This is a genomic window from Streptomyces sp. NPDC049837 (assembly GCF_040674455.1).
Taxonomy (GTDB): Bacteria; Actinomycetota; Actinomycetes; order Streptomycetales; family Streptomycetaceae; genus Streptomyces.
Window position 1 is genome coordinate 110,250 of sequence record NZ_JBFAMP010000002.1, and the last position, 110,755, is coordinate 221,004.

Here is a 110,755-nt window from a genome sequence, read left to right on the forward strand (position 1 = left end):
CGACGGGCGGGCATGAACCTCTCGGTCGACCTCGCCTGGCTGCTCATGGTCGCCGAGCAGAACACGCCGGGCGACCCCCAGGTCACCGACTGGGGCGCACTCGTCGCCGCCGTCAGCCGGCACGACGCCGAGATCTTCGGCGTACCCGTCTACGACGACCCGCACACCCGGGCGGCCGCGCTGCTGCAACTCCTGCTGCACGTCCCCGCGCTGGAGCACTCCAACGCCCTGTACGGCTGCGCCGTCGCCTACGGCTACCTGGTCGCCTCCGGGCTGGACGTGGCGCCCTCGCCCGAAAAGGTCAGGGACCTGGCCCGGCTGGTGAAGGCGGGCGGGGCGGACGTCCGCGCCATCGCCGCCGAACTGCGCCGGTGGAGCCCCTGACTCCCGTTGACGGACCGCCACCGCCCTCGCCGCTACTCCCCGCCGGCCGCCGCGTCCGTCCCCTTGATGTGGCGGGCCGGATTGTGGCCCTCGTCCAGCAGCCGCACGGCCCACATCAGGGACTGCGTGCCCTCGTGCTTGACCATGCCCGGCGATACGCCCAGCCGGAAACCGCCCGGGAGCGGTGCGCCCTCGGGGGTGCGCGGCAGGAAGTCCAGCGGGCTCGGGCCGTCGGAGAGGTAGACCGCGCAGTCCGACAGGACGGCGATGGGGAACAGCCCCGCACCCTCGGCGAGACGGCGCATCTTGCGGTGCATGTTGACCCGGGCCGTGGAGATGACGGCCGCGCGGATGTCCGGCCGCCAGGTGGGGCGTTCCAGCGCCGGCCACCGCTCCCCGGGACGGTACCCGGCACCCTGCGGACGCTCCCGGAGCTTGCCGATACCGCCCTTGACGGTCGACTTGACGGCCGACAGGACGGCGGCCCGCCCCGGGTCGTCCGCCTTCAGCCGGTCGACCGCCTCCATGGCGGCGAGGTACTCGTCCTCCGGCATCCCGGCACGCACGCCCAGCTCCTGCATGGTCGTCAGGTAGGCGTCGCGCAGCCGCTGGTACCAGGCGTCCAGGTACGGGCCGCTGTCCGGGCGCAGGTACGCCTCGGCCGGCCGCACCTCGTGGCCCAGCTCCATCGCGTACGCCACGGTCGGCGTCGCGTACCAGGCCGGTCCCTCGGGCCGGGCGCCGTGCGGCGTGAACGGGTTCGGCAGCCGCGGGTCGACCTCGACGGCGGAGAGGTCCACCAGCCAGGAGCCCGGCGTCTTCTTGTCGAAGACCGGGGACGTCACGTGGACCGGCGCGCCCAGTCCGACCGTCAGCCGGTTCGCGGCCGCCGCGAACGCCATGTTGACGTCGATGCCGACCGCGTACGGCCGCGCGCATTCGGCGTCGGTGAGCAGCTCCGGGTCGCGGATCCAGTCGTACGCCTCCTCGTCGAGGACCTCGTCGGGCGTACGCCGGTGCCCGCGCGGGTAGAGCTGCGCGACCACCGGGTGCTCGTCCGGGGCCTCGGGCGGCGCCGGGTCCACGGGCTCGGTGAGCGACCCGGGGCTGGGCGCGGACACCCACGCCCCAGCGGCCTCGTCGTACACGGCCCGGGTCGGCGGGCGCAGCGCGCTCATCAGCTCCAGCCCGCACACGGCGGTGGTGCCGCGCGGGGTGATCACCCGGGAGGCGTACGTGGCGAGCACGTCGGCCAGCTCGGCCGGGGGCAGTCCGGCGGCGTCGCCCCACGCACGGCTGTCCAGCGCGCCCCACGGCAGGACGGCGAACTGCACACAGACGCGCCGGCTGCCCTGCGCCGGCCGGTACACCCAGGCCCACGGCCCGAAACCCCGGCGCGTCATCTTCCACTTGGCCTTCGTGATCTGGCGCACGACCTTGTGGTCCTCGGGCAGCCGCAGCCCGCGCCGGTCGGCCAGCTCGGGCGGCAGCCCCAGCCGTACGGCCGCCGACTCGGTGAGGACGACGAGGGGGTCGGCGTCCTTGCCGTTGCGGTGCAGCCGGGGCGCGCCCAACTGGGCCTCGCCGAGCGCCCAGTCGACGAGCGCGGGGATGTCCCGGGCGGGGCAGTCGAGGACGAGGCCCCCGGCGCAGTACGCGTTCCCGTCCCCGTCCAGCACGGCGACGGGCCCGTTCGTGAACCGCCCGTCGACCGCGCCGCGCTGTGCCGGGGCGGCCTGCGCCCGGCGGGGCGGCGGCGCTGAGACGGACGCCGCCGGGCGCGGCGCGGTGGCCGTGCCGGCGACCGGCACCTGGGGTGCGGTACGGAGGGCACCGCCCGCCGGCCCGGCGCCCGGCTGTTCGGCGCCCTTCGGCACGGTGGCCTGGTCCTCCGGAACGGCGACGGGCACGGGCGCCTCCTGGGCGGGAGCTTCCGGCACGGGAGCCTCTGACGTGGGGCCGTTCTTCGCGGGTTCGGCCGGCTGTGGCGCGGGCGACGGCTCCGGTACCGGCGCCGGGGGAGCCGGGTGGCGTTCGGCGAGGCCCGACAGGAGCCTCGCGTAGGCCGCCCGCTTCGGCGCCCGGGGCTCGGTGCGGCCCGTTTCCCAGCCGGTGACCGTCTCACGCCGTACCGACAGCGCCTTGGCGATCTGGTCCTGGCTCAGCCCGGCGGCCTCGCGCAGCCGCTTGCGTTCGTCGGGCTCGGGCAGCGGGTCCTGCGCGGCCTGCTCCAGCAGCGCGTCGACCGCCGCGAACAACTGCTCCTGCTCATCGGGCACGGGGCGTCACCTCCAGGGACGATCACCCTAGCCGAAACGCACACCGCACCGAACGCGGGACGCACACGGTCAGTGGACGGACAGCCCGCCGTCGACGAAGAGGGAGTGCCCGGTGACGTACGCCGACGCGGCGCTCGCCAGGAACACCGCCGCGCCCGCGAAGTCGTCCGCCAGGCCGTTGCGCCCCACCATCGTGCGCGCGGCCAGCGCCGCGACCGTCTCCGGGTCGGACTGCAGGCGTGCGTTGAGCGGCGTCAGCACGAAGCCCGGCACCAGCGTGTTGCACGTGACCCCGTGCGCCGACCACGCCTCGGCCTGCGAACGGGCCAGCGACTCCAGGCCGCCCTTCGACACCCCGTACGCGCCGCTCCGCACGAACGCCCGGTGCGCCTGCTGCGAGGTGACGTGGATGATCCGCCCGTAACCCCGCTCGGCCATGCCCGGGCCGAAACGCTCACCCAGCAGGAAGGGCGCCTCGAGGTTGACCGCCATCGTGGCGTCCCAGACGTCCTCGCCCACCTCGCCCATCGGCGGCCGCAGGTTGATCCCGGCGCTGTTGACGAGGATGTCGGGCTCGCCGTACACCCCCGCCGACTTCTCCGCCGCAGCCCGCACGCCCTCGCGCGTGGACAGGTCGCCGCTCACCCACGCGGCCCGGCAGCCGTCGGCCAGCAGCTCGTCGACCGTGGCCGCCAGCTCCGCCTCCCGGCGCGCGACGATCACGACGCTCGCCCCCGCCCGCGCGAGGGCACCCGCGATCGCCCGGCCGATGCCGGAACTGCCGCCCGTCACCAGGGCGACCCGGCCGTCCAGCGAGAACAACTGCGAGAGGTACGCGTGCGACGTCATGCCCGCACACTAGTGCGCACGGCCCTCCTGGCCGTCCCCCGGGCGACCGTCCCCCGGGTCGGGCCGCCGGGCCACGCCCAGCACACAGGGCGAGGACGGCAACTGCGGCCCCTGCTCCGGAATCCGGAACCGGCGGTACGTGACGACCTCGAACCCCGCCGCCTCGATCGCGGCCAGCGGGTCCCGGGCCGTGTGACAGCCCCCCGACACCAGCGGCCACACCGTGCGGTCCAGCGCCCGCTGGACCGTCGCCATCGCCCGCCCCTGGGCCACCCCGTGCTCGAAGAACCGCAGTTCACCGCCCGGCCGCAGCACCCGCCGCAGTTCCCCGAGCGCCCGCGGCAGGTCCCGTACCGTGCACAGCACCAGGGAGGCGACCGCCGCGTCGAACGCCTCGCTCTTCACCGGCAGCGCCTCCGCCACGCCCGGCACCACGTCCACCGGCACCTCGGCGCGCAGCCCCGCGCTCGCGGCCAACTGCCGCAGCCGCCGCTCCGGCTCGATCGCGACGACCTCCGACACGGTGCCCGGGTAGTGCGCGAAGTTCAGCCCGTTGCCCGCGCCGACCTCGATGACCCGGCCGGAGAGCCCGGCCAGCAGCTCGTCCCGGTACGCGGCGACGCCGCCCTTCGTCTCCATGGCGACGCTCACGCGCGCGTAGAAGCGGGCGAACAGCGGGTGGTGGACGGTGTCCCGCATCGCGGACCTCCCGGCGAAAGGGGGCTTACACGGTCAGTGTCCCCCCGTCAGCCCGACACGAAGCAGAACTCGTTGCCCTCGGGGTCCCGCAGCACCTGGAAGTCGCCGTGGTCGTCGGTCACGATGCGGCCGACCCGCACCGCCCCCAGCCCCACCGCCCAGGTCGCGGCGGCGTCCACGTCCCCCGCTTCCAGGTCCAGGTGGAGCCGGTTCTTCACGGACTTGCCCTCCGGCACGCGCTGGAAGGCGACCCGAACGAAGTCCGGAGGGTCGACGTACGACCAGTCGGGGCTCCGGTCCACCGGCTCGCCGCCCAGCAGCGCGGCCCAGAAGCGGACCAGCGCGGCCGGGTCGGCGCAGTCGAGCACGATCTCGCTGACGACAGCACGCATGATCAGGAGCCTACGGCCGCGGCGAACGCCCCCGCATCCCAGGTGCCGCCCAGCGACGGGGCGAGCCACCCGGCCGCCCGCGCCCGGAAGACCTCCGCCGGCAGCGCCCCCGCGCCCGAGGGCACCGCGCCCAGCAGCGGCGCGCCCGCCACCTTGGGCAGGTCCGTGACGTTGCAGCGCTCGGCGAGCCCCGGCTCGTCCGGCCAGCTCCCGACGACCACACCCGCCTGCGTCAGCCCGCGCGCCCGCAGCGCTTCGGCGGTCAGCGTCACCATGTTCAGCGTGCCAAGACCGGGCGGCGCCACCACCAGCACCGGCGCGCCCAGCAGCCGGGCCGCGTCGGCGAGCGTGCCGCCCTCCTCGTCGTAGCGCACGAGCAGCCCGCCCGCGCCCTCGACCAGCACCAGGTCATACTCGTCCGCCAGCTTTCGCGCGGCGTCGGCCACCTCGGCCGGACCGACCGGTGCCATCCCGGCCCGCCGCGCGGCCGTGTCCGGCGCCAACGGCTCGGGGAACCGCGCCAGTTCGACCGGCGTGACCCCCTCACCGGCGAGCCGGACGACCTCGTCGGCGTCCCCCCGCTCGCCGGGGCCGACCCCGGTCTGTGCGGGCTTCAGCACGGCCACCGACCGTCCCGCCGCCCGCGCCACCGACGCCAGAGCGCCCGTGACGACGGTCTTACCGATCTCCGTGCCCGTGCCGCTGACCACCAGTACCGACATCTCAACCCTCCCGTGCCGCCGCGAGGACCCCGCGGCAGATCCGAGCCACATCGTCGTCGCCGGTGACGAACGGGGGCATCACGTACACCAGGTCCCGGAACGGCCGCAGCCACACGCCCTCGCGCACGGCCGCCGCCGTCGCGGCCGCCATGTCCACCGGGTGATCGAGCTGGACGACGCCGATGGCGCCGAGCACGCGCACATCGCGCACCCCCGGCAGCTCGGCCGCCGCCGCCAGCCCGTCGCGCAGGCCCGCCTCGATCCGCTTGACCTCCCGCTCCCAGTCCTGGCCCAGCAGCAGGTCGATCGAGGCGCACGCCACGGCGGTGGCCAGCGGGTTGCCCATGAACGTCGGCCCGTGCGCCAGCACCGGCACCTCGCCCCGCGAGATCCCGTCCGCCACGCGCGCGGTGCACAGTGTCGCCGCGAGCGACAGGTAGCCGCCGGTCAGCGCCTTGCCCAGGCACATCACATCCGGCGCCACGCGCGCGTGCTCCGCCGCGAACAGCGTGCCCGTCCGCCCGAAACCGGTCGCGATCTCGTCGAACACCAGCAGCACGTCGTGCGCGTCGCACGCCTCCCGCAGCACGCGCAGGTACGCCGGGTCGTGGAACCGCATCCCGCCCGCGCCCTGTACCACCGGCTCGACGATCACGGCGGCCAGCTCGCCCGCGTGCCGCCCGATCTCCTCCCGGAGCTGTTCCGCGTACGTCTCCTCGTACCCGGCCGGCGGCGGGCCCGCGAAGACCTGCCGGGGCAGTGCGCCGGACCACAGTTCGTGCATCCCGCCCTCGGGGTCGCACACCGACATTGGCTGCCAGGTGTCGCCGTGGTAGCCACCGCGCCAGGTCAGCAGCCGCCGCTTGGCCGGGCGGCCCACCGAGCGCCAGTACTGGAGGCACATCTTGATCGCGACCTCGACGGACACCGAGCCCGAGTCGGAGAGGAAGACGTGCCGCAGCGGCTCCGGCGTGATCTCGACCAGCCGGGTCGCCAGCCGCACGGCCGGCTCGTGGGTGAGCCCGCCGAACATCACATGGCTCATCCGGTCCAACTGGTCGCGCGCCGCCTCGTTGAGCACCGGGTGGTTGTAGCCGTGGATCGCGGACCACCAGGACGACATGCCGTCGACCAGCTCGTGCTGCCCGTGCGCCGGTTCGGCGAGCCGCAGCCGCACCCCGGAGGCGGACTCCACGACGAGCGGGTCCGTACGGCCCGGCATGGGGCCGTACGGGTGCCAGACGTGGGCCCGGTCGAGGGCGATCAGCTCGGCGGTGCCCAGGTCACGCATTGGGCGCGAGGTCCGTGCCGGCGCCCCGGCGGCGCACGGCCACCAGGTCGGTACGGGGAGCGGCCGCGGTCTCCGCCGGCTCCTCGTCCGACGAGCACACCGAGCCGGAACCGCAGCCGCCGCCGGTCCCGCAGGACGACGCGTCCGCCCGGTGCTCGGGCAGCGTCGTCGTGTCCGTGCCCTCCACCTCGAACCCGGCGTCGGCGATCATCTCCAGGTCGGCCTTGCCGGCCTGGCCCTCACTGGTGAGGTAGTCGCCCAGGAAGATCGAGTTGGCGAGGTGCAGGGCCAGCGGCTGGAGGGTGCGCAGGTGGACCTCGCGCCCGCCCGCGAGGCGGACCTCCACGTCGGGGCAGACGAACCGGACCATCGCCAGGATGCGCAGCGCCCGCTGCGGGGTCAGGTTCCACTCCTTGGCGAGCGGCGTGCCCTCGAAGGGGATCAGGAAGTTCACCGGCACCGAGTCCGGGTCCAGCTCGCGCAGCGCGAAGACCACGTCGACCAGGTCCTCGTCGCTCTCGCCCATGCCCGCGATCAGCCCCGAGCAGGCCGACAGGCCCGCCGCGTGCGCCTTTTGCACCGTATCGACGCGGTCCGCGTAGGTGTGCGTGGTCGTGATGTCCCCGTACGTCCCTTCGGACGTGTTGAGGTTGTGGTTGTACGCGTCCGCCCCCGCCGAGCGGAGCCGCTCCGCCTGACCGTCCGACAGCAGCCCGAGGCACGCGCACACCTCGACGCCCTCGTTCTCCTCCTTGATGGCCTCGATGGTCTTGGAGACCCGGTCGACGTCCCGGTCCGTCGGACCACGGCCACTGGCGACCAGGCAGACCCGCTTGGCGCCGCCCGCGACCCCCGCGGCGGCGGCCTTGGACGCCTCCTCCGGCTTCAGCCAGGTGTACTTGAGGATCTCCGCCTTGGAGCCGAGCCGCTGCGAGCAGTACGAGCAGTCCTCGGGGCACAGGCCGGACTTGAGGTTCACCAGATAGTTGAGTTTCACCCGCCGCCCGAACCACTGACGGCGTACCTTCCCGGCCGCGGCCACCACATCCAGCAGCTCGTCGTCGGAGGTCGCCAGCACGGCGAGCGCTTCTTCGCGGGTCGGCAGCTCGCGCCGAAGCCCCTTGTCCACCAGCGTGTTCAGCAGGTCCATGGAAGCTGATCCTGGCCTACGGCATGGCCCGGGGCCAAGGAGGAACTCCACAACAGACGCGGATTGGGGTGTGTGTATGACCACACTCTGACCACGGCCGACCCCGGTTAGGGTCTGTGCGCTGCCTACAAAAAGGGACCGACCCATGCCGCAGGACCCATTCGACTGGACCGACGACGAGGCACGGCGCCGCGCGGACGCCGGTCTGGTCCGTACGCTCCGCCCGCGACCGGCCGTACCGGACCTGCTGGACCTCGCGAGCAACGACTACCTCGGCCTCACCCACCACCCGGACATCACCGCCGCGGCCGCCGGGGCCGCCCGCCGCTGGGGCGCCGGCGCCACCGGCTCGCGCCTGGTGACCGGCACCACCGAGCTCCACGGTGAGCTGGAACGGGAGCTGGCCGACTTCTGCGGGTTCGAGGCGGCGCTGGTGTTCTCCTCCGGGTACGCCGCCAACCTCGCCGCCCTCACGGCGCTGAGCGCGCGCGGCTCGCTGATCGTCTCCGACGCGGGCAACCACGCCTCGATCGTGGACGGCTGCCGGCTCTCGCGCGCCGAGACGGCGGTCGTCACGCACGCCGACCCCGACGCGGTCGCCAAGGCCCTGGACGCCCACCCGGGCCGCCGGGCGCTCGTGGTGACGGACTCGGTCTTCTCCGTGGACGGCGACGCGGCGCCACTGGCCGGGCTCGCTGCGGCGTGCCGGGCGCACGGCGCCGCGCTGGTCGTCGACGACGCGCACGGCCTGGGCGTGCTGGGCGAGGGCGGGCGCGGCGCACTGTACGCGGCGGGGCTCGCGGGCAGCCCGGACGTCGTCGCCACGCTCACCCTCTCCAAGTCCCTGGGCAGCCAGGGTGGAGCGGTCCTCGGTCCGGCCCGGGTGATCGAGCACCTGGTCAACGCCGCCCGGACCTTCATCTTCGACACCGGGCTGGCCCCGGCCGCCGCCGGTGCCGCGCTGGCGAGCCTGCGGCTGCTGCGCGCCGAACCGGGCCTGGCGGGCCGGGCTCGTACGGTGGCGGCCACCCTGCACGCACGGCTGACCGCAGCGGGCCTGACCGCCGTACGGCCGGACGCCGCGGTCGTCTCCGTACGCGCCCCGTCGCCGGAGCAGGCGGTGAAGTGGGCGGCCGACTGCCGGTCGGAGGGGCTCGCGGTGGGCTGCTTCCGGCCGCCCTCGGTGCCGGACGGCATCTCGCGCCTCCGGCTCACCGCCCGCGCCGACTTGACGGAACGTCAGGTCGACGGGGCGGTCGCCACGATCCTCCGTACGGCGCCGGCCCCGGTCAGCCGACCCGCTTCAGGGAGCCGATGAAGGAGGTCCAGGCCGTCGCGGAGAACCGCAGCGGCGGCCTGGCGGTGTCCTTCGAGTCGCGCACGGCCAGCCGCGCGGCGTCGAGGCGGGCGGCCTCGACGCAGTTGTTCATGCCGACGCTGCGGCTGCTGCGCCACCAGCGGAGGCCGTCCCGGTGTGCGAGGTCCTGATATGTGGGGTTCTGGTGTGCGAGGTCCTGCTGTGCGAGGTAAGCAGACATGTGGGGTGCCTCTCCCTACGCGCCGTCACCGATCCCGGCGATGAGTTCCGACGACTCCTCGGGCGACAGGGCGTGCGCCTGCATGGTGCGGAAGGCGGCGCAGTACGCCTCGAGGTCTTCCGTGCGTTCGAGGTAGAGGCTACTCGTCAAGTGGTCAAGAGCAACCACGTCCAGATCAGAAATGTTCGGAAAGGAGAAGATAACGAAAGGTCCCGAGAGTCCCACGTACTCACCCGTCGCGAACGGCAGGATCTGGAGCCGCACATGAGGCAGCCGCGCCCACTCCAGTAACCGCCGCAACTGCTCCCGCATCACGCCCGGCCCGCCCACCTGCCGCCGCAGCACCGCCTCGTCCAGCACCGCCTCCAGCCTCAGCGGGGGATCGGCGCGCAGCACCTCCTGCCGCGCCATCCGCACCCGCACCAACGAGTCGACCGTCGCCGCCGGAATCCCCTCCAGCGCCGCCCGGGTCACCGCACGCGCGTACTCCGCCGTCTGCAACAGGCCCGGCACCACCGACGTCTCCAGCGTCCGTGCCGTGCACGCCTGCGCCTCCAGGCTGATGAAGTCCTGGTACGGGGGCGGCAGCACGCCCCGGTACGCGTGCCACCACCCCGTCCCGCCGCCGTCCGCCGCCGCCCCCGCCAACGCCGCCAACAGGGCGCGCAGCCGCGGCTCGTGGACGCCGTAGGCATCGAGCAGCTTCGCCACGTCCGCACCCGTGACCCCGCTCGTCCCCGTCTCGATCCGGCTCACCTTCGACTGGTGCCAGCCCACCAGCCGCGCCGCCTCACGGCTGGTCAGGCCCGCGGCCAGGCGCAGCCCGCGCAACTCCTCGCCGAGCTTGCGCCGGCGCACCGCCGGGCCGTGCCGACCGCCTCGCATGACCGCCTCCTCCCGCCGTCGGGACCTTTCCGCCACCGGGCCGCCCGCGGTGGGGCCAACCCGTCAGTTTGCCGCCCAAATCCGGTCTCGCGTCGCAGAGTTCACCGCTTCGAGCGACAGATATATGCATATCTTGGTGGATCGCCCCCATCAGGGGCGACATAAGTGGCAGTCTGGCGCGAAGCACAGTCCGAGGCCGTCCCCACAAAACATCCGGTACGTGTCGGAGCCCGGCCCCGGTGGGAAAGGGACAAGGTCGCCATGGCAGACCATCAGGAAGCATCCGTCACTCTGCCGAGCGATCCGGCCTCGGTCTCCGCCGCCCGGAGATACGTGGCGGACGTCCTCGCGGAATGGGGCCTCCCCGGTGAGGCGGAAACGGCCGACACGGTGCGGCTGATCGTCTCCGAACTCGCCACCAACGCCGTTCAGCACACCTTCGGTCAGTCGCCGACGTTCACGGTCGACGTCCGGCTGGAGCGTGACGAACAACTGCGCATCGGCGTCACCGACAGCCACCCCCGCTGGCCGCAGCGGCTGCCCGCGGCCGTACAGCAGGACAACGGCCGGGGGATGGTGATCATCCGCTGGCTCACCGCCGAATGCGGCGGCCGTCTCTCGGTCACCCCGACCCCCGAGGGCGGCAAGACCGTCTGGATCGCCCTCCCCTGGACGGTCCCGGTCCAGACCTGACCCGCTCCCCGCCCTGTGCAGGCGGTCCCTCCCTACGCCCCCCGCCCGAAACCCCCACGCAGCAACGCCCGCAGCGACTGGGCCGCAGGCCCCGACTCGTCGCCCCGGTGCGCCACCGAGATCGTCCGGCGGAACGCGGCCGGTTCCAAGAGGCGCACACCCAGCGGCGCCGGATCCATCGCGGCGACCATCTCCGGTACCACCGCCACCCCCAGGCCCGCGCTGACCAGCGCGCACACCAGCGCGTAGCCCGGCGACTCGCACACCACCGCCGGTCTCGCCCCCGCCTCGCGCAGGGCCCCCTCCACACCCCGCCGCGCCGGATGCGCCGGGGCACTGCTGATCAGCGGCTGGTCCGCCAGCTCGGCCACCGCCAGCCGTCCCGAGCCCTCGGCCAGGACATGACCCGGCGCGGTCACCAGCACCAGCTCCTCGACCAGCAGCGGCTCCAGGAACACGCCCGTCGGCGGCGGCTCGGCGCCGGCCGGCTCGTACGCGTGCGTCAGCGCCAGATCGACCTGCCCGGCCGCCACCGCGGCCACCCCACGCGGCGGCTCGTACTCGGTGACCGCCAGTTCCACGTCCGGGTGGGCGCGCCGGAACGCGCTGAGCACCGGCGGCAGCAGGTGGATGCCCACGGTGGTGAACGTGCCCACCCGCAGCCGGCCGCCCGTCAGACCGTTCAGCAGCGCCAGCTCGTGCCGCGCCCGTTCCATCTCGTCCAGCACCCGGCGCGCCCGCGCCACCAGCACCTCGCCCGCCGCCGTCAGCCTGGCGCCCCGGTGATGGCGCACGAGCAGCGGCGCGCCCGCCTCCCGCTCCAGCTTGGCGAGCTGCTGGGAGAGCGCGGGCGCCGTGTAGCCGAGCCGCCCCGCGGCCCGGGTGATCGAACCGGCTTCCGCGACCGCGACGAGCGCGGCCAGCCGCACGGGGTCGTACATTAAGCGTTCCTTTAGGCAGGCCCTCAAGATTGCAAGTACACGCTAAGGCCTCCGGTGCGTCAGCCTGGGTGACCATGGACGCACAGCTCATCGCCTTCATCGGTGTCGCGGCAGGCATGGTCGCCATGCCGGGCGCCGACTTCACCGTCGTCGTGCGCAACTCGCTGGCCTCCCGCCGCGCCGGTGTGGCGTGCGCGGTGGGCGTCGCGGGCGGGCTGGTCGTCCACACGGCGCTCGCGGTCGCGGGGCTCGCCGCGCTCCTGGTCGCGGTGCCCGTCCTCTACCGGACGCTCCAGATCGCCGGTGGCGCGTACGTCCTCTACCTGGGCGTCCAGGCGGTGCGCAGCGCGCTCAAGGGAGCCGGGACGGGGGCGGTCGAGGGGGAGCCGGCTCTCGGCGTGGGGCGGAGCCTGCGGCAGGGGTTCCTGACCAACGTCCTCAACCCCAAGGCGCCCGTCCTCTTCCTGAGCCTGCTGCCGCAGTTCGTGCCGGACGGGGCGGCCGTGCTGCCGCGCACGCTGCTCCTGGCGTCGATCGTGGTGGTCCTCGCCCTGGTCTGGTTCCCGGCCGTCGCGCTGCTGGTGGACCGGCTGGGGCGGTGGCTGCGACGGCCGCGCACCGCCAGGGCCGTGCAGGGCGTCACCGGTGGTGGACTCGCCGCCCTGGGGGTGTCGCTCCTGGTCGCTCCGGTGGCCGGTCGCTGAGCCCGCGCCGTACGAGATGGGGGAGGAGCCCCCACAGGCCGCCGCACACCAGCAGGGTGAAGGCGCCCGCCGCCAGGCCCTCGGGCCTGCCGTGCACCACGTCCACGACCAGCGACACGGAGCAGGTCAGGGCCAGCGCCAGGACCACGAACCCGATCCTCGCCAGCTTCGACGACACGGCCACGATGCGCGCCTTGGCGCCCCGCTGGAACAGCGAACGGTGCAGTGCGGCCGGGGCGGTGAGCAGCACCGCCGCCACGACGGACAGCAGCAGCGTCACGACGTACATGCCGCGCTGGTACGAGTCGAGCGAGCCGAAGCGGGGCGTGAACGCCAGGGTCAGCAGGAAGGCGAACAGGATCTGGACGCCGGTCTGGGTGACGCGCAGTTCCTGGAGCAGCTCGGCGAAATTGCGGTCGGCGCGCTCCAGGGGCGTCTCGTTGCGCGTCCCGTCGCGCGCGGTGCGGGGGCTCTCGCCGGACATTCCCGACGAGTACCCCCGCACCACGGGTCATGCCCGGAGCATCAGCGGACGCGTCCGTACCAGACCGACTTCGACCAGATCTTGTCCAGCTTGACCACCGAACCCGACTTCGGCGAGTGCCAGATCTTGTTGTTACCCGCGTAGATACCGACGTGGTAGACGTTGCTCCCACGATGGAAGAAGACCAGGTCGCCCTTCTGCCGGCTGGAGGCGGAGATGTGGCGGGTCTTGTTGTACTGCTGCTGTGCCGTGCGCGGCAGCGTCTTGCCGACCTGCTTGTACGAGTAGAGCGTCAGGCCGGAGCAGTCGAACCGGGACGGGCCCGCCGCTCCGTACTTGTACGGTGCGCCCTTCTTGGACGCGGCGATGTTCAGCGCCTTGGTCGCGTGTGCCGGGGCGGCCTGTGCCTCCGATACGGCGCCGGGCGCCAGCATCGGGCCGCCGACGGCGGCGAGGGTGAGTGCCGAGACGGCACCGGCCCGGGACAGCAGAGACGGGACATGAATCTGCGCGGTCATTGCGCAACCCTTCGTCAGCCGCCTGTGAAGGATGACCTGTCGGGTTCGGGCTGGCGAAGTTGCCCGGCCGCTGACGCGGCTTCACCCCAAGGGAGACCGACCGTACGAACACCGTCCGGTCACCCGCACTGCTTGGGTCCTCCACTCCTGCCGATCCACTCCTGTCGACCAGTCATCCGGACGGCGGCAGGACTCGGCGTCCGCCCGGACCGCCCCGCCGCGGTGGCGGGGGCTTGTCGTCGTCAGGGATCTTGACCCATGTCGGGGTGAAATTCCGAGTCGAAACGGCCTTATGTGAGGCTCCTCACGACTGATCCATTCGGGTGGACAGGGCCGATTTGGTGCCCGGCGGCGTGACATCGACGAACCCCGTACCAGGGCCGGAACCTGATATTCCGCCAGATGTGTACACCGGGTGCGCAACTCGCGTCGTACCAAATTCGTCCGGTTGCGTACGCTGAACGAGGGAGCGGTCCTCGTACTCCTGAGCCCATCCGGGGGAGGGCTACGTCGGTCCCACGCCTCGATTCTGAGGCACCGTCACGCGTCCCGCGCGCCGTTCGCCGTCAAGCACCCGCAACGCCCGCGCCAGCGTATGGGCATGCACATCGCTCTCACCGCGCTCATGCATCGAGGTCAGGGCGTCGCGCAGCGCGGTCGCACGCCCGACGAGGGCCTGTGCCGCGCGCAGGGCGCTGTACGTGTGGGTGGCGCGCGCCGGATTGATCCGGCCCAGGAGGTCGACGACTTCGAGCCAACTGTCGACGAACGCGCTTTCGGCGCGGGTCAGTGCGGGGAGCGGTGGCCAGTCCGGAGGTTCGGGAGCCGGCATCGCTCACCTCCCGCGGTTCGGGACGACGTGGTCCGCCAGCCCGTACGCCACGGCGGCGGCCGCGTCGAAGACCGTGTCGCGCTCCAGGTCGGCCTCCACGCGCTCGCGGGTCCGCCCGGTGTGGCGGACCAGCATGTCCGTGAGTTGGCCACGCAGCCGGAGCAACTCCCGCGCGTGGATGTCGAGATCCGTCGGTCGCCCGCGCAACGGCTCCTCGATGGCGGGCTGTTGGACGAGTACGCGGGCGCCGGGCAGGACCATCCGCTTGCCGGGTGCGCCGGCGGCGAGCAGGACGGCGGCGGTCGACGCGGCCTGGCCGATGCAGGTGGTCTCCACGTCGCACGTGACGATCTGCATCGTGTCGTAGATGGCCGACATGGCGCTGATGGGGCCGCCGGGGGAGTTGATGTAGAGCGCGATGTCCCGGTCGGGCGCGGCGTGTTCGAGGTGCAGGAACTGGGCGATGACGTCGTTGGCGGCGGTGTCGTCGATGGGGGTGCCGAGGAAGACGATCCGCTCCTCCAGCAGCTTCCCGTACGGATCGAGCGTGCGGGTGCCGGAACTGGTGCGTTCGGTGAACTCGGGCAGGACGTGGCGCGCGGCGTGGCTCATGACGTAGCTCATGACGTGCCTCTCTCTGGTCTCCGTCATCTCTGTAAAAAATGTACAGGACGTACAGGCCGTTATGATGGGGAGCATGGCCTACGAGATTCCGGTGACGCAAGCCCGGGCAGAGCTCGCCGATCTGATCAACCGTGTCGTCTACGGCGGCGAACGGGTGGTCGTCACCCGTCACGGCAAGCCGCTCGTGGCCCTGGTGTCGGCCGCCGACCTGGAACGACTCGAAGCGGAGCGGGAGGAGGACGCGGCGGGGGCGGCGGAGGAGCAGGTGATCCGCTCCGTCTCCACGGTCCGCGACGTACCGTCCTCGTCCGCTCCCGGCGAACGCGGCCGCTTCGGCATCGCCGCGGAACACCGCCCAGGCGGCCACCACCCCCGGCCGGGCGCCTGACCGTTCACGGTGACCGGGGGCGACCGGTGACCGAAGACGACCGGTGACCGAAGGCGACCGGGCCGGGCCGGTGGCCGGCGCGTTCGGCGCGCGGCCGGCGTCCGGGGTGTGGCGGCCGGCGTCCGGGTCAGCCGGCCCGGGCCGGTTCGGCCGCGCGGTGGTGGCCCGGCGCGGGCGCCGTCGCCCGGACGCGCCGGCCACCGGCGACGACCGCCGCCAGGCCGAGCACCGCCCAGGCGCCGAGGACGAGCAGGGGGCCGCCCGCCGCCGCGCCGTCGAAGAACGCCACCGACCGCAGCAGTGACCCGGCCGCCCCCGGCGGCAGCCACTGGCCGATCGCCCCGGCCGGCTCCGGGAGCAGCTCCGGCGCGCCCGCCACGCCCGAGAACGGGTTGCCCAGCAGGACCATGACCAGAGCCCCGAGCGCGAGCCCCGCCCGGCCGAGCAGTGCCGCGAGGCCCGCGACGGCCGCCCCGATCGCCAGCGCGGCCAGCGCGAGGACGCCCGCCTCGGTCCACCAGTCGCCCGTGATCACGCCGAGCCAGCTCCCGGTGATCGCGGTGCCGACGAGGCCGGCCAGCACCGCCGCGCCCACCAGTGCGGCCACGGCCCGGGCGCCGTGCAGTTCGAGGAGGGTGACCAGGGCTCCGGCGGCCACCCCCGCCAGGGCGAGCGGCAGGATGCTCGCGGCCAGCGCGCTGCCGCGCGGGTCGCCCGGCGGCGCGGCCACCACGTCGGTCGCCGGTGCCGTGGGCAGCGCCTGCTGGAGCAGTTGGGCCACGACCGGGCTCGCGGCGGACGCGGTGAGCAGCCGGGGCCCGTGCGGCCCGGCGACGACCGCTCCGTATACGACCCGGTCCCCGATCGCGGCGCGGGCGGCGGCCTCGTCCTCGTAACGGTGCACGTCGAAGGCGTCTTCGCCGCGCTGCTCGAAGCGCTCCTGTACCGGGCCCGCCACGGCGGCCGGGCCGGCGACGCCGATCGGCAGGTCGCGCGGTGCGACCCGGGCGGCGGGCCAGGCGAAGGCCCACAGGGCCAGGGCCGCGATGACGGGGATCAGGACCGCCACGGCGGCCGTGCGGCGGGTCGGGGAAGCGGGGCTGGCTGGCATGGCTGGCATGGGGCCTCCGTCCGGCGGCAATCCTAAGAGAAGGATCGTTCGTTTTATGTTCCCGAGGTCACTGTCCGCCGCCGCGCCGCTCTTGTCAAGAAGGAACGTTCGTTTTACATTGGCGACCATGCCCCGCGTCTCCCAGCACCACCTCGACGCCCGCCGCCGCCAGATCCTCGACGGCGCCGCCCGCTGCTTCGTCCGCAACGGCTTCCACGCCACGTCCATGGCGGACGTCCTCCGCGAGACGGGCCTGTCGGCCGGCGCCGTCTACCGCTACTTCCGCGGCAAGGAAGAGCTGATCGAGGCCATCGTCACCGAGGTGCTCGACGCGATCCGCACCACCTTCGAGACCGCCGCCCGCACGAGCCCGCCCCCGCCACCGGACGTCCTGGTCGGCCAGGTCATGACCGAGGTGCTCACCGAGCGGTCCGGCCTCTCCTGCGACGGCGAGGACAGCTTCCCCCGCCTGATGATCCAGGTCTGGACCGAGACCCTCCGCAACGAGGACCTCTCCGCGGTCATGCGCGCCGGGTACCTGAAGGTGCGCGAGTCCTGGATCCGCGTCGTCCTCGCGTACCAGAAGGCCGGGTTGATGCGCGACGACATCCCCGCCGACCACGTCGCCCGGACGATGATCGCCGCCGCACAGGGATTCGCCGCCCAGCAGGCGCTTTTCGGCTCCGCGCCCGTCTCCGTCCTCCAGGACGGGCTGCGCGCGCTGATGTCCATGGGCGGGCAAAGGGCCAGTTAACCTCCCGGAAAAACTTCTGCCCGAGATTGAAATATCTCTGCGCAACACTCGTTGTCGCAGGTCAACAGAGTGTTGAAGCCGGATATGGTCCCGCTGCGCCCGGGACCGATCGGGCGGGAGACTGTGAGGTGAAACGTGCAACTGACGCCGCACGAGCAGGAACGCCTGCTCATCCACGTGGCCGCCGACGTGGCGGAGAAGCGCCGGGCGCGCGGGGTGAGGCTCAACCACCCCGAGGCCGTCGCCCTCATCACCTCCCACATCCTGGAGGGCGCCCGCGACGGCCGCACCGTCGCCGAACTCATGGCCTCCGGCCGCAAGGTGCTCAGCCGCGACGACGTCATGGACGGCATCGCCGAGATGATCCACGACGTCCAGGTCGAGGCCACCTTCCCCGACGGCACCAAGCTCGTCACCGTCCACGACCCGATCGTCTGACGGGGGAGCGCCGCCGATGATTCCCGGAGAGATCCTCTACGCGGACGAGCCCGTGGCCCTCAACGAGGGCCGCCCCGTCACGCGCCTGACCGTCCTCAACGCCGCCGACCGGCCCGTCCAGGTCGGCTCCCACTACCACTTCGCCGAGGCCAACCCGGGCCTCGACTTCGACCGTTCGGCCGCCCACGGCCAGCGGCTGAACATCGCCGCCGGTACCGCCGTACGCTTCGAGCCCGGCATCCCCGTCGACGTGGAACTCGTACCGCTCGCCGGGCTGCGCGTCGTCCCCGGCCTGCGCGGACAGACCGGAGGCTCCCTCGATGCCTGAGCCCAGCCGCGCCCTGCTCGACCGGGCCGTCTACGCCGACCTCTTCGGCCCCACCACCGGCGACCGCATCCGGCTCGCCGACACCGACCTGCTGATCGAGATCGAGGAGGACCGCTCCGGCGGGCCCGGACGCGCGGGCGACGAGGCGGTGTTCGGCGGCGGCAAGGTGATCCGCGAGTCCATGGGCCAGTCCCGTGCCACCCGCGCCGAGGGCGCCCCCGACACCGTCATCACCGGCGCCGTCATCATCGACCACTGGGGCATCGTCAAGGCCGACCTCGGCATCCGCGACGGCCGGATCAGCGGCATCGGCAAGGCCGGCAACCCCGACACCATGGACGGCGTCCACCCCGGCCTCGTCATCGGTCCCGAGACCGAGGTCATCGCCGGCAACGGCAAGATCGTCACCGCCGGGGCCATCGACGCGCACATCCACTTCATCTCGCCGACCGTCGTCGAGCAGGCGCTCACCTCCGGCATCACCACCCTCGTCGGCGGCGGCACCGGCCCCGCCGAAGGCACCAGGGCCACCACCATCACGCCCGGCCCCTGGCACCTCGCCCGGATGTTCCAGGCGCTGGAGACGTACCCCGTCAACATCGGCCTGCTCGGCAAGGGCAACACCGTCTCCCGCGAGGCGATGCACTCCCAACTGCGCGGCGGCGCCCTGGGGTTCAAGATCCACGAGGACTGGGGGGCCACCCCGGCGGCCATCGACGCCTGCCTCGGCGTCTGCGAGGAGACCGGCGCCCAGCTCGCCATCCACACCGACACGCTCAACGAGGCCGGGTTCGTCGGCGACACCCTCGCCGCCATCGCGGGCCGCACCATCCACGCGTACCACACCGAGGGCGCGGGCGGCGGTCACGCCCCCGACATCATCACCGTCGTCTCCGAGCCGTACGTCCTGCCCAGCTCCACCAACCCCACCCGGCCGCACACCGTCAACACGCTCGACGAACACCTCGACATGCTGATGGTGTGCCACCACCTCAACCCGGCCGTCCCCGAGGACCTGGCCTTCGCCGAGTCCCGCATCCGGCCCTCCACCATCGCGGCCGAGGACATCCTCCACGACCTGGGCGCCATCTCGATCATCTCCTCCGACTCCCAGGCCATGGGCCGCGTCGGCGAGGTGATCCTGCGGACCTGGCAGACCGCGCACGTGATGAAGCGCCGCCGGGGCGCGCTGCCGGGCGACGGCCGCGCCGACAACCACCGCGCCCGTCGCTATGTCGCCAAGTACACGATCAACCCGGCCGTCGCCCAGGGCCTCGACCACCAGATCGGCTCCGTAGAGACCGGCAAGCTCGCCGACCTGGTGCTCTGGGAGCCGGCGTTCTTCGGCGTCAAGCCGCAGACCGTGATCAAGGGCGGGCAGATCGCGTACGCGCAGATGGGCGACGCCAACGCGTCCATCCCCACGCCCCAGCCGGTGATGCCCCGCCCCATGTTCGGCGCGCTCGGCACGGCCGCCGCGGCCGGCTCGTTCAACTTCGTCACGCACTCCGCCCTCGACGACGGCCTGCCCGAACGGCTGGGTCTCGCCAAGGAGTTCGTCGCGATCAAGAACACCCGGGGCGTCACCAAGGCCGACATGCGCGAGAACGACGCCCTGCCGCGCGTGGAGGTCGACGCCGACACGTTCACCGTGACGATCGACGGCGAGCCGGTCGATCCGGCACCCGCCGCCGAACTGCCCATGGCGCAGCGCTACTTCCTCTTCTGAGGGCGATCCGATGACACGCGCAGCTCTGCTCGTCCTCGCCGACGGCCGGTTCCCCGCCGGTGGCCACGCCCACTCCGGCGGCGCCGAACCGGCCGTCAAGGCCGGACGCATCCGGGACGCCCGCGACCTGGAGACGTTCTGCCGGGGCCGGCTGCACACCAGCGGGCTCACCGCCGCCGCCCTCGCCGCCGCGGCCGCCCTCGGCCACGACCCGGCCGCGCTCGACGAGGCCGCCGACGCCCGCACCCCGTCGCCCGCGCTGCGCGCCACCGCCCGCAAGCTCGGCCGCCAGATGCTGCGGGCCGCCCGCGCCACCTGGCCGAGCCCCGAACTCGACGCGCTGGCCAGGGCGTTCCCGCGCGGCGCCCACCAGCCGGTCGTCCTCGGCCTGGCCGCCCGCGCGGCGGGCCTCGGCCCCGAGGACGCCGCGCACTGCGTCGCGTACGAGACGGTCAGCGGACCCGCCACGGCCGCCGTCCGCCTGCTGAGCCTCGACCCCTTCCAGGCCACCGCCGTCCTCGCCCGGCTCGCGCCCGACATGGACGCCGTGGCCGCCCGTGCCGCGCGAGCCGCCGACCACGGCATCGACGCGCTGCCCGCCGCTTCCGCGCCGCTGCTCGACATCACCGCCGAGCAGCACGCGGCCTGGCCCGTACGCCTCTTCGCATCCTGACAACACCGGAGAAACCATGCACCTCGACCACGACCACACCGGCCCCGCCGCCGTCAGCGCCGACGCCCACCGCCCCGACGGCACCCGCCGCGCGCTGCGCATCGGCCTCGGCGGACCCGTCGGGTCCGGCAAGACCGCCACCGTCGCCGCCCTCTGCCGCGAACTGCGCGACCAGCTCTCCATCGCCGTCGTCACCAACGACATCTACACCCGCGAGGACGCCGAGTTCCTGCTGCGCAACGCCGTCCTGCCGCCCGAGCGCATCCAGGCCGTGGAGACCGGCGCCTGCCCGCACACCGCGATCCGCGACGACATCTCCGCCAACCTCGAAGCCGTCGAGGACCTGGAGGACAGCGTCGGGCCGCTCGACCTGATCCTCGTCGAGTCCGGCGGCGACAACCTCACCGCCACCTTCTCCAAGGGCCTCGTCGACGCGCAGATCTTCGTCATCGACGTCGCGGGCGGTGACGACATCCCGCGCAAGGGAGGCCCCGGCGTCACCACCGCCGACCTGCTCGTCATCAACAAGACCGACCTCGCCCCGTACGTCGGCTCCGACCTGGAGCGGATGGCCCGCGACGCCAAGGAGCAGCGCGGCGACCTGCCCGTCGCGTTCACCTCGCTCACCGGCGAGCAGGGCGTCGGGCCGGTCGCCGACTGGGTGCGCGGACAGCTCGCCGCCTGGTCGGCATGAGCGTCCAGGCCACCGCCCGGATCGTCGCCGAGGCCGGCGGGGCGCTGCCGGTCCTGGTGAGCGACGGGCCGCTCGCCCTGCGCCGCACCCGCGCCACCGGGCCGTACACCCGGGTCACCGTCGTGGGCGCGATGACGGCGCCGCTCGGCGGTGACCGGCTGGCCGTGGAAGCGGAGGTACGGGAGGGGGCGCGGCTCGCCGTCGACTCTGCGGCCGCGACGGTCGCCCTGCCCGGCCGGGACGCCCGCCACGCCCGCTACGACGTGCGCCTCACCGTCGCCGAAGGGGCGGAGCTGCGCTGGCTGCCGGAGCAGTTGGTCTCCGCGTACGGCTCCGTCCTCCGGATGCGTACCACCGTCGACCTGGCCGGCACCGCACGGCTGGTGCTGCGCGAGGAGCAGATCCTGGGCCGCCACGGCGAGGAGCCCGGCACCCTCACCACCCGCCTCACCGTGCGCCGCGCCGGCCGCCCGCTGCTGGACCAGGAACTGTCCTACGGCCCGGGCGCCCCCGGCGGCTGGGACGGGGGAGCGGTGCTGGGCGGACACCGGGCGGTGGGCCAACTCCTCGTGGTCGACCCGGACTTCGAGGACAAGCCCGTCGAGCCGCACCTGATCGGGGACACGGCCGCCGTCACGCCGCTGGCCGGGCCCGCCGCCCTCGTGACGGCGGTCGCCCCGGACGCGCTGCGCCTGCGGCGCGTCCTGGACGAGGCGCTGGCGAGCCTGTGAGCCTTCAGGCCGCGATCGGGGCCGTCCGGGGCTCGGCGATGGCCACGTAGTCCGCCGTCCGCAGCGCCAGCGAACGGTCCAGCCGTGCCGCGTTGAAGAAGATCTCGTCCTCCTCCAGCAGCGCGGGGTCCACGACCAGCTCCAGCTCCGGATCGAAGGAGAACGGCAGGATCGTGCCGCTCACGCTGCGCGCCAGCCGCTCCGCCACCTCGGGTGTCGCGAACCCGGCGTAACCGCCGCCCAGCAGCGCCTTCACGGCCCCGAGGTCGACCCGCCGGTCGCCCGGGACCACGGCCAGCACGTACCGCTTGGTCTTCTTGCCGGTCTTGACCATCACGACGATGCACTTGGCGGCCTGCTCCAGCCGGTTGCCGCGCATCGCGCTGACCGCCTCCGTGGCGCCCTCCGGCTCGTGCTCGATGATCCGGTAGGCGGCCCCGCGCTCGTCCAGCAGGCCGATCAGCTTGTCGTACGTCTCGTGCTCGTGCGTCCCATGCTCATGCGCTTGGTGCTCGTTCACCGATGTCCTTTCGGGCGGAGTCCTTCGCCGCCCCGACGATACCCATCGGTGATCCCCCGGTCAGCGCCGGAACTTCGGGAACTTCCGGGGCTGTTCGCCCTGTTGGGCCTCCTTGACCTTGGTCGCGTACTCGTCCACGTACTCCTGGCCCGACAGCGCGAGGATCCGGTACATGATCTCGTCCGTCACGGCACGCAGCACCGTCCGGTCGTTCTCCATCCCGGCGAACCGCGAGAAGTCCAGCGGCTCGCCGAACCGGACCGTCACCCGTTTGATTCGGGGTACGACCTGGCCGGGCGGCTGGATCTCGAACGTCCCGACCATCGCGCACGGGATCACCGGCACGCCCGCCTTCAGGGCCATGACCGCCACCCCGACCTTGCCCTTGTAGAGCCGCCCGTCGTGGGAGCGAGTGCCCTCCGGGTAGATCCCGAGCAGCTCCCCCTTGGCCAGCACGCCGAGCCCCTCGCGGATCGCCGCCTGTCCGGCCTCCTTGCCGGAGCGGTCCACCGGGATCTGGCCGGCACTGCGGAAGAACGCGGCGGTCAGCCGGCCCTTGATGCCCGGACCGGTGAAGTACTCCTGCTTCGCGAGGAAGGTGATGCGCCGCTTGAGGACGACCGGCATCAGGAAATGGTCCGAGAAGGACAGGTGGTTGCCCGCGACGATCGCGGCGCCGTCCTCCGGGATGTGCTCCAGCCCCTCCGTCCTCGGCCGGAACAGCAGCCGCAGCACCGGTCCGAGGAAGATGTGTTTGAGCAGGTAGTAGAACACTGGCTGGCTCCCTACTGCGCCGGATCGGATCGGCTCGGCTCTGTGCGTTCTACCAGGCCAGAAACCAGTTCGAGGGAGATCAGTGTAGGTGCGCGTGTCGCCCCCCGGAACCACGCCGGGCGACCTCCGGTGATGGGACGCGGGGACGGGGGCACACGGAATCCATGACTGTGCCCAAGAGCAGTGTCCTGGTCCTGGACAGCGGCGAACCCGAGGCCCTGGCGGAGTTCTACGCCAGGCTGCTGGACGCCCGGACCCGACGCGGAACCGATCCGGACTTCATCGAGGTGATCGGCCACGACGGCGTGTGCGTGGCCGTACGGCGCGACCACGGCTACGCGCCGCCCAGTTGGCCCCGCCCCGACGACTCCCAGCAGGCGCACCTGCACATCCTGGTGGCCGAGGACGACATGGACGAGGCCGAGCGCGAGGCGGTGGGCCTGGGTGCCCGGCCGGTGGACACCAAGGACAACTCCGGTCCACGGGACGTGCGGACGTACGCGGACCCGGCGGGTCACTCCTTCACCCTGGTCGCCCGGGAGGGCCGGTCCGCGTCCTAGGAGCCGGGAGGGGCGGGGGGTTACTCATGCGTTCCGCACGGTCGGTTGCTGACGGTTGTGACTGTCGCCGCCCGCTCCCGGGTGGCACCGTCGTCTTCGTCGCCGACCGAGGGAGCAGGTGTGATCAAGGGCTACGCCGCCTTCTGCGACGCGGACCGCCACTTCTACGACGCGCCGTACCGGCTGTCCGCCGAGGGCACCGACCGCCGGGGCGCGTTGTACGGGGCGGCGCTCGCGCCCGTACCCGAAGGGTGGCGCCGGCACCGCAGCGGTGACTGGCTGGCCCTGCGCCCCGTCGACGCCACGCTGCCCGCACAGGGCTGGAAGATCCACGTATCGGCGTGCCTGGACAATGCCGAAACGATTCTCTCGCGGGTCATGGACTACTGCCTCGCCCGGGGCGTCGCCTTCAAGTTCGTCCCGAGCCGGTACCTGCTGCACACCCGCAACGCCAAGTACGCCGACCGCGCCGCCAGCGGCAAGTTCATCACCGTCTACCCGGCCGGCGACGAGCAGTGCCACCGGATCGCCGACGACCTGGCGGCGCTGCTCGCCGGTGAGCCGGGCCCGTACATCCTCAGCGACCTCCGCTGGGGAGACGGCCCCGTGTACGTCCGCTACGGCAGCTTCACCCAGCGGCACTGCTACGGCGACAACGGCGAACTGTGCCCGGCCGTCGAGCACCCCGACGGGCGGCTCGTCCCCGATCTCCGGGGACCCGTCTTCCAGTTGCCCGACTGGGTCGAGCCGCCCGCCTTCCTCAAACCCCACCTCGACGCCCGGGCCGCCGTGACGGTCACCGACATCCCGTACACCATCGACAGCGCCCTGCACTTCTCCAACGGCGGGGGAGTGTACGTCGGCCACGACCGCCGCACCGGCGAGAAGGTCGTCCTCAAGGAAGCCCGCCCGCACGCCGGCCTCGCCGCCGACGGCGCCGACGCGGTGACCCGGCTGCGGCGCGAACGGACCGCGCTGGAACGACTCGCCGGGCTGCCGTACACGCCCGACGTGCGCGGCACGTTCGTGCTCGGCGACCACCACTTCCTGGCGATGGAGTTCCTGGAGGGCAAGCCCCTCAACACCTTCTTCGCCCGCCGCCACCCGCTCATCGAGGCCGACCCGACACCGGAGTCCCTCGCGGAGTACACCGATTGGGCGCTGCGCATCCACCGCCTGGTGGAGGAAGCCGTCGACGCCGTGCACGCGCGCGGAGTGGTCTTCAACGACCTGCACCTGTTCAACATCATGGTGTCCGAGGACGAGACGTCCGTGGCGCTCCTTGACTTCGAGGCTGCCGCCCACATCGACGAGGGCCGCCGCCAGACCGTCGCCAACCCGGCGTTCGTCGCACCGCCCGACCGGCGCGGGTTCGCCGTCGACCGGTACGCGCTCGCGTGCCTGCGGATCGCCCTGTTCATGCCGCTGACCAGCCTGTTCCCGCTGGACCCCGGCAAGGCCCGGCACCTCGCCGACATCGCGGCCGCGCACTTCCCCGTACCGCGCGCCTTCCTCGACGAGGCGGTCGAGGAGATCGCGGGGCGCTCCGCGAGCGGGCCCTACTTACCCGTCGAGCCCGGCGACTGGCCGCGCAGCCGCGACTCCATGGCGAGCGCCGTGCTCGCCTCCGCCACACCGGAACGCGAGGACCGGTACTTCCCCGGGGACATCGCCCAGTTCGCCTCCGCGGGCGGCGGACTGTCCTTCGGATACGGCACCGCCGGCGTGCTGTACGCCCTCGACGGGACCGGCGCGGGGCGGTGCCCGGAAGCCGAGGAGTGGCTGCTGCGCCGCACCAAGGAACCCGAATCCGGCACCCCCATCGGCTTCTACGACGGGCTGGCCGGCGTCGCCTGGACGCTGGACCGCCTCGGCCACCCCGAACGGGCCCTGGAACTCGCCGAACCGACCCTCCAGCGGCCCTGGGAGGGCATCGCGCCCGACCTGCACAGCGGCCTCGCGGGCGTCGGCCTCGCCCTGGACGCCCTCGGGATGCGGGACGCCGCCCTCCGCTGCGCCGACCTGGTCGCGGGCGCCCTCCCCGGCATCTCGCGCGCCGGGCTGCTGTACGGCGCGTCCGGCCCCGCCCTGCTCTTCCTCCGCCTGTACGAACGCACCGGCGACACCGGGCTCCTCGACCTGGCCGCCGACGCGCTCCGGCGCGACCTGGCCCGCTGCGTCACCAGCGCGGGCGGCACGCTCCAGGTCGACGAGGGGTGGCGGACGATGCCGTACCTCGGCGCCGGGAGCGTCGGCATCGGGATGGTCCTCGACGACTACGCCGCCCACCGCGACGACGCGGACTTCGACCGGGCGCGCCGCGAGATCGTGCGGGCCGCCCAGGCCACGTTCTACGCCCAGCCCGGGCTGTTCCGGGGCGCGGCCGGCATGGTGCTGTACCTCAGCCGCACCACCGCGCCCGGCCCGGGCACCGCCCCCTCCGACGTACGGCGCCAGATCGACGCCCTCGCCCGGCACGCCGTGCCGTACCAGGGCCATCTGGCCTTCCCCGGCGAGCAGATGATGCGGCTGTCCATGGACCTCGCCACGGGCACCGCCGGCTGTCTCCTCGCCCTCGGCAGCGCCGCGTCCGACGACCGCGCGCACCTGCCGTTCCTCCCGCCGCTCCGGCGGCCCATGAGCCGGCCCCAGCCAGGGGCCGAGACAGAGCACACCGTCCCCATGAAGGAAAGGAACCGATCATGACGCTTCTCGACCTGCAGTCGATGGAGACCCCGAAGGAAGAGGCCACGGGCGACATCGCCACGGGCAGCCGCGCGAGCCTGCTCCTCTGCGGTGACAGCAGCCTGAGCGTCACCACCTGTAACTGACCCGCCCGGTCGCGCGGTGCCGAATGCCGCGCGGCCGCACGGATCACCCGGTCCCGGGCGGCTCACCCCGCCCGGGACCGTCCACATCCCGCTCCAGGAGGACACGGCCCATGACCTCCCCGTCCCCGGAAGCCGACCCGGCACCGGCGCCCGGTACCGCGGAGGCGAGCGGCCCCACGCACGGTCCCGGTCCCGCCCCGGCGGACCCGCCGGGTTCCACACCCGGGCACGGCCATGGGCGCGACCCCGACGGTGGCGGGCATGGAGGCGCCGGGTCCGGGGGTGAACCCGACGGTGGCGGGCATGGAGGCGCCGGGCCCGGGGGTGAACCCGACGGCGGGGCCGACGACCGGCACCGTACCGGCCGGATTCTGTGGGGCGCCGCCCGGCACAGCGGAGGCCGTGCCGGGGCCATCCTGGTCTGCTCGCTGGGCGCCGCGCTGGCCGCCCTCGCCGAGCCGGCCGTCCTCGGCCGGAGCCTCGACCTGCTGCTCGCCCAGTCGGCCGACGCGCCGCGCTGGGTCGCCCTGTGCGCCGCGGTGATCGCCGCCGAGGTGGTCCTCGACGCGATGGTGGCCCTGCTGACCGGCACCACCAACGCCCGGTCCACCGCCTGGCTCCGCCGCCGCGCCCTCACCCGCCTGCTCGCCGCCGCCCCGCACCACGCGGCGGCCCGCTTCGCGCCCGGCGACCTCGCCACCCGGCTCACGGCCAACGCCACCGAGGCCGGCACCGTGCCGGCGACCGCGGCGGGCGCGCTCGCCACGGTCCTCCCGCCCCTCGGGGCGCTGGTCGCGCTGCTGGTCATCGACGCGTGGACGGCGGCCGCCTTCCTGGCCGGCGTCCCGCTGCTGGCCCTGCTGCTGAGGGCCTTCGCCCGCAGCTCCTCCGACACCGTCTCGCGCTACCAGCGCGCGCAGTCCGCCATGGCGGACCGGCTCGTCGAGGCGCTGGCCGGCGCCCGGACGATCGCCGCCGCCGGGACCGCCGCCCACGAACAGCGGCGCATCCTCGCCACGCTGCCCGAACTCGCCATCCAGGGGCGGACGATGTGGCACGTCTACGGGCGGGCCGTCGCCCGCAGCGGCGTCCTCATGCCCCTCCTGGTGTGCGTCGTCCTCGCCGTCGGCGGCGCCCGGCTCGCGTCCGGCGCCCTGGGCGTCGGCGAACTGGTGGCCGCCTCGCGGTACGCCGCACTCGCCGCCGGTGTCGGCGCGGTCGCCGCGGCCCTCGGCGCCCTGGTGCGCGGCCGCGCCGCCGCCCGCCGCACCGGCGAACTCCTCGCGCTCCCGGCGGTACCGCACGGCGGGGATGCCCTGCCCGCCGGCGCCGCGGGCACGCTCGAACTGCGCGGCGTCACCGTCGTACGGGACGGGACGGCCGTGCTGCGCGGCGTCGACCTGCTCGTACCCGGCGGGGCCACCGCCGCCGTGGTGGGCCGGTCGGGCGCGGGCAAGTCGCTGCTCGCCGCCGTCGCGGGCCGGCTCACCGACCCCGACGAGGGGTGCGTCCTCCTCGACGGCGTACGCCTGGACCGCGTCGAGCCCGGGGAGCTGCGCGGGGAGGTCGGCTACGCCTTCAGCAGGCCCTCCCTGTTCGGTACGACGGTCGGCGACACCATCGCGTTCGGCGCCGACCCGGCCACGACGAGCGCCGTCCGGGCCGCCGCGCGGGCGGCCGGTGCCGACGGGTTCGTCGAGCGGCTGCCGGCCGGCTACGACACGCCCCTCGCCGACGCGCCGCTCTCCGGCGGCGAGCTGCAACGCCTGGGGCTCGCCCGGGCGTTCGCGCACGCGGGGCGGCTGCTGATCCTCGACGACGCCATGTCGGGCCTGGACACGGTCACCCAGCGGCAGGTCGAGCGGGCGCTGGCCCACGACGTCCGGCCGGGTACCCGGCTGGTCGTCGCCCACCGGCTCTCCTCCGCCGCCCGGGCGGACCTGGTGGTGTGGCTGGACGACGGCCGGGTACGGGCCGTCGGGCCGCACCGCGCGCTGTGGCGCGACCCGGCGTACCGGGCGGTATTCGCGGCGGCGGAAGCCACGGCCACGGGAACGGACGGCGCATGACGGCACGTCAGGCCCTGTCCGAAGGACGGCGTTTCCTGCTGCGGCGCAGGCGGGACGTGCTGCGCCTGGCCGCCTGGTCGCTGCTGGAGTCGGCGCACACCTTCCTCGGCGGGTACGGGGTGGCCCGCGCGCTGGACGACGGGTTCCTCGCCGGCCGCACGGACGTCGGCCTGCTGTGGCTGGCCGTGGCCGCCGCCGGCACCCTCCTGGGCGGGCTCGCCGTACGCGGGGTGTTCGCCGGGCTCGCGGGCCTGGTCGAGCCGTTGCGGGACGGGTTGGTCCGCCGGGCGGTGGCCCAGGCCCTCGCCACGGCGGTGGCCGACCCGGCACGCGCCGAGAGCGCGGCCGGCGCCGCCGCCGTGTCCCGGCTCACCCACCAGACCGAGATCGCCCGCGACAGTTTCGCCGGGCTCGTCCTGACCGCCCGCTCCTTCGTCTTCACCGCCCTCGGCGCGCTTCTCGGCATGGCCACCCTGGAACCCGCGCTGACCCTCGTCGTCCTGCCGCCGCTCCTGCTCGGACTGGGGTTGTTCCTGGCCACCCTCGCCCCCATGGCCGCCGTGCAACGCGCCTTCCTCGACACGGACGAGGCGCTGTCGGACCGGGTGGGCGCGGTCGGTGCCGGCCTGCGGGACGTGGTGGCGTGCGGCGGCGAGCGGCACGTCGCCGCGGACGTGCGGCAGTTGGTCGAAGCCGAGGCCCGACTGTCCCGCCGCCTGGCCCGCTGGGCCGCCGTCCGCACGCTCGCCCTGGGCGCGGCGGGCCGGCTGCCCGTGGTCGCGCTGCTGGCGGCCACCCCGTGGCTGCTGCGGGGCGGGGTGACGACAGGCGCCCTGCTCGGCGCGGTCACCTACCTCGTACAGGCGCTGCTGCCGGCCCTCGACGCGCTGATGACCGCGTTCGGGACGGCCGGTACGCGGCTGCTGGTGGTCCTGGACCGCTTCCTCGACGAGCCGGCCGAGCCCCCGGCGCCGGCGCACGCACCGGTGAAACGGCCCCCCATCCTTCTGCGCCGCGTCCCGCCCGCCGCCGAGCTGCGGGGCGTCACCTTCGCCTACGGCCCCGGGGCGCGACCGGTGCTGGACGGCCTCGACCTCGTCGTCGAACCGGGGGAGCACCTCGCCGTCGTGGGCCCGAGCGGCATCGGCAAGTCCACCCTGACCGCGCTGCTCGCCGGGCTCCTGGCCCCGACCGCCGGCACGGTCGCCGTGACCGGCGCACCCGCGCTGCTGCCCCAGCGGGCGTACGTCTTCACCGGCACCGTCCTGGACAACCTCCGCTACCTCCGCCCCGACGCCACACCCGACCAGGTCCGGCGGGCCGTCGAGGCGCTCGGGCTCGCCCCGCTCGTGCGGCGTCTCGGCGGCCCGGACGCGGTGATCGACCCGGGCCGCCTGTCGCACGGCGAGCGGCAGAGGCTGGCGCTCGGCCGCGCCTACCTGGCGCCCGCCCCGCTGCTCCTCCTCGACGAGGCGACCTGCCACCTGGACCCCGACACCGAGGAGCACGCCGAGCGGGCCCTCGCCGCCCGGCCCGGCGCCCTGGTCGTCGTCGCCCACCGCATCCCGTCCGCCGTACGGGCCGACCGGGTCCTGGTGCTGGACGGGGACCGCGCCCAGTGCGCCCCGCACGACGAACTGCTCACAAGGTCGCGGCTCTACCGGGACCTCGTCGGCCTCTGGCACCCCGACGCGGCCTGAACCGCGCGTTCCTTGCAGAGTTCCCTACACCCACCCGGCGCCCTGCGAGATACGGATCGCGTCGATCCGGTTGCGTGCGCCGACCTTCCGGGTGGCCGACGCCATGTAGTTGCGCACCGTCCCGTTCGACAGGTGCAGGCCCCGCGCGATCTCCGCGATCGACTCCCCCTCCGCCGCCCGGGCCAGCACGCTCAGCTCGCGTGCCGTCAGCGGCATTCTGGACGCCTCCAGGAACCCGAAGGCGAGCGACTCGTCCACGAACCGCTCGCCCTCGGCGACCTTCCGGATCGCCCGCACCAGCCGCTGCGGCGAACCGTGCTTGTCCACGAAACCCAGCGCCCGCGCCTCGAACGCCCGGCGCAGCGCCCCTGGCCGGCCCGCCGACGCCAGCACCAGGAGCGCCGCCCGCGCGCCCAGCGCCGCCCGGTCCCCCTCCGCCCCGCCGTCCAGGAGCGCCGCCGCCCCCGGACAGTCCAGGTCCACCACGCACACGTCCGGCCGTAAGGACTCCGCGTGCCTGCTCGCGGTACGCCAGCCGGCCGAGAACACGTCGAACGCCCCCTCCGATTTCAGCAGCGCCACCAGCGCCGACCGCAGCAGACCCGCGCTGTGCAGGACAAGCACCCTGGTCATGCCCCATCCCCTCCCTGTCGTCCGCCCAGGCGCTCACGCCGGGCTTCCGTATGGTCACCCATGCGGCTTCCCCGGGCGGCGGCGGAGGAACATTGCCCCGGTACGTTCGGGGGCGCGCGTCCCATCGGTCCGAGCGCCCCCCTTGCGCCGCCGTGCGCGTACGCGTGCGCCCCGGCGTCATGGGGCGCGGTCGCGTGGTGGGAAGGCCCGCGTCCACGGAAAATGGCTGGGTACGTGAGGAGGGTGAAGCCCATGACCCACACGGCCGGCCGCAGCGCGGCCCCGGACGACGAGCTCGCGCTGCCCACCGTGCGTTCGCTCCACGACCTCGGCGAGCTGGTGAAACGCCGGGGGTCCCTCTACGTCCGCTGGTCCCGGGGACCGGCCCGCGACCTGGACGCCACCCGCAGCGTCGACGAACTCACCGGGATCCCGATGCCCGGCCTGTCAGCGAACCCGCTCCAGGTCGAGACCTGGTGGGGCGACCGCCCCCTCCGCCTGTGGGTGGCCCGCCGGCTGTACGACTACTGCCACCTGCGCCGCGACCGGGACGGCGACGTACGCCCCTGGACGCTGCACGGCCGCGAGGTCGGCCGGGGCCCGGACAACGAACCGCTCCTGACCGACATCGTGCCGGTGAGCTGGATCGACCTGGCGGTCATCGACGAGGCCGAGGCGGAGGTGGCCCGCCAGCGCCGCCCCTGGGGCCCCATGCGCCGCTGACGCCCGCCCCGCGCCGCCCGCCCCGCCCCGCGCCGTCCGCCCCCCGCCACCGGGTCGCGCCGGCGGGCGGTGGCGGTGTGTGGGCCGTACGCGGTACCGCGCGGCACCGTGCGGCGCGGCGGCTTGGAGGCGCGCCCGCGCGGAGGTGCCCTGAGCGTGCGTGTGCCCGCACCAGGAGCCCCGGGAGTACGAGATGTCCCTCCGCGCCATCGCCGCCGCAGCCGTCCTCCTCGCCCTCACCGCGGCCGTCCCCGTCCACGCGGACACCCCCGACGGCGACCGCGACCGCGAGCCCGATCGCGGCAAGGGCCTCTTCCTCACCGTCTCGGGCGGCGGCGAGAGCTGGATCCGTGGCGTGCGGCTGCACTGCTCGCCCCGGCCCCGCGGCCCCCACCCCGACGCCGAGGGCGCCTGCGCGGCCCTCGACACGGCGCGCGGCGACCTCGACCGGCTGCGCGGTGACCAGCATCCCTGCACCAAGAGGTTCGACCCGGTCACCGCCCGGGCCGTCGGGGAGTGGCACGGCCTCCGCATCGACTGGCGCGGGACCTACCCGAACGCGTGCGTCCTGGACACCGAGACCGACCCGGTCTTCCGCTTCTGAGCGATCTTCCGAGCGAGCGCGGCGCGCGCATGGGCATGGACGTGTCAACATCATCGTCCTAGCGTCACCGCATGCCGACCACGATCCGGCGGCGCCGGGCCACTGTGCTCGCCGCGGCCTGCATCGCCGCAGCCTGCCTCGCCTCGGCGCCGGTGCTGACCGGCGTGCGGTCCGACGGGATCCCGCTCGCCCCCGGTCACCGGCTCGTGCCCGGCTACACGGGCGCCGCCGCCACGCCCCGACCGGTCCCCGGCGACGGCCCGCCGCAGCATCCGCACCTCGCGCCCAACGGCCGCAGCGGCATGCACGCGGACGCGGCGGGCAGTGGCACGTACCCCTGGAGCGGCCCGCTGGGGCGGTCGCCCGTCGTGCGCAGCCGCGCCATGGCCGCGCTGGGCGGGGAGTGCGCCACCGTCACCTTCGACCGTGCCGGGCGTATCGTCACCGTCTGCGGCACGTTCTCGGGGTTCGTCGTCAGACTGCTGCACCCCTCGTCGCTGGCCACGCTCGCCGAGTACGCGCTGCCCCAGCGCCCGTCCACCGTCGAGGCCATCACCCGGCTGGACTTCTCCCGGATCTTCAAGGACACCTCCGGCGGGGCGTACGCGTACCTCGACGACCGGGACCGCCTGGTGCTCGCCGACTCCCGCCACCACATCGTGCGCCTGGCGCACACCCGGGGCCCGGACGGGTCATGGCGGTTCACCGTCGACGCGGACTGGGACCTGACGGCGCACGTCCCGCACGACTGCGTCACGTGGACCAACCTCCGCCCCAGCGGCGACTGCGACCCCGTGACGTCGGTGATGCCCGACTGGGACGGCCGCATCTGGTGGGTGACCCGCCAGGGGCGGGTGGGCACCCTCGACCCCGCCGACGGGACCGTACGGTGCATGCGGCTGGCCGGGGAGGAGATCCAGAACTCCTTCTCCGTCGCCGAGGACGGCGTCTGGATCGTCTCCGACCACGCGCTCCACAGCTTCCGGGCCCGGCCCGACGGCACTCCGGAGGTGGTGTGGCGTGAGGAATACGACCGCGGCAGCGGCGCCAAACCGGGCTCGGTCAACCGGGGTTCGGGCACCACGCCCGACCTGTTCGGCGCGGGTGGACGGCGGTATGTGGCGATCACCGACAACGCGGACGACCGGATGAACGTCCTCGTCTACCGGCGCGACGCCGCCGCACCGGACGACCGCCGGCTGGTGTGCGCGGTGCCGGTGTTCACCCACGGCCGGTCCACCACCGACAACTCCCTCGTCTCCTGGGGAAACAGCCTGGTCGTCGAGAACAACTACGGCTACGAGAACGTCACGTCGCTCCTCTTCGGCCGCGGTGTGACCGGCGGCGTGACCCGGGTGGACGTACGCGCCGACGGCAGCGGCTGCGACACCGTCTGGGAGAGCCCGGTCCGCTCGCCCTCGACGGTCCCGAAACTGTCCACCGCCAACGGCCTGCTGTACCTCTACGGCAAGGACCCGCATCCGCTCGGCATCGACGCCTGGTACCTGACGGCCCTCGACTTCCACACGGGCGAGGAACGCTGGCGCCGACTCACCGGCACGGGCGCGCTGTACGACAACAACTGGGCCCCCATCACCCTGGGACCGGACGGCACGGCCTACGTCGGCGTCTTCAACGGCCTGGTCGCGGTACGCGACGGTACGCACGGACGGTAGGCACGGCAGAAGGGCCGGTCCCGCTCGGCCAGCCGGTCACGCGGGCCCGCCGAACGCAGGACGACGTCCAGCGCCCGGCCGGGATCGGCGGCGTAGCAGTTGCTGAACCACGCCATGTTCGCCTCGACCACCGCCCAGCCCTCGGCCCCTCCGGGCTCGGTGGCCGTCACCAGGCCGACGTCCACGACCACCGCGCCGGGCAGCGTGTCCCCGAGGTCGCCGAGGAGCCCCTCCGCGAAGTCCAGGACGGCCGCGCGGTGCCGGTGGCCGTCCAGCGGCGCCGTATCGAGCCGGCCGAACGTGGCGTACTGCGAGCCGGTGCGCACTTCCCCGTCCAGGACGAACAGCCGGAACTCCACCTCCCAGGTGACCACGTCGCTGATCAGCACCGGAGTGTCCGCCGGCAGCCCGGAGCCCCCGCCGGGCAGCCGGCCGCCGTCGGCGTGGACCGCCGCGGGGAAGCTCTTGTCGCTCGGCGGCTTGACGAACGCGGGCCGCGTCAGCCCGCGGGCCTCACCCAGCGTGGCCTCGGTGATGTTGCGGAGGGTGTACGCGTACGGCAGCGCCGCCGGCCAGTCGTCGGCGGGCTCCAGCAGCGCGACCGCGAGGTCCTCCACGACCCGGCCGGCGAACAGCGGCCCGCCGTAGTAATGCACGCCGCCCGAGCGCCAGGGCTCCCCGCTGCCCGCGCCGCCATCGGCGGGGAGCACCTCGACCCGCATGCCGCGGCGCCGCGCGGCGGCCGACAGCAGCTCCCCGGTCGAGGTGCGCTGCGGCGACAGGGCGAGGACTCCGTACTCGTTCATGACCGGCGACCCTGCCACCACCGAGGGCGGAAGGGCCACGGGATTTCCAGCCGCCCTGACAGTGCGTGGCCGCGACGTCACGACCGGCGAACGGGTGGGCCCGGGCGCGGCTCATGTGTCGCGCGTGGCGGCCATCCCGATCGTGACCAGCCCGAGCACCACCCAGCCGAACCACAGCCAGCCGTTGCTGCCGAGCGCCACCGTGTACGCCGTCGTCACCACCAGCGCCCCGATGGTGAGCCCACCCATCGTCTTCGTGGAACCGGACATGCGCGTCCTCCTCATGGCGGCCGTACCGCCATGGTCGCCCCTGGGAGGGCCACCGCGCTACTGCCCGGCGACTGCCCGCCCGGCCGCTGCCCGCCCGGCGACCACCGTCCGGGCCGCTGTCGCCCGCGCCGCCCCGACCCGCGCCGCTACCGTCCGCGCGCCTGGAGCGAGGCCAGGTAGGCGTTGTACGCCTCCAGCTCCTTGTCGCCGTCCCGGTCGGCCTGCCGGTCCTTGCGGACCGCGTGGCGCTGCTCGGACCGGTACCACTGGTACACCAGCGCGATCAGCACCAGCACGGACGGGATCTCGCTGAACGCCCAGGCGATGCCGCCCGCCGCGTTCTGGTCGGACAGCGCGTCGATGCCGAGCGAGGCCGGCGGGTTCTCGTACGCCTTGACCATCGGCTCCGTCGCCATCATCAGCGCGATGCCGAAGAAGGCGTGGAACGGCATGCCCGCGAACAGCTCCAGCATCCGCATCACATAGCCGGGCCGGTGCGGCCCCGGGTCCACGCCCATGATCGGCCAGAAGAAGACCAGGCCGACCGCCAGGAAGTGCACCATCATCGCGATGTGCCCCGGCTTGGAGCTCATCAGGAAGTCGAACAGCGGAGTGAAGTACAGGCCGTACAGGCTCGCGATGAACAGCGGGATCGTGAACACCGGGTGCGTGACGATCCTCATGTAGCGGCTGTGCAGCAGCGCCAGCAGCAGCTCGCGCGGCCCCTTGGCGCCACGCCGGGACGCCACCGGAAGCGCGCGCAGCGCGAGCGTCACCGGCGCGCCGAGCAGCAGCAGGATCGGCGAGAGCATGCTGATGACCATGTGCTGGACCATGTGCACGCTGAACATGACCATGCCGTAGTCGTTCAGCCTGGTGCACATCACCAGCGCCACGGTCAGCACGCCGACGACGAAGAAGACGGTCCGGCCGGCCGGCCAGGCGTCGCCGCGCCGGCGCAGCCGGGCGACGCCCCACCCGTACAGGCCGAGGGCCAGCAGGCAGCCGACGAGGAAGAAGGTGTCCGGGGAGAACGCGAGCGCCCGCTCCAGGCTGAACGGCGGCAGATCCATGGGCATGTCGTGCATACCGTGCCCGCTGTGATCCATCCGCCGGCTCCTGATTCGTTTCGTGCTGGGTTGTCCGCTTGCGGGGTCCAGAGTAGAACCGCCCCCGATCGCGACTGCGACCGGGGGCGGTTCATTCAGTACAAAACATTCAGCACAAGGCGGAAATCACAGGACGGTCTCGGCCTCGTCGTACCGCTCCGACGGCACCGTCTTCAGCGTCTCCACCGCCTGGGCCAGCGGCACCATGACGATGTCCGTGCCGCGCAGCGCGGTCAGCATGCCGAACTCGCCCCGGTGCGCCGCCTCCACCGCGTGCCAGCCGAACCGCGTCGCCAGGACCCGGTCGTACGCGGTCGGCGTCCCGCCCCGCTGGACGTGGCCGAGGATCACCGCGCGGGCCTCCTTGCCGAGCCGGTGCTCCAGCTCGCCGGCGAGCTGCTGGGCCACGCCCGCGAACCGCTCGTGGCCGTAGATGTCCTTGCCGCCCTCGTTGAACTCCATCGTGCCCGCGCGCGGCTTGGCGCCCTCCGCGACCACGACGATCGCGAACTTCTTGCCCGCCTCGAAGCGCGCCCCGACCCGGGCGGTCAGCTCGTCGATGTCGAAGGGGCGCTCGGGGACGACGATCGCGTGCGCACCGGCGGCCATGCCGGAGTGCAGCGCGATCCAGCCGGTGTGGCGGCCCATGACCTCCACGATCAGCACGCGCTGGTGGGACTCGGCGGTGGTCTTCAGCCGGTCCAGGGCCTCCGTGGCGACCCCGACGGCCGTGTCGAAACCGAAGGTGACGTCGGTCGACGCGATGTCGTTGTCGATGGTCTTCGGTACGCCGACGATCGGCAGCCCGGCCTGGGAGAGCAGGTTGGCCGCCTTGAGGGTGCCCTCGCCGCCGATCGGGATGATCGCGTCGAGGCCGAGGTCGGCGACGTGCCCCTTGGCGCGCTCGACGCCGTCCACGAGGTGCGCCGGCTGGACGCGGGAGGAGCCGAGGATGGTGCCGCCGCGGGCGAGGATGCCGGCCACGGCGTCCAGGTCGAGCTTGCGGTAGTCGGCCTCCAGGAGGCCCTTCCAGCCGTCGTGGAAGCCGATGACCTCGTCCCCGTGGTCGACGACGGCGCGGTGCACGACGGAACGGATGACGGCGTTCAGACCGGGGCAGTCGCCGCCGGAGGTGAGCACACCAATGCGCATAGCCCGAAATACCTTTGCAACGTGGGCCGACTCCCGGACCACGTCGTCCGGTTGGATCCCCGCCACCCTACCGACAATGGGTGACGGGGCCGAAACGAGCGTCCGACTACTGGACGGTAGTCATACGAACCGACAAAACCTGTGGACCGACGGTCCGTCAGGCCGGCTGCGAGGCCGCCGCGATGCGCTCCGCGCGCAGCGCCTCGTACCACCGGTCGTCGGTCGGCGGCAGCGCGTTCACATCGAGGGCCAGCTTCAGCAGCAGGTCCGCGATCTGCGGATTGCGCGCCATGACCGGTCCGTGCATGTACGTCCCGAAAACGGTGTCGTTGTACGCACCCTCGGTGCCGTCCCCGGTGCCGTTGCCGTTGCCGAACACGGTCCGGGCGAACGGGCGGGCCGTCGGACCGAGGTGGGTGACGCCCTGGTGGTTCTCGAACCCCGTGAGCTGGGGCAGGCCCAGGCGCGGGTCGATGTCCGCCAGCACGTCGCCGACACAGCGGGCGCCCTCGCCGCGCGTGGAGATCACGTCGATCAGGCCGAGGCCCGGCTCCCGCTCCCCGAGGTCGTTGATGAACTCGTGGCCCAGGATCTGGTACCCGGCACACACCGAGAAGATGATGGCGCCGTTCTCGGCCGCCCGGTTCAGCCCGCCGTCGCGGCGCAGCCGCTCGGCCGCCAGCCGCTGCGGCCGGTCCTCGCCGCCACCGATCAGGTAGATGTCACCGGACGTCGGGATGGGCTGGTCGCTGCGCACGTCCACCCGCTGCACGTCCAGGCCCCGCTGGCGGGCGCGCCGCTCCACCACGAGGGCGTTGCCCTGGTCTCCGTACGTACTGAGCAGGTCCGGGTAGACCCACACGAGACGCAGACTGCTGTCGCTCATGCTCATGTCCTTCTGGGGGTCAGTTGCCGACGCGGCGGCGGACGTCCTGGAACGCGGTGTAGTTGGCGATCAGCTCGATCCGCCCGGGCGGGGAGAGCTGCACCGCCTCGTCGACGGTCTCGCAGACCCGGAAGTCCAGGCCCGCGACCTCCAGCCGCACGGCCAGGTCCAGCCGGCGGTCGCCGATCACCACGATCGGGTGCCCGGCCAGCCGCGTGTAGTCGACGTCCCAGAGCCAGGAGGTGTCCGTGCCGTCCGCGCCACGGGCGTTGACGGACAGGATCACCGGCGTCGGCGGTGGATCGATGAGCGAAAACGTTTCGAGCCAGCCCGCCGGGTTCTTCGCCAGCAGCAGCCGCAGCTCGCGGCCCTGGAAGTTCACCACGTCGTACCGGCCGGCCACCGCCTGCACCTGGTACATGCGCTCCAGCGCGACCTGCGGCGGCACGCCGAACACGGCGGCGACGGCGGCGGAGGTCGCGGCGTTCGCCCGGTTGGCGCGGCCGGGGAGCTGGAGGTGGATCGGCCAGGCCGAGCCGTGCGGGTCCAGCACGTGGTCGCCGCTGAGCGCCCAGCTCGGGGCGGGGCGGCGGAAGCCGCACTCGCCGCAGAACCAGTCGTCGCCGGGGCGCTGCATCACACCGCCGCAGGCGGGGCAGGACCAGGCGTCGTCCTTCCACTCCTGACCGGCCGCCACCCACACGACATTGGGGGAGGAGGACGCGGCCCAGACGACGAGCGGGTCGTCGGCGTTGGCGATGACGACCGCCTTGCTGCCGGACAGGCCCTCGCGCCACTTCTCGGCGAGCATCCGCGTCTCGGCGGCGCGGTCGAGCTGGTCGCGGGAGAGGTTGAGCAGCGCGATCGCCTTGGGCGCCACGTCGCGCGCGACGCCGGCGAGGTACTTCTCGTCGACCTCGATCACGCCGTACTTGGCGTCCGAGCCGCCCGCGAGGGCGGAGGTGATGCCCGCGGGCATGTTCGCGCCGAGCGCGTTCGAGACGACCGGGCCACTGGCCCGCAGCGCCTCGGCGATCAGCCGGGTGGTGGTGGTCTTGCCGTTGGTCGCCGACACCAGGACGACGTCCAGATGCTGCGCGAGCCGCCCCAGCAGTTCGGGGTCGAGCTTGAGCGCCACCCGGCCGCCGATCACCGATCCGCTGCCGCGTCCCGCCGCGCGAGACACCGCCGCTGCGGCCTTGCCTGCCGTCACGGCCAGCTTGGCGCGCGGCGACAGCGGCTCCGAGTTGCCTGCCATCGTCCTTGTTCCTCCTAGCGTGGGTCCGGGCTCAGCCTATCGAGATCCGGCCGGACGCCCGAACCGCGCCACCTGCCGAAACCATCCGGCGTGGGTGGAACGTACGCTGGGCGCCATGCGAAACCGGACGATCCCCGGCAGTTCCGGCCAGGTACGAGCCATGACCCTGCTCGGTGACCCGGTCCTGCACACCCCCTGCGAGCCCGTCACCGACTTCGGCCCGTCCCTGTCCCGGCTCATCGAGGACATGTTCGCCACGATGTACGCCGCCGAGGGCGTCGGCCTCGCGGCGAACCAGATCGGCGTCGGTTTGCGGGTCTTCGTCTACGACTGCCCCGACGACGAGGACGTCCGCCACCTCGGCCACATCGTCAACCCGCGCCTCCTGGAGGCGGACGGGGTCACCGTGCGCGGCGCGGAGGGCTGCCTGTCCCTGCCGGGCATCGAGGCGGGCACGGAACGCTTCGACCGCGCGGTGGTGGAGGGCGTCGACCTGCTGGGCACCCCGGTGCGCGTCGAGGGCACCGGCTTCTTCGCCCGCTGCCTCCAGCACGAGTGCGACCACCTGGAGGGCATGGTCTACCCGGACCGCCTCTCCGGCTGGCGCCGCGCGAAGGCGCTCCGCGCGGCACGCCGGGCGAAGTGGGCGCGGGGCGCCTGACGGCCGCCCCTTCCCGAACCGGGGCCTCGCCCCGGACCCCGTACGCGCTTCGCGCGTGTCCTCCAACGCCGGACGGGCTTGAATCGTCAGAACCCCGGGCCGCCCACCCGGTCGTCGACCTGCTCCAGCCGCCCCCACAGCAGGTCCGCCAGCCCCCGTACCAACTCCGCCCGCGTACAGGGGCGTTCGCCGAGCCACCAGTCGCCCGCCGCGTGCATCATGCCGACGATGCCGTGGCCCCAGACGCGGGCCATCGCCTCGCTGCCCGGTCCCAGGTCGACGCGCTCGGCGATCACCTGCGCGAGCTCCTCGCCCATCCGGCGCAGCACGGGCGCCGAGTGGCGGCCGATGTCGAAGCCCTGCTCGGACTGCTGGCCGGTGGCGGTCTCCTCCGAGGGGTGCATCAGGAACCGGTACACCTGCGGGCGGGCCTCGATCGCGGCCAGGTAGGTGTCGAGCGTCGCCTCCACCCGCTCACGCCGGTCGGCGGGCGCGTCGAGCGCGGCGCGCAGAGCGGACAGCAGGGCGTCCGTGTGGCGCTTGGCCAGCGCCCGGTACAGGCCGCCCTTGTCGCCGAAGTGGCGGTAGAGGATCGGCTTGGTGATGCCGGCCTCGGCGGCGATGGCGTTCATGGACGCCTGCGGCCCGTCGCGGAGGACCACGCGGTCGGCGGCCTCGAGCAGTTCGCGTCGCCGCTGGTCGGCCGACCGCTGCTGGTCGGTCCGGTGTGTGGTCTCCATAGCGTGTCTCCCCGCCCGTGCGATGTCCTTAAGACCTGCGCAACGTAACACCCGCCCCGCAGGCGCTGCTGGTTGACAGCGGCTACTTACCAGTAACAGACTGCGGTTACCGCAAGTAACACGCCGGGAGGGAACATGGCCGAGTTCACGTTTGAACTCAACGACGACCAGAAGCAGGTCCGTGACTGGCTGCACGGCTTCGCCAAGGACGTGATCCGACCGGCCGCCTCGGAGTGGGACGAGCGCGAGGAGACCCCCTGGCCGATCATCCAGGAAGCCGCCAAGGTCGGCATCTACTCCCTCGACTTCTACGCCCAGCAGTTCTTCGACCCCACCGGCCTCGGCATCCCCATGGCCATGGAGGAGCTGTTCTGGGGCGACGCGGGCATCGCCCTGTCCATCGTCGGCACGGGCCTGGCGGCCGTCGGCGTCCTCGCCAACGGCACCGAGGAACAGATCGGCACCTGGATCCCGCAGATGTACGGCGACCCCGACGACGTCAAGGTCGCCGCCTTCTGCTCCTCCGAACCCGACGCCGGCTCGGACGTCGCCGCCATGCGTACCCGCGCGGTGTACGACCAGGCCAAGGACGAGTGGGTGCTCAACGGCACCAAGACCTGGGCCACCAACGGCGGCATAGCCAACGTCCACGTCGTCGTCGCCGTCGTCGACCCCGAGCTCGGCTCCAAGGGCCACGCGTCCTTCATCATCCCGCCGGACACCCCCGGCCTCTCCCAGGGCCAGAAGTTCAAGAAGCACGGCATCCGCGCCTCCCACACCGCTGAGGTCGTCCTGGAGGACGTCCGGGTCCCCGGCTCCTGCCTCCTCGGCGGCAAGGAGAAGCTCGACGAGCGCCTCGCCCGCGCCCGCGAGAAGGCCAAGGCGGGCGGCGAACGCGTCAAGAACGCCGCCATGGCCACCTTCGAGGCGTCCCGCCCCGCCGTCGGCGCCATGGCCGTGGGCACCGCCCGCGCCGCGTACGAAGTGGCCCTCGACTACGCCAAGACGCGCGTCCAGTTCGGCCGCCCCATCATCGACAACCAGGGCGTCGCCTTCCAGCTCGCCGACATGCGCACCCAGATCGACGCGGCCCGCCTCCTCGTCTGGCGCGCCTCCTGGATGGCCACCACCGGCAAGCCCTTCACCTCCGCCGAGGGCTCGATGTCCAAGCTCTACGCCAGCGAGGTCGCCAAGAAGGTCACGGCCCAGGCCGTCCAGATCCTCGGTGGCAACGGCTTCACCCGCGAGTACCCGGTGGAGCGGATGCACCGCGACGCCGCGATCTACACCATCTTCGAAGGCACCAGCGAGGTCCAGCGCCTCGTCATCGCCCGCACCCTCTCGGGCATGCCGATCCGCTGACGCCGCGCCCGGGCCGGAGACGGGGCGCCTCCCCCGTGTGAGGCGCCCCGCCCGTACCCGTGAGCTCACTTCACCGAACCCGCCATCACCCCCTGCACGAAGTGCCGCTGGAAGGCGAAGAAGACCGCCACCGGCACGATCAGGGAGAGGAAGGCGCCCGGTGCCAGGACGTCGATGTTGCTGCCGAACTGCCTGACCTGGGACTGGAGTTCCACCGTCAGCGGCTGCGAGGAGCTGTCGGCGAAGAGCAGGGCGACCAGCATGTCGTTCCACACCCACAGGAACTGGAAGATCGCCAGGCTCGCGATGGCCGGGCGGCCCACCGGCAGGACGAGTTGGGTGAAGATGCGCCACTCGCCACCGCCGTCCATCCGCGCCGCCTCCAGCATCTCGCGCGGGATGTCGGCGAAGTAATTGCGCAGCAGGAAGATCGCGAACGGCAGCCCGTACGCGACGTGGAACAGCACCACGCCCGGGATCGTGCCGAACAGGCCCAGTTGGCCGAAGAGCTTGGCGACCGGGAGCAGGCCCACCTGGACCGGGACCACGAGGAGGGCCACGACCAGGAGGAAGATCCAGTCCCGGCCGGGGAACTCCAGCCAGGCGAAGGCGTATCCGGCGAGGGCCGCGACGACCACGACGAGGACGGTGGTGGGCACGGAGATCAGCACGGTGTTCCAGAACGCCCGCGTGATGCCCGCGTTGCCCAGCAGCGCCGTGTAGTTGTCGAACGAGAGCTGGGCCGGGCTGGTCAGGGCCGTCCACCAGCCGCTCGCCGCGTTGTCGTTGGCCGAGCGCAGCGAGGAGAGCAGCAGCCCGGCCACCGGGGTGATCCAGACGAGGCCGACGACCACCAGGAACGCCTGGACCAGGCCGCTGGACAGCCAGCGGCGCAGCCGGCCGCCGGGTGGCCGGACGGGGGCCGGGCGGGCGGACGGCGCGGGCGGGGCGGCCGGTTTCGACGGGGGCGCGGTGACGGTCGCGCTCATGACTGGCTCCTGCGGAAGCGGCGGACGTTGAACACCATGGCCGGGATCACCAGCAGCAGGAGCAGCACACCGAGCGCACTGCCCAGCCCCTGGTTGTTGCCGCCGCCGAAGGAGACCAGCCACATCTGGGTGGCCAGCACGGTGGCGTCCTCCTGGACCGGCCCGGGCGCGATGATGTAGATCAGGTCGAAGACCTTCATCACATTGATCACCAGCGTCACGAAGACGACCGTCAGCACGGGCGCCAGCAGCGGCACGGTGATCCGGCGGAACACCTGCCACTCGCTCGCCCCGTCCATCCGGGCCGCCTCCAGCGCGTCACGCGGCAGCGACGACAGCCCGGCGCCGATGAGCACCATGGCGAAGCCGGTCCAGATCCACAGGTAGGCGCCGATGATCGCCGGGGTGACCAGCGCCGGGCCGAGCCAGGAGACGCCCTCGTAGGGCGGCGCGAAGTTCGCCGCGGGCAGCCGCACGGTGTACGCACCGTCCGTGAGGCCGGCGAAGCGGAACGAACCGTCCGCCGCCGTCGTCGCCGTGGCGACCGCCTTGCCGTCCCGGACGGCCTCCACCGCCATCCCGGGCAGCCCGCGCTCGGCCGGGTCGATCACGCCTGGCCGCCCCCCGCCGCCGGGCGTGAAGTCCAGGTAGACGACACCGCCCAGCTCGTCCGCGCCCGCCTTCGCCGGGGACGCCGACTTCGCCCCGGCCGGCACCTCCTTGGGCGGTATGCCGACGAGGCCGAGGGCCACCGTCCGCCCGGGGGAGACGGGGTCGGTGGCGCGGTACGAGCCGTCCGGCGCGCGTTCCAGGCCCTGACCGTCCCGGGCCCGGGCCGCCGGGTACGAGGACGTGTCCTTGAAGGCGTCGTGCACCGTGACGACGGCCGCGTTGAGGACACCCTTGTCGGGGTCCTCCTCGTAGGCGAGCCGGAAGATGATGCCCGCCGCCAGGAAGGAGACGGCCATCGGCATGAACAGCAGCAGCTTGAACGCGGTGGCCCAGCGGACCTTCTCCACCAGCACGGCGAGGATCAGCCCGAGCCCGGTGAGCAGCGTCGGGGCGACGACCACCCAGATGGCGCTGTTGCGGATGGCGGTGAGGGTGGCGGGGTCGCGGAACATCTCCGCGTAGTTCTCCCCGCCGACGAACCGGGTCCCGGCCGCGTCGAAGAAGCTGCGGCCGACCGAGAACAGGACCGGGTAGACGACCAGCGCGCCGAGGAGCAGCAGCGCCGGCAGGACGAAGGCCACGGCGATGGTCCGCCGGCGGCGCTGGGCGCGCCGCCGGGGACTCGCGGCCCCCACGGGAGTGGTGAGGGTGGTCATGGTCGTCAGCCCTTGTACGCCTTGGCCGCCGCGGCTTCCAGCGCCGCCGCGGTGGCCGCCGGGTCCGACGGGTCGCGCAGGAAGTCCTGGAGCAGCTTCCACTCGCCCACGCCCTTGGTGCCGCCGAAGGAGGCCGGCGCCTGGTCGGACATGTCGAAGCGCACCGAGTTGCCCGCGTCGATCAGGGACTTGGCCGTCTTGCGCAGCGTGTCGTCACCGTACGAGGCGAGGTCCAGCTTGTTGTTGGGGGACAGGAAGCCGCCCGCCTCCGCCCACACGGCGGCCGCCTCGGGCGTCGCCAGGTAGTCCAGGAACGCCTCCGCGGCCTTCTGGTTCTTGCCGTCCTTGAGGACGACGGCCGCGTCACCGCCGCTGACGACGGGGGCCTTGCCTCCCGCGACCGCGGGGAAGGGGAAGAAGGTGGCGTCCTGGCCGATCTTCTTCCCGAACTGGTCCTTGGCTATCCCGGCGACGAAGTCGCCCTCGTACACCATGGCGGCCTCGGGGTCGGGGCCGAAGACCTTCTCCACGGAGCCGGGGAAGTCGGTGCTCAGCGCGCCCTTCTGGCCGCCCGCGATCAGTTGCTTGTCGGAGAACAGTTGCCCGAGAGTGGTCAGGGCCTTCACCACGGTCGGGTCGGTCCACTTGATCTCGTGCTTGGCGAGCTTGTCGTACATCTCGGGACCGGCCTGGGACAGGTAGACGTTCTCGAACCAGTCGGTGAGCGTCCAGCCGTCCTCACCGGCGACCGCGAACGCCGGCAGGCCGGAGTCGGAGACGGTCTGCCCGTTCTTCAGCATCTCCTCGTACGTCTTCGGCGGCTTGACGCCCGCCTGCTCGAACGCCTCCGGGCTGTACCAGACGGTCGACTTGTGGGCGGCCTTGAAGTACAGGCCGTACAGCTTGCCGTCGACCGAGCCGTACTCCGACCAGACGGGCGCGAAGTTGGTGTGGACGGTGTTGACCGTCTTGTCGGGGAGCGGCTTGAGCCAGCCCTTCTTCGCGAACTGCTGGAGCACGCCGACCTGGGGGACCATCACCACGTCGGGGGCGTTGCCGCCCTCGATCTTGCTGCCGACGACCGTCGAGACGTTGTCACCGGTCGAGGTGAACTGGGTCTTGGCGCCGGTCTTCTCGGTGAAGGCGTCCAGGACCTTCTGGAAGTTCTTCTGCTCGGCGCCGGACCAGACACCGGCCACGCTGAGGGTCTGGCCGCTGAGGTCCTTGCTCCCGCCGCCCGCGCTCACGGGGCCGCCGCCGCAGGCGGTCGCCCCGAGGGCCAGGGCCAGCGCCGAACAGCACGCCATCGCCATCCGTCGTCGCGTCATCATCGTGATACCTCCGAGGTGGTGTGGTCACCGGTCCACCAGGCGGCGGTGGAACCGGGCAGTACGCCGGCCGGGCAAGGGCCGCTGGACAGCAGGGGAGCGCCGGAGACCGGTGCGGGCACCGGGTCGGCGGTGAAGTTCACGGCGCAGATGAGCCCTTCGCCGCGCTCGAAGACCAGGACACCGGGCGGCGAGTCCAGCCAGCGCATGGTGCCCTCGCCCAACTGGGGCAGCCCGCGCCGCAGTTGCAGGCCCTCGCGGTACAGGTGCCAGAACGAGCGCGTGTCGGCGAGCGCCCGGTCGGTGGCGTGCTCGGCGAACCAGCCGGGCTGCGGCAGCCACGGCTTGGCGCTCTCGGCGCCGGTGCTGAACCCGAACGGCGAGGCGTGCCCCGACCACGGCAGGGGTACGCGGCAGCCGTCACGGATGCGGGCCCGGCTGCCGGTGCGCCGGAATATCGGGTCGGTGAGCACCTCGTCGGGCAGGTCCACCACCTCGGGCAGGCCCAGCTCCTCGCCCTGGTAGATGTACGCGGCGCCGGGCAGCGCCAGCATCAGCAGCGCGGCGGCCCGCGCCCGGGCGGCGCCCAGGCCGCTGCCCTCGGTGCCGGACTCGCCGTACCGGGTCACCGTGCGCACCTGGTCGTGGTTGTTGAGCACCCAGGTGACGGTGGAGCCGGTGCCCGCGATGTCCCGGATCGCCTCGTCGATGACCGTACGGAAGGTGCCGGCGTCCCAGGGGGCGCTCAGCAGGTCGAAGAAGAACGCCTGGTGCAGCTCGTCGGGGCGGACGTACTTGGCGTGCTCGCGGGCGGTCGGTACGGAGACCTCGCCGACGAGCAGCCGTTCGCGGCCGTCGCGGGCCGTGTACTCCTCGCACACCGCGCGCCAGTGCCGCCACACGTCGTGCACCTCGGGCTGGTTCCAGGCGAGCGGGTTGACCGAGTCGCGGGTGCGGGCGTCGGCCTCGGGGTCGGGGGAGTCCGGCAGGTCGGGGTGCTTGTACAGCCCGGCGGCCACGTCGATGCGGAAGCCGTCGACGCCCCGGTCCAGCCAGAAGCGGAGCACGTGGTCGAAGTGGGCGGCCACCTCGGGGTTGCGCCAGTTCAGGTCCGGCTGCTCGGGCGTGAACATGTGCAGGTACCACTGGCCGGGCGTGCCGTCCTGCTCGGTCACGCGGCTCCAGGCCGGGCCGCCGAACATGGCGTGCCAGTTGTTCGGCGGCACGTCCCCGCCCGGGCCGCGGCCCTCGGCGAAGTGGAACCGGGCACGGGCCTCGCTGCCGGGGGCGGAGGCGAGCGCCTCGCGGAACCAGGCGTGCTCGCTGGAGCAGTGGTTGGGGACGATGTCCAGCAGCACCTTGATGCCGAGCCGGTGGGCGTCGGCCACCAGCCGGCCGAACTCGTCCAGGTCGCCGAAGACGGGGTCCACGTCGCAGTAGTCGGCGACGTCGTAGCCGTGGTCGGCCTGCGGTGACGGGTAGAAGGGGCTCAGCCAGATGCCGTCGACGCCGAGCTTCTTCAGGTACGGCAGGCCGGCCCGGACCCCGGCGAGGTCGCCGATGCCGTCGCCGGTGCTGTCCAGGAAGCTGCGGACGTACACCTGATAGATCACCGCGTCGCGCCACCAGGGGTGGGCGGACCGGTGCGTGAGGTGCTGCGAGAGGCCGTCGTCGGCCGGAGCTGTGAGCATCACCCGTTGACCTGTTTCTTCGTGAAGGGGTGCGCGCCATCCAGAGCGGGTAGCGGTTATGCATGCATGTTAAGTAGGCATGACGAGAGGGTGTCAACGATGGTGCAGAAAACAGCGGAAGTTGGCGGCTTATGTCCAGGTATATCCCATGGATCGGCCGAGTCTGGTTACCTAACCGGTAACTACAGGGGAGGGTTCGGGGGCGTCAGGGGATTCGGCTCAGCGGCGGTGCGCGATGGCCGCGAGTTCCCCGGCCAGCCGCCGCACGGCCGCCTCGGGCGTCTGGCGCTGCGCCATCGCGTCGTGCACCACGGCCTGCACGGCCAGGCTGACCTGCTCGTAATGCGGGCTCTTGGGGCGCGGCGCAGCCGACAGCACGCTGGCGCGCAACGCGGGCAGGTAGGGGAACCGCCGCACCAGCGCCGGGTCCGCGTACAGCGCCGCCCGCACCGGCGGCAGCGCGCCCTCCGTCAGCACGCGACGCTGCACCCGCTCGCTGGTGAGGTACGCGATGAGGTCACGCGCCGACTCCGGGTGCCGTGCGTGGCTGCTCACCGCCAGGTTCGACCCGCCCAGCACGCTCGTCCCCGGCCCCTCGGGGCCCGGCAGCGGAACCGCGCCGAACTTCCCCGCCACCCGCGAGTCCTCGCCGGACGCGCCGGCGTAGGCGTACGGCCAGTTGCGCAGGAAGAGCAGCCGGCCGTCCTGGAACGCCCGCCGGGACTCCTCCTCCGTGTACGTCAGCGCTTCCCGGGGGATCCAGCCGTCCCGGACGCCCCGGGCGAGGAAGCCGATCCCCGAGCGGGCGGCCGCCGAGTCCACCGTGACCCGCTCGCCGTCGTCGCCGAGGATCGTGCCGCCCGCCGAGTACACCGCCTCCGCCGCGTTGACGGTCAGCCCCTCGTACGGCAGGAACTGGCCCGCGTAGCCCCCGAGGCCGTACTCCGGGGCGATCGTCCGGGCCTGCCGCTCCAGCTCGGCCCAGGTGCGCGGCGGCCGTTCGCCCTCGCGGTCGAGGACGTCCTTGCGGTAGAAGAGCATTCCGGCATTCGTGACATACGGGACGGCGTAGAGCTTGCCGTCGTACGTCGCCGTGTCCACGACCGGACGCAGGAAGCTGTTCAGCGGGAAGCGCGCCCGGTCCACCGGCGCGATCCACCCGGCAGCGGCGAACTCCGACGTCCAGGCCACATCGATGTTGAGGACGTCGAACCGGCCCGCACCCGACCGCAGGTCCGTGATCATCTGGGCCCGGGTCTCGTCCGCCGAGTCCGGCAGCTCCACCAGCGTGACCTTCTCGCCCGGATGCTCGCGGTTCCAGCCGTCGAGCACCCGGCCCAGATAGCCGGTGAGGTCACCGGCCGTCGCCAGGGTCATCGGGCCCCGCCCGCCGTCGGGCGCGCGGTCCGCCGGGACGGCGCCGGACGCCGCGTACCCCGTCAGAACGACCATGACGACCAGGAGCCCCCTACCCGCGGCACGTATCCACCGCATAGGTTCCTCCCAGTGCACCCGGCGCATGACATCGGCGTCCGCGTCTGCGGGCATGTATACCCGTTAGGCATGGGCGATACTAGAGCCCACATCACATCGGGAGCACGCGGAGGAGGACAGCACGAGTGCGCCTTCCCCTCCTCGCCCTCCTCGCACGCGGCCCCGCCCACGGCTACGAGCTCAAACAGGACCTTGAGCAACTGCTGGGCGCCGCGTACCCTCCGACCAACGTCGGTCAGATCTACGTGACGCTCGGCCGGCTGGAGAAGTCCGGCCTCATCGAGGGCGAGGAGATCGCCCAGGAGAGCCGGCCCAACAAGAAGATCTACCGCCTCACCGACGCCGGGCGCGAAGCACTGCGCGCCTGGTTCGAGGAGACGGCCGACGAACCGAGGGTCCGGGACGAGTTCTTCATGAAACTCGCCCTCGCCCCCCGCACCGGGCTCGCCGACCAGATCGCCCTCATCAACAAACAGCGACGCGAGTACCTCAACACCATGCGCAACCTCTCCAAGCTGGCCGCGACCGAAGACCGGGACAACCGCATATCGCACCTGCTGATCGAGGGCGCCATGCTCCACCTCCAGGCCGACCTCGACTGGCTGGAGCGCTGCCAGGAGGAACTGGAGGACCTGCAGTGAACGACGGCATACCGCTGTTGCGCGCCGAGGGCCTCGTCAAGACCCACCACGGCGAGGGCGCCCCCGCACACGCCGTACGCGGGGTCGACCTCGCCGTACGGCACGGCGAATTCGTCGCCGTCACCGGCCCGTCCGGCGCCGGGAAGTCCACGCTGCTGCACCTGCTCGGCGGCCTCCAGCGCCCCGACAGCGGCTCCCTGTGGCTCGACGGCGAGCGCACCGACGACTACAGCGAGGCACGGTGGGCGATCGAGCGGCGCCGCCGCATCGGCATCGTCTTCCAGTTCTTCAACCTCGTCTCCAACCTCACCGTCGCCGACAACATCGAACTGCCCGCCCTGCTGGCCGGCACCCCCGCCAGGCAGGCCCGCGCCGAGCGCGTGAAGCTCCTCGCCGAACTGGGCCTCGAAGGCAAGGCCCGCAGCATGCCCGGCGAGCTGTCCGGCGGCGAACAGCAGCGCGTCGCCCTCGCCCGCGCCCTGGTCAACCAGCCGCGCCTGCTCCTCGCCGACGAACCGGCCGGCAGCCTTGACAGCAAGGGCACCCGCGAGGTCATGCGGCTGCTCACCCGCTTCCACCAGCGCGGCCAGACCATCGTCCTCGTCACCCACGACGCCCGGCTCGCCAGCGCCGCGGACCGGGTGATCAGCTTCTTCGACGGCCGGATCGCCGACGACGCCGAACTCGGCTCCGCGCCCGCGCGCGGCCGCGGCCTGTCCGGCGTGCTCGAACTCAACGAACTGAAGGACTGACCGGCGGTGCGGGCCATGCTGCGCTGGGCGCACGCCGATCTGCGGACCCACCGGGGCGAGGCGCTGTTCCTCGTCGCCGCCACCGCCGGCATCGTCGCGTCGCTGCTCCTCGCGACCGCGCTGTTCGGATACGCCACCAACCCCTGGCAACGGGTCTTCACCCAGTCCCGGGGCGCCCACGTCTGGCTCCACACCGGGCCCGCCGCCGACACCGGCCGGCTCGCCGCCCTCGACGGCGTGGCCGACGTCTCCGGCCCGTACCGCACCGCCACCACCACCGCCGCCTCGCGCGGCGCACGAGCGGGCGTGGAACTGCGCGCCACCGGCGCCCGCCTCCCCGCGACCGGCCGCCCCCTCGTGACCTCCGGGCGCTGGCTCGACCCGGCCGCCCCCGACGGCGTCGTCCTCGAAGCCGGGCTCGCCCGCGCCCTGTGGGCCGAGCCCGGCGACCGGCTCACCGTCGCGGGGCGCACCCTGACCGTCCGCGGCGTCGCCGAGACCGCCGAGCGCCGCTACCGCCCCGGCGAACGGCCCGGCACGGTCTGGGCCCTGCCGCGCGCCGTGCCCGAGGACCGCACCGCCGGCCAGGTCGTCGGACTGCGGCTCGCCGACCCCGACGACACCGACTACACCGTCCAGCGCGCCGTCACCGCGATCGGCGCGGGCGCCGTCACCGACGTCTCCACCTGGCAGCAGGCCCGCGCAGAGGCGCAAGGGGACACCAAACTGCTCGGCCAGGTCCTCGGGCTCTTCGGCCTCGGCGCACTCATCGCCGCCGCGCTCGCGGTGTTCGGCGCCATCAGCACACGGGTGCGCGGCCACCTGAGGGACATCTCCGTCCTCAAGGCCGTCGGGTTCACCCCGGGCCAGGTGGTGCGGATCTTCCTCGTCCAGCACCTGGCGTTCGCCGTGCTCGGCGCGGCCCTCGCCGTGCTGCTCGTCCGGACGCTGGGCGGCCGCCTGCCGGGCCGGCTGGGTGACGCGGTCCAGGTCTGGCAGGGCCTGCCGGGCCACCTCCCGGCGCTCCTGCTCGTCCCGGTCGCGGCGGTGCTGTTCATCGGGGCGGCCACCTGCCTCGCCGCCTGGCGGGCGGGCCGCGTACCGCCCGTACCGGTGCTGCCGGCCGGTGCCGCCCCGGGCGGGGGGCTGTCCGGCGCGGCCCGGAAGGCGCTCGGGCTGCGCGTGCCGCCCGCACTGGTCCTCGGCTGGCACCGGGCGTTCGGGCGCGGGCGGCGCGCCCCGGCCACCATCGTGCGGCTCGCGCTGCCGCTGCTGCTGATCACCGTGGCGCTCGGCGCGTGGACGACCATCGAACGCTTCGACAGCCGCCCCCAGGAGGTGGGCCTCGCCGCGGCGCTCACAGCCCGCCCCGACTCGACGCTGAACGACCGGGAGGCGGCCGCCCTCCTGGCCGCGAACCGCGACATCGCCGCCGCCCACCCCGGCCTGGAGGTCGCCGCGCTCGTCCCGGGCCAGACCGGCACCATCGCGCTGCGCGGCCTCGGCACCCGTGAGCGGCCCTACCCGTACTCGATCGCCGAGGGCCGCGCCGCCCGAGGCCCCGACGAGGCCGTCGCCGGACAGGGCCTGCTCGACCTGCTCGGCGCCCACGTCGGCGACTGGGTACGGCTCACCGTCGGCGGCCACCCGCAGGTGCTGCACATCGTCGGCCGCAGCATCGAACCGGAGAACGGCGGCCGGGTGGTCTCCACCTCGCTCGACACCCTCCGCGAGAACGACCCCGACCTGCGCCCCACCCTCTACCAGCTCCAGCTCCGCCCCGGCGCGGACCCGCGCACGGTCAGCGCCGAACTCGCCGACGCCTCCCGGGGACGGCTCGACATCCACGAGGTCACCACCCCGGCCGACCGGCTCTCCGCACTGCGCGGTGTCGTCGCCGGACTGATCGGCGTTCTCGCCCTCATCGGCCTCACCGAACTGTCCACCGCGATCGGCGGCACCGTCCGGGACGGCGAACGCGACCTGCTCGCCCTGAAGGCCATCGGCCTGTCGCCCCGCCAGATCACCACCGTCACGGTCACCGCCATCGGCTGCACCGCCCTGGCCGCCGCCCTCCTCGGCACCGCGCTCGGCGTCCCGTTCGCCCACTGGCTGATCGACCACGAGGCCCACGCCACCGGCATCGGCGCCGGCATCGCCCACGCCCCGCCCGCACTCCACCTCCTGGCCCTCACCACGGCCGCCGTCGCCGGCGCCCTCGCCCTCGCCACCCTCCCCGCCGCCCGCGCCACCCGCCACCGCCTGGCGGACACGCTGAGCGCGGTCGCGTGACCGGTACGCCGGTGCTGTACTGAGAAGGACGGAAAACCCCTGATGAGAGGGGGCGTCATGCGCCCTTCCTCATGGACCCGCCGCGGCAGGAATGGCGCGGTCGCGGCCTTCCTCGCCACGGCCGTGGGCCTCGTAGGAGTGGCACCGGCCGGTGCGGACGAGCCACAGCCCGGAAGGCAGCGCGGACCGGTCGTCCTGCGGATCATCGACGGCGACACCATCGAGGTGCGGGGTGACGGCCGGGTCGTCCCGGACGGGGCCGTCGCGCGCGTACGACTGCTGGAGATCGACACCCCCGAGCGCGGTGACTGCTTCAGCCGCGAGGCCACCGCCCGTACCGCCGAACTGCTGCCCATCGGCAGCAGGCTGCGCACGGAGCGTGACGTCGAACTCAAGGACAGGTTCGACCGGTATCTGCTCTACGTGTGGAACGACAAGGACGTCTTCGTCAACGAGTCCCTCGTCCGCAGCGGCCACGCCACCAAGGTGCTCTTCGAGCCCAACGACAAGTACTGGCCCACGATGACCAGGGCCGAGCAAGCCGCCCGCCAGGCCGGCGCCGGCCTGTGGTCCGCCTGCCCGACCCCCTGATGCGTCAGACGGACAGGCTCGCCTCGACCGCCGCGACGAGCTCCGGCGCCTCCGGCTCCGTGCGCGGGCGGAAGCGCGTGACCTCGCCACCCGGCGCGATGAGGAACTTCTCGAAGTTCCACTGCACGTCGCCCGCTTCGCCGTCCGCGTCCGCCACCTTCGTCAGCTCCACGTACAGCGGGTGCCGCCCGTCCCCGTTGACGTCGGTCTTCTCCAGCAGCGGGAACGTCACGCCGTACGTCGCCGAGCAGAACGTCGCGATCTCCTCCGCGCTGCCCGGCTCCTGGCCCGCGAACTGGTTGCACGGCACGCCCAGCACCGTGAAGCCACGGTCGGCGAACTGCTTGTGCAGCCGCTCCAGGCCCGCGTACTGCGGCGTGAGCCCGCACTTGGAGGCGACGTTGACGACGAGCACCGCCTTGTCCCCGTACTCGGCCAGGCTCGTCGGCTCACCGGACAGGGTGCGCAGCGGGATGTCGTACAGGGTCATGCGGGACTCCTCCTCGAAAGGGCACTGCCAACGGGGCAGCCATCAGGGTCGATCAAAACACGTGCGCCTGGTAGACAGACAGGCGTGCACCAGGAACAGCCACCGCTCGGAGCGGAGACCGTCGCCGCCGGCCCACCGCCGGTGTGGTGCCGGCTGTGCGGGCGGCCGCTGACCGGTGCCGCCTCACGGCGTACCGGACTCGGGCCCGCCTGCGACGCCAAGCTGCATCCGGCGGGCCCCGACATCAGGACACGGCGCCACCAGGTCGACCAGGACGCCCTGCCGGGCCTGTGACACCAAGTGCTCTCAGTGGCGGCGGAACAGCCCCTCCTGGACCACCGACACCAGCAGCCTGCCCTCGCGGTCGTAGATGCGGCCGCGCGCCAGGCCGCGGCCGCCCGTCGCGATGGGGGACTCCTGGTCGTACAGGAACCACTCGTCCGTACGGAACGGGCGGTGGAACCACATCGCGTGGTCCAGCGACGCCATGTCAAAGCCCCGCGGCCCCCAGAGGGGTTCGACCGGGATGCGGACCGCATCGAGCAGGGTCATGTCGGAGGCGTACGTCAGCGCGCACGTGTGGACCAGCGGGTCGTCGCCCAGCGGGCCCACCGCGCGCATCCACACCGCGCTGCGCGGGTCGGCCTCCTTGACCTCCTCCGCCGTCCAGCGCAGCCGGTCGACGTAGCGGATGTCGAAGGGCTGGCGGCGCGCCATCCGCTCCAGCGCCTCGGGCAGCGCGCCCAGGTGCTCGCGGATCTCGTCCGTGACCGACGGGAGCTCCTCCGGCGGCGGGAAGTCCAGGCGCGGCGGGAGCTGGTGCTCGAAGCCCGCCTCCTCCGGCTGGTGGAACGACGCCGTCAGGTTGAAGATCGTCTTGCCGCGCTGGATGGCGGTGACCCGCCGGGTGGTGAACGACCGCCCGTCCCGGACCCGTTCGACCTGGTACACGATCGGCACGCCGGGGATGCCCGGCCGCAGGAAGTACGCGTGCAGCGAGTGCACCGGCCGGTCGCCCTCCGTGGTGCGGCCGGCGGCGACCAGGGCCTGGCCGGCGACCTGCCCGCCGAAGACCCGTTGCAGGGACTCCTGAGGGCTCGCGCCCCGGAAGATGTTGACCTCGATCTGCTCCAGGTCGAGCAGGTCGACGAGCCGTTCGGCGGGGTTGGTCATCCATGCGTCCTTTCAGAGCTGGCCGACGTCGGTGACGCGGACGACCGCCCGGCCCTCCTCGTCCGAGGCCGCCAGGTCCACCTCCGCGCTGATGCCCCAGTCATGGTCGCCGTTCGGGTCGGCGAAGGTCTGCCGGACGCGCCACAGGCCGTGCTCCGGCTCCTCCTCGATGGCGAGCAGCTTCGGGCCGCGCGCGTCCGGTCCGGTGCCGAGGTCGTCGTACTCGTCCCAGTACGCGTCCATCGCCTCCGCCCAGCGCTCCTCGTCCCAGCCGGACTCGGCGTCCATCTCGCCCAGCTCCTGGAGCTGGTCCAGCGCGGCCAGCTCCACGCGGCGGAACATCGCGTTGCGCACCAGCACGCGGAAGGCGCGGGCGTTGGCCGTGACCGGCTTGACCTGGTCGGCCTTCTCCTGGGCCTCCTCGGCCGTCTCCACCTCCGGGTTGGCGAGCTGCTCCCACTCGTCCAGCAGCGAGGAGTCCACCTGCCGCACCATCTCGCCCAGCCAGGCGATCAGGTCCTCCAGGTCCTCCGTCTTCAGGTCGTCCGGGATGGTGTGGTCCAGCGCCTTGTACGCGCTCGCCAGGTACCGCAGCACGATGCCCTCGGTGCGCGCCAGCTCGTAGAAGGACGTGAACTCGGTGAAGGACAGCGCCCGCTCGTACATGTCACGGATCACGGACTTCGGCGAGACCGGGTGGTCGCCGACCCACGGGTGCGACTTCTTGTACGTGTTGTACGCGTGCCACAGCAGCTCTTCGAGCGGCTTCGGGTACGAGATGTCCTGCAGCCGCTCCATCCGCTCCTCGTACTCGACCCCGTCGGCCTTCATCGCGCCGACCGCCTCGCCGCGCGCCTTGTTCTGCTGGGCGGCGAGGATCTGGCGGGGGTCGTCCAGCGTCGACTCGACGACCGACACCATGTCCAGCGCGTACGACGGGGACTCCGGGTCCAGCAGGTCGAAGGCCGCGAGCGCGAACGTGGACAGCGGCTGGTTGAGCGCGAAGTCCTGCTGGAGGTCGACGGTGAGCCGGATCGTGCGGCCCTCGGCGTCGGGCTTGTCGAGCTGCTCGACGACCCCGCCGTCCAGCAGCGAGCGGTAGATCGCGATGGCGCGGCGGATGTGCCGGAGCTGGTTCTTGCGCGGCTCGTGGTTGTCCTCCAGGAGCCGGCGCATCGCCTGGAAGGCGTCGCCGGGCCGGGCGATCACCGACAGCAGCATGGTGTGCGTGACGCGGAAGCGGGAGGTCAGCGGCTCCGGCTCGGAGGCGATCAGCTTCTCGAAGGTGTTCTCGGTCCAGCCGACGAAGCCCTCCGGGGCCTTCTTCCTGACCACCTTGCGGCGCTTCTTCGGGTCGTCGCCCGCCTTGGCGAGCGCCTTCTCGTTCTCGATGACGTGCTCGGGCGCCTGCGCCACCACGAACCCGGCCGTGTCGAAGCCCGCCCGGCCGGCCCGGCCGGCGATCTGGTGGAACTCCCGCGCACGCAGCGTGCGCACCCGGTTGCCGTCGTACTTGGTGAGCGCCGTGAACAGAACCGTACGAATAGGGACATTGACCCCGACGCCCAGGGTGTCCGTCCCGCAGATCAGCTTCAGCAGACCCGCCTGCGCCAGCTTCTCGACCAGGCGCCGGTACTTGGGCAGCATGCCCGCGTGGTGCACGCCGATGCCGTGCCGCACGTACCGCGAGAGGTTCTTGCCGAACTTGGTGGTGAAGCGGAAGTTGCCGATCAGCTCGGCGATCTTGTCCTTCTCCTCGCGCGAGCACATGTTGATGCTCATCAGCGACTGCGCCCGCTCCACGGCCTGCGCCTGGGTGAAGTGGACGATGTAGACCGGCGCCTGCTTGGTCTCCAGCAGCTCGGTCAGCGTCTCCGTGATGGGCGTGAGCCGGTACTCGTACGACAGCGGCACCGGCCGCGTCGCCGAGCGGACCACCGAGGTGGGCCGGCCGGTGCGGCGCGTGAGGTCCTTCTCGAACATCGAGACGTCGCCGAGCGTCGCCGACATCAGGACGAACTGCGCCTGCGGCAGCTCCAGCAGCGGGATCTGCCAGGCCCAGCCCCGGTCCGGCTCGGCGTAGAAGTGGAACTCGTCCATCACGACCTGGCCGATGTCCGCGTCCTTGCCGTCACGCAGCGCGATCGAGGCCAGCACCTCCGCCGTGCAGCAGATCACGGGCGCGTCGGCGTTCACGGACGCGTCGCCGGTGAGCATGCCCACGTTCTCGGTGCCGAAGAGCTTGCACAGGTCGAAGAACTTCTCCGACACCAGCGCCTTGATCGGCGCGGTGTAGAAGGTCACCTGGTCATTGGCGAGGGCGGTGAAGTGCGCACCGGCCGCGACCAGCGACTTCCCGGAGCCGGTGGGGGTGGAGAGGATCACATTGGCCCCGGAGACCACCTCGATCAGCGCCTCCTCCTGGGCCGGGTACAGGGTGATGCCCCGCTCCTCGGCCCATGACGAGAAGGCCTCGAAGAGGGCATCGGGGTCGGCTTCCGGAGGCAACTGATCGATAAGGGTCACGCCCCCATCTTGCCTGGCTCCCGCCCGGAAGGGGGAACCGGCCGTTCGTACGAAGATCACGAACGTTAGGCTGTCCCGTCAACCGGGGCGCACGACAAGAGCACATGGGGCGGGGAACGCAGATGATGGGACCGGCACACTCACTCTCCGGCGCGGCCGCGTGGCTGGGGGTGGGGGCCGCGACCGCCGCGGCGGGCCACCCGATGCCGTGGCCGGTGCTCGTCGTCGGCGCCCTGATCTGCGCCGGCGCGGCGCTCGCGCCCGACCTCGACCACAAGTCGGCGACCATCTCGCGGGCCTTCGGCCCCATCTCGCGCGGGCTCTGCGAGATCGTCGACAAGCTCTCGTACGCCGTCTACAAGGCCACCAGGACGCGGGCCGACGCCCGCCGGAGCGGCGGCCACCGCACCCTCACGCACACCTGGGTGTGGGCCGTGCTGTGCGGGGCGGGCGCGTCGGTCCTGGCGATCACGGGCGGCCGGTGGGCGGTCCTCGCCATCCTCTTCGTCCACCTGGTCCTGGCGGTGGAGGGCCTGCTGTGGCGGGCGGCCCGGATGTCCAGCGACGTCCTGGTGTGGCTGCTGGGTGCCACCAGCGCGTGGATCCTCGCGGGCGTCCTGGACAAGCCCGGCAACGGCTCGGACTGGCTGTTCACCGCGCCGGGGCAGGAGTACCTGTGGCTGGGCCTGCCGATCGTGCTCGGCGCCCTCGTCCACGACATCGGCGACGCCCTGACCGTCTCGGGCTGCCCGATCCTGTGGCCGATCCCGGTCGGGGGCAAGCGGTGGTACCCCGTGGGGCCGCCGAAGGGCATGCGGTTCCGGGCCGGGAGCTGGGTGGAGCTGAAGGTCCTGATGCCGGCGTTCATGCTGCTGGGCGGGGTGGGCGGGGCGGCCGCGCTCAACTTCATCTGATCGTCCCGTTCGGGTGAACGGGGTGCGAAGCCGCTGCGCGGAAGCTTGAGATCCGATTTCTTCTGATCATGGACTCCACAGACCTGACGCGCCGTCAATTAGCTGTCGCCACCGGCTCAATGGCTGCCGCCGCCGCCCTCCCCGCGACCCCTGCCGCAGCCGCATCCGCACCGGCGGCCGCACCGGCCCCCGCCCCCGCCCCCGCCGCCGCCCCCCGCTCCACCGCCGACCGGCAGACCTGCCTCGCCGTCGCCCGCGCCCTGCTCGTCCTCGACGAGAACGACCGGCCCCTGGTCCCGGCCTACGAGAAGATCCTGCTCGGCGGCGGACTGCCCAAGGCGCCTTCCGCGCCCAAGAAGGTGCTGGTCCTCGGCGCCGGACCGGCCGGCCTGGCCGCCGCGGCCCTGCTCAAGCGCGCCGGCCACCGGGTCACCGTCGTCGAGGCGAACGGAAACCGCGCGGGCGGCCGCATCAAGACCTTCCGCACCGGCGGCCACGAGAACGCCGCCCAGCCGTTCGCCGACCCCAAGCAGTACGCCGAGGCCGGCGCCATGCGCATCCCCGGCAGTCACCCGCTCGTCATCGGGCTGATCGACAAGCTCGGCATCGAGCGGCGGCCCTTCCACTACATCGACTCCGGCCCCGACGGAAAGCCCCGGTACCGCACCTGGATCCGCGTCAACGGCATCAGCACCCGTCGCGCCGACTACGCCAGGAATCCCCGGGCCATCAACCGCTCCTTCGGCGTCCCGAAGGCGTACGAGAATGTCCCGGCGGCGGACATCGTGCGCGCCGCCCTCGACCCCGTACGCGACGAGTACAGCACCCGCCGCCCCGACGGCACCCGGGTCGACAAGCCGATGCCCGAGCGGCTCGAAGGCTGGGCCAGGGTCGTCCGGCGGTTCGGCGACTGGTCCATGTACCGGTTCCTCACCGAGTACGCCGGGCTCGACGAACGCACCATCGACCTCGTCGGAACCCTGGAGAACATGACCTCCAGGCTGCCCCTGTCCTTCCTGCACACCTTCATCAGCCAGTCCCTCATCAGCCCCGGCACCGCCTTCTACGAGCTGACCGGCGGTACCGCCGTCCTCGTCGACGCCCTCCTGGACCAGGTACGCGACGAGGTCCGCTTCGACCGGCGCGTCACCCGCATCGAGACCCGGGACGAGGGGGATCGGGTCGTCGTCGAAACGGTCTCCGAAGGCCGGGGCGGCAAGGTCGTCCGCGAACGGTTCACCGGTGACGCGGCGATCGTGACCATCCCGTTCTCCGGCCTCCGGCACGTCCAGATCTCCGCGCGGGTGTCGTACGGCAAGCGCCGCGCCATCCAGGAGGTGCACTACGACAGCGCCACCAAGGTGCTCCTCGAATTCAGCCGCCGCTGGTGGGAGTTCGACGAGGACGACTGGCGGCGGGAACTGGACGCGATCGAACCCGGGCTGTACGACGCCTACCGCAAGGACCAGGTGGAGCGGGACGGCCGGATGCTCGGCCGGCACCCCTCCGTGCCCGCGGGCCACCTCTCCGAGGCGCAGCGCACGCACTACGCGGCCAACGCCTGGGTCTCCCGCGACCAGCCCGAGGCCGCCGGGGTCATCGGCGGCGGCTCGGTCACCGACAACCCCAACCGCTTCATGTTCAACCCCTCCCACCCGGTCCCCGGCAGCGCCGGCGGGGTCGTCCTCGCCTCCTACAGCTGGGCCGACGACGCCAGGCGCTGGGACGCCTACGACGACGAGGCCCGGTACGCCCTCGCCCTGCGCGGCATGCAGGAGGTGTACGGCCGGCGGCTGGAGGTCTTCTTCACCGGCGTGGGCCGCACCCAGAGCTGGCAGCGCGACCCGTACGCCTACGGCGAGGCGTCCGTCCTGCTGCCCGGCCAGCACACCGAGATCCTCCTCGACATGCGCACCCCGGAGGGCCCGCTGCACTTCGCCGGCTGCCACACCTCCGTCAAGCCCGCCTGGATCGAGGGCGCCCTGGAATCGGCGGTCCGCGCCGCGCTGGAGGTCCACGGCGCCGAGGTCCGGTCCGAACGGGGAGTGTGACGGGCGATCGCGCCGGGCAGGGGAGCTGGATGGAAACGGACTCGGTCGACAGCCTGCTGGCCGGTCTGCGGGTCGACGACAGGTCCATCCGGCTGGACTGCACCGCTGCCTGGCTGCGGTCGCACCGGCACAGGCTCGCAGTGTGCGGAGTCCATCTGGCGACACCCGAAGAGGTGTCGCACCAGGGGTTCACACAGGACGCCATCGTCCCGGACGCACCGCTCCGCGTGGCGGCGAGGCATCTTGAACGCCTCGCCCCGTTCGTCGCGGCACCGGACACACCCGCCGGCTTATGCCTGGGCTTCGGCAGACTGCCGGATCCCGGGCAGTTGGTCGCCGACGCCCGCGTGGAAGCGGCAGCCCCCGGCTTCGTCCCGCACCACGGCTCCCACTACCCGCTCGGGCCGCATACGGGACGGCTGGTGGACGTGCTGTCCGCCCATGCGGGATCGCGGACGACCACGGTGGTCGACCCGCGCCTGCCGCAGTACTCGGAGCGGCTGCACGCCGTCCGGGTCGGCCTGCACTACGACAACGTGTGGACGAGCGGTGGCGAGGGTGAACGCTTTCCCCGCGATGTACGCGTCGCGTCGGCCGACAGGCGCGTCATCCACAACATGGGACCGGGGCCCCGCTCACTGGTGGTCGCCCTGAACATGTCGTCCCTGCACCTGTCGGACATGGTCAGCCCGGGCAACGGCCGGAACATCCCCACCACCAAGCAGTTGCGCGACTTCCTCACCGAGCACCCCGATGAGCTCTCGAGAATCGTCTGTGCCGTGTGGACCATTGAGGTCGGCGATCTCGTAGTGCTGCCCGCTGGGATCGCCTTGCACGACGGGTCCATGCAAAGGCGCCGGAAGGCATCCCACGCCCTCGTCTTCGCCGGGTCCTTCCCTCGTCGGGCCTTTTACGACGGGTGAGGTCTACGTGGCCGCGCGGCTCCAGCTCTGATTCATCGACTGGAACGCATGAAAGACGAGACCCTCTTCGGAGAGGCCGCTATCGGAGGGTCCGTGGACCGGCCCCAGCAGCCACTCCAGGTGCTCCGCATGCGCGAGGACGACCTCTTCAAGACTTTCGCCCCGAGTTCCACAGGGCATCAGGTCCGGCACAACAGTGCTCCTTCCACCTTGGCTTGTTGGAGATTCCGGCAGTAGGCCGTTTCGGTCCCGTCGAGTCGCCCCAGTTCGAAGTACTTGTTCGCCGGCCAGCTCCCGCCGCAGGCCACCGCGTACCGGCACGTCCGGCGGCACGCCTCCACCCCGGCGAGGGCCTCCCGGACCCAGGGAACGGATTCGGCTCGGCGCAGCAAGCGCTCCAGGGGCTGCTCCAGCACGTTGCCGACCGTGAAACGCCCATGGCGCGGGTGAGTGAAGCCCGCCAGGTCCGGCGACATGACGACAACCTCGCCGTCGTGGCACACCGTGGGAATGGGCTCCACCGGCATGTCACGGATCTGTGCGGCCGTGACCCCGGCGCGTATGGCGTCGAAGCAATTGGCCACGGATTCGAGCTCACGCAGACGCACCAGAGGGTTGGCCCGCCATTGCACGTACAGCTCATGGAAGAAACCGGCCCAGCCGGTCCCGGCCGCTCGCGGGACTCCGTGGTGAGCGCCCTTCCTCTCCTCGGGAAGTATTCCGAGCTGTTGAGCCCCCACCTCGCACGCATGCGCATAAATGGCGCGTGCCGTCCCAGGAGAGGGATCGCGTACCACGGAGAGCATGTCGAAGGGGATGCCGCGACGGACGAGCAGCGCCGTCCCGGCCTCGATCCGCCGTCCTGCCGGCCCTCCCGCACGGGTGACCCGGTCGCCGTTCATGACCCCGGGACCATCGACGCTGACGGATACCCGGACGCGATACCGGTCGAACAGGTCGCACCACGTGTCATCGATCAGAGTGGCGTTCGTCTGGACCCGGTGCACCGTGCCGGGCGGCCATCCGGAGAGCAGCTCCCGGAATGCAGGGACGCCCACGGTGAGCGGCTCTCCGGCGTGCCACAGAACCTCCGGGCAGGGGCCGGAACGGCTCCAGCGGACCACCGCCGCTGTCACGGCTCGCCGCACCGCGGCCGACATGTCGCGGCGCTCGTGCCTGGCGGGCAAATAGCAGTACCGGCAGTCGAGATTGCACAGGGTCGTGGGCTGCATCACCAGCACGGACGGCCGCGGACCCAGTCGTGCTCCGCTCTCCTCGCCGGATGTGGGATGCACACGCACCCTCCTCGGGACGTCCCGTGGGTCCCCGGGGGAAGGGAACCGCGCGACTGGCGGCCGTGTCAACAGTGACGACGGGTCATGGACAGTCAACACGCTGTCCCGGTACCGTGAAACCCCGTCACTCGGACGAGGGTTGCAGCCATGACGGATCGTGTCGGTCCACAGTCCTCCGGCGGCACTCACAACGACTTTCCCGGCACCGCCGATGTCGTCGTCCAGTCGGGTCAGGTGCTCGGCGGTGTGCACTTCCACCACGCGGCGTCGAGAGCTGCTCCGCCGCCCCGGCAGTTGCCCCCAGGGCCCACCCATTTCACCGGCAGGGGGACGGAGTTGGCGCGACTGGCCGCGCTCGTCGAGCCGTCCGACACACAGGCCCGCCGTACGGTGGTCATCTCCGCGCTCGCGGGAGCGGCCGGAGTCGGCAAGACGGCCCTTGCGCTCCACTGGGCCCACACGGTGAGCGGCCGCTTCCCCGACGGGGATCTGTACATCAACCTCCAGGGCTACGACGCCGGCCCGCCCCTGTCAGCGCACCAGGCGCTGGAACAGGCCCTTGTGAGTCTCGGCGTGGCACCCGCCGGGATCCCCCACGGCCTGGACGCGAGGGTGGGCCTCTACCGCACGCTTGTGAGTAGCCGGCACATGGTCATCGTCCTGGACAACGCACGGGACGCCGCACACGTCCGCCCTCTCCTTCCCGGTACATCGCCGTCCCTGGTGCTGGTGACGAGCCGCAGCCGGCTGGCCGGGCTGGTCGCGCGGGAAGGGATACAAAGGATCGTGCTCGACGCACTCACACCGGACGAGGCGGTTGAGCTCCTCGGCTCCGTCATCGGCAGGCAGCGGGTGGACCAGGAACCCGCGGCCTCGGCGGAGCTGGCGGCCCGCTGCGCCTACCTACCGCTGGCCCTGCGTATCGCCGCCGAGCAGGCAGCCGCACGTCCGGGCCTTTCCCTCCGGGCGCTGGTGGCCGAACTCGGCCACGGAAGCACCCGGCTGGACGCGCTGGCGACATACGACGGCGATGAGACGACCGCCGTCCGTGAGGTGTTCTCCTGGTCGTACCGTCATCTGCCGCCCACGGCCGCACGGACTTTTCGCCTGCTGGGGCTCTTCGGCGGACCCGACATCAGTGTCACGGCGGCCGCCGCGCTGACGGGCTGCACACCGGCACAAGCCATCCGTGACCTGGCGCGTCTGGCCGGTCTGCACCTGCTTGAGGCCGTGGGAAACGACCGTTACCGCTTCCACGACCTGCTGCGTGACTACGCCCACGAGCGCAGCACCGCCGAGGACGACGAGAACGACTGCCGCGCCGCGCTGCGTCGGCTGTTCACCTGGTACCTCTTCACCACCGAGTCCGCGGGGACGGTGCTCGGCGTCCGTCAAGGACCCGCACCCTTCGACGCGACGTCGGGTGACCGTCCCGATCCGGCGCTGGAAATTCCGTTCCCCTCGCGCGAGGCGGCGGCTGACTGGTGCGAGACGGAGTTCCTGAATCTCCTCGCCACCTGTCGCCAGGCCGCCGACATCGGCGAGGACGTCATCGCATGGCAACTGCCCGTCGCCCTCCGGTCCTTCTTCCAGTTACGCAGGCCCACCACCGACTGGGTGTCGGCCGCGGAAGCGGCGCTGGCCGCCACGCGCCGCCTGGGGGACCGGCGTGCCGAGGCGATGGTCCTCCGGAACCTGGCGGCCGCTCACTTCTACGGCGGTCGGTACCAGGAGAATCTGCGGTACAACCAGGAAGCCCTGGAGGTGTGCCGGGCGATCGGGGAGGAGGAGGGGTGGTTCCTGAACTCCCTCGGCGACTCGCTGGTGCTGGCCGGGCGCTTCGAGGAAGCCGTCGATTGCCTCGGGCGAGCGCTGGCGGCCGCCGAGCGGACCAGCGATGCCGCCCTGGCCGCGCACAGTCTGGAGAACCTCGCGCCCGCCTACCGCGCGCTGGGGCGCCATGAGGAAGCGGTCGCCGCACTGCGTGAGGCGTTGGACATCTTCCGCGACTCGGGGCGCACGTTCGGCGAGGGACTCGTTCTGGACAAGCTCGCCGACCTCCATCTCGCCCTCGGGCTGTTCGACGAGGCCATGGACTTCAGCACGCAGGCCCTCGCTCTCCACGAGGAGGTCGGCAACCGGCTCGGTGAGGCGACAGCCCTGGACGTCCTGGCACAGGCGTGCGCGAGCAAAGGACGGCACGGCGATGCCCAGGCCCATTGGCGTCGCGCGCTGGCGATTCTCGCGGACCTGGACCATCCGGATGCGGCAGGCGTGAGGGAACGGCTCCGGAACGGTAGCGCCATCTAGTCAGCCCCTCCCGTACGTCGGTCTTACCCGTGCCAGGACCGCCACAGCGCCGCGTACGCGCCGTCCGCCGCGACCAGGGCGTCGTGGCTGCCCAGCTCCGTGATGCGGCCGCCCTCGACGACCGCGATGACGTCCGCGTCGTGGGCCGTGTGGAGGCGGTGGGCGATCGCCACCACCGTGCGGTCCTCCAGGACCCGGGCGAGGGAGCGCTCCAGGTGCCGGGCGGCGCGCGGGTCCAGCAGGGACGTCGCCTCGTCCAGCACCAGGGTGTGCGGGTCGGCCAGCACCAGGCGGGCCAGCGCGATCTGCTGGGCCTGGGCCGGGGTCAGCGCCAGGCCGCCCGAGCCGACCTCGGTGTCCAGGCCGTCGTCCAGCGCCCGCGCCCACCCGTCCGCGTCGACCGCCCCGAGGGCCGCCCACAGCTCCGCGTCCGCCGCGCCCGTCCGCGCGAGCAGCAGGTTGTCGCGGAGCGTACCGACGAAGACGTGGTGCTCCTGGTTGACCAGTGCCACGTGTTCCCGCACCCGCTCGGCGGGCATCCGCGACAGCTCGGCCGCGCCCAGCGTGACCCGCCCGGTGCGCGGCGCGTAGATGCCGGCGAGCAGCCTGCCCAGCGTCGACTTGCCCGCGCCGGACGGGCCGACCAGGGCAACCCGCGTGCCCGGCGGGACGTCCATCGACACCCGGTGCAGCACGTCCACGCCCTCGCGGTACCCGAACCGCACCTCCTCCGCCCGCACATCGCGTCCGTCCGGGCGGACCGACTCGTCGCCGCTCTCCGGCTCGATCTCCCGCACGCCCACCAGCCGGGCCAGCGACACCTGGGCCACCTGGAGCTCGTCGTACCAGCGCAGGATGATCCCGACCGGGTCCACGAGCATCTGCGCCAGCAGCGCGCCGGTGGCCAACTGGCCCACCTCCATCCACCCGTTCAGCACGAACACCCCGCCGATCATCAGGACGGCGGCCAGGACGGTGGTGTGGGTGACGTTGATGACGGGGAAGAGGACCGAGCGGAGGAACAGGGTGTACCGCTCCCACGCCGTCCACTCCTTGATCCGCCGGTCCGACAGCGCGACCCGCCGCGCGCCCAGCCGGTGCGCCTCGACCGTCCGGCCCGCGTCGACCGTCTCGGCGAGCCCGGCGGCGACCGCCGCGTAGCCGGCGGCCTCCGAGCGGTACGCGGAGGGCGCCCGCCTGAAGTACCAGCGGCACCCCGCGATCAGCAGCGGCGCGGCCACCAGAACGGCGAGCGCCAGCGGCGGTGCGGTCACCGCGAGGCCGCCGATCAGCAGGCCCGCCCACACCACGCCGATGGCGAGCTGCGGCACGGCCTCGCGCATGGCGTTGGCCAGCCGGTCGATGTCGGTGGTGATCCGGGACAGCAGGTCACCCGTGCCCGCCCGCTCCAGCACACCCGGAGGCAGCGCCACCGACCGTACGAGGAAGTCCTCGCGCAGATCGGCCAGCATCTCCTCGCCGAGCATCGCGCCCCGCAGCCGCACCAGCCGGACGAACACCGCCTGCGCCAGCAGCGCGGCCGTGAACGCGCCGACGGTGAACGGCAGGTGGAGGTCCCGCTCGCCCCCGGCCAGCCGGTCGACCAGCGACCCGAGCAGGTACGGGCCCACCATCGAGGCGATCACCGCGACCGCGTTGACGGCGATGAGGGCGGCGAACGCGGTGCGGTGGCGGCGCAGCAGCTCGGTCACGTACGCCCGTACGGTCGCGGCCGTGCCGACCGGCAGCGTGGTGGCCGACTCCGGGGCCGCCGGGTCGTGCTCCGGCGGCGCCATGCCGATGACGGCGGTCATGCCGACTCCTCGATGTCCACAAGGGCTTCCTCTTCGGTCTCGCGCGTGACCACGGCGCGGTAGCGCTCCTCGGTGGCCAGCAGTTCGCGGTGGGTGCCCACCGCCACGGCCTCGCCCGCGTGGACCAGCACCACCCGGTCCGCGAGGTCGAGCAGCAGCGGCGACGAGGCCAGGACCACGGTCGTCCGGCCGCTGCGCAGCCGCTGGACGCCCGCCGCGACCCGCGCCTCGGTGTGCGAGTCCACCGCCGACGTCGGTTCGTCCAGCACCAGCACCTCCGGGTCGGCGACCAGCGACCGGGCCAGTGCCAGGCGCTGGCGCTGTCCGCCGGACAGCGACCGGCCGCGCTCGGTGATCCGGGTGCGCATCGGGTCGCCGCCGCCGTCCGCCGACGCCTGGGCGAGCGCCTCCAGCACGTCACCGCACTGGGCCGCCGCCAGGGCGTCCTCGGCGCTCACCTTTCCCGACGACGGCACGTCCAGCAGTTCGCGCAGGGTGCCGGAGAGCAGGACCGGGTCCTTGTCCTGGACGAGGACGGCGGAGCGCGCCGTGTCGAGCGGGAGTTCGTCCAGCGGTACGCCGCCGAGGAGTACGGAGACATGTGCGTCCGGGTCCTCGGAAGGGTGCCCGCCGAGCCGGTCGGCCAGTTGCCCGGCGGCGTCCGGGTCGCCGCACACGACGGCGGTGAACAGGCCGGCGGGGGCGAGCAGCCCGGTCACCGGGTCGTACAGGTCCCCGCCCGGCCGCTCGTGGGCGCCGGTCACGGTGGTGGTCGTCGTGCGCGTCAGGGAGAGCACCCGGGCGGCGCGTTTCGCGGAGGGCCGCGAGAAGGAGTAGGCCATGGCCAGCTCCTCGAACGTCCGCAGCGGATGATGGGTGAGGGTCACCGCCCCGTACACGGTGACCAGTTCGCCGACCGAGACGCGCCCCTCCAGGGCGAGCTTCGCCCCGTACAGCACCACCACGATCAGCAGCAGTCCCGGCAGCAGCACCTGGACCGCCGCGATCAGCGCCCACATGCGGGCGCTGCGCACGGCGGCCCGGCGCACCTCCTGGGAGGCCTCGCGGTAGCGGCCGAGGAACAGCTCCTCGCCGCCGATGCCGCGCAGGACGCGAAGGCCGGCCACCGTGTCCGAGGCCAGCTCGGTGGCGCGGCCGGCCTTCTCCCGCTGGACGTCCGCGCGGCGGGTGGCACGGGGGAGCAGCGGCAGGGCGGCGAGGGCCACGACGGGCAGGCCGGCGGCGACGACGACACCGAGGGCGGGCTGGTAGACGACCAGGCCCACGCAGACCAGGAGCAGCGTGGTGGCCGCCGCGGCGAACCGGGACAGCACCTCCACGAACCAGCCGATCTTCTCGACGTCCCCGGTGGAGACGGCGACGACCTCGCCCGCGGCGACCCGCCGGGTCAGCAGCGAGCCCAACTCGGCGGTCTTGCGGGCGAGCAACTGCTGGACGCGGGCGGCGGCCGTGATCCAGTTGGTGACCGCCGTGCGGTGCTGCATGGTGTCGCCCACCGCGATGGCCGCGCCGAGCAGGGCGATCAGGGCGCCCGCCCGGGCCAGGCCGCCGCCCGAGCGGTCGATGACGGCCTGCACGGCGAGGCCCACGCCGAGCGGGAGCCCGGCGATACCGAGGTGCAGCAGCAGGCCCCACAGCAGGGACTTGACCTGTCCGCCGAGCTGGTTGCGGCCCAGCCACAGCAGGAAGCGGGTGCCCGACCGGACGTCGGGTTCGCCCGGGTCCGCGTACGGGAGATGGTGAATCTGCATGACGTCCCAGGGATTCCGTCGACGGGGGAGGGGAGAGCAGGGCACGGCGGGGCAGCGCGGCGCGGCTGCCGGAAACCGTGCAAGGTTCGCCTTCCGGACCCACGGTCGGCAATCGATTTTCCGGCGCAACCGTGCGGAACGCGCCAAGGTTCACCGCCGGCCTCTGGCGCCGGACACCCGTCCCGCGCTTCACTCCCGGCCCATGAGACAACGAATGGTCATGAGCATGCTCACGGCTGGAGTGCTGGCCGTCACCGCGCTGTTCGGCTCCACCCCGTCCGCCTCCGCCGTATCACCCCAGCCGCCCGCCGAGTTCGGCACCGACTGGCACGATCCGGTCACCGCCGCCCCGCCCGTACCCCGGCCGGCCGGCGCGCCCACCTGTGAAATGACCCTCGCCCAGGCGCAGTTCCGCGACTTCACGCCCTACAAGGGCTCCTACACGCCCCCCAAGGGCTGCGGCGACCGGTGGAGCACGGTGGTGCTGCGGCTCGACGGCAGGGTGAAGGGACGGCAGTACGACCGCCTCGGCCACCTCTCCATCGGCGGCGTCGAGGTCTTCCGCACGTCCACCCCGCAGCCGTCGCCCGACGGCATCACCTGGTCGGTGGAGACCGACATCACCCGTTACAGCGACACCCTGCGCCGCCCGCAACCGGTCGAGATGCTCATCGGCAACGTCGTCAACGACACGTACACCGGAGTCATCGACGTCACGGTGACGCTGACGTTCTACGCGGGGACCCCCGCCCCGGCCGCCGGCGTGCCCGACCGGGTGATCCCGCTCGGCTCCCCGTCCCTGACCACCCCGCGCAACTCCGAACGCATCCTCGCCGAGGTGTACGCCACCGGCTCCGGCGGCGGCTGCGAGGAGTACTGGTACATGACCGTCCCGGATGCCGCGCCCTACTCGTGCAAGGCGGCGGACGGCCCCCACCGCGAGGTGCGGATCTCGGTCGACGGACGGCTCGCCGGGATCGCCGCGCCCTTCCCGACGGTCTGGACGGGCGGCTGGTCCAACCCCTTCCTCTGGTACGTGATCCCCGGCCCCCGCGCGTTCGACGTCAAGCCCGTCGTCTACGACCTGACGCCGTTCGCCGCGCTGCTCAACGACGGCCGCCCGCACCGCGTCGAGGTCTCCGTCGCGGGCGTCCCCGCCGGGCAGACCGGCTGGTCGACGCCGACGAACGTGCTCGTCTGGCAGGACGAGGGCCGCGACGTCGTCACCGGCGCGCTGACCCGGCACGAGCAGAGCACGCCCGCCAACTCCTCGGTGTACACGCCGGGTACCGAGCACCGCCTCGACACCGAGGCCGCCCACCGGCTCACCGTCGCCGGCCACCTGGACACCTCGCACGGCCGGGTGACGACGACCGTGACCCGGGCGGTGGCCGGGACCTCCGTACACCGCTGGACCGACGGCGAGAGCCGGGACGCGCTGACGGCGACCTGGCGGGACGACGAGACCGTGACCCGGGGCGGGACCACCACCCGCACCCACCGCACGTACACCATGGAAGGCGAGACCACGCTCGGCGCGGGCGACCGGCTGCGCACCGTGCTGGCGCTCGGCGACCGCGCCGACACCGTGGTCCTGCGGAACGGCGAGCGGCCGCGGTGGTCCCGGCTCGACGACACGTACGCGGGCGACGCGACGTACACCACGGGCGTCCCGCGCGACCAGCGGCATGCCGTCGGCACCAGCTCCGAGCGCTACCGGCTGTACGGCTCCGGCGGTTGCCACGACCGGACCCTGAGGACGGCGCAGGGCACGGTGACGGAGGACCGCCGTCGCTGCTGAACGCGCGGAGCGGGCCCGGTGGTCCGGGCCCGCTCCCGCGATTCTCACTCCGGCTTGACCGAGTCCACGCCCGAGCGGGCCCTCCTCCACTCGCCGCGGGTGAAGTCGGGTATCCGCTGCGGAGCGCCCTTCGCCTTGATGGAGGCGTGGCTCAGGGGCACCGGGGCCGTCCAGGTGGCGGCGTCGTACACGTCGAAGTCGGGGACCAGGCCGAGCCTCATGCACTGCATCAGCCGGTACACCATGATGTAGTCCATCCCGCCGTGGCCGCCGGGCGGGTTGGCGTGCTCCTTCCACAGCCAGTGGTCGAACTCGGCCGCGTACGCCGAGAAGTCGGCCCACCGGTGGTCGTTGTGGTCCGGCTCGATGTATATCCGCGCCGGGTAGTCCTCGAAGACGCCCTTCGTACCGCCGAGGCTGTTGATCCTGCTGTACGGGTGCGGGGTCGAGACGTCGTGCTCCAGCCGGATCACCCGGCCCTTGGCGGTCTGCACCATGCTGATGGTGCGGTCGCTCTCGATGTACGTCTCCTTCCAGCTCGGGTCGTCCGGCTCCATGTTGGCCTCGCGGTACTCGGCCAGCCCCAGCGCGGGCGTGCCGAAGCTGCTGATGCTGACCGCGCGGTCGCCCCGGTTGATGTCCATGTAGTTGGCGACCGGCCCGAAGCCGTGGTTGGGGTACAGGTCGCCCCGCAGCCGGGTGTGCCACAGCCGGCGCCAGGGGCCCTCGTAGTACGTCGGCGAGAACATCAGGCCCCGCAGATCGTGGTTGTACGCCCCGGCCCCGTGCAGCAGCTCGCCGAACTTGCCCGCGTGGGCCATGCGCAGCACCCGCATCTCGTTCTTGCCGTAGCAGCAGTTTTCGAGCTGCATGCAGTGGCGGCGGGTGCGCTCGGAGAGGTCGACCAGCTCCCACAGCTCGTCCAGGCGCATCGCGATGGGGCACTCGACGCCGACGTGCTTGCCGTTCAGCATCGCCGTCTTCGCCATGGCGAAGTGGACGTCCCACGGGGTCGCCACATAGACGAGGTCGATGTCGCCGCGCTCGCAGAGCCGCTCGTAGTCGTTCTCACCGTTGGCGTAGACGGCGGGTGACGGCTGTCCGGCCTGCACCACCTTGGCGGCGGCCTGTTCCGTCTTGGCCTTCACGGGATCGCAGACGGCGACCACCCGGACGCCGGGGATGGCGAGGAACAGGTCGATCATGCTGCCGCCGCGGTTGCCGAGCCCGACGATCGCGACGCGGACGGTGGAACGCCGCTCGAAGGGAACGCCGGCCATCGTGCGGCCCTGGCGCGGGGGAGTGGTGGTGGTCTCCGGTGCGTCGTTCTCGGCGGCGGCAGCGGTACCGCCCAGCGCGCCGAGCCCCAGTCCGGCGGCGCCCGCCACCCCGGCGGTGGTCCGCAGGACGGACCGGCGGCTGGGTGAGTCCTGCGCCCGGTTCTGGTTCCCGGGTGCTGCGTCGTTCATCGAACCTCCAGTGCGTTGTGTGCGCGGCTGGTTCATGAATCCCGGCAAGGACCCTGGCTGTTGGGGCTGGTGATACGCAAGAGCGCTGGTTGGACTCTCGTTTCGAGCACATGGACTCTTGTACGGGGGCGGGCCGTTCAGGTGGGCAGGGTGCGTACGGCGAGCAGCGTCAGCCAGGTCCAGCCGATGGTGATCGCGGCGCGCTGGATCAGCCCGCCGAGGTGGGCCAAGCGCTGTCCGCGGTCGAACGCGACGCCGGCCATCGCCATCGTCACGGCGAAGAGCACACCGCTGGAGACGGAGTAGACGGCCCATCCCGGCGAGCCCGGCAGGGCGAGTACGAAGCATGCGGCGGCGAGTGCGAGGAAGGCGACGAGGGAGAACAGGTCGTGCAGAGCGCCCGCGAGGGTATGGCGCCGAGGCCGATCAGGGGTTCCGGGCGGGTAACCCCGTACGGGATCCGTCCGGAAGACGCCGGCGCCCATGAGGCCGATCGCCCATATGCCGACCAGCAGGGCGCCACAGCGGGAAGCTCCCACACGCCATAGCCCCACCGAGAGTGCCAGCGAGAGTAAGCCCGCGGAGATGAAGCTCATGGTCTGCGTCCATCCGGCGGGGCCGAGAGCGAGCGAGCTGATGGGGTGGCGGAGTGACGCGTAGTCCCTCCGTCCGGCACCGGCCAGCAGGTATGCGGCGGTGAACAGCGGGCCGGCGGCCACCCCGCAGCCGAGGAGTATGTGATCATCCATGGCGTCAACCTAGGTTGACGCGATCCGTGGTGTCAACCGTCGTTGACGCTCCCGCCGGAGCGGACAACTGCCGGGCGGCAGGGGATCAGTCGCGAGTCGCCCGGTCCAGCTCCAGCAGCACCGAGTGGTAGGGGCGGCCCGTCGCGTGGTGCATGCCGAGCTCGCACATGCGGTTCGCGGAGAGGTACGCGTCGAAGGCCCGCGCCGTCACCTCGGCCGCCTCCCGGGCCGTCGCCGATTCCGTCAGCTCCGGGTGCAGCATGCCCCGGTCGCCCGCGAACGCGCAGCACCCGGCGTCGTCCGGGACGAGGACCTCCTCCGCGCACGCCGCCGCGAGTGCGGGCAGCCGGTCCTCGTCGCCGAGGTGCCGCATCGCGCAGGTGGGGTGGACGACCGCCGAAACGACCTTCCGCCGTACCGTCAGGTGCGGCAGCAGCTCGTCGGCGGCCCACACGACCGAGTCGAGCACCGTCAGCTCCGCGTGCAGCTCGCGGTGGTGGGCGCTCAGGTACGGCACCACCTCGCGGCCCAGTCCCAGCGCGCAGGACGAGGCGTCCACGACGAGCGGCAGCCGGCCACCGGCCGTCCACCCCCACGCGGCCTCCACCACGCGCTCGGCCATCACGCGGGCGCCCTCCTCGTACCCCTTGGAGTGCCAGATCGTGGCGCAGCAGGTGCCCGCCACGTCGTCCGGGATCCACACCGGCTTCCCGGCCCGCGCCGACAGGGCGACCACCGCCTCGGGCAGGGACGGCCCGTCGTACCCGAGCGGCTCGCCGAAGATCCGGTTCACACAGGCCGGGTAGTACACGGCGGCCGCGTCCGCCCGCTCCGTGGCGGGCAGTTCGGCGGCGGCCGCGCCGGGGATCTCCGGCAGCCACCCGGGCACCAGGTCCGGCCGTACCGTCTTGCGCAGCAGGCCCGTCACGGACGCCGGCAGCCGGTCGCCCAGCCGCCGGCCGGTGGCCACCGCGAGCCGCGCGGAGGACTCCACCGCCGCGAACCGCCGCGCGGCCAGCGCCGCCATCCGCTCCTCGCGCGCCGAGTGCCGGGCGTGCCGCAGCCGCTTCATCAGCGCGCCGGTGTCGATGCCCACCGGGCAGGCGAGCCCGCACGTCGAGTCGCCCGCGCACGTGTCCACCGCCGCGTAGCCGTACGCCGCCAGAAGCCCGTCCTCCACGGGCGAACCGGGGCTCTGCCGCATCATCTCCCGGCGCAGCACGATCCGCTGGCGGGGCGTCGTCGTCAGGTCCCCGCTCGGGCAGGTCGGTTCGCAGAAGCCGCACTCGATGCACGCGTCGGTGATCGGCTCGACCCTCGGCACCGTCTTCAGGCCGCGCAGGTGCGCCCGCGGGTCCCGGTCGAGGACGACCCCGGGAGCCAGCACGCCCTCCGGGTCGAAGGCCCGCTTCGTCCGCCACATCAGCTCCGTGGCCTTCGGCCCCCACTCCAGCTCCAGGAACGGCGCGATGTTCCGGCCGGTGGCGTGCTCCGCCTTGAGCGAGCCGTCGAACTCCTCGACGGTCAGCTTGCAGAAGTCGTCCATGAAGGCCGCGTACCGGTCGACGTCGGCCGGGTCGGCCGGGTCGAAGGCGAGCAGGAAGTGCAGGTTGCCGTGGGCCGCGTGCCCGGCGACGGCGGCGTCGAAGCCGTGCTCCGCCTGGAGCGCGAGCAGCGCCTCGCACGCCTCGGCCAGCCGCGACGGCGGTACCGCGAAGTCCTCGGTGATCAGCGTCGTACCGGGGGGACGGCTGCCGCCCGCGGCGGCCACGAACGCCTTGCGCGCCTTCCAGTACCCGCCGATCACGCCGGCGTCCCGGGTGAAGGTGTTGGTCACCGACCCCACCGGTGCCACCAGTTCGACCTCGTCGAGGACGTGCGCCGCCGCCCGTTCGTACGCCTCCAGCGCCGCCGTGTCCGGCGCCCGGAACTCCACCAGCAGCGCCGTGGCCGGGCCGGGCAGTCGCGCCCAGTCGGCGGGCACCCCGTCCACCCTTACCGAGGCCCGCAGCGTATTGCCGTCCATCAGCTCCACGGCGACCGCGCCCGCCTCGGTGAAACGCGGGACGGCGGCCGCGGCGGCGGGCAGGGACGGGAAGAACAGCAGTGCCGCCGCGACCTCGCGGTCCAGCGGCAGGGTGTCGAACACGACCTCGGAGATGAAGCCGAAGGTGCCCTCCGAGCCGACCATCAGCCCGCGCAGGATCTCGACGGGCGTGGCGCCGTCCAGGAAGGCGTCCAGCCGGTAGCCGTTGGTGTTCTTCAGCTCGTACTTGGCGCGGATACGGGCCGTCAGCACCGGGTCCGCCTCGATCTCCGCCTTGATGGCCAGCAGCTCGGCGCACAGGCGGGGCTCGGTGCGTGCCAGCGCCTCGCCGGCGGCCGGGTCGCCCGTGTCGACGACCGTGCCGGACGGCAGTACGACGGTGAGGGAGGCGACCGTGCGGTACGAATTGCGCGCGGTGCCGGCCGTCATCCCGGACGCGTTGTTGGCGACGACCCCGCCGATCGTGCACGCCACGGCGCTCGCCGGGTCGGGGCCCAGCACCCGGCCGTGGCGGGCCAGGGTGGCGTTGGCCCGGGCGACGGTGGTGCCCGGCCGGATCCGCGCGCGGGCGCCGCCGTCCAGCACCTCGATCCCGGCCCAGTGCCTGCGCACGTCCACCAGGATGTCCTCGCCCTGCGCCTGCCCGTTGAGGCTGGTCCCGGCCGCCCGGAACACCACCTCGCGGCCCTTGTCGTGCGCGTACGACAGGATCGCCGAGACGTCGTCGGTGTCCTCGGCGAGCACGACGACCCGGGGGACGAAGCGGTAGGGGCTCGCGTCCGACGCGTACCGGACGAGGTCGGAGACCTGCCACAGCACCTTCCCGGGGCCGAGCAGCGCGATCAGCTCGTCGCGCAGCCGTCCGGGTGAACCGTGCGCCACCAGGTCGGGCACCCGGTCGGGGGACGGGCCGCGGTGCGCGCCGGGGCGGAGGGCGTCGGGCTTCGGCTCCAGCAACGGCATGTCACGGTCCCCTCGACGGGCGGCACGGGCGTCAGCAGCGCCGCTCCGGCACTCCGTCGACCAGAGCGGACAGCAGACCGCCCAGCACCTCGCGCTGTTCGGCGGTCAATGGAGCAAGGATGTCCTCTGCGGCCGCCCGGCGCGCGCTGCGCAACTGCCGCAGCGTGTCACGGCCGGTGTCGGTGAGCTCGATCCGCACCACCCGGCGGTTGGCCGGGTCGGGGACGCGGCGGACCCGGCCGCCGGCCTCCAGGCCGTCCACCAGGCTGGTCACCGCGCGGGGCACGACTTCGAGGCGGGCGGCCAGATCGGCCATGCGGGGCGGGTGGTCGTAGTGCGCGACCGTGCGCAGCAGCCGGGACTGCGCGGGGGTGATCGCTATGTCGGCCGACTCGAGCTGCCGCTTCTGGCTGCGGTGCAGGCGCCGGGTCAGCCGGAGCAACTGCTCCGCCAGCAGGCCGTCGGCGTCGGGGGAGTTCATGACCGGATGGTATCAGGACCATGTTCATTGTGAAGATAGGTAACAGTGAGCTATGCTCTCAAAAATGCTCGTAAAAGGGCGCGGCGCGCAGCTCGGCCCGCCCACGTCGCAGCACCCGACCTCCGAAGGAGCCCATGCGCATCCACACAGAGTCCACCTGGACGCCACCGCCACCCGATCCGGAACAGCCTCCGGCCCAGATCCGGCGCATCCTCCGGCTCTTCCGCCCCTATCGCGGCCGGCTGGCCGTGGTCGGTCTGCTCGTCGGCGCCTCGTCGCTCGTCTCGGTCGCCTCGCCCTTCCTGCTCCGCGAGATCCTCGACACCGCGATCCCGCAGCAGCGCACCGGCCTGCTCACGCTCCTCGCCCTCGGCATGATCCTCACCGCCGTGGTGACCAGCGTCTTCGGTGTACTGCAGACGCTGATCTCCACGACGGTCGGTCAGCGCGTCATGCACGACCTGCGGACCGCCGTCTACGGCCAGTTGCAGCGCATGCCGCTCGCCTTCTTCACCCGCACGCGCACCGGCGAGGTCCAGTCCCGCATCGCCAACGACATCGGCGGCATGCAGGCGACCGTGACCTCCACCGCGACGTCCCTCGTGTCGAACCTGACCGCCGTCGTGGCCACCGTCGTCGCCATGCTGGCGCTGGACTGGCGGCTGACGGTCGTCTCGCTGCTCCTGCTGCCGCTGTTCGTGTGGATCAGCCGCCGGGTCGGCCGCGAGCGCAAGAAGATCACCACGCAGCGGCAGAAGCAGATGGCCGCCATGGCCGCCACCGTCACCGAGTCGCTCTCCGTCAGCGGCATCCTGCTGGGCCGGACGATGGGCCGCGCGGACTCCCTCACCCGGTCCTTCGCCACCGAGTCCGAGCGGCTGGTCGGCCTGGAGGTGCGCGCCTCGATGGCCGGCCGGTGGCGGATGTCGACGATCGGGATCGTCATGGCCGCGATGCCCGCGCTGATCTACTGGGCGGCCGGGCTGGCGCTCCAGGCGGGCGGACCGGCCATTTCGATCGGGACGCTCGTCGCGTTCGTCTCGCTCCAGCAGGGCCTGTTCCGGCCCACCGTGAGCCTGCTCTCCACCGGGGTGGAGATACAGACCTCCCTCGCCCTCTTCCAGCGGATCTTCGAGTACCTGGACCTCCCGGTCGACATCACCGAGCCCGCCGACCCCGTCCGGCTCGACAAGATCCGCGGTGAGGTCCGTTTCGAGGACGTCGACTTCCGGTACGACGCGAAGAGCGGCGAGACGCTGAACGGGATCGACATCACCGTGCCGGCGGGCGGCAGCCTGGCCGTCGTCGGACCCACCGGCTCGGGCAAGTCCACGCTCAGCTACCTGGTCCCGAGGCTGTACGACGTCACCGGCGGCCGGGTCACGCTGGACGGCGTCGACGTACGGGACCTGGACTTCGACAGCCTCGCCCGCGGGGTGGGCGTGGTCTCCCAGGAGACGTATCTGTTCCACGCCTCGGTCGCCGACAACCTCCGCTTCGCCCGGCCGGACGCGACCGACGAGGAGATCGAGGCGGCCGCCAGGGCGGCGCAGATCCACGACCACATCGCGTCCCTGCCCGACGGGTACGACACCCTGGTCGGTGAGCGCGGGTACCGCTTCTCCGGCGGCGAGAAGCAGCGCCTCGCCATCGCCCGGACGATCCTGCGCGACCCACCCGTGCTGATCCTTGACGAGGCGACCAGCGCCCTCGACACCCGTACGGAGTACGCGGTGCAGCAGGCGATCGACGCGCTCTCGGCCGGCCGCACCACCATCACCATCGCCCACCGGCTCTCCACCATCAGGGGCGCCGACGAGATCGTCGTGCTCGACGGGGGGCGGATCGCCGAGCGCGGCACGCATGCGGAGCTGATGGAGCGGGACGGCCGCTACGCCGCCCTGGTACGCGGTGACGCCGAGCTGGAGCCGGCCGCGTCCTGAGGCGCCGCTCCGGCACGGCCCGGCCGCGTCCTGACGCGACGGCGCCGCCGCTCCCGTGGGACGGGGAAGCGACGGCGCCGGGGTGAGCGAGCGTCAGACGAGCCAGCCGATGAAGTGGACGACGCCGGCGAGCAGGTCGGTGATGACGTTCATGTGGTGCGTTCTCCTTGTGCGTCACGTGCATGTGTGGGACTGCGCAACCGCGGTCTGCAGCCCGTCGCTTGCGCACCGCAAGCATCAGGCGCCACAGGGGCGCGGGGCAGGGAAATGCGCGGCGATCATGCGTTCGGGCGAACATCCGAGCCTCTGTTCGCGTGTTCGTGCTCGACGTGTCGGGTGTAGTCGAATGTCGTAATTGCCGGGTTCTGTGCCTGTCCCGGGTTAGCGTGCCCGCATGGTGAACGACTCCCCGCCGGGCACGCCCGGGCGCAAGCCCCGCATGACCCGCCGCGGCAAGCTGGCCCTGGGTGCGGGCCTGGTCGTCGTCGTGGCGGCCGCGGTGCTGGTGCCGCTGGTGCTGCTCAAGGAGCCCCCGGCGCCGCCGCCCCCGGAGAAGCCGGCCATGCTGCTCATCCCGGAGGGCTGGCGGGCGAGCCAGGTGTACGAGGCGGTCGACAAGGTGCTCAAGGTGCGGCCCGGAACCACCCGGCAGATCGCCGAGGGCGGGAAACTGAAGCTGCCGGCCGACGCGCAGGGCAACCCCGAGGGGTTCCTGTTCCCCGCCACATACCCCGTCTACAAGAAGACGACGCCGCGCGGCCTGCTGGACTACATGGTGAGGACGGCGGGTGAGCGCTTCGGGGCGGACCGTGCCGGCGCGGGCACCCAGCGCAACGGGGTGAGCCTGTATCAGGCGGTGACCATCGCCAGCATCGTGCAGGCCGAGGCGGACACCCCGGAGGACATGGGCAAGGTCGCCCGGGTCATCCACAACCGGCTCGCCCAGGGCATGGCGCTCCAGATGGACTCGACCCTCAATTACGCGCTGGGCCGCTCCACCCTCGACACGTCGCACGCCGACACCCGGATGGACAACCCGTACAACACCTACAACCGCCAGGGTCTGCCGCCCACGCCCATCGCCAACCCCGGCGAGCAGGCGATGCGCGCGGCGGTCGCCCCGCCGGCGGGCGACTGGCTCTACTTCGTCAGCGTGCGGCCCGGCGACACGCGCTTCACCGCCGACTACGCGGAACACCAGCGCAACGTCCAGGAGTTCAACGAGAACCGCGCGGCGGCGCCGAACTGACCGGCGGCAGCCGGGGGCGCTGCCGGATGAGCTACCGGAGGAGCCACTTCCGGGTGAGTTCCAGCACCTCCGCGCGGGTGTGCGCACCGTGGTCGGCGGCGATGAAGTGGTTGCCGATCCGCAGTGAGAAGGTGATCAGGCAGCGGACCTCGACGTCCTCCTCGTCGGGGCAGAAGGAGCCGAACAGCGCGCGCAGGTAGTCCATGCGCCGGTTGTCGACGCGCTTGAGGCGCTCGGCGACGGTCTCGTCGCGGCGGGCCCAGTCGCGGATCGCCAGTTCGGCGGCGGTGCCCGTCATCGGGCTGTCGCCCGACCCGGCGATCGTGAACAGCCGCCCCAGCTTGGTCCTGGCGTCCCCGCCGCCGTTCTCGACCCGCTCGATCACGTTCTCGGTGACCTCGCGCTCCCAGGTGTCGAGGATCTCCGTCAGCAGCGCGTCGCGGTTGCGGAAGTACCCGTAGAAACCGCCCTTGCTGACGCCGAGGGACTGTGCCAGCGACTCGATCCGGACGGCTTCCGGTCCGCCGGCGGACAGCGCCCGCAGCCCCTCCTCGATCCACTTGCCACGGGGCGTGCGGGCGATCGCCATGGTGTGTCTCCGCTCACGTCTTCCTGATCTATACGGGGGCGTATAGATGGGTCTAGCCTTGTCTATACGGCATCGTATAGAAGGGGCCAGCGCATGAGACTCCCCAGCACCGCCCACACCTCCCGCCCCTGGCGGATCCACGAGATCGCCCACGACTTCCACCTGGAGGACGTGTGGGCCCTGCCGACCCCGGGCGGTCCCGACGACCTCCACCATCTGGTCCGCCAGATCACCAACGGAGCGGGCGACGGCGTGTCCTCGCCCGTCTACCGGGCGCTCTTCGCGATCCGCTGGAAGCTCGGCGCGCTGCTCGGCTGGGACAAGGCCGGCTCCGGCGTCGGCGCCCGGGTGCGCACGCTGCGCGACAGGCTCCCGGCGGACCTCCGCGAGGCGCCCCGGGGCGACGACCCGCGCTCGGTTCCGTTCACCTCCCTGTACCAGCTCCATGACGAGTGGGCCGCCGAGCTGGCCAACCGCACCGTGCACGCGGTCATGCACATCGGCTGGGTCCCGGACGGGGCCGGTGGCTACCGCGGCCGGATGGCCGTGCTGGTGAAGCCGAACGGAGCGTTCGGCGCGGTGTACATGGCGTGCATCAAGCCCTTCCGCTACGTCGGCGTGTACCCGGCCCTGTTCCGGGCGATGGGACGCACGTGGCAGGCGAACGCCCACGAGAGGACCGTCGCGTAGGCGGGCGCGCCTACGGGGCCCGCCACGGGGGTGCGGGCCCCATCGGGACCGGGCGCGGAGGTCAGACCGCGACCGGCTCCCGCGTCTCCCGTACGTTCCGCGCTTCCGGTGTTTCCCGCGTTTCCGGCGTTTCCCGTGCCAGGAGGCGGCGGATGTCGCGGACGGCGGCGCGGCCCGCGCGGTTGGCGCCGATGGTCGAGGCCGAGGGGCCGTACCCGACCAGGTGGACGCGCTCGTCGCGTACCGCGCGCGTGCCCTCCACCCGGATACCGCCGCCCGGTTCGCGCAGCCGGAGCGGGGCCAAGTGGTCGATGGCCGCCCGGAAGCCGGTCGCCCACAGGATGACGTCGGCGTCGACCGTGCGCCGTCCCCCAAGGTCTCGGCTCCGCTCGACCAGGAGGGACCCCCGGTCCCACGCCACGCCCGTCGGGGTGATCCGGTCGAACATCGGCAGCCGGTCCAGGACGCCGGCCTCCCGAGCGCGCCGCGTCGCGTCGTTCAGCGGCAGCCCGGTCACGCTGACCACGCTCGCGGGCGGCAGCCCGCGCCGTACCCGGTCCTCCACCAGGGCGACCGCCGCCCGGCCCTCCGCCTCCCCGAACGGGCCCTCGCGCCAGACGGGCTCGCGCCGTGTCACCCACGTCGTCTCGGCGGCCACCTCGGCGATCTCCATCAGGTGCTGCGTCCCCGACGCCCCGCCGCCCACCACGATCACCCGTTGCCCGGTGAACCCCTCCGGGCCCGGGTAGTCCGCGGTGTGGAGCTGCCGCCCCCGGAAGGTCTCCTGGCCCGGGTAGCGCGGCCAGAAGGGCCGGTCCCACGTGCCGGTCGCGTTGATCAGGGCGCGCGTGGCGTACGTCCCCTCCGAGGACTCCACCAGCAGGCGCCCGTCCTCGCCGTCGCGTACGGCCGTGACGCCGACCGGCCGGTGCACCCGCAGCCCGAACGTCTCCTCGTACCGCGCGAAGTACTCGCCGATCACCTCCGAGGAGGGGCGGCTTTCATCGGCGCCGGTCAGCTCCATGCCGGGCAGCGCGTGCATGCCGTGCACGCGGCCGTAGGTCAGCGAGGGCCAGCGGAACTGCCAGGCGCCGCCCGGCCGGGGCGCGTGGTCCAGGACCACGAAGTCCCGGTCCGGCTCCAGCCCGGCGCGCCGGAGGTGGTACGCGGCGGACAGCCCCGCCTGGCCCGCGCCGATGACGACCACATCCAAGTAGTTCATGTTTCCACTAACCGGCGTGGACGCCTGGATCTTCCCGGTCCGGTCAGATGATGTGCGCCTCCGGGCGCACCCCGGCCGGGGCACCCTCGAACCGGTCGGCGGTCAGCGGCCCCACGTCCACGAACGGCGTGCGGCCGAGGTACAGGTCGCGCACCACCTCGCCGACGGCCGGCGCCTGGAGGAAGCCGTGCCCGGAGAAGCCCGTCGCGTACAGGAACCGGCTGACGCCCGGCGCCTCGCCGATCAGCGCGTTGTTGTCGGGGGTCGTCTCGTACAGGCCCGCCCAGCCGCCGGTCACCGGCACGTCCACGAGCGCGGGCGCGCGCCGGGCCGCGGCCTGCCGGAAGAGGTCCAGCCACTCGGTGCTGAACTCCCGGCCGAAGCCGGGCCGTTCACGCGGATCGGACAGCCCCAGCACGAGCCCGCCGGCGCCGTCGCCGTGGAAGTACAGCGTGGAACCGTAGTCGAGGGTGAACGGCACGCGTGGCGGGGCCGGGTCCAGGCGGCCGGTCAGGGCGATCTGCCGCCGCAGCGGCGTGACGGGCAGGTCCACCCCCGCCATCGCGCCGACCGCCCCCGACCAGGCCCCCGCGGCGCAGATCACCGCCCCGGTGCGGACCGTCCCGGCCGCCGTGCGCACCGCCCGCACCTCGCCGCCTGACGTCTCGATCCCGGTGACGGCGCACCGGGTGACGACCGTCGCCCCCAGCGCGGCGGCCGCCCGCAGGTAGCCGGTGACGGCCGCGCGGGGCAGCGCGTACCCGTCGGCGGGGGAGTGGGCGGCGGCCACGATCGAGGCCGGGTCGACGTACGGGCACAGGGCGTGCGCCTGGCGGGGGCTCAGCAGGCGGCTCGGCACGCCGTACGCGTGCTGCACGGCCATGCCGTCCCGGAAGACGGCCACCTCGCTCTCGTCCCCGAGCAGGAACAGATACCCGACGGCGTCCAGCCCGACGTCGGCCCCGGGCCGCTCCCCGAACGCCCGCCAGGCCTCCAGGCTGCGCTGCCCCAGCCGCACGTTGACCGGATCGGAGAACTGCGCCCGCACGCCGCCGATCGGCTTGCCCGAAGACCCCGACGCGGGCGTGTCCCGCTCCACCACCAGCACGCGCCCCACACCCGCCTCGGCCAGATGGAAGGCGACGCTCGCCCCGATGACACCCCCGCCGATGACCACCACGTCGACGGCACCGGGCAGTGACACCTGAGCTGACGCCTCATCGATCACCATGCCCCCATCGTGACGTCGGCGCCCCGCCGCGTCCACGGCGCCTCCCGGCACGTCGGCACGGTGCCACCATGGGGTACATGAGCGACGCATTCACCACCCGTACGCTGCGGATCACCACCGGCCACCGGGAAACGGTCCACGACCTGACCGGCGCCTGCGCCTCCTTCCTGCGGGAGGTCGCGGCGGGCCGGGACGGTCTGCTGAACGTCTTCACCCCGCACGCCACGACCGGCGTGGCCATCCTGGAGACCGGCGCCGGCAGCGACGACGACCTCCTGGCCGCCCTGCACACCCTCCTCCCCGCCGACGACCGCTGGCAGCACCGCCACGGCAGCCCCGGCCACGGCCGCGACCACGTCCTCCCCGCCCTGGTCCCCCCGCACGCCACGATCCCGGTCGTCGGCGGCGAAATGGCGCTCGGCACCTGGCAGTCGGTCTGCGTCGTCGACACCAACAAGGACAACCCCGACCGCCAGGTGCGGCTCAGCTTCCTGGGCTAGGGCCGGGCGGTCACCCCACGACGTCCCGGGGCGGCTTGCCCGCCAGGTGGTCGGTGACGTTCTGGACGGCGGCCAGGGCGATGCGGATCACCGTTTCGCGGGTGACGCCCGCCGCGTGCGGCGACAGGACGACGTTCGGGGCCTTGAGGAGCCGTAGGGACGGGGTGGGCGGTTCGGGGTCGAAGACGTCGAGGGCGGCGCCGGCGAGGGCGCCGGACTCCAGGGCGTCGGCGAGGGCCTCCTGGTCGATGAGGGCGCCGCGGGCGGTGTTGATGACGAAGGCGGTGGGCTTGAGGAGGGCCAGGCGCTCGGCGTCGAGGAGGTGGCGGGTGGCGTCGGTGAGCGGGGCGTGCAGCGTGACGTAGTCCGCCGTACGGAGCAGCTCGTCGAGCGCCAGGTGGCGGGCGCCGCCCAGGCGGGCCTCCGTTTCGGGGGAGGCGGGGCGCCGGCCGGCGTAGACGACGCCCATGTCGAACGCCAGGGCGCGGCGGGCGACTTCCTGGCCGATCGCGCCCAGGCCGATGATGCCGAGCGTCTTGCCTGACAGCTCCGTGAGGGACGGCCGCAGGCGTGGCAGCGCCCAGTCCGCGGCGGTCAGCGCGGTGTGGGCGGGGATCAGTTGCTTGGCGAGGGCCAGCATGAGCGCGAGGGTGTGCTCGGCGACGTTCTGTCGCTCCGCGCCGCTGGAGCCGATCGTGCAGACCGGGACGGACCGTTCGAGGGCGGCGGCCACGTCGACGTAGTCGTAGCCGTGGCTGGCGCACTGGACCAGCTCCAGATGCGGCGCGGCGGCGAGGTGCCCGGCGGTGACCGGGCCGAGCGCGGTGATGACGACGTGCGCCTCGCGCAGCGCCGCCGGGTCCTCGCCGGTGGTCTCGACGACGGTGACGCGGGCCAGGCCGGGGAAGGCCCCGGCGAGCGCCTGACCGGCGGTGCGGCCGCCCATGTGGGAGGGGATGACGGCGAGGACGTTCTTCAGGGCGGTCATACGGACTCCTCGATGAGGTCGTCGGGGCCCGGCGTGGCGGGTGTGGAGTGCCCGGACAGGGCCAGCGTCAGGTCCAGTTCGGCGAGCAGGCAGCGGATGACGTGCTCGACACCCGCCTGCCCGTCGAGGCCGAGCCCGTACGCGTACGGGCGCCCCACCAGCACCGAATCCGCCCCCAGCGCGAGGGCCTTGAAGACGTCGTCGCCCGTGCGTATGCCGCTGTCGAACAGCACGGTCAGCCGGTCGCCGACCGCCTCGGCGACCCGCGGCAGGGCGTCGGCGGCGGCGACCGAACCGGCCACCTGGCGGCCGCCGTGGTTGGACACCACCACCCCGTCCATCCCCGCCTGGACGGCTCGGCGGGCGTCGTCCGGGTGCAGGACCCCCTTGAGCACGATCGGGCCGTCCCAGTTCTCCCGCAGGAACGCCAGGTCCGGCCACGTCTTGGCGGGGTCGGCGAACATGGAGACGAAGTGCATCACGGCCGCGTTCGGGTCCTCATGCACGGGTTTCGCCAGACCGGCCTGGAACGCCGGGTCGGTGAAGTAGTTGGCGGTGCCCACGCCGTGCAGGAACGGCAGGTACGCCTGGTCCAGGTCGCGCGGCCGCCAGGCCAGCAGCGGCGTGTCGAGCGTGACGAAGAGCGCGGTGAAGCCCGCCGCCTTGGCCCGGTCCAGGAACGACCGCGTGACCTCCCGGTCCTTCGCCCAGTAGAGCTGGAACCACCGCTCCGCGTCGCCCATCGCCTCGGCGACCTGCTCCATGGGCGTGCTGGACGCGGACGACAGGATGTACGGGACCCCGTGCGCGGCGGCGGCCCGCGCGGCGGCGGGCTCCGCGTCCGGGTGCATGATCGACAGCACGCCCACGGGCGCGAGCGCGAGCGGCGCGGGCAGCTCCCGGCCCAGTACCCGGACCGACAGGTCCCGTTCGTGCACGTCGCGCAGCATCCGGGGCACGATCCGCCGCCGCTCCAGGGCACCCCGGTTGGCGGCCGCCGTGCTGCCGCTTCCCGCGCTCCCGGCCACGTAACCGACCGGGCCGGGCCCGAGGCGCCGCTCGGCGAGCTCTTCGAGGCGCGTCAGGTCCGTGGGCAGCCGCGGTACGGCGCCGGTCATGCCGTTCAGGTAGATCTCGTACTGGAAGTCCGCCCAGTGTTTCGCCATGGGTGCGTTCCACCTTTCGCCGAGGACGTCCCCCGGATCCTGGCGACCTCGCACCCCTCACGTCCACCGTCCCGACGTCCACCTCCACGATGTCGTAGTCGGCGCCGTCCCCTTGTGCACAGCGGCACAGGACCGGCCATGCCGCCGCCCCTAGCCTCGCCGGAACAGCACGAACGAGGGGTGGTACCGGTGAACTGGCTGATCCACGACTACCGTGAAAGCGATCTCGCGGCGGTCGTCCACTTGATCGACACCACGGCCGAGCTCGGACAGGAGTCCGTGTTCTCACTCGCCGAGTGCATCGGCGCGCTGACGTCCCGCCAGCCCGCGGTCGTCGCCGTCCACCAGGGCGCGCCCATCGGAGCGGCGCTTGCCTGCGTGGCCGGGGAGCGCGCGTGGGTGATGCGTATCGCCATCTCGCCGGCCTGGCGCGGCAGGGGCCTGGCGAGCGCGCTGCTGGTGGAGCTGGAGCGGCGCCTCGTCGCCGCCCGGGTCGGGCGGATCGCCTACGTCCTGCCCGAGGAGGAACTCGTCGGCGAGGGCCTGCTCAACGCCGGCTACACGCGCCAGCCCGCCGTGGCGTACTTCGAGAAGGTCGAGCCGCTGCACGGGCCCGCCGCCAACCTGCTGGAGGACCTCGGCGGGAGCTTCCTGCCGGGCGACCTGTGGGGCAAGGTCGCCGGCATGGAGGCGGAGAAGGACCTGATCGAGCGGCGGGTCGTCCTGCCGCTCGCCCAGCCCGAGCGGGCCGCCCGGCACGGGGTGCGGCCGCCGCGCGCCATCACCCTGTTCGGGCCGCCCGGCACCGGCAAGACCACCTTCGCCCGGGGCATCGCCTCCCGGCTCGGCTGGCCCTTCGTCGAACTGCTGCCGTCCCGCCTGGCCGACGAGGGGAACCTGGCGGCCGCGCTGCGCAGTGCCTTCGCCCGGATCTCCGAGCTGGAGCGCGTGCTCGTCTTCATCGACGAGGTCGAGGAGATCGCCCCCGTACGCACCGAGCCCGCGCAGCCCGGCGGGATGCACGGGGTCACCAACGAACTGCTCAAGCTGATACCCCGGTTCCGGGAGGGCGACGAGCGTCTGCTGGTGTGCGCCACCAACTCCATCCGCTCCCTGGACCCGGCGTTCCTGCGCCCCGGCAGGTTCGACTACCTCATCCCGATCGGTACGCCCGACAAGGCGGCGCGCGCCGCGATCTGGTCCCGGTACACCGACGGCCGGCCCGACGTGGACGTGTCCGTCCTGGTGGCCGCCAGCGACCTGTTCACCCCGGCCGACATCGAGCACGCCGCCCGGATCGCCGCCCAGACCGCCTTCGAGCGGGACCTGGGCGACCGGGGCGAGCAGGCCCGTACGCCCGGGGCGAGCACCGAGGACTACCTGGAGGCCATCGCGCAGTGCCGGCCGACCGTGACCCCGGAGATGATCGACCAGTTCGGCGCGGACATCACGGCCCACGCCCGGTTCTGACGGCTACCCGACCCGGTGGTAGGCGGCGCCGTCCCGGGTACGGGCCAGCATGCCGCCGACCACCAGGTAGCGGCGCAGCGCGGAACAGTCCTCGTGCACCGTGCGCAGCGCCTCGTTCACCTCGGGCTCGGTATAGGACCGGCCCGGCTCGAACAGCGTCTCGGCGAGGTGGACGAGCAACTGCTCGCGCCGGGCCGGCTTGCGCGGGATGGCCGTCAGTCGGCCGTGGGAGAAGAGGGCGGACACGTCATGCGAACCGCCGGTTCCGGTATCGGACATGAGGGGAAGCCTCCCTCGCCGCCCGGCCGCCGGGCAACGCGTTTTCCCGCGCGGCCGCCGGTCGGCGCGGCGGCGACCGGCGGGGGGCCGGGCGTCCCCTAACGCCCCGTCATCACGAAGTCGTACGCCGCCCGGGCCGTGAACTCCGCCTGCCCGCCCCGCACCAGCAGCCCCGCGCCGGCGAACGCCGGGTCGTCGGCCGTGCCCGGCACGTAGGGCACCGCGACGCACCGCATCCCGGCCGCCTCGGCCGCCGCCGCGCCGGGTGGTGCGTCCTCCAGGACGACGCAGTGCGCCGGCTCGACCCCGAGCCGGCGCGCCGCCTCCAGGAACACGTCCGGGGCCGGTTTGCCCCGCTCGACCTCCTCGGCCGACACCAGCGTGGTGAGGTACGCGTCCAGCCCCGTCCCGCCGAGGACCGCCTCGATCGCGGTGCGCGACGAACCGGACGCGACCGCCATCGGCACGCCCTCCGCGTGCAGCAGCTCCACGAACACCCGCATCTCGGGGAACACGTGGGTCGCGGCGCGCGCCAGCTCCAGGTAGTGCCGGTTCTTGCCCGCCAGCAGCTCCTCGATCGGCGCGTCGATCCCGTACTCCTCCTTGAGGATCTCCAGCGTCTCGCGCGTCCCGATGCCGATGAAGTCGGTGTGGCGCTCCCAGCCGAAGTCCGTGACGCCGTAGCGCTCCAGGAGCCGGCGCCCCGCCTCGTAGTAGTTCGGCTCGCTGTCGACCAGCGTGCCGTCGAGGTCGAATATGACGGCGGTACGAGAAGTGCTCATGGCCCCAGCATGCCAAGCCGTCCCCCGGCGCCCCTCACCCCCGCCGCCGGCCGGCCGACCGGCCCACCGCCTCCACCAGCGGCAGCAGCCGGTGCGGCACGCGCTCGCGCAGCGCCATCTCCGTACGCGTGCGCACCACGCCCGGGAGCTGGATCAGCCGCTGGATGACGTCCTCCAGGTGCCCGTTGTCCCGAGCCACGACCCGGGTGAGCAGGTCCCCGCCGCCGGTGATCGAGAACGCCTCGACGATCTCGGGGATGGCGGCGAGCGCGTCGCCCACCTCGTCCAGGTGCCCCTGGGTGACCTCGATGTGCACGAACGCGAGCACCGGGTGCCCGAGCGCGGCGGGGGAGATCACCGGACCCGAACCGGTGATCACGCCCTCGCGCTCCAGGCGGTCGAGGCGGGCCTGGAGGGTGCCGCGCGCGATGCCGAGGATCCGCGCGTACTCACGCACGCTGGTGCGCGGCTGCTCGATCAGCAGCCGGAGGATGCGGGTGTCCAGCTCGTCGACCGCCATGGCCCCTCAGCCCCCTTCTGGTACGGCTTTCCCTGGGATCACCGTACCAATGGCCCACCCTTGGCTCCCTTGCCGCCCAGCCAGGACGGCGACCACCAGTTGGCGCGTCCGGCCAGCTTCATCACGGCGGGGACCAGCAGGCCACGGACGACGGTCGCGTCCAGTACGGCGGCCAGGGCGAGCCCGACGCCGACGGCCTTCAGGAAGACCAGCCCGGAGGTCGCCAGCGCCACCATGACCACCGCCAGGATGGTGGCCGACCAGGTGAACAGGCGGGCGGTACGGTCCAGTCCGCGGGCCACCGCCGTCACGGTGTCCGCGCCCGCGCGGCGCTCCTCGACGATCCGGGACAGCAGCATGCACTCGTAGTCCATGGACAGGCCGAACGCGACGCAGAAGGCCACCACCGGCAACTGCACGTCGAGACCGCCCGTCGTGACGAAGCCCCCCACCAGCCACCGCAGATGGCCCTCCTGGAAGATGTAGACCAGCGCGCCGAAGGTCGCGCACAGGCTCAGGGTGTTCAGCACCAGTGCCTTGACGGCCAGCACGGGCCGCCGGGTCAGCCCCAGGACCAGGGCGAACATGGACGCGCCCACCAGCGTCAGGGCCAGGCCGAGCCGGTCGCCGATCGCCGCGCGGACATCGGCGACACGGGCGGCGAACCCGCCCACCTGCGCGCGGACCGGCGCCGGCACGTCCCGGATCGCCTCGACGCGGTCGGCGGAGGCCGGATCGCCCGGCTCGCCGGCCGTGGCCACCGACAGGTACGCGCCCCGCGCCCCCGCACCGGGCGGCGGCACGAAACGGGCGGCCGACGGCGAGGTGCGGGCGACCAGCCGGCCGTCGGCGTACGTCCCGGTGGCCGTGTCCACCCGCTCCACACCCGCCACGCCCGAGACCCGGCGGGCGTACCGGTCCAGTTCGCCGGCGCGGGAGCGGGCGTCGAAGCCGGGCAGGGCGATCGTGGTCGCCCCGACCGGCGAGTCGGGGAAACCGGTGCGCAACGCCTGGCCGACGTCCCCGGCGGCGGTCCCGGCGGGCAGCACCCGGTCGTCGGACATGGTGAACCGGACGTCGGTGAACGGCAGGGCCAGCAGCACCAGCAGGCACGTGACCGGAATCCCCGCCGCCAGCGGCCGCCTCATGACCGCCAGCGCGATCCGGCCCCAGCCTCCCCGCGCCGTCGCGCGGTCCGCCCGCGAACGGCGGCGCCACCGGGCGAACACGTCCAGGCGTTCCAGCCGGTCGCCCAGCAGCGCGAGGACGGCCGGCAGCACGACCAGGCTGCCGGCGGCGGCCATGACCGTGACCGCCACGCCCGCGTACCCGAGGGAGCGCAGCAGCGGGTGCGGGAAGACCAGGAGGGCGGCCATGCTGCACGCGACCGTGCCGGCCGAGAAGGCCACCGCCCGGCCGGCCGTGCGCAGCGCCGTGTGCAGGGCCCGGGCGGTCGTCGCGCCGCCCAGGCACTCCTCCCGGTACCGGCTGACCAGGAACAGGCTGTAGTCGATCGCCAGCGCGAAGGCGAGGGCGGTGCCGATGTTCAGCGCGTACACCGAGACCTCGGTGAACTCGGTGAGCCGGCGCAGCAGCGCCGTCGTGCCGAGCGCCGCGAAGACCCCGACCAGCACGGGCAGCGCGGCGGCCACCAGCGAGCGGAACACCAGCAGCAGGAGCGTCGCGGTGACCGGCAGGGCGACGAGCTCGCTCAGCCGCGCGTCACGGGAGGCCTGTCGGGCCACCTCGACGCGGGTCGCCGCCTCGCCCCCGGCCTTCACCTCCAGCGGCCCGAACCGTCCGGTCACGTCCGGCACCACGCGCTCGGCGGTCCTGCCCCGCTCGTGGTCACCGCCGCGCAGCCAGGCCAGCACCAGCGCGCCCCGCCCGTCCCGCTCCCGCAGCGCCGCCCTCACCGGCTCCGCCGCACCCGGCGTCCAGTACGACTGGACGCGCGCGACCCCGGGATCGGCGGCCAGCCGCCGCTCCACCAGCCGGCCGGCCGTGACGGAGGCGGGGGCGTCCGGGCCGCCGCCTCCCGGGGTGTCCGTACGGGCCAGCAGCACCAGATCCGGCCGGCCCGCCCCGAAGTCCCGCCGGAGGATCTCCTCCGCGCGCATCGACTCCGCCCCGGGCGGCACGATCCCGCCCGATGACAGCCGGCCGGCCACGTCGTGCCCGAGCAGCCCGGACAGGGCCATCAGCAGCAGCGCGAGTACGGACACGAGACGCCGGTGGCGTACCGCGAAGGGGGCGGGCGGACCGCCGGGGCCGTCGCCCCCGTCCGCCGGCGGCGTCGGCTTCGGGGCCGGGTCCGGCCTGGTCGTGGTCGTCATGTGCGCTCCCCTGGCACGGGTCCTGGCGGTGGCGCCAGGCGATCGGTTCGCTTCCCCCTTCTTCTTCGACCCCGGCCGTGCCCGCCCTTGAGTCGGCCATTGGCGCTGTCCACGAACTCCATCCCCCCGCCCCCCTGGGCCAATGGCCCGGTGGTATTCCGTCGAGTTGAGCCATCGGGCCGACGAGTGGTGTCATGGGGGTGTCGATGGCGCTGCGGATCCCGCGGCGCCTTTTTCATGCCGGAACGTCGAAGGGGCGGGAAAACTGTGCTGAAGAGGGTGTTCGTGGCTCCGGACCCGGGGCGGCTGCGACTGCGCAGCGCCACCCGGGCCGTCCTCGGCATCAGCGTGGCGGTGGCGGTGTGCGGACTCGCCGGGCACTCCCTCGCGGCGGCCATCACCGGTGGGCTCGCCGCGCTCCTCGCGCTCTTCACCGTCACGGACACCACGGTCCGGGGGCAGGTGGTCACCACGGCCCTGCTGCCCGTGGTCGGCTTCCCGGTGCTCGCCCTCGCCGCCGTCCTGCACGACCACCCGGTCGCCCGGGACGTGGCCTTCCTCGCCGTCATGGGCGCCGGGGTCTACGCCCGCCGCTGGGGGCCGCGCGGCCACTCCCTCGGTGTCTTCGCGTTCATGACCTTCTTTGTGACGCAGTTCCTGCACACCCTGCCCGGGCAGTTGCCCGAGCTGTACGCCGCGGTCGCCCTGTCCCTGCTGTGCTCCTCGGCCGTCCGGTTCGGCCTGTGGTGCTACGAGCGGCGCCTGCCGCCGCCGGCCGTCCAGGCGCCGGACGAGGGGCGGGGGCTGGCCCGTGTCACCACGCGCCAGGCGGTCCAGGCGACCGCGGGCGGTGCCGTGGCGCTCGTCATCGGCCAGATGCTCTCCGGGGAGCGCTGGTACTGGGCCGTCGGCGCCACCTGGTGGATCTTCGTCAACACCGCCTCCCGCGGCGAGACCCTGGTGCGCGGCTTCCGGCGGGTCCTCGGCACGCTGCTCGGCATCGCCGTCGGCCTGGTGGCCGTCGTCCCGCTGGACGGCGCCGCCGTGCCCACGGCCGTCCTGGTCGCGGTGTGCGTCTTCGGCATCTTCTACACGGCCGCCGTCTCGTACACCTGGATGATGCTGTCCGTGACCCTGATGGCCGGGGCCCTCTACGGGCTGCTCGGCGTGCTCGACCCGGCGCTGCTCGCCCTGCGGGCCCTGGAGACCGGGGCCGGGGCGATCGGCGCGGTGCTGGCCGTGCTGTTCGTGCTGCCCGTGACGACCCACGCCACCACGGACGCCTGGATCCAGCGCGCCCTGCGCTGCGTGCACGTCTGCACCGCCCAGGCCGCCGCCCGCCTGTCCGGCACCCCGGGCGCCGACCCGTCCCCGCACGTCGCCGAGCTGGAGGTACTCCTCGGCCGGGTACGGCTCTCGCTGGCCCCGCTCGTGCACCCGCTGAGCCCGCTGCGCGCCCGCAAGGCCCGCGCCCGGCAGGTGCTCGCGCTGCTCGACGCGTGCGCGCGGGAGGTACGGGGCCTCGCCTCCGTCGCGGCGGACCCCGAGGCGTCCCACGACGCCCGGCTGGCCGCCGCCTGCTGGCGGGTGGAGGCCGCCGTGGAAGCTCTCACGACGCCGGAGAAGGCACGTCAGGCCCGCACGGCACCCGCCGACGCCGCGCACGCCCCCGGGGCCGCGGCCGGGCTCGCGCGGACCGTACCCGCCGACGCCCCGCACGCCCCGGGAGCCGCCGCCGGGCCCGCGCTGGCGCACCTGCACAGCCTGGAACGCGCGCTCACCGAGCTCGCCGCGCCGCTGCGCACGTCCCCGCGGGAGCCGCTGATCGGCGCGTAACCCCGAACCCGGGCCCGACTTGGTCTAGACCTGCTAGCGTCGGCGCTACCGGGGTCGGGCGCGCCGACGTCGGGTCGGCGGGCGGAGAGGGGCAGCGCGGTGGTGGACGAGGCGGGGCGGGGCAGTGGGAGCGCGTACATCGGGTCGTTCACCTCGGCGGGAGGACGCGGGGTCGTCGCTGCCGCCGTGGACCGGGAGACGGGCGCGCTGACCGTCACGGGTGCGTCCGGCGCGGTGCCGGACCCGTCGTTCCTGATCGCCGCGCCCGGCGGCGACGTGCTCTACGCGGCCGGCGAGACGGAGGACGGTGCCGTCGCCGCCTTCGACGTCACGGGCCCCGCGCCCCGACTGCTCGGCGCGCCCGCGCCGGTACGCGGGACGCACCCGACACATCTGGCGCTCGTCCACGGACACGTGCTCACCGCCAACTACGGCTCCGGCAGCGTGAGCGCCCTGCCGCTGGGCCCGGACGGCGTACCGAAGCCCGCCACGGGCGTGCTGCCGCACCGGGGCAGCGGCCCGCACCCGGACCGGCAGGAAGGCCCGCACGCCCACCAGGTGGTGCCCGCCCCCGGCGGCCGCTGGGTCCTGAGCGTGGACCTCGGCACCGACTCCGTACGCGTCATCGCCCTCGACCCCGCGACGGGCGGGCTGACGCCGCACGGCGAGACCGCGCTGCGCCCCGGCAGCGGCCCGCGCCACCTCGCCCTCCACCCGTCGGGCAGCCACGTCTACGTCCTGGCCGAACTGACACCCACGCTCACCGTCTGCCGCTGGAACCCCGCCACGGGCACCCTCGCACCCGTGGAAGAGGTGGCCCTGCCCACGGACACCGTGAACTACCCCTCCGGGATCGCCGCCTCGCGCGACGGACGGTTCCTGTGGGCGGCCGTACGCGGCGCCGACACCATCGCCGTCCTGGCCCTCGACGAGAGCGGGGAGCGGCCCCGGCCGGTCACCGCCGTCCCGTGCGGCGGGCGCTGGCCCCGGGACCTCGCCCTGGACCCGGAGGGGCGGCGGCTGTACGTGGCCAACGAGCGCTCCGGCGACGTGACCTGGTTCGACATCGACCCCGCCACGGGCGTGCCGAGCCGGGCGGGCGCGATCCAGGTCCCGGCGGCCACCTGCGTGGCCTTCGCCTGACACGAAGGGCCCGCACCGGACGTCTGCCGGTGCGGGCCCCTTGCAGGCCTGGCCGGCCTCGTCAGCGGACCGGAGTCCCCTGCGGCTGCGGCGCGATGCCCAGCGCCGTCGTGTACTGCGACAGCACCAGCTTGCCGACCGCGGGGTACGCGCCCAGCGGCTCGGCCACCGGGCAGTCCGCCGCCTTCGCGGCGTCGTCCAGCAGGCCCTCGGCCAGCTCCGGGCCGATCAGGTACGGCGCGAGCGCGAGCTGCGCCGAGCCGGAGCCGCGCAACTGCTCGGCGACCGCCGCCACCGAACCCTCCTGGTCCAGCGCGGCCGCCATCACCGGGACGGCGAGCCGGGCGGCCAGCAGCATGCCGGTGATCCCGGCCGCCCGCACGGCCTCCTCGCCGCCGACCGTCGCCAGCACGATGCCGTCGGCCGCCGTGGCGACCGTGAACAGCCGCGCCCGGTCGGCACGGGCCAGCCCCGCCTCGGACAGGCGCACGTGCAGCGCCTCCGCGAGCAGCGGGTGCGGTCCCAGAACGTCGGTCGTCTCGGCGGCCGCGCCGCTGTCCGCGACGGCCTGCCGTATACGGTCCGTCAGCGCGCTGTCCGGGCCCGCCAGGAGCGGCACCACGACGGCGGCCGGGCCCTCGGGCTCGGCGACGTCACGGCCGGCGGCCTTCGCGAGCTCGTACCGCTCGACACGCAGCGCGGCGGCCCGCTCCAGGACGGCCGAGAGCGTGGGGTACTCGGAGTCGTCGCCGTCCAGGAAACCGATCGCGGCCTCCAGGCCGGGCAGCTCGGAACGAGCGATGCTCACGACCTCTTCGGCCAGGCTGCGGACAGCGGCGGAAGGGGCGCCGGGAACGGCGAGAACGAGCGCGGGCGCGCCCTCGGGGGCCGCCACGGGTTCAGGGCGACGGTGCCGCCCGGACTGTCGGGGTCGCGGCATTCGTACAGGCAGGCCGGAAGCGGGCCCAGTGGGGGAGCTCATGGCGCCGCATGCTACTGGCTTTACCTGTTCCGACGCTTGGGGAGGGGGCGGTCAGGTGCCCTCTGTCCAGCTATGTCCGATCAGCGAGAGGGAGGGTGGGGTGCCCTCTGTCCGGCTATGCCCGATCGGTCGGCTGGAGGGTGGTTGTGTCCAGCATGCCCGGCTCGCGAGGCAGCAGGAGCGTGCCCGTGGCGAGGGCCGCCGCGACGGCCACCGCGCCGTCCAGCGGATCCCCGGCGGCGGGCACCGTACGCGCGGACGGCAGGTGCTCCGCAAGCTCGGCACGCAGCGGTACGAGGAGCGGGTCGCCCATCTTGAACAGGCCACCCGTCAGCGCCACTTCGGGCTCGTCGTGGCCGGGCGGGCAGACGGCAGCCGCCGCCTCCGCGATGTGCCGGGCGGCCGCCGCCAGGATGCCGGCCGACACCGGGTCGCCGTCCGCGTGGCACCGGGCGACCTCGGGCGCGAACGAGGCCAGCACGGCGGGCCGGTCGGCGCGCGGGTAGAGCAGGCCCGGCAGCGTCGCCGGGGGCCCGAACAGCGCCTCGACCCGCGCCAGCAGCGCCGCCGAGCCACCGCGCCGCCCGTCGTGGGCGCGCATCGCCGCCTCCAGCCCGGCGCGGCCGATCCACGCACCGCTGCCGCAGTCGCCCAGCAGGTGCCCCCAGCCGTCCGCGCGGCGCCAGCCCGACAGGTCCGTGCCCAGCGCGATCAGGCCGGTGCCCGCCGCCACCACCGCCCCCGGCCGCTGCCCGAGCGCCCCGGCGTACGCGGTTACGGCGTCGGCCGCCAGCGCCAGCCGGCCCACCCCCAGCGAACGGCGCAGCGCCTCCGGGAGCGTGGCCCGCAACTCGTCCCCGAGCGTCGCCATCCCGGCCGCCCCGACCGCCACCGCCGCGAGCCGGCCGCCCCCGGCCCGCCCGAGCAGCCCCTCGGCGGCGGGCAGCAGCCGCTCCAGCAGGTGCGCCGCGTCGATCCCGCCCGCCCCGGTGCGCACCGGCTCCCCGAACTCCACGCAATCCACGACCCGTACGCCGCCGCCCTCCGCGGCCGGCTCACGTACCGCCGCGAGCGCCACCCGCAGACCGGACCCGCCGGAGTCGGCCCCCAGCACCCACCCCCCGTCCGGGGGAGGCGTCACGGCAGCCGCCAGTCGATCGGCTGCGCGCCCTGCCGGACCAGGAGCTCGTTCGTCCGGCTGAACGGCCGCGAGCCGAAGAAGCCCCGGTCCGCCGACATGGGGGAGGGGTGCGCCGACTCGATCGCCGGAAGGTCGCCGAGCAGCGGGCGGAGGTTGCGGGCGTCCCGCCCCCACAGCACGGACACCAGCGGCTTGCCGCGTGCCACGAGCGCCTTGATGGCCTGCTCGGTGACCTCCTCCCAGCCCTTGCCACGGTGCGCGGCAGGCCGGCGCGGCGCGGTGGTCAGCGCCCTGTTGAGCAGCAGCACCCCCTGCCGGGTCCACGGCGTCAGGTCCCCGTTGGAGGGCCGGGGCAGCCCCAGGTCGGAGTTCAGCTCCCGGAAGATGTTCTCCAGGCTGCCCGGCAGCGGTCGCACCTCCGGCGCCACGGAGAAGCTCAGCCCCACCGCGTGCCCCGGTGTCGGGTACGGGTCCTGTCCGACGATCAGGACCCGCACCTCGTGGAACGGCTGCTGGAACGCCCGCAGGACGTGCGGTCCGGCCGGCAGGTAGGTGCGCCCGGCGGCGATCTCCGTGCGGAGGAAGTCGCCCATGTGGGCGATGCGTTCGGCCACCGGCGCGAGGGCGTCCGCCCAGCCCGGCTCTACGATTTCTTTCAACGGTCGTGCTGCCACGGCAGGTCACCCTACCGGCCGATCAACAGCACGCCTCACACCGAACGTTCCGGGGATCGTCCGCCTGCCGTTCGGGATGGCTACCGATCGGGGATGCTGAGCTCACCGCCGCGCAGGAAGGCCTCCCGCTCCTCGACGACGAACGGGGCCATGGCCTCGCGCCGCTGCTTCTCCGCCTCGGACTGCCGCCAGTTGTCGCACGCCTCCTTGGACTCCCAGAAGGACACTCCGGTGATCTCCTGGCCGTCCTCGGACCAGAACGCGAACGCGCGGATCATGCCGTCCGGGTGCGCGCCCGGGCGCCAGGCCCGTTCGAACTCGTCCAGGGTGCCCGGCTTGATACGGCGGGTCGTCGTCCAGACGAAGTGCCTCTCCATCGCAGCGACCTCCTCGGCCTGATCGGCGGGCCGGCGTCCCGGTGCCGGCGGCCTCCCAGACCACCGTAGGGCCGTGGCGCCGCTTCCGCCTCCCTGGCCCGCTTCCGCCTTCCGGGACCGCTTCCGCCTGCCGGGCCTATTCGCCGATGCGCAGCAGGGCGAGGGTGATGTTGTCGGGCCCTCCGGCGTCCATCGCGGCTTTCCACAGCTCGAAGGCGGCCCTGCCGTCGCCACGGTCCCGCAGCAGGCTCTCCAGCTCGTCGTCCGGCACCGGATCGGTCAGCCCGTCGCTGCACACCAGGAAGCGGTCGCCGGTGTCCAGCGGGGAGGTCGCCACATGGGGCGTCACGGCGCTGAACGCGTAGCCGCCGCCGAGCGTCTGGGTGACGGCCGACGTGGTGCGCCGCCCCGGCGCCGGCGGCGGGCTGTCGTCCACGCTCACCTGGCGGAGCCCGTCCTCGGCCGCCCGGTACACCTTGCTGTCGCCGACGTTGAACGTCAGCAGCGAATCCTCCAGCACCACGGCGCCCGCGACCGTGGTCCCCATGGTCACCAGCTCGGGATGGCCCTCGGCGGCCGAGTACACCGCGCGGTTGCAGTCGTCCAGGGCCTCACGGACGGCGGCCTCACCGTCCAGGGACGGACCCAGCGAGGCGAGCCGGCGGACGACCAGGGAACTGGCCACCTCGCCGGCCGGCTGCCCGCCCAGCCCGTCGGCGACCGCCACGACGAGCGGGGTGCCCAGCGCGAACACCAGTGACTGGGGGTTCTCGGTCTCGGTGCCGCACAGGGTCCACGGCCCGACGACGAGGCTGTCCTCGTTGTGGTCGCGGAGCAGCCCGGAGTGGCTCAGGGCAGTCACGGCTGTGTACCGCACGGGCATCGACCGCCTCTCCGCGACGGCAGGGGCGCCCCTCACCCCCATTGTGACGCCCGAGCCAACCGTGACGCCGCCGGAGGAGCCGCCGGTGGCCGTCACCTGCGGTCACACGCGCCGCCGTGACGCCGCCGGTGGCCGTCGCCCGCGCCACCCCCGACCATGGGGGAAGGCGGTGAGGCAAGGCCGTGAGGGAAGGCGGTGACGGAGCATGCCGGCCCGTGTACCGGAGGCCGGACCCGTGGCCCTGGGCGACGTCGTCCGGGAGCTGACCTCGCGCGCCGACCCGCGGCGCCTGCGCCGGGACGTCGAGATCCTCGCCGACGGCCCGCGCAGCCGGACCCGCGCCCCCGGGGCCATGCTGCGGGCCGAGGCGCATGTGGCGGCCGAACTGGCCGCGGCGGGCCGGCCGGCCGGGCGGCAGCCGTTCGACGTACGGTGGCGCCCGGGCTCCACCGACCGGCGCGGTCACCGGGCGCTGCCCCTGCGGTTCCGCCTGCACCCGCGGCTGACCGGTGCGAACCTGCTGGCCGAACCACCGGCCGGCGTCCGCCGCCCGACCGTCGTCGTCGGAGCCCATCTGGACACCGTCGACGCCGCGCCGGGCGCCGACGACAACGCCTCGGGCGTGGCCGCGCTGCTGGAGGTCGCCCGGCTCCTCGGCGGGATGCCGAACCCCCCGGACGTCACGTTCATGGTGTTCGACATGGAGGAACTGGGCCTTATCGGCTCCCGGTTCGCCGCCCAGTGGCTGCGCCGCAACCGCGAGGTCACGGGCATGATCTGCCTGGAATCGGTCGGGTACTTCACGGCCGAAGCCGGCAGCCAGCGGATGCCGCCCGGGTTCGGCACCGCCTTCCCCCGCGTGGCCACCGCCGTCCGCTCGGCCGGGCTGCGCGGCGACTTCACCCTCCTGGTCCACCGGCGCTCCACACGGGCGGCGGCCGCCCTCTGGCACGGTGCCGCGCGGGCCACCGAGCCCGCGCTGCCCTGCGTCACCCTGTGCGACCCCCGTCCCCAGGGCCCACTGGGCGCCCTGGCCGGCCTGGCGGTGCCCGCGCTGGCCCACCTCGACCGCAGCGACCACGCGGCCTTCTGGAACACGGGCATCCCCGCCCTCATGCTCACCGACACGGCGAACTTCCGTAACCCCCACTACCACCGGCCCACCGACACCCCCGACACCCTCGACTACCGGCGTCTGACGGCGGTCGCCGTCGCCACGGCGGCCACGGTCACCGCGATGATCCCCGGCGTGCCCCCTCGGTGATGCCGGAGCACCCTGGAGGTATGCCCCGAGCCAACGAAGAGGTCGAAGCGCTGCTCCAGGAGTACGCCGACCTCATCGCCATCACCGGAGGCGACGCCTTCAAAGCGCGCGCGTACGAGAAGGCGGCCCGAGCCATCGGCGGCTACCACGCCGACATCGCCAAGCTCGACGCCAAGGGCCTGAAGGACATCCCCAACGTCGGCAAGTCCATCGCCGAGAAGGTCGTCGAGTACCTGCACTCCGGCCAGGTCTCCACGATCGAGGAGACCAGGGCGTCGATCCCCGCCGGCGTCCGGGAGCTGATCACCATCCCGACGCTCGGCCCCAAGAAGGCGATGGTCCTCCACGAGGAACTGGGCATCACCTCCGTCGACCAGCTCCTCGACGCCATCCACCAGGAGCGGCTGCGCGACCTGAAGGGCTTCGGCGAGAAGACCGAGGCGAACATCCTCCACGGCATCGCGCTCATGCAGAAGGCCGGCGAGGGCCGCATCCTCATCAGCGCCGCCATGGACGTCGCCGAGCAGATCGTCGCCGAACTGTCCGCCATCTCCGGCTGCGCGCGGTGCACCTACGCCGGGTCCCTGCGCCGCATGAAGGAGACCATCGGCGACATCGACATCCTGGTGGCGGCGGAGAAGTCGGCGCCTTTCATGGACGCCCTCGGCGCCCTTCCGCACACCGCCGAGGTCATCGCGCACGGCGAGAAGAAGACCTCCGTCCGCACCACCAAGGGCCTCCAGGTGGACCTGCGCGTCCTGCCGCCCGCCTCCTGGGGAGCGGGACTCCAGTACTTCACCGGGTCCAAGGCCCACAACATCAGAACCCGCGAGATCGCCGTGCGCCACAAGCTCAAGCTCTCCGAGTACGGACTCTTCGACGCCGAGAGCGGCGACATGATCACCTCCGAGACGGAGGAGGACATCTACGCCCGGCTCGGCCTGCCCTGGATCCCGCCCCCGCTGCGGGAGGACCGGGGCGAGATCGCGGCAGGGCTGCGGGACGAGGTGCCCGACCTGGTCCAGGACGGCGACATCAGGGGCGACCTGCACACCCACACCGATCTCACCGACGGCCTCGCCCCGCTGGAGGACATGGTCGCCGCGGCCGCCGCACGCGGCTACGCCTACTACGCGATCACCGACCACGCCCCCAACCTGTACATGCAGCGCATGACCGACGAGAAGATGCTGGCGCAGCGCGAGCGCGTACGGGAACTGGACCGCGAGCACCACGGGATGCGCCTGCTGCACGGCACGGAACTCAACATCGACCCCGACGGCGAGGTCGACTGGCCCCCCGACTTCCTGGCGGAGTTGGACCTGTGCGTGGCCTCCGTCCACTCGCACTTCAACCAGAGCAGGCAGGCCCTGACGCGCCGGCTCATCCGTGCCTGCGAGAACCCGTACGTCGCGATCATCGGCCATCCCACCACCCGCCGGATCGGCAAACGCCCCGGCCTGGACGCCGACTTCGACGCGGTGTTCGAGGCGTGCGCGGCGACGGGCACCGCACTGGAGATCAACGCCCATCCGGAGCGCCTCGACCTGCGCGACGAGGACATCCTCCGCGCCAAGCGGTACGGCGTGAAGTTCGCGGTGAACTCCGACGCCCACTCCGTCACGCACCTGCCGTACATGCGGTACGGAGTGGGAACCGCCCAGCGTGGATGGCTGACGAAGGACGACGTCATCAACACCTGGCCCCTGACGAAGCTGCGCCGCTTCCTGCGCAAGGGCGGTTCCCGGTCGACGTAGAGACGTAGAGACGTAGAGACGTGTGGGCGACGCGAAGCGGCCGTCAGCCGATCACCGCCGCCCGCACGCACAGCACATCCGGCAGGTGGGACGCCAGCAACTGCCAACTGTCGCCCTCGTCGGCGCTCGCGTACAGCTCGCCGTTGCGGTTGCCGAAGTAGACACCGGCCGGGTCCGCGTCGTCCGTGCACATCGCGTCGCGCAGCACCGTGCCGTAGTGGTCGCCGTCCGGCAGGCCGGCCGACAGGGCTTCCCACGTGCCGCCCGCGTCGCTCGTGCGGTAGACCCGGCACCGCCGCTCCGCCGGTACGCGGTCGGAGTCGGCCTGGATGGGGAAGACGTACGCCACATCGGCGCGGTGCGGGTGCGCGGCCGCCGCGAAGCCGAAGTCCGAGGGCAGGCCCGCGCCGATGTCGGTCCACTTGGCGCCCGCGTCGTCGCTGCGGTACACCCCCCAGTGGTTCTGGAGGTACAGCCGGTCCGGGTCGCCCGCGTCCTGGGCGATCTTGTGCACGCACTGTCCGAACACCGGGTTCGGGTCCGGGAGGAAGACCGCCGACACCCCCTGGTTGGACGGCGACCAGCTCCGGCCGCCGTCCAGGGTGCGGAACACCCCGGCCGTGGACACCGCGACCGTCACGGCGTCCGGGTCCCTGGGGTCCGTGACGACCGTGTGCAGTCCCTCACCGCCGCCGCCCGGCACCCACTGCGACCGGGTCGGGTGGTCCCACAGCGGGCGGACCAGCTCGAAGGTCTCCCCGCCGTCCTCGGAGCGGAACAGCGCGGCGGGCTCGGTGCCCGCGTACACCACGCCGGGCGCCGCCGGCCCGGCCGGGTGCAACTGCCACACCCGCTCCAGCGAAGCCCCCGTATCCTTCGGGAACTTGACGGCCGGCTGCGCCGGCTCCGTCCACGTCGCCCCCAGGTCGTCGGAGTGGAACACCGAGGGGCCCCAGTGCGTGCTGTCCCCTCCGACGAGCAGCCGGGGCGTGGTCCGGCGCATGTCGATGCCGATCGAATAGACGGCCTGCGCGTTGAACTGCGGTCCCTCGAACTCCCATCGGCCACCACGCCTGCGGCCGATGAACAGTCCCTTGCGGGTGCCTACGGTCAGTAGTACGTCGGTCATCGCCGACACCTCCTGGACGCCTTTGTCGCGGATACGGGCCAGTCTGCACCCACCCACTGACAGTGGCGCCCGGACGCGGCGTTTCCCCAGGTCAGACCGAGCGGTGGTACTGGTCCGGCACGTGTACGTCACCGCCGAGCTCGCGCGCCGCGTGCCGCGCCCAGGACGGGTTGCGCAGCAGCTCGCGGCCCAGCAGCACCGCGTCCGCCTCGCCGTTGGCGACGATCTTCTCCGCCTGCCCGGCCTCGGTGATCAGCCCGACGGCGGCGACCGGCAGCCCGGTCTCCTGCTTCACCCGCGCCGCGAACGGCACCTGGTAGCCCGGGCCGACGGGGATGCGGACGCGCGGCGCGTTGCCGCCGGTCGACACGTCGAGCAGGTCCACGCCGTGCCCCTTGAGCAGCGCGGCGAAGCGGACCGTGTCGTCGGCCGTCCAGCCCGCCTCCTCCAGCCAGTCGGTGGCCGAGATCCGGAAGAACAGTGGCAGCTCCTCGGGCCACACCTCCCGTACCGCGTCCACGACCTCCAGGGCGAAGCGCGTGCGGTTCTCGAAGGAGCCGCCGTACTCGTCGGTGCGGTGGTTGCTGTGCGGGGAGAGGAACTCGCCGATCAGGTAGCCGTGGGCCCCGTGGATCTCCACGACCCGGTAGCCCGCGTCCAGCGCCCGCCGGGCCGCGGCCGCGAACTGCCCGGTGATCACGCCGATCTGGTCCCGCGTCAGCTCGTCCGGCACGGGGTGGCCGTCGTCGAAGGGCACCGGGCTCGGGGCGACCGGCTGCCAGCCGTGCGCGTCGGCGCCCACGGGGGCGCCGCCCTTCCAGGGCTGGTCCGTCGACGCCTTGCGCCCGGCGTGGCCGATCTGGATACCGGGGACCGTGCCCTGGCTCTTGAGGAAGCCGGTGATCCGGCGCAGCGCCTCGACCTGGGTGTCGTTCCAGATGCCGAGGTCGTACGGGCTGATCCGGCCCTCGGGGGAGACGGCGGTCGCCTCCTGCAGGATCAGGCCGGTGCCGCCGGCGGCGCGGGCCGCGTAGTGGGCGAAGTGCCAGTCGTGCGCCACGCCCGCGTTCGGGCCGAACGCCTCGGCGCTGTACTGGCACATCGGTGCCATCCAGACGCGGTTGGGGACGGTCAGCGACCGCAGGGTGCGGGGCTCGAACAGTGCGCTCACGGCGGACTCCGTTCAGGGTGGGGCCGGGCGGGGCCAGGCGGGCCGGTGTACGGCTCATACGATAACCATCGTAGTACGGCGCCTGTCAAACTACGAGGGTTCTCGTACAATGGAGGAACCCGATCGATCTGGAGCCGCCGTGACCACCGCCACCAGCCCGCGCGAGCTCGCCCACCCCGCGCGCGACGAGATCCGCCTCGAAGGCGTGCTTCACGCGCTCTCCGACCCGATGCGGCTGCGGGTCGTACGTGAACTGGCGGCGGCCGACGCCGAGGTGGCCTGCTCGTACATCGAACTGCCGGTCACCAAGTCGACCACCACGCACCACTTCCGCGTCCTCCGCGAGAGCGGCGTCATCCGCCAGTGCTACCGGGGCACGGCCAAGATGAACGGCCTCCGCCGAGAGGACCTCGACGCGCTCTTCCCGGGCCTCCTGGACACCGTCCTCGCCGCCGCCGAGAGCCAGGCCGCCCGCGAGGGCGACCACCCGGCCACCGCCTAGAGCGCGACCGGGTGCCGGCTCACCCCTGCCCCGCCGCCGACAGGAGGCCGGACCAGTCGGGGATCTTGACCGAGCCCCGGCCCAGGGTGCGGCCGAGGGCCGCCTCCGCCTGTTCGATGGACAGCCAGCCGGGCCACTCCACCGGCCGGTGGCCCCACGCGCGGAGGGTGGCCAGCGGGTCGTCCGCCACCGCCCGCCGGGCCAGCGCCGGGGCGTCCGCCAGGAGCGACGTGGCCGTCTCCTTGGCGCACGGCCGGTTGGTGCCGATCACGCCGGTCGGACCGCGCTTGATCCACCCCGCCACGTACTCGCCCGCCGACGGCACCCCGTCCCGCAGCACCCGCCCCGCCGCGTGCGGCACCGTCCCGCGCGTCGCGTCGAACGGCAGCCCCGGCAGTGGCACGCCCCGGTACCCGACCGCCCGCAGCACCAACTGGGCCTCGATGTCCTCGTACGCCCCGGTCCCGCGCACCCCGCCGGTACCGTCCGGAACCGTCCGCTCGAAACGCACACCGGCCGCCCTGCCGCCCTGCTCCAGCACCTCCACCGGCCTGAGGAAGAACCGCACCCGGATGACCCGCTCCCGGGGCTCCCAGCCGGTGCCCTCCGCCCAGGCGCGCACCACCTCCACGTTGCGCCGGTTGACCGCCGGGAGCCCCGCCGGGTCGGCGTACGCCGGGTCGAGCGCCAGGTCCGAGGGGTCGACCTCGACCCTGGCCTGGGGCAGCGCACCCAGTTCCCGCAGCTCCTTGGTGGTGAACTTGGCCTGCGAGGGGCCCCGCCTGCCCACCATGTGCACCTCCCGCACCCGGCTCGCGGCCAGCGCGCCCAGCGCCGTCTGGGGGACGTCGGTGGGGTGCAGCTCCTCCGGGCCGCGCGCGAGGATCCGTGCGACGTCGACGGCCACGTTGCCGACGCCGATGACCACGGCCGAGCGGGCGCCCAGCACGAATCCGCCCGCGGCGGCGTCCGGGTGCGCGCTGTACCAGGAGACGAAGTCCGTGGCCGAGTAACTGCCCGGCAGGTCCTCGCCCGGCACGCCCAGCCTGCGGTCCCGTGCCGCGCCCACGCAGTAGACGACCGCGTGGTAGAGCTCCAGCAGCCGCTCGGGGGTCAGGCCGTGCGCGCCGACCTCGACGTTCCCGATGAACCCGACCCGCTCGTGCTCCAGGACCGTGCGCAGGTTGTTCTGGAGTGACTTGATCTTCTCGTGGTCCGGCGCCACCCCGTAGCGCACCAGCCCGTACGGGCATGGCAGCCGGTCCAGGACGTGCACGCGCACGTCCGGTACCGCGGTCTGCTCGACGAGGGACTGGGCCGTGTAGACCCCGCTCGGCCCGGAACCGACAACGGCGACACGAAGCACGGCTGCGCTCCTTCCCGCAGGGACTCCCAGCATCGCATCGCCGCGCCGACTACGGGAGGTGCAGTGCGTACGGACGCGTGCGTACGCCCGCGTGTCACATGGAACGCATGCGGTTGATCTCGGCCGTCTGCTGCGCGATCACGTCGTTGGCCATCTCCTCCACCTGGACGTTGTTCCCCTCCGACAGCGCCTCGGTGGCCATCGTGACCGCACCCTGGTGATGGGTGATCATCAGCTTCAGGAACAGTTCGTCGAAGGCCTTCCCCCGCGCGCCGCGCAACTGGGCCATCTGGGCCCCGGTGGCCATGCCGGGCATCGTGCCGTGGTCGTGGCCCGGGTGGGTCGTGGGGCCACCGTTGTTTTTCAGCCATCCCCGCATCGCACCGATCTCCGGCTCCTGCGCCGCCGCTATCCGCGCCGCCAACAGCTTCACCTGCGGCGACGCGGCCTGCTTCGCGGCGAGTGCGGTCATCTCCAGCGCCTGGCCGTGGTGGACGATCATCATCTGCGCGTACGTGAAGTCCGCCGAGTTGGGCGTGTCCGGCGGGACGGCCTTCCGCGCCTCCTCCGGTGACAGCGTCCGAGCGGGTTCGCCCGGCTTCCCGGGGGCCACCACCGCCGGGCCGCCAGTCCCGCCGCCCGCCCTGGCCTGCGGTTCGTCCCCCGTTCCCGAGGGTGCCGACTCGCAGGCCGCCAGGGCGAGTACGGCGGTCACGGCGGCCGCCACCGCGACGCTTGTGGTGCGCTTCAACACGAGGACCTCCAGGGGCACGGGGAATGGCCGGGACCGCCGCTGCGCTCGAACGCGTTCATCAGTCGCTGTGCGTTCATTAAGTCTCTGTTGCCATCTGTTGAGATGTGCATGCAAAGGAAGATACTGCCGGGGTCCGCGACCCGTTCAACTCCGAACGGCGACAAGGGAGGACGACGCAGTGACCCCATTGCGCACCACTCACGTGCGACGCAGACGTCTGGGCGTGGCCACCGCCGCGGCCGGACTCCTCGCGACACTCCTGACGGCCGGCCCCGCGGCCGCCGTGCCCGACCCCGGAGACGCCCCCGCCCCGGCGGGCACCGTCTCCTCTCAGGACCAGGCGGAGGCCCGCGCGGCCATCCGCTCCGGCGAGATCCCCGGTGTGGACCAGGTCGTCCACAGCGACAACATCACCCACCTGGCCAACGCCCCGCGCGAGGCCTTCGCCGGCGTCAACTCGGACCTCGCCTTCCAGGGCGAGTACGCCTTCGCCGGCAACTACGACGGCTTCCGGATCTTCGACATCAGCAACCCGTCGTCCCCGAAGACCGTCGCCCAGGTCCTCTGCCCCGGCTCCCAGAACGACATATCCGTCTCCGGTGACCTCCTCTTCCTCTCCACCGACTCCTCGCGCAGCGACAACTCCTGCTCCAGCACCACGCAGCCCGCGACCGAGAAGTCCTCCTGGGAGGGCATGAAGATCTTCGACATCAGCGACAAGCGGAACCCCAGGTACGTCGCCGCCGTCGAGACCGCCTGCGGCTCCCACACGCACACCCTCGTACCGGAGCGCAGGAACGTCTACGTCTACGTCTCCTCGTACTCGCCGAGCGCCGCCTTCCCCGACTGCCAGCCACCGCACGACGGCATCTCGGTCATCAAGGTGCCGCGCAAGGCCCCCGAGAAGGCCGCCATCGTGAACTTCCCCGTGCTCTTCCCGGGCGAGGGCCCCGACGGCGGCGGCAACCCCGGCGCGCCGACCAACCCCGGCGTCTCCAAGACCACCGGCTGCCACGACATCACCGTGCTGCCCTCCAAGGACCTCGCGGCCGGCGCCTGCATGGGTGACGGCATCCTGTTCTCCATCGAGGACCCGGAGAACCCCAAGGTCATCGACCAGGTGCAGGACAACGTCAACTTCGCCTTCTGGCACTCCGCGAGCTTCAACCAGAAGGCGAACAAGGTCGTCTTCACCGACGAGCTCGGCGGCGGCGGCGCGGCCACCTGCAATGCGAAGATCGGCCCGAACCGCGGCGCCGACGGCATCTACGACATCGTCGGCAAGGGCGACAAGCGCAAACTGGTCTTCCGCAGCTACTTCAAGATCCCCCGTCACCAGGCGGACACCGAGAACTGCGTCGCCCACAACGGCTCGCTGATCCCGGTCAAGGGCAAGGACCTCATGGTCCAGGCCTGGTACCAGGGCGGCGTCTCGGTGTGGGACTTCACCGACTCCGCCAGGCCCAAGGAGATCGCCTACTTCGAGCGGGGCCCGCTCAGCGCCGAGAAGGTGGTGTCCGGCGGCTCCTGGTCGGCGTACTACTACAACGGCCACATCTACTCGAATGACATGGTCAAGGGTCTCGACGTGCTCAGGCTCGACGACCGTCGCACCGACCCGGCCAAGCGGGTGCGGATGCACGAGCTGAACGTGCAGACCCAGCCCGATTACTTCGACGACTTCGACGACTGACCCAGCTCCATGGACGTGCCGCCGGGCCGCTCCACGCCCGGCGGCACGCCGAGCTCCCAGTCCAGCCCGTACCGCTGGAACAGCTCCGCGCGCAGCTTCGCCATCGGCATCGGCGCACCCGGCAGCAGCACCGCGAAGACGGCGCCCATCAGCAGCGCCCGCAGCATCGGATAGTCGGCGTCCACGTCCCGCGACCCGTACCTGGTCACCGTGTCCCGCAGCAGGAACGCCAGCCGCTGCTGCTCCGGGCCCTGCACGAAGCCCTCAGCCTGGAGGATCCCGGCCATGTGCGTACGCATCAGCAGCGGCTGCTCCACCGCGAGCCCCAGGATCGCGTCGATGGCCCGCGCCAGCCGCTCCCGCCCGTCCTCGCTGCGCGGCTCCCGCTCCAGCGCCGCCTCCAGCGTCAGGTGCATCAGCCGGTGCACCGCCGACTGGAGCAACTGCCGCTTGCCCGGGAAGTAGTACGACACCAGCCCGCGCGCCGAACCGGCCCGGTCCGCGATGTCGGCCAGCGTCGTCGCCTCGTACCCCCGCTCGGAGACCAGCTCCACCGTCGCCTGCAGCAGCCGCTCCCGCGAACGCCGCCGCAGCTCTTCATTGACCGATGCGCTGCGCGGGGACATGCTTAACTCCTGCGTTGACTGGCTCGCAGCCAATATACTCAGAGGCGTGCCGGCCGGACCGGGCGACGCGGGGGATCGCCCGGTCCGGAAGGCCTTCACCGGCGTGCGTCAGCGCTGCCTCGACGCGACCGTCCGCTCGTACGTCACCACGGCGACGGCCACCACACACGCCCCCAGCAGCCAGCCGCCCACCACGTCCGACGCCCAGTGCACGCCCAGGTACACCCGGGTCAGGCCCACGCCCAGCACCGAGACGGCGCCGACGAGCAGGGCGGCGACCCGCAGCCGCCGGCCCGCGCCGAACAGGGCCAGCAGCCACAGCAGCAGCCCGCAGGTGACCGCGGCCGTCATCGCGTGGCCCGAGGGGAACGCGGCGTAGTGCGCCCAATCCACCGGGTCCCGCCAGCGCGGCCGGTCGCGGCCCACCGCCGCCTTCAGCACCTGCTGCACGGCGGAACCGAGCGCGCTCACCGCCACCGTCCATACGGCCAGGATCCGCTCCCCGCGCCACCACAGCCACACCACACCCACCGCGACCAGTGCGCGCATCGTCCACGGATCCCACACCCAGTCGCTGAGGATCCGGTTGGTCCGGCTCAGCGCGGGACTGCGGACGGCCGAGTCGTGCAGCCCCTCCGCGACCGCCCGGTCGAACGAGACCAGCGGCCCCCACTCGGCGGAGACGAGCGCCAGCAGCACGGCCGAGAGGGCGCCGGACCACACGGCGACGGCGGCGGCGTGACGGGAGAGCGTGGGGGAACGGGTGGGGGAGTGCATGGGGTGATCCTCCCCGAGGATCCCCCGGCTATCCCAGCGCCCTCAGCCCCGGCACGAACGCCACCAGCAGCGGCACCACCGGTACGAGCGCGGCGGCGGCCGTCAGACGCAGACGCCGCCCGGCCGTGAGGCGCGGGGCGGCGGTCAGCAGGCGGTTCACCCGGTGCGGCAGTTGGGCGTCCGGGCTGGGGCACGGGCCGAACACCCCACGGTGCTCGTTCAGTTCCACCAGCGCGAGCGCGATCGTCAGCCGCCCGTACCGCCGGGACGCCACATCGTCCGCCGCCAGCTCGACCAGCCGGTGCATCTCGTCCCGGAACGCGGCGAAGACCGGAATCTGCGGGAACCCCGTGGCCAGCGCCGACGAGCAGTGCAGCAGCCAGTCGTGGCGCGCCCGCGCGTGCCCCTGCTCATGGGCCAGCACCGCATCGAGCTGACGCCCCTTCAGGCGCCGTAGCGCCGCCGTGGTCACCACCAGCCGGGGTGCCGCCCCGGGCAGCCACCAGGCGTCCGGGCGCTCGCCCTCCAGCAGCACCAGGGGCTCCGCGCCGGGCTCCTCGCCCGGCAACAGCGGCGAGCGTACGAGGAGTTCGGCCCGGCTGCGCCGGTGCCGCGCCCGGGCCCGGCGGACCTCCCGGGTGAGCATCGCCCCGGTCCACAGGCCGCCGCACGCCAGCAGCACCGCGAGCACGGCGGACCACGGACCGTGCGCCCCCAGTTCGTAGGCCTCGACCACCGCGCGCGGCGCGGGCGCGAACACATGGCCCCGTACCGCCTGCCAGGCGGCCGCCGCGCTGAACGTCATCGACAGCGCGAAGCTCAGCAGCACCGCCGCCACCACGCACTGCCACACCCACAGCGCCACCACCGGCTCGCGCTCCGGCCACTCGGCCCGCGCCAGCAGACGCGGGGCCGCGACGGCGGCCAGAAGGCCGAGCGCGAGCAGCGCGAGGGAGACCAGCATGGACTCACCATAGGAGCGGTGGAGTACCCATCGGTATGGCCTTGGACGGCAAGTGACGCACGCCACGGAATCCGAAGCATCCCTGCTGCGGATTCCGCTGCCCCCACAGGTGTTCTCACATGGTGACGAGCATCGCCAGCATGGCCAGGCCCATCGACACCCGGCAGGCGAGGGCCATCTCCGGATCGTCCCACCGGCGTCCCGCCGTCGGCACCGTCACCCCGGCTCCCGCCGGTACCAGCCCCAGCCCGGCCCGCAGCACGTACACCGCGTAGTACGCGAGCAGCAGGCCCGTCACCACCGGCACCCCGCCCGCCGCCCCGTGCGCCGCGTGAGCCCCGCCGCCGCCCCCGGCCATCGCCACCGCCATGTACACCATGGCCAGCGAGCCCACCAGGTGGTGCAGATGGTGGCCGGAGCCGCCGCGGGCCGACCACAGCGCCCGCGCCGACGCCGCGCCGAACACCACGGCGTACGGCACCCACAGCCACCGCGACGGGGACGGCACCGCCATCACGGCCATCCCGAAACCCATCACCGCCTCGTCCGCCGCCGCCCGGCGGCCGGCGCCCGTGGAGCTCCTCGTCCGCGCCAGGCAGTACGCGCCGGCCGTCACGCACAGCGCCACCAGCAGCCAGCCGGACATCGCAGGTCCGTGCACGACGTACCTCCCCCTCGACGAGACGGCCCCTGGGACGATGC

The 110,755-nt window shown here is 73.1% G+C and carries 106 protein-coding genes and 1 riboswitch (1 of these 107 running past the window's edge); of the genes, 44 read left to right on the forward strand and 62 right to left on the reverse strand.

The window, feature by feature from the left end; all coding sequences use genetic code 11:
• Together AB0J57_RS05100 and AB0J57_RS05105 are read left to right on the forward strand one after the other, a co-directional pair.
• Positions 1-16: the end of a toxin-antitoxin system HicB family antitoxin gene (locus AB0J57_RS05100; protein WP_366126586.1), read on the forward strand. The gene continues 224 nt to the left of window position 1, outside the view; 16 of the gene's 240 nt are visible here — the last part of the coding sequence; the start codon falls outside the window, past its left edge; it ends in the stop codon at positions 14-16.
• Positions 13-384 carry a fic family toxin-antitoxin system, toxin component gene (locus tag AB0J57_RS05105; RefSeq protein WP_366126587.1) on the forward strand — a complete coding sequence of 124 codons (372 nt, stop codon included), beginning with the start codon at positions 13-15 and terminating at the stop codon, positions 382-384. Before AB0J57_RS05100 ends, AB0J57_RS05105 begins: the two co-directional genes overlap by 4 nt.
• A gap of 32 nt (positions 385-416) precedes the next feature.
• Here AB0J57_RS05105 and AB0J57_RS05110 read toward each other — a convergent pair whose 3' ends face one another.
• The 7 genes from AB0J57_RS05110 to bioB form a co-directional block, all read right to left on the reverse strand.
• Positions 417-2,663, reverse strand: coding sequence for a helix-turn-helix domain-containing protein (locus AB0J57_RS05110; protein WP_366126588.1), 2,247 nt, complete (start codon positions 2,661-2,663; stop codon positions 417-419).
• Positions 2,664-2,732: 69 nt separating this feature from the next.
• A complete protein-coding gene (locus tag AB0J57_RS05115) occupies positions 2,733-3,512 on the reverse strand; it encodes an SDR family oxidoreductase (RefSeq protein ID WP_366126589.1) in 780 nt (259 codons plus the stop codon).
• 9 nt (positions 3,513-3,521) lie between these two features.
• A complete protein-coding gene (locus AB0J57_RS05120) occupies positions 3,522-4,211 on the reverse strand; it encodes a methyltransferase domain-containing protein (RefSeq protein WP_366126590.1) in 690 nt (229 codons plus the stop codon).
• A gap of 47 nt (positions 4,212-4,258) precedes the next feature.
• Entirely contained in the window at positions 4,259-4,603 is a 345-nt protein-coding gene (locus tag AB0J57_RS05125) for a VOC family protein (protein WP_366126591.1), read from the reverse strand.
• A 2-nt stretch (positions 4,604-4,605) separates the two neighbouring features.
• Positions 4,606-5,325 carry a dethiobiotin synthase gene (gene bioD / locus AB0J57_RS05130; protein ID WP_366126592.1) on the reverse strand — a complete coding sequence of 240 codons (720 nt, stop codon included), beginning with the start codon at positions 5,323-5,325 and terminating at the stop codon, positions 4,606-4,608.
• Position 5,326: 1 nt separating this feature from the next.
• Complete coding sequence (locus AB0J57_RS05135; protein WP_366126593.1) at positions 5,327-6,616, reverse strand: adenosylmethionine--8-amino-7-oxononanoate transaminase; 1,290 nt, start codon at positions 6,614-6,616, stop codon at positions 5,327-5,329.
• Positions 6,609-7,766, reverse strand: a complete 1,158-nt coding sequence (gene bioB / locus AB0J57_RS05140; protein WP_366126595.1) for a biotin synthase BioB — start codon at positions 7,764-7,766, stop codon at positions 6,609-6,611. Before bioB ends, AB0J57_RS05135 begins: the two co-directional genes overlap by 8 nt.
• A gap of 145 nt (positions 7,767-7,911) precedes the next feature.
• Here bioB and AB0J57_RS05145 point away from each other — a divergent pair, with 145 nt between their 5' ends.
• Positions 7,912-9,084 (forward strand): 8-amino-7-oxononanoate synthase, encoded by a 1,173-nt coding sequence (locus AB0J57_RS05145; RefSeq protein ID WP_366126597.1) that lies wholly within the window; start codon positions 7,912-7,914, stop codon positions 9,082-9,084.
• Here the strand turns inward: AB0J57_RS05145 and AB0J57_RS05150 are convergent.
• Together AB0J57_RS05150 and AB0J57_RS05155 are read right to left on the reverse strand one after the other, a co-directional pair.
• Positions 9,056-9,304, reverse strand: a complete 249-nt coding sequence (locus AB0J57_RS05150) for a DUF397 domain-containing protein (RefSeq protein WP_366126598.1) — start codon at positions 9,302-9,304, stop codon at positions 9,056-9,058. The genes AB0J57_RS05145 and AB0J57_RS05150 overlap by 29 nt on opposite strands.
• Before the next feature lie 15 nt (positions 9,305-9,319).
• Entirely contained in the window at positions 9,320-10,189 is an 870-nt protein-coding gene (locus AB0J57_RS05155) for a helix-turn-helix transcriptional regulator (RefSeq protein ID WP_366126599.1), read from the reverse strand.
• Positions 10,190-10,450: 261 nt separating this feature from the next.
• Here AB0J57_RS05155 and AB0J57_RS05160 point away from each other — a divergent pair, with 261 nt between their 5' ends.
• Positions 10,451-10,882 carry an ATP-binding protein gene (locus tag AB0J57_RS05160; protein ID WP_366126600.1) on the forward strand — a complete coding sequence of 144 codons (432 nt, stop codon included), beginning with the start codon at positions 10,451-10,453 and terminating at the stop codon, positions 10,880-10,882.
• 32 nt (positions 10,883-10,914) lie between these two features.
• On the opposite strand, the gene AB0J57_RS05165 is transcribed toward AB0J57_RS05160, so the two are convergent.
• Complete coding sequence (locus AB0J57_RS05165) at positions 10,915-11,823, reverse strand: LysR family transcriptional regulator (RefSeq protein WP_366126601.1); 909 nt, start codon at positions 11,821-11,823, stop codon at positions 10,915-10,917.
• A 74-nt stretch (positions 11,824-11,897) separates the two neighbouring features.
• On the opposite strand from AB0J57_RS05165, the gene AB0J57_RS05170 reads away from it, so the two are divergent.
• A complete protein-coding gene (locus tag AB0J57_RS05170; RefSeq protein ID WP_366126602.1) occupies positions 11,898-12,527 on the forward strand; it encodes a LysE family translocator in 630 nt (209 codons plus the stop codon).
• Here AB0J57_RS05170 and AB0J57_RS05175 read toward each other — a convergent pair.
• The 4 genes from AB0J57_RS05175 to AB0J57_RS05190 form a co-directional block, all read right to left on the reverse strand.
• The gene (locus tag AB0J57_RS05175; RefSeq protein ID WP_366126603.1) at positions 12,463-13,011 is read right to left on the reverse strand and encodes a DUF6328 family protein; all 549 of its coding nucleotides are present in this window, start codon (positions 13,009-13,011) and stop codon (positions 12,463-12,465) included. The genes AB0J57_RS05170 and AB0J57_RS05175 overlap by 65 nt on opposite strands.
• Before the next feature lie 41 nt (positions 13,012-13,052).
• A complete protein-coding gene (locus tag AB0J57_RS05180; RefSeq protein ID WP_366126604.1) occupies positions 13,053-13,529 on the reverse strand; it encodes a C40 family peptidase in 477 nt (158 codons plus the stop codon).
• Positions 13,530-13,533: 4 nt separating this feature from the next.
• A riboswitch (cyclic di-AMP (ydaO/yuaA leader) is annotated at positions 13,534-13,738 on the reverse strand.
• A 296-nt stretch (positions 13,739-14,034) separates the two neighbouring features.
• Positions 14,035-14,361 (reverse strand): hypothetical protein, encoded by a 327-nt coding sequence (locus AB0J57_RS05185; RefSeq protein WP_366126605.1) that lies wholly within the window; start codon positions 14,359-14,361, stop codon positions 14,035-14,037.
• A gap of 3 nt (positions 14,362-14,364) precedes the next feature.
• On the reverse strand, positions 14,365-15,012 hold the full coding sequence (locus tag AB0J57_RS05190) for an ATP-dependent Clp protease proteolytic subunit (RefSeq protein WP_366126606.1): 648 nt from the start codon (positions 15,010-15,012) through the stop codon (positions 14,365-14,367).
• Positions 15,013-15,058: 46 nt separating this feature from the next.
• Here AB0J57_RS05190 and AB0J57_RS05195 point away from each other — a divergent pair, with 46 nt between their 5' ends.
• A complete protein-coding gene (locus AB0J57_RS05195) occupies positions 15,059-15,373 on the forward strand; it encodes a type II toxin-antitoxin system Phd/YefM family antitoxin (RefSeq protein WP_366126607.1) in 315 nt (104 codons plus the stop codon).
• Between the two features lie 127 nt (positions 15,374-15,500).
• Here the strand turns inward: AB0J57_RS05195 and AB0J57_RS05200 are convergent, their stop codons facing one another.
• A complete protein-coding gene (locus AB0J57_RS05200; protein WP_366126608.1) occupies positions 15,501-16,493 on the reverse strand; it encodes an ABC transporter permease in 993 nt (330 codons plus the stop codon).
• 118 nt (positions 16,494-16,611) lie between these two features.
• Here AB0J57_RS05200 and AB0J57_RS05205 point away from each other — a divergent pair, with 118 nt between their 5' ends.
• From AB0J57_RS05205 to AB0J57_RS05235, 7 genes are all read left to right on the forward strand, one after another.
• Complete coding sequence (locus AB0J57_RS05205) at positions 16,612-17,238, forward strand: helix-turn-helix domain-containing protein (RefSeq protein ID WP_366126609.1); 627 nt, start codon at positions 16,612-16,614, stop codon at positions 17,236-17,238.
• Positions 17,239-17,373: 135 nt separating this feature from the next.
• Complete coding sequence (locus tag AB0J57_RS05210; protein ID WP_366126610.1) at positions 17,374-17,676, forward strand: urease subunit gamma; 303 nt, start codon at positions 17,374-17,376, stop codon at positions 17,674-17,676.
• A gap of 16 nt (positions 17,677-17,692) precedes the next feature.
• The gene (locus tag AB0J57_RS05215; RefSeq protein ID WP_366126611.1) at positions 17,693-18,004 is read left to right on the forward strand and encodes an urease subunit beta; all 312 of its coding nucleotides are present in this window, start codon (positions 17,693-17,695) and stop codon (positions 18,002-18,004) included.
• The gene (locus AB0J57_RS05220; protein WP_366126612.1) at positions 17,997-19,733 is read left to right on the forward strand and encodes an urease subunit alpha; all 1,737 of its coding nucleotides are present in this window, start codon (positions 17,997-17,999) and stop codon (positions 19,731-19,733) included. Before AB0J57_RS05215 ends, AB0J57_RS05220 begins: the two co-directional genes overlap by 8 nt.
• A 10-nt stretch (positions 19,734-19,743) precedes the next feature.
• Positions 19,744-20,406 (forward strand): urease accessory UreF family protein, encoded by a 663-nt coding sequence (locus AB0J57_RS05225; protein ID WP_366126613.1) that lies wholly within the window; start codon positions 19,744-19,746, stop codon positions 20,404-20,406.
• A 16-nt stretch (positions 20,407-20,422) separates the two neighbouring features.
• Complete coding sequence (gene ureG, locus AB0J57_RS05230) at positions 20,423-21,100, forward strand: urease accessory protein UreG (RefSeq protein ID WP_366126614.1); 678 nt, start codon at positions 20,423-20,425, stop codon at positions 21,098-21,100.
• A complete protein-coding gene (locus AB0J57_RS05235; protein ID WP_366126615.1) occupies positions 21,097-21,831 on the forward strand; it encodes an urease accessory protein UreD in 735 nt (244 codons plus the stop codon). Before ureG ends, AB0J57_RS05235 begins: the two co-directional genes overlap by 4 nt.
• Positions 21,832-21,835: 4 nt before the next feature.
• On the opposite strand, the gene AB0J57_RS05240 is transcribed toward AB0J57_RS05235, so the two are convergent.
• Together AB0J57_RS05240 and AB0J57_RS05245 are read right to left on the reverse strand one after the other, a co-directional pair.
• Complete coding sequence (locus AB0J57_RS05240) at positions 21,836-22,351, reverse strand: YbaK/EbsC family protein (protein ID WP_366126616.1); 516 nt, start codon at positions 22,349-22,351, stop codon at positions 21,836-21,838.
• Between the two features lie 60 nt (positions 22,352-22,411).
• Positions 22,412-23,125, reverse strand: a complete 714-nt coding sequence (locus AB0J57_RS05245) for a lysophospholipid acyltransferase family protein (RefSeq protein WP_366126617.1) — start codon at positions 23,123-23,125, stop codon at positions 22,412-22,414.
• Between the two features lie 164 nt (positions 23,126-23,289).
• Between AB0J57_RS05245 and AB0J57_RS05250 the strand changes: the two genes are divergently transcribed.
• From AB0J57_RS05250 to AB0J57_RS05270, 5 genes are all read left to right on the forward strand, one after another.
• Positions 23,290-23,685 (forward strand): VOC family protein, encoded by a 396-nt coding sequence (locus AB0J57_RS05250; RefSeq protein ID WP_366126618.1) that lies wholly within the window; start codon positions 23,290-23,292, stop codon positions 23,683-23,685.
• Between the two features lie 120 nt (positions 23,686-23,805).
• Positions 23,806-26,391 carry a class III lanthionine synthetase LanKC gene (gene lanKC / locus AB0J57_RS05255; RefSeq protein ID WP_366126619.1) on the forward strand — a complete coding sequence of 862 codons (2,586 nt, stop codon included), beginning with the start codon at positions 23,806-23,808 and terminating at the stop codon, positions 26,389-26,391.
• Positions 26,388-26,516, forward strand: coding sequence for a SapB/AmfS family lanthipeptide (locus tag AB0J57_RS05260; RefSeq protein WP_073755677.1), 129 nt, complete (start codon positions 26,388-26,390; stop codon positions 26,514-26,516). Before lanKC ends, AB0J57_RS05260 begins: the two co-directional genes overlap by 4 nt.
• 110 nt (positions 26,517-26,626) lie before the next feature.
• Positions 26,627-28,585, forward strand: coding sequence for an ABC transporter ATP-binding protein (locus AB0J57_RS05265; RefSeq protein WP_366126620.1), 1,959 nt, complete (start codon positions 26,627-26,629; stop codon positions 28,583-28,585).
• Entirely contained in the window at positions 28,582-30,285 is a 1,704-nt protein-coding gene (locus AB0J57_RS05270) for an ABC transporter ATP-binding protein (RefSeq protein ID WP_366126621.1), read from the forward strand. Before AB0J57_RS05265 ends, AB0J57_RS05270 begins: the two co-directional genes overlap by 4 nt.
• A gap of 24 nt (positions 30,286-30,309) precedes the next feature.
• On the opposite strand, the gene AB0J57_RS05275 is transcribed toward AB0J57_RS05270, so the two are convergent.
• Positions 30,310-30,918, reverse strand: coding sequence for a response regulator transcription factor (locus AB0J57_RS05275; protein WP_366126623.1), 609 nt, complete (start codon positions 30,916-30,918; stop codon positions 30,310-30,312).
• A 252-nt stretch (positions 30,919-31,170) separates the two neighbouring features.
• Between AB0J57_RS05275 and AB0J57_RS05280 the strand changes: the two genes are divergently transcribed.
• From AB0J57_RS05280 to AB0J57_RS05290, 3 genes are all read left to right on the forward strand, one after another.
• Positions 31,171-31,641, forward strand: a complete 471-nt coding sequence (locus AB0J57_RS05280) for a DUF6098 family protein (RefSeq protein ID WP_366126624.1) — start codon at positions 31,171-31,173, stop codon at positions 31,639-31,641.
• Positions 31,642-31,834: 193 nt separating this feature from the next.
• Complete coding sequence (locus AB0J57_RS05285) at positions 31,835-32,245, forward strand: SSI family serine proteinase inhibitor (RefSeq protein ID WP_366126625.1); 411 nt, start codon at positions 31,835-31,837, stop codon at positions 32,243-32,245.
• A gap of 71 nt (positions 32,246-32,316) precedes the next feature.
• Positions 32,317-33,921, forward strand: coding sequence for a hypothetical protein (locus AB0J57_RS05290; RefSeq protein WP_366126626.1), 1,605 nt, complete (start codon positions 32,317-32,319; stop codon positions 33,919-33,921).
• Here AB0J57_RS05290 and AB0J57_RS05295 read toward each other — a convergent pair.
• From AB0J57_RS05295 to AB0J57_RS05320, 6 genes are all read right to left on the reverse strand, one after another.
• Positions 33,864-34,727 carry an ATP-grasp domain-containing protein gene (locus AB0J57_RS05295; protein ID WP_366126627.1) on the reverse strand — a complete coding sequence of 288 codons (864 nt, stop codon included), beginning with the start codon at positions 34,725-34,727 and terminating at the stop codon, positions 33,864-33,866. The genes AB0J57_RS05290 and AB0J57_RS05295 overlap by 58 nt on opposite strands.
• 111 nt (positions 34,728-34,838) lie before the next feature.
• Positions 34,839-34,997: a hypothetical protein gene (locus tag AB0J57_RS05300; RefSeq protein WP_179166440.1), complete on the reverse strand. Its 159-nt coding sequence runs from the start codon at positions 34,995-34,997 to the stop codon at positions 34,839-34,841.
• 146 nt (positions 34,998-35,143) lie between these two features.
• Entirely contained in the window at positions 35,144-36,106 is a 963-nt protein-coding gene (locus AB0J57_RS05305) for a cytochrome c oxidase assembly protein (protein WP_366126628.1), read from the reverse strand.
• Positions 36,107-36,232: 126 nt separating this feature from the next.
• Positions 36,233-37,258 carry a 6-phosphofructokinase gene (locus AB0J57_RS05310; RefSeq protein WP_366126629.1) on the reverse strand — a complete coding sequence of 342 codons (1,026 nt, stop codon included), beginning with the start codon at positions 37,256-37,258 and terminating at the stop codon, positions 36,233-36,235.
• A 157-nt stretch (positions 37,259-37,415) separates the two neighbouring features.
• Positions 37,416-38,144, reverse strand: coding sequence for a type 1 glutamine amidotransferase (locus tag AB0J57_RS05315; protein WP_064067135.1), 729 nt, complete (start codon positions 38,142-38,144; stop codon positions 37,416-37,418).
• Between the two features lie 19 nt (positions 38,145-38,163).
• Positions 38,164-39,402, reverse strand: a complete 1,239-nt coding sequence (locus AB0J57_RS05320; protein WP_366126630.1) for a MurT ligase domain-containing protein — start codon at positions 39,400-39,402, stop codon at positions 38,164-38,166.
• A 115-nt stretch (positions 39,403-39,517) separates the two neighbouring features.
• On the opposite strand from AB0J57_RS05320, the gene def reads away from it, so the two are divergent.
• Complete coding sequence (gene def / locus AB0J57_RS05325; RefSeq protein ID WP_366126631.1) at positions 39,518-40,063, forward strand: peptide deformylase; 546 nt, start codon at positions 39,518-39,520, stop codon at positions 40,061-40,063.
• A gap of 86 nt (positions 40,064-40,149) precedes the next feature.
• On the opposite strand, the gene AB0J57_RS05330 is transcribed toward def, so the two are convergent.
• Positions 40,150-40,803, reverse strand: coding sequence for a TetR family transcriptional regulator (locus AB0J57_RS05330; RefSeq protein ID WP_366126632.1), 654 nt, complete (start codon positions 40,801-40,803; stop codon positions 40,150-40,152).
• A 135-nt stretch (positions 40,804-40,938) separates the two neighbouring features.
• Between AB0J57_RS05330 and AB0J57_RS05335 the strand changes: the two genes are divergently transcribed.
• A complete protein-coding gene (locus tag AB0J57_RS05335; protein ID WP_366126633.1) occupies positions 40,939-42,165 on the forward strand; it encodes an acyl-CoA dehydrogenase family protein in 1,227 nt (408 codons plus the stop codon).
• A gap of 65 nt (positions 42,166-42,230) precedes the next feature.
• Here the strand turns inward: AB0J57_RS05335 and AB0J57_RS05340 are convergent, their stop codons facing one another.
• The 5 genes from AB0J57_RS05340 to AB0J57_RS05360 all read right to left on the reverse strand — a co-directional run bounded on the left by AB0J57_RS05340 (position 42,231) and on the right by AB0J57_RS05360 (position 48,995).
• Positions 42,231-43,154 (reverse strand): carbohydrate ABC transporter permease, encoded by a 924-nt coding sequence (locus AB0J57_RS05340; RefSeq protein WP_366126634.1) that lies wholly within the window; start codon positions 43,152-43,154, stop codon positions 42,231-42,233.
• Positions 43,151-44,482, reverse strand: coding sequence for a sugar ABC transporter permease (locus AB0J57_RS05345; RefSeq protein WP_366126635.1), 1,332 nt, complete (start codon positions 44,480-44,482; stop codon positions 43,151-43,153). Before AB0J57_RS05345 ends, AB0J57_RS05340 begins: the two co-directional genes overlap by 4 nt.
• Positions 44,483-44,487: 5 nt before the next feature.
• Positions 44,488-45,810, reverse strand: coding sequence for an ABC transporter substrate-binding protein (locus tag AB0J57_RS05350; protein ID WP_366126636.1), 1,323 nt, complete (start codon positions 45,808-45,810; stop codon positions 44,488-44,490).
• Positions 45,810-47,501: a glycoside hydrolase family 13 protein gene (locus AB0J57_RS05355; protein WP_366126637.1), complete on the reverse strand. Its 1,692-nt coding sequence runs from the start codon at positions 47,499-47,501 to the stop codon at positions 45,810-45,812. Before AB0J57_RS05355 ends, AB0J57_RS05350 begins: the two co-directional genes overlap by 1 nt.
• A gap of 219 nt (positions 47,502-47,720) precedes the next feature.
• Entirely contained in the window at positions 47,721-48,995 is a 1,275-nt protein-coding gene (locus tag AB0J57_RS05360) for an ABC transporter substrate-binding protein (protein ID WP_366126638.1), read from the reverse strand.
• 125 nt (positions 48,996-49,120) lie between these two features.
• On the opposite strand from AB0J57_RS05360, the gene AB0J57_RS05365 reads away from it, so the two are divergent.
• The 4 genes from AB0J57_RS05365 to AB0J57_RS05380 are packed head-to-tail and all read left to right on the forward strand — an operon-like array spanning position 49,121 to position 53,271.
• On the forward strand, positions 49,121-49,636 hold the full coding sequence (locus AB0J57_RS05365) for a PadR family transcriptional regulator (RefSeq protein WP_366126639.1): 516 nt from the start codon (positions 49,121-49,123) through the stop codon (positions 49,634-49,636).
• On the forward strand, positions 49,633-50,388 hold the full coding sequence (locus tag AB0J57_RS05370; protein WP_366126640.1) for an ABC transporter ATP-binding protein: 756 nt from the start codon (positions 49,633-49,635) through the stop codon (positions 50,386-50,388). Before AB0J57_RS05365 ends, AB0J57_RS05370 begins: the two co-directional genes overlap by 4 nt.
• Positions 50,389-50,394: 6 nt before the next feature.
• Positions 50,395-52,680: an ABC transporter permease gene (locus AB0J57_RS05375; RefSeq protein ID WP_366126641.1), complete on the forward strand. Its 2,286-nt coding sequence runs from the start codon at positions 50,395-50,397 to the stop codon at positions 52,678-52,680.
• A gap of 57 nt (positions 52,681-52,737) precedes the next feature.
• Entirely contained in the window at positions 52,738-53,271 is a 534-nt protein-coding gene (locus AB0J57_RS05380) for a thermonuclease family protein (RefSeq protein WP_366126642.1), read from the forward strand.
• 4 nt (positions 53,272-53,275) lie between these two features.
• Here AB0J57_RS05380 and AB0J57_RS05385 read toward each other — a convergent pair whose 3' ends face one another.
• On the reverse strand, positions 53,276-53,761 hold the full coding sequence (locus AB0J57_RS05385; protein ID WP_366126643.1) for a glutathione peroxidase: 486 nt from the start codon (positions 53,759-53,761) through the stop codon (positions 53,276-53,278).
• Positions 53,762-53,845: 84 nt separating this feature from the next.
• Between AB0J57_RS05385 and AB0J57_RS05390 the strand changes: the two genes are divergently transcribed.
• Positions 53,846-54,055: a DUF6011 domain-containing protein gene (locus tag AB0J57_RS05390; RefSeq protein ID WP_366126644.1), complete on the forward strand. Its 210-nt coding sequence runs from the start codon at positions 53,846-53,848 to the stop codon at positions 54,053-54,055.
• Positions 54,056-54,067: 12 nt separating this feature from the next.
• Here the strand turns inward: AB0J57_RS05390 and AB0J57_RS05395 are convergent, their stop codons facing one another.
• Positions 54,068-54,934: an acyl-CoA thioesterase II gene (locus AB0J57_RS05395; protein ID WP_366126645.1), complete on the reverse strand. Its 867-nt coding sequence runs from the start codon at positions 54,932-54,934 to the stop codon at positions 54,068-54,070.
• 12 nt (positions 54,935-54,946) lie between these two features.
• A complete protein-coding gene (locus AB0J57_RS05400; protein ID WP_366126646.1) occupies positions 54,947-57,460 on the reverse strand; it encodes a DUF3516 domain-containing protein in 2,514 nt (837 codons plus the stop codon).
• Positions 57,461-57,582: 122 nt separating this feature from the next.
• Here AB0J57_RS05400 and AB0J57_RS05405 point away from each other — a divergent pair, with 122 nt between their 5' ends.
• The 3 genes from AB0J57_RS05405 (at position 57,583) to AB0J57_RS05415 (ending at position 61,348) form a co-directional block, all read left to right on the forward strand.
• The gene (locus AB0J57_RS05405) at positions 57,583-58,374 is read left to right on the forward strand and encodes a metal-dependent hydrolase (protein ID WP_366126647.1); all 792 of its coding nucleotides are present in this window, start codon (positions 57,583-57,585) and stop codon (positions 58,372-58,374) included.
• A gap of 68 nt (positions 58,375-58,442) precedes the next feature.
• Complete coding sequence (locus tag AB0J57_RS05410) at positions 58,443-60,425, forward strand: NAD(P)/FAD-dependent oxidoreductase (RefSeq protein WP_366126648.1); 1,983 nt, start codon at positions 58,443-58,445, stop codon at positions 60,423-60,425.
• 29 nt (positions 60,426-60,454) lie between these two features.
• The gene (locus AB0J57_RS05415; RefSeq protein WP_366126649.1) at positions 60,455-61,348 is read left to right on the forward strand and encodes a hypothetical protein; all 894 of its coding nucleotides are present in this window, start codon (positions 60,455-60,457) and stop codon (positions 61,346-61,348) included.
• 179 nt (positions 61,349-61,527) lie between these two features.
• Here AB0J57_RS05415 and AB0J57_RS05420 read toward each other — a convergent pair whose 3' ends face one another.
• Positions 61,528-62,643: a radical SAM protein gene (locus AB0J57_RS05420; protein ID WP_366126650.1), complete on the reverse strand. Its 1,116-nt coding sequence runs from the start codon at positions 62,641-62,643 to the stop codon at positions 61,528-61,530.
• A gap of 147 nt (positions 62,644-62,790) precedes the next feature.
• Here AB0J57_RS05420 and AB0J57_RS05425 point away from each other — a divergent pair, with 147 nt between their 5' ends.
• Positions 62,791-64,953: a tetratricopeptide repeat protein gene (locus AB0J57_RS05425; protein WP_366126651.1), complete on the forward strand. Its 2,163-nt coding sequence runs from the start codon at positions 62,791-62,793 to the stop codon at positions 64,951-64,953.
• A 23-nt stretch (positions 64,954-64,976) separates the two neighbouring features.
• On the opposite strand, the gene AB0J57_RS05430 is transcribed toward AB0J57_RS05425, so the two are convergent.
• Positions 64,977-66,767, reverse strand: a complete 1,791-nt coding sequence (locus AB0J57_RS05430; RefSeq protein WP_366126652.1) for an ABC transporter ATP-binding protein — start codon at positions 66,765-66,767, stop codon at positions 64,977-64,979.
• A complete protein-coding gene (locus AB0J57_RS05435; RefSeq protein ID WP_366126653.1) occupies positions 66,764-68,539 on the reverse strand; it encodes an ABC transporter ATP-binding protein in 1,776 nt (591 codons plus the stop codon). The genes AB0J57_RS05430 and AB0J57_RS05435 overlap by 4 nt, the downstream gene beginning before the upstream one ends.
• A gap of 202 nt (positions 68,540-68,741) precedes the next feature.
• Here AB0J57_RS05435 and AB0J57_RS05440 point away from each other — a divergent pair, with 202 nt between their 5' ends.
• Positions 68,742-70,340 (forward strand): peptide-N4-asparagine amidase, encoded by a 1,599-nt coding sequence (locus tag AB0J57_RS05440; protein ID WP_366126654.1) that lies wholly within the window; start codon positions 68,742-68,744, stop codon positions 70,338-70,340.
• Between the two features lie 44 nt (positions 70,341-70,384).
• On the opposite strand, the gene AB0J57_RS05445 is transcribed toward AB0J57_RS05440, so the two are convergent.
• The 4 genes from AB0J57_RS05445 to AB0J57_RS05460 form a co-directional block, all read right to left on the reverse strand.
• Positions 70,385-71,809, reverse strand: coding sequence for a Gfo/Idh/MocA family oxidoreductase (locus AB0J57_RS05445; RefSeq protein ID WP_366126655.1), 1,425 nt, complete (start codon positions 71,807-71,809; stop codon positions 70,385-70,387).
• A gap of 137 nt (positions 71,810-71,946) precedes the next feature.
• The gene (locus AB0J57_RS05450; protein ID WP_366126656.1) at positions 71,947-72,558 is read right to left on the reverse strand and encodes a DUF998 domain-containing protein; all 612 of its coding nucleotides are present in this window, start codon (positions 72,556-72,558) and stop codon (positions 71,947-71,949) included.
• 85 nt (positions 72,559-72,643) lie between these two features.
• The gene (locus AB0J57_RS05455; RefSeq protein ID WP_366126657.1) at positions 72,644-75,568 is read right to left on the reverse strand and encodes an FAD-binding and (Fe-S)-binding domain-containing protein; all 2,925 of its coding nucleotides are present in this window, start codon (positions 75,566-75,568) and stop codon (positions 72,644-72,646) included.
• Positions 75,569-75,599: 31 nt separating this feature from the next.
• Positions 75,600-76,049 carry a MarR family transcriptional regulator gene (locus AB0J57_RS05460; RefSeq protein WP_366126658.1) on the reverse strand — a complete coding sequence of 150 codons (450 nt, stop codon included), beginning with the start codon at positions 76,047-76,049 and terminating at the stop codon, positions 75,600-75,602.
• Between the two features lie 134 nt (positions 76,050-76,183).
• Between AB0J57_RS05460 and AB0J57_RS05465 the strand changes: the two genes are divergently transcribed.
• Together AB0J57_RS05465 and mltG are read left to right on the forward strand one after the other, a co-directional pair.
• Positions 76,184-77,992 (forward strand): ABC transporter ATP-binding protein, encoded by a 1,809-nt coding sequence (locus AB0J57_RS05465; protein ID WP_366126659.1) that lies wholly within the window; start codon positions 76,184-76,186, stop codon positions 77,990-77,992.
• Between the two features lie 394 nt (positions 77,993-78,386).
• Positions 78,387-79,241 carry an endolytic transglycosylase MltG gene (mltG, locus tag AB0J57_RS05470; protein ID WP_366126660.1) on the forward strand — a complete coding sequence of 285 codons (855 nt, stop codon included), beginning with the start codon at positions 78,387-78,389 and terminating at the stop codon, positions 79,239-79,241.
• Positions 79,242-79,272: 31 nt separating this feature from the next.
• Here the strand turns inward: mltG and AB0J57_RS05475 are convergent, their stop codons facing one another.
• Positions 79,273-79,830 (reverse strand): TetR/AcrR family transcriptional regulator, encoded by a 558-nt coding sequence (locus AB0J57_RS05475; RefSeq protein WP_366126661.1) that lies wholly within the window; start codon positions 79,828-79,830, stop codon positions 79,273-79,275.
• 93 nt (positions 79,831-79,923) lie between these two features.
• Here AB0J57_RS05475 and AB0J57_RS05480 point away from each other — a divergent pair, with 93 nt between their 5' ends.
• A complete protein-coding gene (locus tag AB0J57_RS05480; protein ID WP_366126662.1) occupies positions 79,924-80,520 on the forward strand; it encodes a DUF2867 domain-containing protein in 597 nt (198 codons plus the stop codon).
• A gap of 61 nt (positions 80,521-80,581) precedes the next feature.
• Here the strand turns inward: AB0J57_RS05480 and AB0J57_RS05485 are convergent, their stop codons facing one another.
• Complete coding sequence (locus tag AB0J57_RS05485; RefSeq protein WP_366126663.1) at positions 80,582-81,742, reverse strand: FAD-dependent oxidoreductase; 1,161 nt, start codon at positions 81,740-81,742, stop codon at positions 80,582-80,584.
• 43 nt (positions 81,743-81,785) lie between these two features.
• Complete coding sequence (locus AB0J57_RS05490; RefSeq protein ID WP_366126664.1) at positions 81,786-82,973, reverse strand: FAD-binding oxidoreductase; 1,188 nt, start codon at positions 82,971-82,973, stop codon at positions 81,786-81,788.
• Positions 82,974-83,050: 77 nt separating this feature from the next.
• Here AB0J57_RS05490 and AB0J57_RS05495 point away from each other — a divergent pair, with 77 nt between their 5' ends.
• Positions 83,051-83,473 carry a YjbQ family protein gene (locus AB0J57_RS05495; RefSeq protein WP_366126665.1) on the forward strand — a complete coding sequence of 141 codons (423 nt, stop codon included), beginning with the start codon at positions 83,051-83,053 and terminating at the stop codon, positions 83,471-83,473.
• Between the two features lie 10 nt (positions 83,474-83,483).
• Here AB0J57_RS05495 and AB0J57_RS05500 read toward each other — a convergent pair whose 3' ends face one another.
• Together AB0J57_RS05500 and AB0J57_RS05505 are read right to left on the reverse strand one after the other, a co-directional pair.
• A complete protein-coding gene (locus AB0J57_RS05500) occupies positions 83,484-84,461 on the reverse strand; it encodes an NAD(P)-dependent oxidoreductase (protein ID WP_366126666.1) in 978 nt (325 codons plus the stop codon).
• A complete protein-coding gene (locus tag AB0J57_RS05505) occupies positions 84,458-85,627 on the reverse strand; it encodes a lactate 2-monooxygenase (RefSeq protein WP_366126667.1) in 1,170 nt (389 codons plus the stop codon). The genes AB0J57_RS05500 and AB0J57_RS05505 overlap by 4 nt, the downstream gene beginning before the upstream one ends.
• A 189-nt stretch (positions 85,628-85,816) precedes the next feature.
• Between AB0J57_RS05505 and AB0J57_RS05510 the strand changes: the two genes are divergently transcribed.
• A complete protein-coding gene (locus AB0J57_RS05510; protein WP_366126668.1) occupies positions 85,817-87,097 on the forward strand; it encodes a GNAT family N-acetyltransferase in 1,281 nt (426 codons plus the stop codon).
• A 3-nt stretch (positions 87,098-87,100) separates the two neighbouring features.
• Here AB0J57_RS05510 and AB0J57_RS05515 read toward each other — a convergent pair whose 3' ends face one another.
• From AB0J57_RS05515 to AB0J57_RS05530, 4 genes are all read right to left on the reverse strand, one after another.
• Positions 87,101-87,376, reverse strand: coding sequence for a DUF2087 domain-containing protein (locus tag AB0J57_RS05515; RefSeq protein WP_366126669.1), 276 nt, complete (start codon positions 87,374-87,376; stop codon positions 87,101-87,103).
• A gap of 98 nt (positions 87,377-87,474) precedes the next feature.
• A complete protein-coding gene (locus tag AB0J57_RS05520) occupies positions 87,475-88,158 on the reverse strand; it encodes an HAD family phosphatase (RefSeq protein WP_366126670.1) in 684 nt (227 codons plus the stop codon).
• A 34-nt stretch (positions 88,159-88,192) separates the two neighbouring features.
• Positions 88,193-88,678: an Lrp/AsnC family transcriptional regulator gene (locus AB0J57_RS05525; RefSeq protein ID WP_366126671.1), complete on the reverse strand. Its 486-nt coding sequence runs from the start codon at positions 88,676-88,678 to the stop codon at positions 88,193-88,195.
• A 38-nt stretch (positions 88,679-88,716) separates the two neighbouring features.
• Complete coding sequence (locus tag AB0J57_RS05530) at positions 88,717-91,014, reverse strand: MMPL family transporter (protein WP_366126672.1); 2,298 nt, start codon at positions 91,012-91,014, stop codon at positions 88,717-88,719.
• Positions 91,015-91,281: 267 nt separating this feature from the next.
• On the opposite strand from AB0J57_RS05530, the gene AB0J57_RS05535 reads away from it, so the two are divergent.
• Together AB0J57_RS05535 and AB0J57_RS05540 are read left to right on the forward strand one after the other, a co-directional pair.
• Positions 91,282-92,850, forward strand: a complete 1,569-nt coding sequence (locus AB0J57_RS05535) for an FUSC family protein (RefSeq protein ID WP_366126673.1) — start codon at positions 91,282-91,284, stop codon at positions 92,848-92,850.
• A gap of 99 nt (positions 92,851-92,949) precedes the next feature.
• Positions 92,950-93,993: a lactonase family protein gene (locus AB0J57_RS05540; RefSeq protein WP_366126674.1), complete on the forward strand. Its 1,044-nt coding sequence runs from the start codon at positions 92,950-92,952 to the stop codon at positions 93,991-93,993.
• A gap of 61 nt (positions 93,994-94,054) precedes the next feature.
• Here AB0J57_RS05540 and AB0J57_RS05545 read toward each other — a convergent pair whose 3' ends face one another.
• The 5 genes from AB0J57_RS05545 to AB0J57_RS05565 all read right to left on the reverse strand — a co-directional run bounded on the left by AB0J57_RS05545 (position 94,055) and on the right by AB0J57_RS05565 (position 98,050).
• A complete protein-coding gene (locus AB0J57_RS05545) occupies positions 94,055-94,975 on the reverse strand; it encodes a hypothetical protein (protein WP_366126675.1) in 921 nt (306 codons plus the stop codon).
• A 115-nt stretch (positions 94,976-95,090) separates the two neighbouring features.
• A complete protein-coding gene (locus AB0J57_RS05550; RefSeq protein WP_366126676.1) occupies positions 95,091-96,116 on the reverse strand; it encodes a BadF/BadG/BcrA/BcrD ATPase family protein in 1,026 nt (341 codons plus the stop codon).
• On the reverse strand, positions 96,113-96,790 hold the full coding sequence (locus AB0J57_RS05555) for a uracil-DNA glycosylase (RefSeq protein ID WP_366126677.1): 678 nt from the start codon (positions 96,788-96,790) through the stop codon (positions 96,113-96,115). Before AB0J57_RS05555 ends, AB0J57_RS05550 begins: the two co-directional genes overlap by 4 nt.
• An 80-nt stretch (positions 96,791-96,870) precedes the next feature.
• On the reverse strand, positions 96,871-97,167 hold the full coding sequence (locus AB0J57_RS05560) for an antibiotic biosynthesis monooxygenase (protein ID WP_366126678.1): 297 nt from the start codon (positions 97,165-97,167) through the stop codon (positions 96,871-96,873).
• Positions 97,168-97,303: 136 nt separating this feature from the next.
• A complete protein-coding gene (locus tag AB0J57_RS05565) occupies positions 97,304-98,050 on the reverse strand; it encodes a PP2C family serine/threonine-protein phosphatase (RefSeq protein WP_366126679.1) in 747 nt (248 codons plus the stop codon).
• A gap of 205 nt (positions 98,051-98,255) precedes the next feature.
• Between AB0J57_RS05565 and AB0J57_RS05570 the strand changes: the two genes are divergently transcribed.
• Together AB0J57_RS05570 and polX are read left to right on the forward strand one after the other, a co-directional pair.
• Positions 98,256-99,314 (forward strand): M28 family peptidase, encoded by a 1,059-nt coding sequence (locus AB0J57_RS05570; protein ID WP_366126681.1) that lies wholly within the window; start codon positions 98,256-98,258, stop codon positions 99,312-99,314.
• Between the two features lie 20 nt (positions 99,315-99,334).
• Positions 99,335-101,071, forward strand: coding sequence for a DNA polymerase/3'-5' exonuclease PolX (gene polX / locus AB0J57_RS05575; RefSeq protein ID WP_366126682.1), 1,737 nt, complete (start codon positions 99,335-99,337; stop codon positions 101,069-101,071).
• A gap of 43 nt (positions 101,072-101,114) precedes the next feature.
• Here the strand turns inward: polX and AB0J57_RS05580 are convergent, their stop codons facing one another.
• Both AB0J57_RS05580 and AB0J57_RS05585 read right to left on the reverse strand, forming a co-directional pair.
• Positions 101,115-102,200 carry an exo-alpha-sialidase gene (locus tag AB0J57_RS05580; RefSeq protein ID WP_366126683.1) on the reverse strand — a complete coding sequence of 362 codons (1,086 nt, stop codon included), beginning with the start codon at positions 102,198-102,200 and terminating at the stop codon, positions 101,115-101,117.
• Between the two features lie 91 nt (positions 102,201-102,291).
• Positions 102,292-103,371 carry an NADH:flavin oxidoreductase/NADH oxidase gene (locus AB0J57_RS05585; RefSeq protein WP_366126684.1) on the reverse strand — a complete coding sequence of 360 codons (1,080 nt, stop codon included), beginning with the start codon at positions 103,369-103,371 and terminating at the stop codon, positions 102,292-102,294.
• A gap of 139 nt (positions 103,372-103,510) precedes the next feature.
• On the opposite strand from AB0J57_RS05585, the gene AB0J57_RS05590 reads away from it, so the two are divergent.
• A complete protein-coding gene (locus AB0J57_RS05590) occupies positions 103,511-103,873 on the forward strand; it encodes a helix-turn-helix domain-containing protein (RefSeq protein ID WP_366126685.1) in 363 nt (120 codons plus the stop codon).
• Between the two features lie 19 nt (positions 103,874-103,892).
• On the opposite strand, the gene AB0J57_RS05595 is transcribed toward AB0J57_RS05590, so the two are convergent.
• Together AB0J57_RS05595 and AB0J57_RS05600 are read right to left on the reverse strand one after the other, a co-directional pair.
• The gene (locus AB0J57_RS05595; protein WP_366126686.1) at positions 103,893-105,239 is read right to left on the reverse strand and encodes an FAD-dependent oxidoreductase; all 1,347 of its coding nucleotides are present in this window, start codon (positions 105,237-105,239) and stop codon (positions 103,893-103,895) included.
• Positions 105,240-105,333: 94 nt separating this feature from the next.
• Positions 105,334-105,990, reverse strand: coding sequence for a DUF305 domain-containing protein (locus AB0J57_RS05600; protein ID WP_366126687.1), 657 nt, complete (start codon positions 105,988-105,990; stop codon positions 105,334-105,336).
• 181 nt (positions 105,991-106,171) lie between these two features.
• Between AB0J57_RS05600 and AB0J57_RS05605 the strand changes: the two genes are divergently transcribed.
• A complete protein-coding gene (locus AB0J57_RS05605; protein WP_366126688.1) occupies positions 106,172-107,686 on the forward strand; it encodes a hypothetical protein in 1,515 nt (504 codons plus the stop codon).
• Here the strand turns inward: AB0J57_RS05605 and AB0J57_RS05610 are convergent.
• From AB0J57_RS05610 to AB0J57_RS05625, 4 genes are all read right to left on the reverse strand, one after another.
• Complete coding sequence (locus tag AB0J57_RS05610; RefSeq protein WP_366126689.1) at positions 107,662-108,312, reverse strand: helix-turn-helix domain-containing protein; 651 nt, start codon at positions 108,310-108,312, stop codon at positions 107,662-107,664. The genes AB0J57_RS05605 and AB0J57_RS05610 overlap by 25 nt on opposite strands.
• Before the next feature lie 108 nt (positions 108,313-108,420).
• Entirely contained in the window at positions 108,421-109,089 is a 669-nt protein-coding gene (locus AB0J57_RS05615) for a phosphatase PAP2 family protein (protein WP_366126690.1), read from the reverse strand.
• Between the two features lie 28 nt (positions 109,090-109,117).
• A complete protein-coding gene (locus AB0J57_RS05620) occupies positions 109,118-110,053 on the reverse strand; it encodes a M56 family metallopeptidase (RefSeq protein ID WP_366126691.1) in 936 nt (311 codons plus the stop codon).
• A gap of 115 nt (positions 110,054-110,168) precedes the next feature.
• Positions 110,169-110,714 (reverse strand): DUF5134 domain-containing protein, encoded by a 546-nt coding sequence (locus AB0J57_RS05625; protein WP_366126692.1) that lies wholly within the window; start codon positions 110,712-110,714, stop codon positions 110,169-110,171.
• Positions 110,715-110,755: the final 41 nt, after the last annotated feature.

Excerpts from the sequence above, each read along its gene's own strand:
- AB0J57_RS05105 (WP_366126587.1), top strand. The coding sequence starts at position 13 with ATGAACCTCTCGGTCGACCTCGCCTGGCTGCTCATGGTCGCCGAGCAG.
- AB0J57_RS05115 (WP_366126589.1), bottom strand. The coding sequence starts at position 3,512 with ATGACGTCGCACGCGTACCTCTCGCAGTTGTTCTCGCTGGACGGCCGG.
- AB0J57_RS05120 (WP_366126590.1), bottom strand. The coding sequence starts at position 4,211 with ATGCGGGACACCGTCCACCACCCGCTGTTCGCCCGCTTCTACGCGCGC.
- AB0J57_RS05125 (WP_366126591.1), bottom strand. The coding sequence starts at position 4,603 with ATGCGTGCTGTCGTCAGCGAGATCGTGCTCGACTGCGCCGACCCGGCC.
- bioD (WP_366126592.1), bottom strand. The coding sequence starts at position 5,325 with ATGTCGGTACTGGTGGTCAGCGGCACGGGCACGGAGATCGGTAAGACC.
- AB0J57_RS05135 (WP_366126593.1), bottom strand. The coding sequence starts at position 6,616 with ATGCGTGACCTGGGCACCGCCGAGCTGATCGCCCTCGACCGGGCCCAC.
- bioB (WP_366126595.1), bottom strand. The coding sequence starts at position 7,766 with ATGGACCTGCTGAACACGCTGGTGGACAAGGGGCTTCGGCGCGAGCTG.
- AB0J57_RS05145 (WP_366126597.1), top strand. The coding sequence starts at position 7,912 with ATGCCGCAGGACCCATTCGACTGGACCGACGACGAGGCACGGCGCCGC.
- AB0J57_RS05150 (WP_366126598.1), bottom strand. The coding sequence starts at position 9,304 with ATGTCTGCTTACCTCGCACAGCAGGACCTCGCACACCAGAACCCCACA.
- AB0J57_RS05155 (WP_366126599.1), bottom strand. The coding sequence starts at position 10,189 with ATGCGAGGCGGTCGGCACGGCCCGGCGGTGCGCCGGCGCAAGCTCGGC.
- AB0J57_RS05160 (WP_366126600.1), top strand. The coding sequence starts at position 10,451 with ATGGCAGACCATCAGGAAGCATCCGTCACTCTGCCGAGCGATCCGGCC.
- AB0J57_RS05165 (WP_366126601.1), bottom strand. The coding sequence starts at position 11,823 with ATGTACGACCCCGTGCGGCTGGCCGCGCTCGTCGCGGTCGCGGAAGCC.
- AB0J57_RS05170 (WP_366126602.1), top strand. The coding sequence starts at position 11,898 with ATGGACGCACAGCTCATCGCCTTCATCGGTGTCGCGGCAGGCATGGTC.
- AB0J57_RS05175 (WP_366126603.1), bottom strand. The coding sequence starts at position 13,011 with ATGTCCGGCGAGAGCCCCCGCACCGCGCGCGACGGGACGCGCAACGAG.
- AB0J57_RS05180 (WP_366126604.1), bottom strand. The coding sequence starts at position 13,529 with ATGACCGCGCAGATTCATGTCCCGTCTCTGCTGTCCCGGGCCGGTGCC.
- AB0J57_RS05185 (WP_366126605.1), bottom strand. The coding sequence starts at position 14,361 with ATGCCGGCTCCCGAACCTCCGGACTGGCCACCGCTCCCCGCACTGACC.
- AB0J57_RS05190 (WP_366126606.1), bottom strand. The coding sequence starts at position 15,012 with ATGACGGAGACCAGAGAGAGGCACGTCATGAGCTACGTCATGAGCCAC.
- AB0J57_RS05195 (WP_366126607.1), top strand. The coding sequence starts at position 15,059 with ATGGCCTACGAGATTCCGGTGACGCAAGCCCGGGCAGAGCTCGCCGAT.
- AB0J57_RS05200 (WP_366126608.1), bottom strand. The coding sequence starts at position 16,493 with ATGCCAGCCATGCCAGCCAGCCCCGCTTCCCCGACCCGCCGCACGGCC.
- AB0J57_RS05205 (WP_366126609.1), top strand. The coding sequence starts at position 16,612 with ATGCCCCGCGTCTCCCAGCACCACCTCGACGCCCGCCGCCGCCAGATC.
- AB0J57_RS05215 (WP_366126611.1), top strand. The coding sequence starts at position 17,693 with ATGATTCCCGGAGAGATCCTCTACGCGGACGAGCCCGTGGCCCTCAAC.
- AB0J57_RS05220 (WP_366126612.1), top strand. The coding sequence starts at position 17,997 with ATGCCTGAGCCCAGCCGCGCCCTGCTCGACCGGGCCGTCTACGCCGAC.
- AB0J57_RS05225 (WP_366126613.1), top strand. The coding sequence starts at position 19,744 with ATGACACGCGCAGCTCTGCTCGTCCTCGCCGACGGCCGGTTCCCCGCC.
- ureG (WP_366126614.1), top strand. The coding sequence starts at position 20,423 with ATGCACCTCGACCACGACCACACCGGCCCCGCCGCCGTCAGCGCCGAC.
- AB0J57_RS05235 (WP_366126615.1), top strand. The coding sequence starts at position 21,097 with ATGAGCGTCCAGGCCACCGCCCGGATCGTCGCCGAGGCCGGCGGGGCG.
- AB0J57_RS05250 (WP_366126618.1), top strand. The coding sequence starts at position 23,290 with ATGACTGTGCCCAAGAGCAGTGTCCTGGTCCTGGACAGCGGCGAACCC.
- AB0J57_RS05260 (WP_073755677.1), top strand. The coding sequence starts at position 26,388 with ATGACGCTTCTCGACCTGCAGTCGATGGAGACCCCGAAGGAAGAGGCC.
- AB0J57_RS05265 (WP_366126620.1), top strand. The coding sequence starts at position 26,627 with ATGACCTCCCCGTCCCCGGAAGCCGACCCGGCACCGGCGCCCGGTACC.
- AB0J57_RS05270 (WP_366126621.1), top strand. The coding sequence starts at position 28,582 with ATGACGGCACGTCAGGCCCTGTCCGAAGGACGGCGTTTCCTGCTGCGG.
- AB0J57_RS05275 (WP_366126623.1), bottom strand. The coding sequence starts at position 30,918 with ATGACCAGGGTGCTTGTCCTGCACAGCGCGGGTCTGCTGCGGTCGGCG.
- AB0J57_RS05280 (WP_366126624.1), top strand. The coding sequence starts at position 31,171 with ATGACCCACACGGCCGGCCGCAGCGCGGCCCCGGACGACGAGCTCGCG.
- AB0J57_RS05285 (WP_366126625.1), top strand. The coding sequence starts at position 31,835 with ATGTCCCTCCGCGCCATCGCCGCCGCAGCCGTCCTCCTCGCCCTCACC.
- AB0J57_RS05290 (WP_366126626.1), top strand. The coding sequence starts at position 32,317 with ATGCCGACCACGATCCGGCGGCGCCGGGCCACTGTGCTCGCCGCGGCC.
- AB0J57_RS05295 (WP_366126627.1), bottom strand. The coding sequence starts at position 34,727 with ATGAACGAGTACGGAGTCCTCGCCCTGTCGCCGCAGCGCACCTCGACC.
- AB0J57_RS05300 (WP_179166440.1), bottom strand. The coding sequence starts at position 34,997 with ATGTCCGGTTCCACGAAGACGATGGGTGGGCTCACCATCGGGGCGCTG.
- AB0J57_RS05305 (WP_366126628.1), bottom strand. The coding sequence starts at position 36,106 with ATGGATCACAGCGGGCACGGTATGCACGACATGCCCATGGATCTGCCG.
- AB0J57_RS05310 (WP_366126629.1), bottom strand. The coding sequence starts at position 37,258 with ATGCGCATTGGTGTGCTCACCTCCGGCGGCGACTGCCCCGGTCTGAAC.
- AB0J57_RS05315 (WP_064067135.1), bottom strand. The coding sequence starts at position 38,144 with ATGAGCGACAGCAGTCTGCGTCTCGTGTGGGTCTACCCGGACCTGCTC.
- AB0J57_RS05320 (WP_366126630.1), bottom strand. The coding sequence starts at position 39,402 with ATGGCAGGCAACTCGGAGCCGCTGTCGCCGCGCGCCAAGCTGGCCGTG.
- def (WP_366126631.1), top strand. The coding sequence starts at position 39,518 with ATGCGAAACCGGACGATCCCCGGCAGTTCCGGCCAGGTACGAGCCATG.
- AB0J57_RS05330 (WP_366126632.1), bottom strand. The coding sequence starts at position 40,803 with ATGGAGACCACACACCGGACCGACCAGCAGCGGTCGGCCGACCAGCGG.
- AB0J57_RS05335 (WP_366126633.1), top strand. The coding sequence starts at position 40,939 with ATGGCCGAGTTCACGTTTGAACTCAACGACGACCAGAAGCAGGTCCGT.
- AB0J57_RS05340 (WP_366126634.1), bottom strand. The coding sequence starts at position 43,154 with ATGAGCGCGACCGTCACCGCGCCCCCGTCGAAACCGGCCGCCCCGCCC.
- AB0J57_RS05345 (WP_366126635.1), bottom strand. The coding sequence starts at position 44,482 with ATGACCACCCTCACCACTCCCGTGGGGGCCGCGAGTCCCCGGCGGCGC.
- AB0J57_RS05350 (WP_366126636.1), bottom strand. The coding sequence starts at position 45,810 with ATGACGCGACGACGGATGGCGATGGCGTGCTGTTCGGCGCTGGCCCTG.
- AB0J57_RS05355 (WP_366126637.1), bottom strand. The coding sequence starts at position 47,501 with ATGCTCACAGCTCCGGCCGACGACGGCCTCTCGCAGCACCTCACGCAC.
- AB0J57_RS05360 (WP_366126638.1), bottom strand. The coding sequence starts at position 48,995 with ATGCGGTGGATACGTGCCGCGGGTAGGGGGCTCCTGGTCGTCATGGTC.
- AB0J57_RS05380 (WP_366126642.1), top strand. The coding sequence starts at position 52,738 with ATGCGCCCTTCCTCATGGACCCGCCGCGGCAGGAATGGCGCGGTCGCG.
- AB0J57_RS05385 (WP_366126643.1), bottom strand. The coding sequence starts at position 53,761 with ATGACCCTGTACGACATCCCGCTGCGCACCCTGTCCGGTGAGCCGACG.
- AB0J57_RS05395 (WP_366126645.1), bottom strand. The coding sequence starts at position 54,934 with ATGACCAACCCCGCCGAACGGCTCGTCGACCTGCTCGACCTGGAGCAG.
- AB0J57_RS05405 (WP_366126647.1), top strand. The coding sequence starts at position 57,583 with ATGATGGGACCGGCACACTCACTCTCCGGCGCGGCCGCGTGGCTGGGG.
- AB0J57_RS05410 (WP_366126648.1), top strand. The coding sequence starts at position 58,443 with ATGGACTCCACAGACCTGACGCGCCGTCAATTAGCTGTCGCCACCGGC.
- AB0J57_RS05415 (WP_366126649.1), top strand. The coding sequence starts at position 60,455 with ATGGAAACGGACTCGGTCGACAGCCTGCTGGCCGGTCTGCGGGTCGAC.
- AB0J57_RS05425 (WP_366126651.1), top strand. The coding sequence starts at position 62,791 with ATGACGGATCGTGTCGGTCCACAGTCCTCCGGCGGCACTCACAACGAC.
- AB0J57_RS05430 (WP_366126652.1), bottom strand. The coding sequence starts at position 66,767 with ATGACCGCCGTCATCGGCATGGCGCCGCCGGAGCACGACCCGGCGGCC.
- AB0J57_RS05435 (WP_366126653.1), bottom strand. The coding sequence starts at position 68,539 with ATGCAGATTCACCATCTCCCGTACGCGGACCCGGGCGAACCCGACGTC.
- AB0J57_RS05440 (WP_366126654.1), top strand. The coding sequence starts at position 68,742 with ATGAGACAACGAATGGTCATGAGCATGCTCACGGCTGGAGTGCTGGCC.
- AB0J57_RS05445 (WP_366126655.1), bottom strand. The coding sequence starts at position 71,809 with ATGAACGACGCAGCACCCGGGAACCAGAACCGGGCGCAGGACTCACCC.
- AB0J57_RS05450 (WP_366126656.1), bottom strand. The coding sequence starts at position 72,558 with ATGGATGATCACATACTCCTCGGCTGCGGGGTGGCCGCCGGCCCGCTG.
- AB0J57_RS05455 (WP_366126657.1), bottom strand. The coding sequence starts at position 75,568 with ATGCCGTTGCTGGAGCCGAAGCCCGACGCCCTCCGCCCCGGCGCGCAC.
- AB0J57_RS05460 (WP_366126658.1), bottom strand. The coding sequence starts at position 76,049 with ATGAACTCCCCCGACGCCGACGGCCTGCTGGCGGAGCAGTTGCTCCGG.
- AB0J57_RS05465 (WP_366126659.1), top strand. The coding sequence starts at position 76,184 with ATGCGCATCCACACAGAGTCCACCTGGACGCCACCGCCACCCGATCCG.
- mltG (WP_366126660.1), top strand. The coding sequence starts at position 78,387 with ATGGTGAACGACTCCCCGCCGGGCACGCCCGGGCGCAAGCCCCGCATG.
- AB0J57_RS05475 (WP_366126661.1), bottom strand. The coding sequence starts at position 79,830 with ATGGCGATCGCCCGCACGCCCCGTGGCAAGTGGATCGAGGAGGGGCTG.
- AB0J57_RS05480 (WP_366126662.1), top strand. The coding sequence starts at position 79,924 with ATGAGACTCCCCAGCACCGCCCACACCTCCCGCCCCTGGCGGATCCAC.
- AB0J57_RS05485 (WP_366126663.1), bottom strand. The coding sequence starts at position 81,742 with ATGAACTACTTGGATGTGGTCGTCATCGGCGCGGGCCAGGCGGGGCTG.
- AB0J57_RS05490 (WP_366126664.1), bottom strand. The coding sequence starts at position 82,973 with ATGGTGATCGATGAGGCGTCAGCTCAGGTGTCACTGCCCGGTGCCGTC.
- AB0J57_RS05495 (WP_366126665.1), top strand. The coding sequence starts at position 83,051 with ATGAGCGACGCATTCACCACCCGTACGCTGCGGATCACCACCGGCCAC.
- AB0J57_RS05500 (WP_366126666.1), bottom strand. The coding sequence starts at position 84,461 with ATGACCGCCCTGAAGAACGTCCTCGCCGTCATCCCCTCCCACATGGGC.
- AB0J57_RS05505 (WP_366126667.1), bottom strand. The coding sequence starts at position 85,627 with ATGGCGAAACACTGGGCGGACTTCCAGTACGAGATCTACCTGAACGGC.
- AB0J57_RS05515 (WP_366126669.1), bottom strand. The coding sequence starts at position 87,376 with ATGTCCGATACCGGAACCGGCGGTTCGCATGACGTGTCCGCCCTCTTC.
- AB0J57_RS05520 (WP_366126670.1), bottom strand. The coding sequence starts at position 88,158 with ATGAGCACTTCTCGTACCGCCGTCATATTCGACCTCGACGGCACGCTG.
- AB0J57_RS05525 (WP_366126671.1), bottom strand. The coding sequence starts at position 88,678 with ATGGCGGTCGACGAGCTGGACACCCGCATCCTCCGGCTGCTGATCGAG.
- AB0J57_RS05530 (WP_366126672.1), bottom strand. The coding sequence starts at position 91,014 with ATGACGACCACGACCAGGCCGGACCCGGCCCCGAAGCCGACGCCGCCG.
- AB0J57_RS05545 (WP_366126675.1), bottom strand. The coding sequence starts at position 94,975 with ATGAGCTCCCCCACTGGGCCCGCTTCCGGCCTGCCTGTACGAATGCCG.
- AB0J57_RS05560 (WP_366126678.1), bottom strand. The coding sequence starts at position 97,167 with ATGGAGAGGCACTTCGTCTGGACGACGACCCGCCGTATCAAGCCGGGC.
- AB0J57_RS05565 (WP_366126679.1), bottom strand. The coding sequence starts at position 98,050 with ATGCCCGTGCGGTACACAGCCGTGACTGCCCTGAGCCACTCCGGGCTG.
- AB0J57_RS05570 (WP_366126681.1), top strand. The coding sequence starts at position 98,256 with ATGCCGGCCCGTGTACCGGAGGCCGGACCCGTGGCCCTGGGCGACGTC.
- polX (WP_366126682.1), top strand. The coding sequence starts at position 99,335 with ATGCCCCGAGCCAACGAAGAGGTCGAAGCGCTGCTCCAGGAGTACGCC.
- AB0J57_RS05580 (WP_366126683.1), bottom strand. The coding sequence starts at position 102,200 with ATGACCGACGTACTACTGACCGTAGGCACCCGCAAGGGACTGTTCATC.
- AB0J57_RS05610 (WP_366126689.1), bottom strand. The coding sequence starts at position 108,312 with ATGTCCCCGCGCAGCGCATCGGTCAATGAAGAGCTGCGGCGGCGTTCG.
- AB0J57_RS05615 (WP_366126690.1), bottom strand. The coding sequence starts at position 109,089 with ATGCACTCCCCCACCCGTTCCCCCACGCTCTCCCGTCACGCCGCCGCC.
- AB0J57_RS05620 (WP_366126691.1), bottom strand. The coding sequence starts at position 110,053 with ATGCTGGTCTCCCTCGCGCTGCTCGCGCTCGGCCTTCTGGCCGCCGTC.